This is a genomic window from Microbacterium terrae (assembly GCF_017831975.1).
Classification (GTDB): Bacteria; Actinomycetota; Actinomycetes; order Actinomycetales; family Microbacteriaceae; genus Microbacterium; species Microbacterium terrae.
Map to the genome: position 1 here is coordinate 2,447,269 of NZ_JAFDSS010000001.1, position 114,850 is coordinate 2,562,118.

Genomic DNA, 114,850 nt, shown 5'->3' on the forward strand with positions numbered 1-114,850 from the left:
TGCGGCTCCTCCACCCCAGGCTCGCTCGGGGCCGACTGTGTGGTGACCTGGATCGGGGCCGTCGGCAGCCGCAGATAGCCGCCGCGGTGCACGCCCGGGAGGAACGCCGCGTCGCCGGCCACGGTCACGTCGGGCGACACCGGTTCGACGATCGGCGCCGACGCCGGCGACGGCGCGTCGGGGCGTGAAGACGACGCGGACGCGGGGGATGCGGCCGCCTCGTCGGTCCGCTCGGCGATCGACCCAGGCGCCGCCGCACCCGAGTCGGCTGCCGGGGTCTCGGCCGCCGCCTGGTCGGCGGCGGCTTCGACGGCATCTGGGTCGGCGCCCGCCGGCCCGGCGCCGGCCGCAGGCATCCGCGTTCCTCCGTCGCTCACGCGGCAGCCTCCGCGTAGCCGGCGACCTGGATCTCCGTCACGGGCAGCGTCGAGTCCGCGCCGAATTCCAGCGTCGACGGCTCGCGCCCCGACATGATCAGCTCGGCGGCGAGCGCGGCGATCATGGCGCCGTTGTCGGTGCACAGCGAGAGCGGCGGAATGCGCACCGTCACGCCGGCGGCAGCGCCGCGCTCGAGCGCCGTGTCGCGCAGGCGCCGATTGGCGATCACACCCCCGCCGAGCAGCAGTCGCGGCACGTCGTGGTCGCGGCAGGCGGCGAGCGCCTTGGTGACGAGCACGTCGACGACGGCCTCGCGGAAGCTCGCGGCGACATCGGCGACCGACACCTCGTCGCCGGCGGCGCGACGCTGCTCGACGTACCGCGCGACGGCGGTCTTCAGGCCGGAGAACGAGAAGTCGTAGCGATGCGCCGCCATGTCGCTCGCGCGTGACAGTCCTCGTGGGAACGCGATCGCGCGGGGGTCGCCGGCGGCCGCCACGCGATCGATCTGCGGGCCGCCGGGGTACGGGAGCCCGAGCAGCCGCGCCACCTTGTCGAAGGCCTCGCCCGCGGCATCGTCCATCGTCTCGCCGAGCAGTTCGACGTCGGTCGTCAGGTCGCGGACGAGGAGCAGCGAGGTGTGCCCGCCGCTCACGAGCAGGGCCACGGTGGGGTATTCGAGGGGCGGAGCATCCGCGTCGAGGATGTCGGCTGCGATGTGCCCCACGAGGTGGTTGACGGCGTAGAGCGGCTTGCCGAGCGAGACGGCGAGCGCCTTGGCTGCGCCGACCCCCACCATGAGCGCACCGGCCAGACCCGGACCACTCGTCACGGCGACGGCGTCGAGGTCGGCGAGGGCGACGCCTGCCTCGGCGAGGGCCGCCTCGATCGAGGGCTGCAGCGCCTCGAGGTGAGCGCGCGCGGCGACCTCGGGTACGACGCCGCCGTACCGGGCATGCTCGTCCATCGAGCTCGCGATGGTGTTCGACAGCAGGGTGCGCCCACGCACGATGCCGATGCCGGTCTCGTCGCAGCTGGTCTCGATGCCGAGCACCAGGGGCTCGTCGCGGTTCATGTGCAGGCTCCCGCTTCGTCAGCGCGCGCCGCGGGTGCGGTCGCCCAGCCGCGCAGGTCGAGCTTCATCACGATGGCGTCGACGTCGTCGGGCTGGTAGTACCGGGGGCGACGGGCGATCTCGATGAAGCCCTCCGACGCGTACAGCGCCTGCGCCACCGGGTTGTCGGCGCGCACTTCGAGGAACACGTCGTGGGCTCCACGAGCCGCCGCCTCCACCAGCAGCGCACGGAGCAGCGTCCGACCGCGGCCGAGCCCGCGCGAACCCGCGGCGATGGTGATCGTCTGCACGTCGGCATCCGTCGCTCCGCGCACTGCGCGCAGTCCCGCGTAGCCCACGAGGCGGCCGGCCTCCTCGTCGACGACGTACCACCCGTGCGGCGACGCGAGCTCCTCGCGCATCATCGCGTCGGACCAGGCGTCGGTCGGGAACGAGTCGCGCTCGAGCCGCATCACGGCCTCGAGGTCGGCGGCGACGGCGGTGCGCAGCGTCATGCGCCCACCTTCTTCGGCGCGCCGGGCATGGTCACGTCGGGTGAGCGCAGGTACAGCGCGTCGTGCGGGCCGATCACACGCCCGGCCGCGACGGCGCGACCGGCGGTGACGGCGAGCATCGCAGCGGAGATGCGGTCGGCGTCGCGACGCAGGATGCCGCGGGCGGCGAGCACGCCGTCGAGGTCATCGCGCGGGGCGAGCCCGGGCTCGGCGAGGCGCACGGGCAGCCCGTCGTCGTCGAGCCCCCGGTACACCGTGTAGGCGAACTCGCGGCGCCGCGCGTCGGTGACGACGGCGAAGGCCTCGGGCTGCTCGTCGTCGTACCCGCCGGTGAGCGCATCGTGCAGCAGCAGCTCCAGGGCGACCGCGTCATGGCTGACGACGGGGATGACCTCGACTCCGCGCCCGAGGGCGAACGTGCGGGCGGCGGCGATCCCGACCCGGAGTCCGGTGAACGGCCCCGGCCCCATACCCGCCGCGACGGCGGTGATGCCGGCAGGGCGGACGGATGCCTCGGCCAACGCGCGCTCGATGAGGGTGCCGATCACCTCGGCGTGCCCTCGCGGGTCGGCGCTCTCGAGCTGGGACCGCACGGCACCGTCGGGTTCGACCACGGCCACTGCGGTGCCGAGAGACGTGTCGATGCCGAGAATCACCGTTCCAGCGTAGTCGCGGCTCCCCGCGACCGCCCTGCGCCGGCCGCTACGCCCGGCGCGAGATCGTGACGCGGCGCGGGGTGTCGGCGTCGAGCTCGTCCTGGTGCGCCGTGATCCCGCACGCGGTGTCGACCCCGCGGCCGTGCCATTCGCGGTCGATCTCGATCTCCCACCAGTGATCGCGCAGCCCGTCGACCATGCCGCGCCCCCACTCGACGATGACCGCCGACGCGTCGAAGTCGATGTCGAGGTCGTCGAGCTCGGCGGACGACCCCAGCCGGTAGGCGTCGACGTGCACCAGCGGCGCGCCGCCGACCAGTGACGGATGCGTGCGTGCGAGCACGAACGTGGGGCTCTGGATCGGCCCGCGCACGCCGAGGCCCGAGCCGATGCCGCGGGTCAGCGTGGTCTTGCCGGCACCGAGCGGACCGGTGAGCACGACGAGGTCGCCGGGGCGCAGCATCCGCCCGATCTCCTCGCCGAGGGCCTCCATCTCGCCCGGCGACGCGATCTCGCGCTCGCCGACGAGGTCATCGACGCCGCTCATTCGCGCACCTGCGTGCGCGGCACGCGGGTGCCGATGCGCGTGACGATCTCGTAGTCGATCGTGTCGGCCGCGTCTGCCCAATCGCGTGCGGCGGGCGCGCCCAGGGTGGGGTCGCCGAACAGCACGGCCTCGTCGCCGACCGCCACCGGGTGATCGCCGACGTCGACGACGAACTGGTCCATGGCGATGCGGCCCGCCACCGGGAAGGTGCGGCCGCCGATGCGCACGGGACCGCGGCCCGATGCCTGCCGCGGCACGCCGTCGGCGTAGCCGAGCGGCACGAGCGCGAGGGTCGTGTCGGTCTCGGTGCGATGCGTGTAGCCGTACGACACCCCGGTGCCCGCCGGCACCCGACGCACCGCGGCGACTGCCGCACGCAGCGTCATCGCGGGCCGGAGGCCGAGATCGGCCGAGGTGCGATCGTGGAACGGCGAGATGCCGTAGATGCCGATGCCCAGGCGCACGCAGCCGTAGCGGGCCTCGGGCAGGTCGATCGCCGCGTTCGTGGCGGCGATGTGCCGCAGCGGCGGAGCGACGCCGAGCGACGCTGCGAGCGCAACGCCCGCGTCGAACGCGCGGATCGCGGCCCGGTCGTCTTCGACGGAGGTGTTCGACAGGTGGCTGAACAGCCCGACCACACGCAGCCGGCCGATGCGCTCGAGACGCGCGGCTTCGGCGAACACGAGCCGCTGGTCAGCCGGGGCGATGCCGTTGCGCGACAGCCCGGTCTCGAGCTTGAGGTGCACGAGGGCGGGATGCCCGCCGCCGGCCGCGGCAGCAGCCGCCTGCAGCTGCACGAAGCTCGACACCCCCAGTTCGACGCCGCTCGCCACGGCATCGGAGAAGTCCGCTCCGGGCGCGTGCAGCCAGGCGACGATCGGCGCGTCGATCCCCGCACGGCGCAGCGCGAGCGCCTCACCGATGTCGGCCACCCCGAGTCGCGTCGCCCCGCCGGCGAGCGCGGCGACCGCGGCGCGCACCGCGCCGTGACCGTAGCCGTCGGCCTTGACCACGGCGATCACGTCGCTCTCGGTGAGGCGGCGGAGGTGCCGCACGTTGTCTTCGATGGCGCCGACGTCGATGATCGCCTCGCGCATCACCCCGGCCGCGAGCGCACTCACGCGGCGACCCCCGCCCCGGTCGACTCGGCGACCACATACGCGGTGGCGAACCCGCCGTCGTGCGACATCGACAGGTGCAGCGTGCCGATGCCGCGCTGGGCGACGACCTCGGCAGTCGACCCGGTGAGGGTGAACCACGGGCGACCGGATGCCTCGGGGGTGACCTCGATCTCGGTCCAGTGCACGCCGTCGGAGCCGCCGAGAGCCTTGATGAGCGCTTCCTTCGCGGCGTAGCGGGCCGCGAGCGAGTGCGGCTTCAGCTCGCGCTCCGCGGCCGAGAACAGCCGATCGAGCAGCCGGGGCGTCCGCTCGATCGTGCGCTCGAAGCGCGCGATGTCGACGAGGTCGACGCCGATCCCGACGATCATCAGTCCTCCTGCGGGCCGCGGGGCGCGGCATCCGTCAGAATACCGTCCGGTCCGTCGATCGCCCGTGAGGGCATCCGGCGGCTACTCGACTGTGACCGACTTCGCCAGGTTGCGCGGCTGGTCGACGTCGAGGCCCTTCGCCGTCGCGAGGCCCATCGCGAATATGTGCAGCGGCACGACGGCCAGGAGCGGCTCGAAGAACGTTCCGGCGAGCGGGATGCGCAGCACCTCGTCGGACTTCGGCAGCACGGCGGCGTCGCCCTCTTCGGCGATCGCGATGACGCGGGCGCCGCGCGCGCGGATCTCCTCGATCGATGAGATGACCTTCTTGTGCATCTCGGCCGACTCGCGCGGCGACGGAACGATCACGAACACCGGCTGCCCGGGCTCGATGAGGGCGATCGGACCGTGCTTGAGCTCACCGGCGGCGAAGCCCTCGGCGTGGATGTAGGCGAGCTCCTTGAGCTTGAGCGCACCCTCGAGGGCGATCGGGTAGCCGACGTGACGGCCGAGGAACAGCACCGAGCGGGTGTCGGCCATCCAGCCGGCGAACTGCTCGATGCGGGGCTGCTCGCGCTCGAGGATCTGTGCGATCTTGCCCGGGACGGCTTCGAGCTCGCGCACGTGATCCGCGGCGTCGGCCGGCGAGATCGTGCCGCGGATGCGCCCGACGTGCAGCCCCATCAGGTACAGCGCGGTGATCTGCGCGACGAAGGCCTTGGTGGAGGCGACGGCGACTTCGGGGCCGGCGTGCGTGTAGACGATGGCGTCGGACTCGCGCGGGATGGTCGCACCCTGGGTGTTGCAGATCGACAGGGTGCGCGCGCCGTGCTCCCGTGCGTACTTGACGGCCATGAGCGTGTCCATGGTCTCGCCCGACTGGCTGATCGACACGACGAGCGTGTCGGGCCCGATCACCGGGTCACGGTAGCGGAACTCGTGGGCGAGCTCGACGTCGACCGGCACCCGGGTCCACTGCTCGATCGCGTACTTGCCGACCTGGCCGGCGTAGGCAGCCGTGCCGCAGGCGATGATGATGATGCGCGAGACGTCGGTGAACAGTTCGTCGAGTCCGTCGAGCTCGGGGATCACGACCTCGCCGTCGCGGATGCGGCCGCGGAGCGTGTTGGCGACCGCCTCGGGCTCCTCCGAGACCTCCTTGGCCATGAACGACGACCAGCCGCCCTTGTCGGCCGCCGAGGCGTCCCAGGTGACCTCGAACGGCTCGACCTCGACCGATGCGCCGGCGAAGTCGGTGACCTCGACGCCGCCCGGCGTGATGGCGACGATCTGGTCCTGGCCGATCGCGAGCGCACTGCGCGTGTACTCGACGAACGCGGCGACGTCGGAGCCGAGGAAGTTCTCCCCCTCGCCCAGACCGATCACGAGCGGCGAGTTGCGTCGTGCGCCGACGACGAGTCCCGGCTGGTCCTCGTGCAGCGCCAGAAGCGTGAAAGCGCCCTCGAGCCGCGAGACGACCGCACGGAACGCCGTGACGAGATCACCGGATGCCCGGTACTCGCGTCCGAGCAGCACAGCGGCGACCTCGGTGTCGGTCTCGCTGCGGAACGTGTAGCCCTCCGCGAGGAGCTCGGCCTTGAGCTCGGAGAAGTTCTCGATGATGCCGTTGTGGATGACGGCGAGCTTGTCGTCGTCGGCCAGGTGCGGGTGCGCGTTGCCGTCGGTCGGACCGCCGTGCGTCGCCCAGCGGGTGTGCCCGATGCCGGTGGTGCCGGCGGCGAGCGGGTGCGCGGCGAGGTCGTCGCGCAGCACCGCGAGCTTGCCGGCGCGCTTGCGCATGCCGAGATCACCCTGGGCGTCGATGACCGCGATGCCGGCGGAGTCGTACCCGCGGTACTCGAGGCGCGAGAGACCCGAGATCAGAATGGGCTCGCTGGGCCGCGGGCCCACGTATCCGACGATTCCGCACATGCCCCCAATGGTAGGCGCGGGGGTTTGCACGGAGCCCGAACGAATGACGGATGCCTCTCATCCCCGCTGAGAGGCCCGGGGCTGTCCGTCACAACTTGCGCAGCAGCACCGTCTCGACTGTGTGGTCGGCGGACTTCTGCAGCACCAGGTTGGCGCGGTGCCGCGTGGGCAGCACGTTCTCCTCGAGGTTGGGAAGGTTGATGGTGTTCCAGAAGTGCAGCGCCCGTTCGACCGCCTCGTCGTCGCTCAGGTGCGCGAACACGTTGAAGAACGAGTTCGGGTTGCTGAACGCCGCACGTCGCAGCGCCAGGAACCGATCGACGTACCACTGGGTGATGTTCTCTGCGGCCGCATCGACGTAGATGGAGAAGTCGAACAGGTCGCTCACCGCGACGTCGTTCGGCGTTGGCGGCGGCTGCAGCACGTTCAGGCCCTCGACGATGACGATGTCGGGCCGGCGCACGGTCACGACGGCGTCGGGCACGATGTCGTACCGCATGTGCGAGTAGAAGGGCGCCCGCACCTCCGCCGCGCCGCTCTTGACCTCGGTGAGGAACGACACCAGCGCCCGCCGGTCGTACGACTCGGGGAAGCCCTTGCGCTCCATGAGACCCCGCCGCTCGAGCTCGGCGTTGGAGTACAGGAACCCGTCGGTGGTGACCAGCTCCACCCGGGGCGTCCCCGGCCAGCGACTGGTGAGCTCGCGCAGCAGTCGCGCGATCGTCGACTTGCCGACGGCGACGGAACCTGCGACGCCGACGATGAACGGGGTGGTCGTGTCGCTGTCGCCGAGGAACGCCGACTCGTCGGCGCCGAGCCGCTTGGTCGACTCCGCGTACAGCGACAGCAGGCGCGACAGGGGAACGTATACCTCGCGCACCTCGGCCATGTCGAGGCGGTCGCCGAGGCCGCGGATCTGCACGATCTCGGTCTCGGAGAGCGGCTGCGCGATGCCCGAGGCCAACCGGGCCCATTCGGAGCGGTCGATCTCGCGGTAGAGCGAGAGCGCGGGGGCTGCGGTGGCGGTGGCCTGTTCGTCGGCGGACATCGCGATTATCGTAGCCGCTCGGCAGTCGATGACGGATGCCGCGCCCGCCCGTCCGCCCCGCGCCGAACGGTCACACGCCCGGCGGCGGCACGCGCGACGGCTAGTGTGTCCCCGTGCGCTTGGGAGTCCTCGACATCGGTTCGAACACCGTCCACCTGCTCGTCGCCGACGCTCGGCCAGGTGGCAGGCCGCTGGCCACGACCAGCCGGCGCACGGTCCTGCGCCTGATGCGGTACCTCGGGCCCGACGGCGAGATCACCGAGGAGGGTGTCTCGGCGCTCGTCGCGGCGGTGGCCGATGCACGCGCGGTGGCGGCATCCGAGAAGGTGGACGAGCTCCTCGCCACGGCCACCAGCGCTGTGCGCGAAGCCGCGAACGGCGCCGAGGTGATCGCGCGCATCGAGGCGGCGCTCGGCCAGCCACTGCAGGTGCTCGGCGGCGAGAGCGAAGCCCGCTACACCTTCCTGGCCGTACGCCGCTGGTTCGGCTGGGCTGCCGGGCAGATCCTGCTGTTCGACATCGGGGGCGGATCGCTCGAGATCGCCGCCGGCGGCGACGAGATGCCGGATGCCGCGGCATCCGTCCCCCTGGGCGCCGGTCGCATGACGATCCAGTTCCTCCCCCAGGACCCGCCCGGCGAGGACGCGGTGGAGAAGCTGCGCCACCACGCGCGCACGACGCTCGCACCGGTGGCCGAGGCGTTCGGCTCACTCCCCCGCCCCGACCACGTCGTGGGGTCGTCCAAGGCGATCCGCTCGCTCGCGAAGCTCGTCGGTTACCCCGTGCCCGGATGGTCGGGCATCGAGCGGATGGTGCTGCCGCGCGCGGCTCTCGGCTCGTGGATCCCTCGGCTCGCGCGCATCCCCGCGAGCGCCCGCCAGGAGCTGCCCGGCATCACGCCCGATCGTGCGTTCCAGATCGTCGCGGGCGCCGTCGTGCTGCACGAGGCGATGCGCGCTCTCGACGTGGACGAGCTCGAGGTGTCGCCGTGGGCGCTGCGCGAAGGCGTGCTGCTGCGCTACATCGAAGAGCTCGGCTGGTAGCCGCGCGATCGCGGGTGCTCACGCGGCAGACGCGAGCTGCCCGTGGGTACCGAACCCCGTGCGGCAGACCCGATCGGTTGCCGACGCTTCACGGCCTCGTCATGTCCCTGAAATGACCGCGCTCTAATCTGATTCTCATCAAACGGGCACCGATGCCACGGTGGCCGTTTTTCATGTCACCGGTGCATCGCGCTCACCGCGCGCCATTGAGCCTTCCCGGGGGGAAGCCATGAAGCACTGGAAGACGCCTGCGATCGCCGGAGCGATCCTCATCACAACGATCGGCATCGGTCTGAGCGGCACCGCCGCGAGCGCTGCCAACGGGATAGAAGGATCGACCACGACGATCCTGGACTTCACCGTCGCGGGTCAGGTCACCGTGACGGTCGACACGACGAATCTCTCGGAGGTGCCCGCCTGGGGCGCAGCCGTCGTCCAAGCGCCGAACGGCGACCTGCACCGCTTCGGCCCGAAGCTCTACGCTGCCGGCGAGGACTGGGACTACACCACGACCCTGCTCGGCTATTCGTGCGACGACCTCTCGCTCACGTCGGCAGCGGCCTTCGGATTCGCCGAGGCCGACGACGCCGAACCGTCATGGACCAGCGGGCAGGTCGCGTACCCCGACCCGCGCGTGACCGTGCTCGGCTGCCCGGTCGCCACGACCGAACCCACACCGGAGCCCGAGACGCCGACTCCGTCGCCGACTGTCGCACCGTCCGAGCAGGCCGCGACGCCGGAACCGACACCGACAACACCGACGACACCCACGACGCCCCTCGCCGAGTCGTCGCCGACGGCGACTCCTGCTCCCCTCGCGAACAGCGTCGCGACGCCCACCGTCACCACGGCTGCGGTGTCGGCCAGCGCCGCGGCGTCCGAGGATCCCTCGGCCCTCGCCGCCACCGGCACCAGCATGTGGTGGGTGCCGTTCGCCGCGATCGCAGGCCTCCTCGCCCTCGCGGTCGGCGGTCACGCGGTCGCCGTGTCGCGGCGGCGCGACCGCTGAGCCGGGAGGGGGGTGCACGCGGCGGCGTGCACCCCCTCACCCCAGCGAGATCAGAGCGCGAGTCGCTCGCGTACCACGTCGGCGAGTGCGTCGGCGTGACGGCGGGCGTCCTCTTCCGACGCCGCTTCGACCATGACGCGCACCATCTCCTCGGTGCCCGAGGGGCGCAGCAGCACACGCCCGGTGTCACCGAGTTCGGCGGTGACGGCGGCGACGGCATCCGCCACAACCTCGTCGGTCGCCGCGCGCGTGCGGTCCACGCCGCGCACATTGACCAGCAGCTGCGGGTACACGGTCATGATCGAGGCGAGCTCGGCGGCGGTTTTCCCGGTGCGCGCCATCTCGGCGACCAGGTGCAGGCCCGTGAGCAGGCCGTCGCCGGTCGTGGCGTACTCGCTCATGATCACGTGACCCGACTGCTCGCCGCCGAGCGAGTAGTCCCGCTCGTTCATGCGCTCGAGCACGTAGCGGTCGCCGACCGCAGTGGTCTCGACGTGGATGCCGTGGTGGGCCATGGCGCGGTGCAGGCCGAGGTTGCTCATCACGGTGGTGACGAGGGTGTCGCCCGCGAGGTGGCCGCGCTCCTTCATCGACACGGCCAGGATCGCCATGATCTGGTCACCGTCGATCACGCGGCCCGCGGCGTCGACCGCGAGGCAGCGGTCGGCGTCGCCGTCGTGCGCGATGCCGATGTCGGCGCCGTGGGCGAGCACCGCGTCGGCGAGCTTGTCGAGATGGGTCGAGCCGACGCCGTCGTTGATGTTCCAGCCGTCAGGATCGGCGCCGATCACGGTGACACGAGCACCCGCGTCCTTGAACGTCTCGGGCGAGACGCCCGAGGCCGCGCCGTGCGCGCAGTCGAGCACGACATGGATGCCGTCCAGCCGATGCGGGAGCGAGCCGAGGAGGTGCACGACGTAGCGATCCTCCGCGTCGGCGAAGCGGCGGATGCGTCCGACCTCGGCGCCGGTCGGCTGCAGCTTCGGCCCCGACATGGCGCTCTCGATGCGCTGCTCGACCACATCGGGGAGCTTGACACCGCCGCGCGCGAAGATCTTGATGCCGTTGTCGGGCGCGGGGTTGTGCGACGCCGACACCATCACGCCGAAGTCGGCGTCGATGTCGGCGATGAGGAACGCGGTCGCCGGGGTGGGGAGCACGCCGGCGTCGAACACGTCGACACCCGACGAGGCGAGCCCGGCCGCGACCGCGGCGGAGAGGAACTCGCCCGACACCCGCGGGTCGCGGGCGACCACGGCGGTGAGTCGCTTGCCGGCCGCGCGTCGCGCGTCGGCAGAACGGCCCTGGCCCAGGACGACGGCGGTCGCCTGGGCCAGGGTGAGCGCAAGATCGGCGGTGAGGGGGCCGTTGGCCAGCCCCCTCACCCCATCCGTGCCAAAGAGCGGCATACGGAGTGGAGGCCGATCAGCGCTTCGAGTACTGCGGAGCCTTGCGGGCCTTCTTGAGACCAGCCTTCTTGCGCTCGATGACGCGGGCGTCGCGCGAGAGGAAACCGGCCTTCTTGAGCGTCGGGCGGTTGTTCTCCGCGTCGATCTCGTTGAGCGCGCGGGCGATGCCGAGACGCAGGGCGCCGGCCTGGCCCGAGGGGCCACCACCCGAGATGCGGACGATGACGTCGTACGCGCCGGTGAGGTTGAGCACCGTGAACGGGTCGGTGATCAGCTGCTGGTGCAGCTTGTTCGGGAAGTAGTCCTCGAACGTGCGGCCGTTGACGGTGATGGTGCCGGAGCCCGGGATGACGCGCACGCGGGCGATGGCCTGCTTGCGACGACCGACGGCCGCACCCGAGACCGAGAGCACGGGGCGCTCGATGGTGGTGACGGACTCGTCGAGAGGGGTCTCGGTCGAGTAGTTGCTGATTTCGGTTTCTTCGATCTTCGCCACGAGTGTGTCCTTGTCTGTCCGGCGCTTACTGGGCGACCTGGTCGAAAACGTACGTCTTGGGCTGCTGGGCCGCGTGCGGGTGCTCGGCACCGCGGTAGACCTTCAGCTTCGACAGCTGCTGACGGCCGAGGCTGTTCTTGGGGAGCATGCCGCGGACGGCCTTCTCGACAGCGCGGACGGGGTTCTTCTCCATGAGCTCGGAGTAGGTGACCGCCGTGAGGCCGCCCGGGTAGCCCGAGTGGCGGTAGGCCTTCTTCTGCTCGAGCTTCTGGCCGGTGAGGGCCACCTTGTCGGCGTTGATGATCACGACGAAGTCACCGGTGTCGATGTGGTTCGCGAAGGTGGGCTTGTGCTTGCCGCGCAGGAGCGCTGCGGTGTGCGAGGCGAGACGGCCGAGGACGACGTCGGTCGCGTCGATGACCAGCCATTCGCGCTGGGTTTCGCCCGCCTTGGGGGTGTAAGTACGCGTCACAATAGTGCTGCTTTCTTGAGTCGAACGGAGAGGTTCGTGAATCCCACTCCGGGGTGGTTCGTCGTGATCCTCGAACTCGTCGAGGGGAAGAACACGCCAGTGGAGGGCTCACGTTCGCGGTGCCGGTTCAGCAGAGCCGGACACCAAAGAAACAGTTTACACCATGAGGATGCCTGGCCCGAACGCCCGGCTCAGCGCGGAGCATCCGCTTCGACGGCCGCAGGCCCACCCTCGGCCCGACGCCGATGCGCCCGCCCGCTGGCCAGACTGAAGATCGCGACGCCGATGGCCGCACCGAGCACATTGGCGACGACGTCGGCCAGGCTCGCCGTGCGCTGCGGAAGCAGGAGCGCCTGCCCCACCTCGATCGCGATCGCCGCCGCAGCGGAGACCGGCACCACGAGCACCCACCGAGCCGGCATGATCGCGCCGCCGAGGAGACCGAACGGCACGAAAAGCACGACGTTCGCGATGAACTCGACCAGCGCATAGCCGGCCCAGGGCCACATCGCCGCGATGTCGCGGAGCACTCCGCGCACCTGCAGATCGACGGGAGTCGGCCACAGTGCGACGACGATCAGCAGGGCGCAGTAGATCGCCAGCACGACGACGGCGGGGCGACGGCGCACGTCGAGAGTCATCCGCCCACCTCCGTCCGCCGGGGCGCGGCGGCGGTGCTGCGCGAGTCTGTGGGCAGAGCCTACGCGCGCGATGCCCGGTCGGGCCAGCCCTACGACACCTCGGGAGCGCAGCCGCGGGCGCGACATCAACCCTGAACGCCGTATGAGGGTTCCATGAGACATCACGGCGAGGGGCACCCAACGCCGACCGACAGGCGTACCGTTGTAGACGAACGCGACGATCGCTTCGGGATGGGATTCCCCAGTCTCCTTCCGATTCCGCCGTCGAGGTGACTCCAGCGGGCGATCGCAGCGTGAGGCCCCCTCGAGGAGAGTGTCCCCCAGCACCTCCCTGAGGGGGCCACAACTGTCTCTGAGACAGGATTCCCCGAGGCCGAGAATCGACGCGGGAGGGAGCGGTTCCACACCCTCCGCATTCTCATTCGTTTCTCACTTTCCGCTCAGCCTCGAGAACCGCTATGGTGGTGCCAACGAGCCCGAACTCGTTCCCTCGCACCACCGGCAGTCCGTCGGACGCGCGCATCCCCCCTGCGCTTGACCGTCGGTCATCCACGCTTCACCGCGAAGCAGTTCGGACTCGTGTCGCGCCCGCCGAAGCCCCCCTCTGGCGGGCGCGAGTTCTTCCGGCCGCCGCGCGGTGCGATCCCCGACGATGTGGATCCACCGCCCGGCGAGCACGACAGCTCCCCAGCACCGCGACGACTCGTCTCGCAGGCGGTCGCCGACTCAGGCCGCGCCAGCCGCCGTCTTCCGCGTCTCCAGCGGCTGAGCCGTGATGAGGATCGGCAGATGGTCGCTCGATCCCTGCGGCAGGGTGCGCACGCGGTCGATCTCGAAGCCGATCGACGTCGCGAAGTCGTAGTGGCCGCGGAAGAAGCGGTAGCGCGTGTACGTGCGCGAGTCGCTGAGGTTGAGCTCGAACCCCTGCGCACGCACGTGCTGACCCAGGTGCTCCTTGAAGACCGGGTAGTTGTAGTCGCCGACCATCAGCGCCGGCACCCCGCGGCCGAGGCTCTCGAGCTCGGTGAGCGCCGTGCGGATCTGATGACGACGCAGCGAGTTGAGTGCGGTGAGCGGAGCGGCGTGGAACGACGCGACGATCACTTCACGACCGTGATCGATGTCGTGCAGCCGCACGCCCAGCAGACGCTCCTCTGCGGGCTTGAGCACCCGGTCGTGCAGCGACTTCTTGAGCGCCAGGGCGCGCACCTCGACGGCGCGATAGGTGTTGCGGCGGTAGTAGACCGCGAGGCCCAGACGGTTGCGCTGCGTCGCATCGGCGAGATGGAGTCCCTCGATCTCGTCGGGGATCGCCGACGTGTCGGCCTCCTGCAGGCAGAGGACGTCGGGGTTGTAGCGCTCGACGAGGTGGGCCAGCTCGCCGGCGGCCCGATGCTTGCGCAGGTTGTACGAAATCACCCTCATACCGCCTCCACCATACGTGCACGACGTGTCGAACGGGTGACGTACCGCCGACACCGAGCACACTCATAGGCCAACGCGATCTGGAGCATCTGATGACGATTTCCCTGCCGGTCCCGTCCGACACCGCTGCTGCGCAGCGCGACGCCCTCCACGCGACGCTCGTCGCTGCCGGCGACGCCCGCGTGTCCGCCGAGAAGCACCTCCGCCAGTGCGAGCACACGCGTCACCGCGTCGCCGACGCGATGGAGCGCGACCTCCACCCGATGACGATGGATGAGGCGGGCCGTGCCCGCCTGCGCGCGGACTATGCCGCCGCGACGGCCGACGTCGGTGCGGCGCAGGCAGCGCTCGAGCGTGCACGTCGCATCGAACAGGCCGCCGCCACGCTCGCCGCCGCGATCGCCGACGACGCGCTCCCGGCAGCCCGGGTCACGGCGACCGCGATCGCCGACGTCATCGTGATGGGTCGGGCTGTGGAGCGCCCGGTTCGCGGTCGCGCCGCGCGCGCGTCTGCTCGGCCCGCGCGGCGAGCAGTCCAGCGGCGGGATATCCCACCTCGGTCAGCGTGAGACCCCGCGCCGCCAGCACCTTCACCTCGGGCACCCGTTCGCCCTCGTCGCGGATGTCGGCGACGTCATCGACCGCGAGACGCCCCTCCCCCACGGCGACGCACGCGCCGACGAGGGCGCGCACCATGCTGTGGCAGAACGCATCAGCCTTCACGTTGGCGAGGAGCACACTGTCGCCGTCGCGGTGCCAGTCGAACTCGAGGAGGGTGCGGATCGTCGTCGCCTCCTCGCGCGGCTTGCAGTAGGCCGCGAAGTCGTGGAGCCCGATCAGCGAGCGGGCCGCTGCATCCATCGCCGCTGCGTCAAGATCGGCGCGCACGGTGGTCGTCCGGTGCCGCTCGAGCGGGTCGTACCCCGACAGCCGGTCGGCGATGCGGTACTCGTACCGTCGCCACACCGCCGAAAACCGGGCGTCGAACCCCTCCGGCGCGATCGAGGTGCGCAGCACCGCCGCGTCGGCATAGCCGCCGAGAACGCCGGTGAGTCGTGCGGCGAGCGTCTCGACGGGGTCGGGAGTCTCCCCGCCGGCCCGAGAGCGGCGCGCCCGCAGGCGCTCCTCCTGCTGCGGGTCGAGATCGAGATGGGCCACCTGGCCGCGCGCGTGGACGCCGGCGTCGGTGCGCCCGGCCACCACCAGCCGCGGCTCACCGCCGAGCACACGGGCGATGGCGTCTTCGAGCGTTCCCTGCACGCTCCGCAGGGTCGGCTGACGCGCCCACCCGCGGAAGTGCGTGCCGTCGTAGGCGATGTCGAGACGGATGCGCACCCACCCAGCGTAGCCGCGCGCTCTGGGCGGGCGTGTGCGGTGGCGCCTATGCGGCCAGCCGGCGTGCGCGCTGTCCCGCGCTGCGCAGGACGGGGCGCTGGTCAGCCGAGCACACGCCGCGCGAGCGGGAGCCGTGCTCCCACTGCCGCCAGCGCGAGCCGCGCCTGCTGCACGCGGTTCTCGCTCTCGCGCACGATCTCGCGGGCCACGACCGGATGCGCGCGCACGATGTCATCGAGTACGCGCACCGGCAGCGAGACCACATCGACCTCACTCGTGGCGACCGCCCGCGAGATCGTCTGCGTCCGTGAGAGAGCGGTGAGGCCCACGGCATCGTCGCGTCCGAGCTCCGTCACCGTCACCGTCGCGCCGTCATCGGTCGGGATCATGAGGTCGACCGTGCCCGAGAGGATGAAGCGCGTCTCGACCGGCACGATGCCCGGGCGCAGGATGGCCTCGCCAGCGCTGTAGCGCTCGAGGCGCGCGTGGGCGACGAGCGCGTCGGTCTCACTGGGCCGCAGGCTCAGCAGGGGCACGATCTGGTGCAGGGCGTCCTGCAGCCGGCCCGGCGTGCGCCAGTCGTCGGTCGCATCGCCGTCGAGGTGCAGCTCCGCGCGCCGCGCGGCGTACCAGAGGCGTGTGAGGAAGGTGTCGACGGCGGCGGACAGGTCGCCGGGGCTGTCGAGCGGGATGGCCACGGCGTACGTCGCACCGCCGTTCGTGGTCGCCGTCGGCGCCCGGTCGTGCGCGGCCTGCGGCAGATCGCGGGCGACAGCCACCAGCAGCTCACGCACTTTGCCGGGCGGGTCGTCCGTCGCGAACGTCGCCTCGACCACAGCCGCATACGGCTCGGGGCCTCGGGAGAGATTGACGAACGAGCCCTCCGCGAGCTCCGACGTGGGCATGATGACCGTGCCGTTCCCGGTGTCGAGGTGGATGGCGCGCCAGTTCACCTCGATGATCTGCCCGCGGATGCCGCCGGTCTCGATCCAGTCGCCGAGTTCGAACGGCGCCTCGAAGATGAGGAAGAGGCCCGACACGATCGAGCCCACCGCGTTCTGCAGCGCGAGCCCGACCACGATCGAGGTCACGCCGAGCGCGGCGAACACACCCGCGACATCCGCTCCCCACACCCAGTAGAACAGCAGGGCGATGCCGATGATGATGAAGACGAAGCGGATGAGGTCGCTGAAGATCGCCGGGAACCGGTCGCGCCACGATCCCTTCTCCGCCCGATGGAACACGAGGTGGTTGATCGCGTTGATGGTGACGACGATGACCAGGAGCCCGAAGATCGTCCAGACCACGCGCGGCCAGGTGCCGGACCCCTGCCACGCACCGGGCTGGCTGATCAGGACGAGCACACCGGCGACGGGCACCAGGTAGTTGCGCACCATCATGACGATCGGTGCGGCGCGGCTGCCGCGACGGGCCAGCGCGTTGTGCATCTCGGTGAGGGCGATGAGCGTCAGCGGCAGCCCGACCGAGACGATCACGGCCGGCCAGAACCACTCCTGCGAGACGATGTCACCCATGTCGATGACTCACCCCTCGACGATCGGGGCGGGGATCGAGACCTTCCAGACCCGCTGGACGCCCTCGTGCGTGTCGACCTCGCCGACCGGGGTGATCGCGGCAGACTCGGGCAGCCGGTCCGCCACGCGCTGAGTGATGTAGACGCCCGGCTGATCGGTGTCGTCCTGCACGCGGAACGCCAGGTTCACCGCGTCGCCCCACATGTCGTACACGATCCGCGCGCGCCCGATGAGACCGCTGGTCACCTTGCCCGAGGCGAGCCCGGCGCGCAGTGTGAGGTCGATGCCCTGCTGCGTCGAATAGCGCTCGAGGATCGTCTGGATCTCGAGGGCGAAGTCCACCGCGCGCCGGGCGTTGTCGACGCGCGGCGTGGCCAGGCCGCACGTCGCGAGGTAGCTCTGCCGGGTGGTGCGCGCCCGCTCCACCCCGTGGCGCTCGGCTGCCTCGTCGAAGGTGCGGATGAGGTCGTTGAGACGCGCCACCGCCTCGTCACTCGAGAGGGTGAGCGCGAGCTCCTCGAAACCGACGATGTCGGCGAAGATCACCGTTACGTCGTCGCTCTCCTGCGTGATCGCATCGTCGCCGTGGCGGTAGCGGCTCGCCATGCCCTCGGGCATGAACGAGAGGATGAGCTGCTCGCTCGCCCGCTCCTGCTCGGCGATCAGCTGCGACTTGGCCTGGAGGCTGCGGCTCATGTCGTTGAAGGCTGTCGCGACGTCGGCGAGCTCGTCGCTCGACCCGGCGTCCACCTGGACGCCCTCCTCGCCGGCGCCGATCCGCTGCGCCGCGGTCTTGAGACGCCGCAGCGGCCGCACGAACACCTGTGCGAGCACGAGTGAGAGCAGGCAGACGAAGATGATCATGCCTGCCGTGGAGAGGATCAGGTTGCGCGTGAAGTCCTCCACCGGCACGAGCGCCTCGTTCGACGTCTCCTGCGCGACGATCGCCCAGTCGAGTCCGTCGATGCCGAGCGGAGCATATGCCGCGAGCGTGTCGCGGCCGAGGTAGTCGCGCTCCACGATGGTGCCGGACTGACCCGACAGCGCCCGGTCGACGGCATCCGTCGTCACCGACTGCTGCATGAGCGTGTCTCCGTTGCGCACGCCCAGGCCCGCCTGCGAGGTCGAGAGGCCGGCGGCGACCGCCGCCGCGCGGTACGCGTCGGGATCGTCTATCAGCGAGCGCGACACCGACCTCATCAGACGATCGGCTCCCACGAGGTACGTCTCGCCCGTGGCACCGAGGCCGTTCAGCTCCCACTCCTCGCCCACCGTCATCACGCCGTTGATCCGGTCGATCGGCAGCTCGATGGCGAGAGCCCCGACCACTTCGCCGTCGTCGGCGATGGGCGTCACCGCCCAGGCTGCCGGCGTGCCGAGACTGGGCGAGTACGCGGCGAAGTCGGCGAGCACCACGTCGCCCACGATGTTGCGGTCCATCGCCTCGCGGTACGCGGTGGCGAGGTTCGAGAGCTGGTACGGCCCGTCGAACAAGTCGGTGCCGAGATCGACCCCCTTGAACGCGGAGTAGACGACGTTGCCGTCGGTGTCGAGCATGAGCACGTCTTCGTAATCGAGCAGCTCGGTCATCGCACGGTAGTAGGGGTGGTAGCGCTGGTGCGCCTCGCTCCACGCACTGCCGTCTCCGGCGCCGTCTGAGAGCACCGCCTCCTCCCACGAGGCGAACGGGATCACGTAGTTGAACTGCAGGTAGGTCTGAGCGGCGCCCCGGGGCGCGAACGTGTCGCCGGCCACCTCTTCGCCCGCGGCCTCCGACAGGTCGGCTGCGAACGTGGTGCGGTAGAACTCGTCGACCGCATCGGCCTGCGCCGGATCGACCGGCCCCGCGTCGAGTTCGGCGAACCCCTCCGAGAACGCCTCGACCGCGCGCTTGGTCGTGTCGTTGAGGGCGGCCAGGCGCACCGCACTCTCGATGTTGGAGAACAGCTGCTCCATCTCGCGTGCGCGGTTCTCGCGGATCTCGACGAGACGCTCGTACGCGATCGCCCGCAGGGCCTCGGTGCCGTTGACGTACCCGATGACACCGACCACGATGCTCGAGAGCACGCTCACCGACAGCAACATGATGAGCAGGATCGAGTAGATCGACAGGCCCGCACGCCGACGTGAGCGCGGGGTACCCACCCAGACACTGGTCGACTCCGCTGCGGTCGCCTCTGACACGTCCCACCTCTCGGCGCGGATGCCGCGCACAAGGTCCCCGTCCCCCGATCCCCATCGAGGTTGGGCCCACCCTAGCGCCCGCGATCCGCATCACGGTAGAGCCCTGGGTATCAGGCCTGATACCGACCGTCGCGACGACCTGCCCGCAGACGCAGCGAGACCCGCGGCCCCGAAGGGCCGCGGGTCTCGCGGTTGCACAGGTGGGCGCGTACTCGGCGCCCGGGCCGGGCTCGGGGCCCGGCAGCCGATTACTCGGACTTCTCCTCGGCGGGCGCCTCGACGGCATCCTCGGCTGCTGCCTCGGCGGCGGCACCCTCGGCCTGCGACTCCGCACCGGCGTCGGCGGCGGCGTCCTCGACGGGAGCCTCCTCGGCCGGGGCCTCCTCGACCGGGGCAGCCTCGGCCTTGGCGGCCTTCTTGGCCGACTTCGGCTTCGGGTTGACGGGCTCGAGGACGAGCTCGATCACGGCCATGGGGGCGTTGTCGCCCTTGCGGTTGCCGACCTTCGTGATGCGGGTGTAGCCGCCCTCACGGTCTGCGACGAGCGGCGCGATCTCGGTGAAGAGGACGTGCACGACTTCCTTGTCACCGATGACCGACAGCACGCGACGACGCGCGTGCAGGTCGCCGCGCTTGGCGAACGTGATCAGGCGCTCGGCGAGCGGACGCAGGCGCTTGGCCTTGGTCTCGGTCGTCTTGATCGACTTGTGCGTGAACAGCGCAGCGGCCAGGTTGGCAAGCAGCAGGCGCTCGTGGGCGGGGCCGCCTCCGAGGCGGGGACCCTTGGTGGGCTTGGGCATTCTCAGTTACTCCAGTGGGAAAAGTCGGTCGGTGGGCCGAACGGCTCAGACGGTCTCGTCGTCGTAGCCGGCGTAGAAGTGTGCACCGTCGAACCCGGGGACCGAGTCCTTGAGCGACAGGCCGAGCGAGATGAGCTTGTCGCGCACCTCGTCGACCGACTTCTGACCGAAGTTGCGGATGTTCATGAGCTGCGTCTCCGAGAGGGCGACGAGCTCCGAAACGGTGTTGATGCCCTCACGCTTGAGGCAGTTGTACGAACGCACCGACAGATCGAGGTCCTCGATCGGCATCGACAGCTCGTTCGAGAGCACGGTCTCGACCGGCGCGGGGCCGATCTCGATGCCCTCGGCCTCGACGTTGAGCTCGCGGGCGAGGCCGAACAGCTCGGTGAGGGTGCGACCGGCCGAGGCGACGGCGTCGCGCGGGTCGATCGACGGCTTGCTCTCGACGTCGAGCACCAGCTTGTCGAAGTCGGTGCGCTCACCGGCACGGGTGGCGTCGACGCGGTAGCTGACCTTGAGGACCGGCGAGTAGATCGAGTCGATCGGGATCTGGCCCGCCTCGGCGTACTCGTTGCGGTTCTGGGTCGCCGACACGTAGCCGCGGCCACGCTCGATGGTGAGCTCGAGCTCGAACTTCGCGGTGTCGTTCAGGGTCGCGATGACGAGCTCGGGGTTGTGCACCTCGACACCGGCCGGCGCAGAGATGTCGGCGGCGGTGACCTCACCGGCGCCGGTCTTGCGCAGGTACGCGGTGATGGGCTCGTCGCGCTCGCTGGAGACGACCAGCTGCTTGATGTTGAGGATGATCTCGGTGACATCCTCCTTGACACCGGGGATGGTGCTGAACTCGTGGAGGACGCCGTCGATGCGGATCGAGGTGACGGCCGCGCCGGGGATCGACGACAGGAGGCTGCGACGCAGCGCGTTGCCGATCGTGTAGCCGAAGCCGGGCTCCAGCGGCTCGATGACGAAACGGCTGCGGAACTCCCCGATCTTCTCCTCGGTCAGAGTCGGACGCTGTGCGATGAGCACTATGTGTTCCTTTCGATCACGTGCCCGCTATATGACACGTGCGGTGAGTGAGGTGTTGAGTTGTCAATGACGGATGCCGGGACCCTGCGCGAGCAGGGCCCCAGCAGTCCGGGAATCAGACGCGGCGACGCTTCGGCGGACGGCAGCCGTTGTGTGCCTGCGGGGTGACGTCGTTGATCGAGCCGACCTCGAGGCCTGCGGCCTGGAGCGAGCGGATCGCGGTCTCGCGGCCCGAACCGGGGCCCTTGACGAAGACGTCGACCTTCTTGACGCCGTGCTCCTGCGCCTGGCGGGCAGCGGACTCCGCGGCCATGCCGGCGGCGTACGGCGTCGACTTGCGCGAGCCCTTGAAGCCCACGCCACCCGAGGAGGCCCAGCTGATGACAGCGCCCGACGGGTCGGTGATCGAGACGATCGTGTTGTTGAACGTCGACTTGATGTGGGCCTGGCCCAGCGCGATGTTCTTCTTCTCCTTGCGGCGCGGCTTGCGCGCAGCGGACTTGGCCTGTGCCATGTGCGTTTTCTCCTAAACCCTGGGGCCGCGCCTTAGCGCGCCTTCTTCTTGCCGGCGACGGTGCGCTTGGGACCCTTGCGGGTACGCGCGTTCGTCTTCGTGCGCTGACCGCGCACCGGGAGGCCGCGACGGTGGCGCAGACCCTCGTAGGAGCCGATCTCGACCTTGCGGCGGATGTCGGCGGCGACCTCGCGGCGAAGGTCACCCTCCACCTTGTAGGTGCCTTCGATGTGGTCGCGGAGCGCGACGAGCTGGTCGTCGGTGAGGTCCTTGACGCGGATGCTCTCGTCGATCTCGGTCGCCTGAAGGATCTCGACCGAGCGGGTACGGCCGATGCCGTAGATGTAGGTAAGGGCGATCACCACGCGCTTGTCGCGCGGGATGTCAACGCCGGCAAGACGTGCCATGCGGTTCTCCTGGGAGTGAGTGGAGGTGTGGAGCAGCATCGGTGCCCGGGCCTCCGCCCGAGGTGTCCCCTCCCCCGAGCCGGTCGGGAGGAGGTTCTGATGCTGCCGTTGTCGTATTCAGTTGTGTGGCGCGGATGCCCCGGGACGAGGCATCCGGCAAGCCTTGTCAGCCCTGGCGCTGCTTGTGACGCGGGTTGCTCTTGCAGATCACCATGACGCGGCCGTGGCGGCGGATGACCTTGCAGTGGTCGCAGATGGGCTTGACGGAGGGGTTGACCTTCATGATTTCTTCTCTTCGCTGTCTTCGCCGGGCAGGCGGCACCCTTGCGGGGCGCCCTGGGGCGTTACTTCTCGACCGGTCTAGCGGTAGCGGTAGACGATGCGCCCGCGGGTGAGGTCGTAGGGACTGAGCTCCACGACGACACGGTCCTCGGGGATGATGCGGATGTAGTTCTGCCGCATCTTTCCGGAGATCGTGGCGAGCACCTTGTGGCCATTGCTGAGCTCAACGCGGAACATCGCATTGGGCAGAGCCTCGGACACGACGCCCTCGATCTCGATGACACCGTCTTTCTTCGCCATACGCTCGCTAACACTTGTGCAGACCGGTCGGTCTGCGGATGGATGGATTGGTGCGGCGACACGCCGATGATGGCGCACGGCACCAAAGGACAAGCATACGTGATAGGTGGGCCCGCGGCAACTCGCGGGCGAACCCTACACGGATGTGGTCCGAATCAGTCGAAGAGCGTCGCCAGCTGGTCGGGCTGGGGCAGGTCGGCGTTCGCGATCGCCTCGCCGTTCACGGCGATCGTCGGCGTCCCGATTCCGGAGGCCCCCGGCTGCAGCGGCGTCTCGGCGGTCATCGCCGTGACGAACCCGGCGTACTCCTGGCCGGTGACGCATGCATCGATGCCCGTCACGTCGACGCTCGCCGCCACCTGGAGGATCTGGTCGTCGGTGAGCCCCTCGGACTGCTCCTCGGGCTGGTTCGCAAACATCGCCTGCATGAACGGCACAGCGGCGTCAGCATCGGCGACCGCCACGCAGTACATCGCGTTGGCCGCGCGGGTCGAGTACTCGGTGCCCTGCGAATAGCGGTCGAGGATCGAGATCGGGTGGATGCCGAGCGTGATGGTGCCGTCGTCGGCGAGGCCCTGGATCGACTCGCCGTACACCTGCTCGAACTGGTTGCAGATGGGGCACATGAAGTCGATGTAGGTGTCGAGGCGGTCAGGCCCCTCCCCCACGAGGATGGCGCCGGTGTCCTCCTCGATCACGGCGGACTGCGGAGGATCGCCCGGATCGGTGCCGGCGTTGTTGAGCGAGACGACCAGCACAGTCACCAGCACGAGAGCAACGACCACCGCGGCGCTCACCCAGATCGCGAACCAGTTGACCTTGCGCGTTCCCTCAGCCATGTCGGCCACTCCTCTTTCGTCGTGCTCAGGCGATGGGCACGGGCGTCACGCCGAACGGCGCCAGCCCTTCCGCACCGCCGTCGGGTGCCGTGAGCACCCAGATGCCGTCATCATGCACGGCCACACTGTGCTCCCAATGGGAGCCTGCGGTGCCGTCGACGGTCGAGACCGTCCAGTCGTCATCTTCGACGAACGTCGCCTGGTCGCCGATGACGACCATGGGCTCGATCGCGAGCACGAGGCCTGGACGCACCTCGGGCCCGGGGTCGGAGACGCGGTAGTTGAACACCGACGGCGCCTCGTGCATCTTGCGACCGATGCCGTGCCCCACGTACTCGCGCAGGATGCCGTAGCCCGGCTCGGGCGCGTTCGCCTCGATGTGGCCCTGGATCGCGGCGCCCACCTCGGCGAGACGCCGAGCGGTGGCGAGAGATGCGATCCCCGCCCACAGCGAGCCGCGGGTCACTTCCGAGAGCCGCTCGCGCTCGGCGACGACCTCGGGGCGCGCAGCATCCGGGATCACCACGGTGAACGCACTGTCGCCGTTCCATCCGCCGTACTCGGCACCGGCGTCGACCGAGAGGATGTCGCCGGGGGCGAGCACCTGCGAGCCGGGGATTCCGTGGACGACCTGCTCGTTCACCGAGGTGCAGATGGTGTGGCGGTACCCGCGCACCATCTGGAAGTTCGACTTCGCACCCCGCCCCACGATGACCGCGGACGCAGCGGCGTCGAGCTCCAGCGTCGTCACACCCGGTGCCACCAGTGCGCGCGCGGCGTCGAGCGCTGCGGCGGTGATGAGTCCGGGCTCGACCATCGCCCGCATCTGGGCGGGCGTCTTGTAGATCGAGCGGCGGAGTCCCACGACTCAGGCAGCTTCGGGACGCGCGAGTCCGCGCGCCTCGAGGGCCGCGAGGATGCGTGCGGTGATCTCGTCGAGGGTGCCGACGCCGTCGATCGGCGCCACGATGCCGCGGGTGCGGTATACGTCGAGGATCGGGGCCGTCTCGCGCTCGTAGATGCCGAGGCGGTTCGCGATGACCTCTTCGGTGTCGTCGGTGCGACCCTGTTCCTTCGCGCGCAGCGCGATGCGGGCGATGCTCTCGTCACGCGGGACGCTCAGCTCGATGACGACGTCCAGCGACTCGTCGCGGCCCTCGAGGTACTCGTCGAGGTGCGCCACCTGCGCCACGTTCCGCGGGTAGCCGTCGAGGAGGAACCCGCCCTCGGCGTCGGCCTGGGCGAGACGGTCGCGCACGACGGCGCTGGTCAGCTCGTCCGAGACCAGGTCTCCGGCCTCGATGATCGCCTTCACCTGGTTGCCCAGGTCGCTGCCGGCGGCGACAGCCGCGCGGAAGACGTCGCCCGTCGAGATGGCGGGGATGCCGAACGCCTCGGCGATGCGCACGCCCTGCGTGCCCTTGCCGGAGCCCTGCGGCCCCACGATCAGAAGCCTGGTCATCGGAGGAGCCCTTCGTAGTGGCGCTGCTGCAGCTGCGCGTCGATCTGCTTCACGGTCTCGAGGCCGACGCCGACGATGATGAGGATCGAGGCGCCACCGAACGGGAAGTTCTGGTTGGCGCCGACCGTCGCCAGGGCGATGAGCGGCAGGAGCGCGATGAGACCCAGGTACAGCGAGCCGGGGAGCGTGATGCGCGTCAGCACGTAGTCGAGGTACTCGGCCGTGGGGCGGCCGGCACGGATGCCGGGGATGAATCCGCCGTACTTCTTCATGTTGTCGGCGACCTCGACAGGGTTGAACGTGATCGCGACGTAGAAGTAGGTGAAGCCGATGATCAGCAGGAAGTACACCGCCATGTACAGCGGGTGGTCGCCGTTGGTGAAATACGTCTGGATCCAGGTGACCCAGCCCGGGATCTGGTTGTTCTCGTCGGGCTGCATGTTGAACTGCGCGATGAGCGCGGGGATGTACAGAAGCGACGACGCGAAGATGACAGGCACGACGCCGGCCATGTTCACCTTGATCGGGATGTAGGTGTTGGTGCCGCCGTAGGTGCGACGACCGACCATGCGCTTGGCGTACTGCACCGGGATGCGGCGCTGCGACTGCTCGACGAACACGACCAGCGACATCACGACGATTCCGACGGCGATGACGAGGAGGAAGATCTCGAAGCCGCGGGCGGCCCAGATGGCGCCGAGGGCGGCCGGGAAGGTCGCGGCGATCGAGGTGAAGATGAGCAGCGACATGCCGTTGCCGATGCCGCGCTCGGTGACGAGCTCGGCGAACCACATGATGAGGCCCGTGCCGGCGGTCAGCGTGATGATCATGAGCAGCTGCGCCCACCACGCGTCGTTGGTCAGCAGCTGCGCGCACTCGGCGATGCCGGTGGTACCGAAGAGCTGACCCGAACGGGCCACGGTGACGAGGGTGGTCGACTGCAGCAGTGCAAGTGCGATCGTCAGGTAGCGGGTGTACTGCGTCAGACGAGCCTGGCCCGCCTGGCCCTCCTTGTAGAGGGTCTCGAAGTGCGGGATGACCACGCGCAGCAGCTGCACGATGATCGTGGCCGTGATGTACGGCATGACGCCCAGCGCGAAGATCGACAGCTGCAGCAGTGCACCGCCGGAGAACAGGTTCACGAGCGAGAGCAGTCCGTCGGTGGAGCCGCTCTGATCGAGGCAGGACTGGACGTTCGGGAAGTCTACGAAGGGCGCGGGGACGTGGGCACCGAAGCGGTACAGCACGATGATGCCCAGGGTGAATGCGATCTTCCGACGGAGGTCGGGGGTACGGAAGACCCGCGCGATGGCGCTGAACAAGAGGATGCCTCCAAGAGATGACGGGGTGCTCGGGGGCACACCGTGATCCAGGGTAACCCAACGGGGGCCGGAGAAAACTCCGGCCCCCGTGGACTGTGATTACTTGACGGTGCCGCCTGCTGCGACGATCTTCTGCTCGGCGGAACCCGAGACCTTGTCGACCGACACAGTGAGCTTCACCGAGATGTCGCCGGTGCCGAGCACCTTGACCTTCTCGTTCTTGCGCACCGCACCCTTGGCGACCAGGTCGCCGACGGTGACATCGCCACCGGTGGGGTACAGCTCCGCGAGCTTGTCCAGGTTCACGACCTGGTACTCGACGCGGAACGGGTTCTTGAAGCCACGGAGCTTCGGGGTGCGCATGTGCAGCGGCATCTGCCCACCCTCGAAACCTGCCTTGACCTGGTAGCGGGCCTTCTGGCCCTTGGTGCCACGACCGGCGGTCTTGCCCTTCGAGCCCTCACCGCGACCCACGCGGGTCTTGGCGGTGTTGGAGCCCGGGACCGGACGCAGGTGGTGCACCTTCAGCACGCCGGGGCGCGATGCCGGAGCATCCGCCTTCGGCTCGGCCTTCTTGGCGGGCGCCTTCTTGGCAGCCGGCTTCGCAGCGGCGGCCTTGGGCGCAGCAGCCTTCTTGGCAGGAGCCTTCTTGGGGGCTTCTGCCTCGACGGCCTCGTTCTTCTCGGCCTTCTCAGCCATCAGTCGATCTCCTCAACCTTCACGAGGTGCGCGACGGTCTTGACGTAGCCGCGCGTCTGCGCGTCGTCGGGACGGACGACCGAGTCGCCGATCCGCTTCAGACCGAGCGAACGCAGCGTGTCACGCTGGTTCTGCTTCTCACTCACCTTGGACTTGACCTGGGTAACCTTCAGGCGCTCGGCCATCAGACACCTGCCTTCGCAGCAGCCGCGGCCTCAGCCTCGGCACGGACGAGACGGGCGGGGGCGACCTGGTCGAACTCGAGGCCACGGCGCGCGGCGACCGCACGCGGCTCCTCGAGCTGCTTCAGGGCCTCCACCGTCGCGTGGACGATGTTGATCGTGTTCGACGAACCCAGCGACTTCGAAAGGACGTCGTGGATGCCGGCGCACTCGAGGACGGCACGCACCGGACCACCGGCGATGACACCGGTACCGGCCGCGGCGGGGCGCAGGAGCACCACACCGGCGGCTGCCTCACCCTGCACGGGGTGCGGGATGGTCGAGCCGACGCGCGGAACGCGGAAGAAGTTGCGCTTGGCCTCTTCGACACCCTTCGAGATCGCCAGGGGGACCTCGCGGGCCTTGCCGTAGCCGACGCCCACGAGACCGTTGCCGTCACCCACCACGACGAGCGCGGTGAAGCTGAAGCGGCGACCGCCCTTGACGACCTTCGACACGCGGTTGATCGTGACGACGCGCTCGAGGAACTGGCTCTCGCTGCGGTCACGACCGCCGCGCTCACCACGGTTGGGGTTGCGCTCGCGACCGCCGCGGCGAGCCTCGCGGGGCTCGCGCTCGGTGGTGGCGGCCTCGGCCGGAGCCTCGGCAGCAGCCTGCTCGGTCACGTTGCTCTCCTTGTTGTCACTCACAGGTTCAGACCTCCCTCGCGGGCGCCGTCGGCGATTGCCGCGACACGTCCCGCGTAGCGGTTGCCGCCACGGTCGAACACGACGTCCGAGACGCCGGCTGCCTTGGCGCGCTCCGCGAGGAGCTCGCCGACCTTGCGGGCCTTGGCGGTCTTGTCAGCGTCGGACGTACGCAGGTCGGTCTCGAGGGTCGAGGCCGAGGCCAGCGTGTGGCCCTTGCTGTCGTCGACGATCTGCACGAAGACGTGACGCGCCGAACGGGTGACGACCAGGCGCGGACGCTCGGGGGTGCCGACGACCTTCTTGCGAAGGCGGGCGTGACGACGCGCGCGCGCGTCGGACTTCGACTTCACAGCCATGGTTACTTACCAGCCTTTCCGGCCTTGCGCCGAACGACCTCGCCGGCGTAGCGCACACCCTTGCCCTTGTACGGCTCGGGCTTGCGGATCTTGCGGATGTTTGCAGCCGCCTCGCCGACGGCCTGCTTGTCGATGCCACTCACGGTGAGCTTGTTGTTGCCCTCGACCGTCAGCGTGATGCCGGTGGGAGCCTCAACGAGCACCGGGTGCGAGAAGCCGAGCGCGAACTCGACGGCCGTGCCCTTCTGGGCGACACGGTAACCCGTGCCGACGACCTCGAGGCCCTTGGAGTAGCCCTCGGTGACACCGATGATGTTGTTGTTGATCAGGGTGCGGGTCAGGCCGTGGAGCGACCGCGACTCGCGCTCGTCGTCGGGACGGGTCACGACGACCTGGCCCTCTTCGACCTTGACCTCGATGGGGCGCGCCACGGTGAGCTGGAGCTCGCCCTTGGGGCCCTTGACTGCGACATCCTGGCCGTCGACCGAGATGGTCACGCCGGCGGGGATGGCGATGGGGAGACGTCCGATTCGCGACATGTCAGATCACCACACGTAGGCGAGGACTTCCCCACCCACGCCCTTCTGCTCGGCCTGGCGGTCGGTGAGAAGACCGGAGGAGGTGGACAGGATGGCGACGCCGAGGCCACCGAGGACACGGGGGATCTCGGTCGACTTCGCGTACACGCGGAGACCGGGCTTCGAGACGCGCTTGATGCCGGCGATCGACCGCTCGCGGTTCGGGCCGTACTTCAGCGTGAGCGTCAGGGTCTGGCCGACGCGGGCGTCGCTGACCTCCCAGGAGGAGATGTAGCCCTCCTGCTTGAGGATGTCGGCGATGTGGGTCTTGAGCTTCGAGCTCGGCAGCGACACGGAGTCGTGGTGGGCCGAGTTCGCGTTGCGCAGACGGGTCAGCATATCTGCGACCGGGTCTGTCATCGTCATGTGATGCTTCTTTCGTTCATGAGGTTTCGGCTCCCGTTACACGGAAGACGACCTTCTATGACTGCCATTTTCAGTTGTGGGATGCGGGGGCGCCGCCAGGCGGCGCCCCCGCGGAAGATCACGCCTGGGCGTCGTCCGACTTGAAGGGGAAGCCGAGGTGGCGCAGCAGCGCACGGCCTTCGGCATCCGTCTTCGCCGACGTCACGATCGTGATGTCGAAGCCGCGGACGCGGTCGATCTTGTCCTGGTCGATCTCGTGGAACACCGACTGCTCCTGGAGACCGAAGGTGTAGTTGCCGTTGCCGTCGAACTGCTTGGCCGACAGACCGCGGAAGTCGCGGATGCGGGGCAGCGAGAGGTTCACCAGACGGTCGATGAACTCCCACGCACGGTCGCCGCGGAGGGTGACGTGTGCGCCGATGGCCTGGCCCTCACGCAGCTTGAACTGCGCGATGGACTTGCGGGCCTTGGTGACGACCGGCTTCTGACCGGTGATCTTGGTGAGGTCCTCGACCGCACCATCGATCACCTTGCTGTCGCGAGCTGCCTCGCCGACACCGGTGTTCACGACGACCTTCACGAGACCGGGAGTCTGCATGACGTTCGCGTAGCCGAACTCCTCCTGCAGCGCCTTCTTGATCTCGGTGTTGTACTTCTGCTTCAGGCGCGGCTGGATCTTGCCAGCCGGCGCGGCAGTGTCAGTGCTCATCAGAGGTCCTTGCCTGACTTCTTCGCGTAGCGCACGCGGACGTTGCGCTTCACGCCGTCCTTCGTCTGCTCCTCGACGCGGTGGCCGACACGGGTCGGCTTCTTGGTCGAGGGGTCGACGAGCTGGACGTTGGAGATGTGGATCGGGGCTTCCATCGTCTCGATGCCGCCCGTCTTGGTGCCGCGCTGCGACTGGCCGACGCGGTTGTGCTTCGTGACGAAGTTGACGCCTTCGACGATGACGCGGTTCTGCTCGGTCAGGACCTCGAGGACCTTGCCCTGCTTGCCGCGGTCGCCGCCCTTGTCCTGCTTCTTGCCGGTGATGACCTGAACCAGGTCACCCTTCTTGATGTTGGCCATGGGGTCAGATCACCTCCGGTGCGAGCGAGACGATCTTCATGAACTTCTTGTCGCGAAGCTCACGACCGACCGGGCCGAAGATGCGGGTGCCGCGGGGCTCCCCGTCGCTCTTCAGGATGACGGCGGCGTTCTCGTCGAACTTGATGTACGAACCGTCGGGACGACGGGTCTCCTTCTTGGTGCGGACGACGACGGCCTTGACCACGTCGCCCTTCTTGACGTTTCCGCCCGGGATCGCGTCCTTGACCGTGGCGACGATGATGTCACCGAGGCCGGCGTAGCGACGGTTGGAGCCGCCGAGCACGCGGATGGTGAGCAGCTCCTTCGCGCCGGTGTTGTCGGCGACCTTGAGGCGGGACTCGTTCTGAATCACTTGGCCTTCTCCAGAATCTCCACCAGACGCCAGCGCTTGGTGGCGCTCAGCGGGCGGGTCTCGTTGATGAGGACGAGGTCGCCGATGCCGGCGGTGTTGCCCTCATCGTGCGCCTTGACCTTCGAGGTGCGACGGATGACCTTGCCGTAGAGGGGGTGCTTCACGCGGTCCTCGACCTCGACGACGATCGTCTTGTCCATCTTGTCGCTGACGACGTAACCGCGACGGGCCTTGCGGTACCCGCGGGCCTCGGCGTCACGCACGTCGTTCTCGGCGTGCTCGTGGCCGGCGACCTCGGTCGCCTCAGCCGCAGCCTTCTTCGTGGTGGCCATCACTCAGCCTCTTCCTTCACGGCCTCGTCAGCGGCATCCGCCTTCTTGGCCTTCGTCTTCTTCGCCTTGGTCGCCGTCTCCAGCGGGGCGGGCGTGGCACGGATGCCGAGCTCGCGCTCACGGATCACGGTGTAGAGCCGCGCGATGTCGCGCTTGACCGCACGGATGCGGCCGTGGCTCTCGAGCTGGCCGGTGGCCGACTGGAAGCGCAGGTTGAACAGCTCTTCCTTGGCCTTGCGCAGCTCCTCGACGAGGCGCTGGTCTTCGAACGTGTCGAGCTCGCTCGGAGCGAGCGTCTTGGTACCGATCGCCATTATGCGTCGCCCTCCTCGCGCTTGATGATGCGTGCCTTCAGGGGCAGCTTGTGGATTGCACGGGTCAGGGCCTCGCGAGCGAGCTCCTCGTTGACACCGGCGACCTCGAAGAGGACGCGACCCGGCTTGACGTTCGCGACCCACCACTCGGGCGAGCCCTTACCCGAACCCATGCGGGTTTCGGCGGGCTTCTTGGTCAGCGGACGGTCGGGGTAGATGTTGATCCACACCTTTCCACCACGCTTGATGTGACGGGTCATCGCGATACGAGCGGACTCGATCTGACGGTTGGTCACGTAAGCGGGCGTGAGCGCCTGGATGCCGAACTCGCCGAACGACACCTTGGTGCCGCCGGTGGCCTGGCCATCGCGCTTGGGGTGGTGCTGCTTGCGGTACTTGACCTTACGGGGAATAAGCATCAGGCAGACGCTCCTTCTGCGACGGGTGCCTCGGTGCGGCGGTCGTTGCGCGGGCCGCGGCGGTCGCCACGGTCATCGCGACCACGCGACTTGGGCGCGTTGGCCTGCTCGCGAGCGAGCTCCTTGTTGGTCAGGTCGCCCTTGTAGATCCAGACCTTCACGCCGATGCGGCCGAAGGTGGTCTTCGCCTCGTAGAAGCCGTAGTCGATGTTCGCGCGCAGCGTGTGCAGCGGCACACGACCCTCGCGGTAGAACTCCGAGCGGCTCATCTCGGCGCCGCCGAGGCGGCCGGAGACCTGGATGCGGATGCCCTTGGCACCTGCACGCTGAGCGCCCTGCAGACCCTTGCGCATCGCGCGGCGGAACGCCACACGAGCAGAGAGCTGCTCGGCGATGCCCTGCGCGACGAGCTGAGCGTCGGCCTCGGGGTTCTTCACCTCGAGGATGTTCAGCTGGATCTGCTTGCCGGTGAGCTTCTCGAGGTCGGCGCGGATGCGCTCGGCCTCGGCGCCGCGGCGGCCGATCACGATGCCCGGACGGGCGGTGTGGATGTCGACGCGGACGCGGTCACGCGTGCGCTCGATCTCGATCCCGCTCACGCCGGCGCGGTCCAGCTGCGTCTGCAGGAGCTTGCGGATACGGATGTCCTCGGCGACGTAGTCGGCGTAACGCTGGCCGGGCTTCGTCGAGTCCGAGAACCAACGCGACACGTGGTCCGTCGTGATGCCGAGGCGGAAGCCGTAGGGGTTTACCTTCTGTCCCATTACTTGCTCGCCTTCTTCGTCTGTGCGCCGGTGCCGGTCTCAGCGACCTCCGGCGTCGAGAGCACGACCGTGATGTGGCTCGTGCGCTTCTTGATCTGGAAAGCACGACCCTGAGCGCGGGGCTGGAAACGCTTGAGCGTCGTGCCCTCGTCGACGTACGCGTTCTTCACGTACAGGTCCTGCTCGTCCAGGAACTCGCCGTCCTTGTCGGCCGTGACGCGAGCGTTCGCGATCGCGGCGGCGACGAGCTTGTAGATCGGCTCGCTCGCACCCTGCGGTGCGAACTTGAGGATGGCCAGGGCCTCCTCAGCCTGCTTGCCCTTGATGAGCGCAACGACACGACGAGCCTTCTGAGGGGTCACGCGGATGTGTCGCACGCGTGCGATGGACTCCACCATTTCTCTCTCCTCTGTCGCCGCCTCAGCGGCGACGGCCCTTCTTGTCGTCCTTCACGTGGCCGCGGAAGGTGCGGGTGGGCGCGAACTCGCCCAGCTTGTGGCCGACCATGGTCTCGGACACGAACACGGGGATGTGCTTGCGTCCGTCGTGCACGGCGATGGTGTGACCCAGCATGGCCGGGATGATCATCGAACGGCGCGACCAGGTCTTGATGACGTTCTTGGTGCCGGCTTCGTTCTGCACGACCACCTTGCGAAGCAGGTGCTCGTCGACGAAGGGGCCCTTCTTAAGGCTGCGAGGCATCTTCCTCTACTCCTACTTCCGCTTCTTGCCGGCGTTGCGACGGCGAACGATGTACTTGTCGCTTTCCTTGTTCGCGTGGCGGGTGCGGCCTTCGGCCTTGCCCCACGGCGAAACAGGGTGACGACCACCGGACGTCTTGCCCTCACCACCACCGTGCGGGTGGTCGACAGGGTTCATGGCGACACCACGGACGGTCGGGCGGACGCCCAGCCAGCGCTTGCGGCCGGCCTTGCCCCAGTTGATGTTCGACTGCTCGGCGTTGCCGACCTCGCCGATGGTCGCGCGGCAGCGCGCATCGACGTTGCGGATCTCGCCCGAGGGGAGACGCAGCTGAGCGTAGGGGCCGTCCTTCGCCACGAGGCGAACCGACACACCGGCCGAACGCGCGATCTTCGCGCCGCCGCCGGGGCGGAGCTCGATCGCGTGGATCACGGTACCGGTGGGGATGTTCTTCAGCGGCAGGTTGTTACCCGGCTTGATGTCAGCCGACGGACCCGACTCGATGATGTCACCCTGCGACAGCTTGTTCGGGGCGAGGATGTAGCGCTTCTCACCGTCGAAGTAGTGCAGCAGCGCGATGCGCGCGGTGCGGTTGGGGTCGTACTCGATGTGAGCGACCTTGGCGTTGACGCCGTCCTTGTCATTGCGACGGAAGTCGATGACGCGGTACTGGCGCTTGTGGCCACCACCGATGTGACGGGTCGTGATGCGGCCCTGGTTGTTGCGTCCACCGGTCTTGCTGAGCGGGCGGAGGAGCGACTTCTCCGGCGTCGATCGGGTGATCTCGGCGAAGTCGGCCACCGACGAGCCGCGGCGACCCGGGGTCGTGGGCTTGTACTTGCGAATAGCCATATCTCTAGTCCTCTATCCCGACCGTCAGCCGACTGCCGTGAAGATGTCGATGGTGCCCGACTTCAGGGTCACGATGGCGCGCTTGGTGTCCTTGCGCTTGCCGGTGCCGAAGCGGGTGCGACGGGCCTTGCCGACGCGGTTGATCGTGTTGACCGCAGCGACCTTGACGCCGAAGATCTTCTCGATCGCGAGCTTGATCTCGGTCTTCGACGCGCGGGGGTCCACGAGGAACGTGTACTTGCCCTCGTCGATGAGCGAGTAGCTCTTCTCCGAGACGACCGGCTTCAGGATGATGTCGCGGGGGTCCTTGTTCAGGGCGATGTTCGCGGCGGTCATGCCGAGACCTCCTCGGTGGCGGCGCTCTTCGACGCGACGAACGCGTCGTAGGCGGCCTTGGTGAAGACGATGTCGTCGGAGACGAGCACGTCGTAGGCGTTGAGCTGGTCGACGTACAGCACGTGCACGTAGGCCAGGTTGCGGACGCTCAGCACGGCCAGGTCGTCGGCGCGGTCGATGACCACGAGGACGTTCTTGACGGCGCCCAGCGAAGCGAGCACGGCCACAGCGGCCTTGGTCGACGGAGCGCCCTCGATGCCGAACGAGTCGACGATGTGGAGGCGCTCACCGCGGGCGCGGTCGCTGAGCGAGCCCAGCAGCGCGGCGGCGATCATCTTCTTGGGGGTGCGCTGTGCGTAGTCGCGCGGCTTGGGGCCGTGGACGATGCCACCACCGGTCATGTGCGGCGCGCGGATCGAGCCCTGACGGGCGTTACCGGTGCCCTTCTGCTTGAAGGGCTTGCGGCCGGCACCCGAGACCTCACCGCGACGCTTGGTCGAGTGGGTTCCCTGGCGAGCCGCCGCGCGCTGCGCGACGACGACCTGGTGGATGAGGGGGATGTTCGTCTTGACGTCGAAGAGCGCGGCGGGCAGCTCGACCGAGCCGGCCTTCTTGCCATCTGCCTTCACGACGTCGAGCGCGAGAGTCGAGTCAGCCATGTTCAGGCACCCTTCACTGCGTTGCGGACGTAGACGGTGCGGCCACGAGCACCGGGGACCGCGCCCTTGACGAGCAGCAGACCCTTCTCGGCGTCGACGGCGTGGACCGTGAGGTTGAGGACGGTCACGCGCTCGCCACCCATACGGCCGGCCATGCGCATGCCCTTGAACACGCGGCTCGGGGTCGACGATGCGCCGATCGAGCCGGGCTTGCGGTGGTTGCGGTGTGCACCGTGCGATGCCGAGACGCCCTTGAAGTTGTGGCGCTTCATGACACCCGCGGTGCCCTTGCCCTTGCTGGTGCCGACGACGTCGACCAGCTGGCCGGCCTCGAAGGTGCCGTCGACCGTGAGCTCCTGACCGAGCGTGTACTCGGCGGCGTCAGCGGTGCGGACCTCGGTGAGGTGACGGCGGGGGGTGACACCCGCGGCCTCGAAGTGGGCCGTGAGGGGCTTGTTCACCTTGCGGGGGTCGATCTGGCCGGCGGCGATCTGAACGGCGTTGTAGCCGTCCTTCTCGGGGGTGCGGACCTGGGTCACGACGTTCGGCGCGATCTCGATGACGGTGACGGGAACGAGCTTGCCGTTCGCGTCCCACACCTGGGTCATGCCGAGCTTGGTGCCCAGCAGGCCCTTGGAAACCTTGGAGTTGATGTCAGCCATGTCGAACCTCAGAGCTTGATCTCGATGTTGACATCGGCCGGCAGGTCGAGGCGCATCAGCGAGTCGACGGCCTTGGGCGTCGGGTCGATGATGTCGATGACACGCTTGTGGGTGCGCATCTCGAAGTGCTCGCGGCTGTCCTTGTACTTGTGGGGCGACCGGATGACGCACACCACGTTCTTCTCGGTCGGAAGGGGCACGGGGCCCACGACCGTCGCGCCCGCACGGGTCACGGTGTCGACGATCTTGCGGGCCGACGAATCGAGGCCGGCGTGGTCATACGACTTCAGGCGAATGCGGATCTTCTGTCCCGCCATTGTCTGCTCTCTCTCTTCTCGCGTCTTACCTCGAGGGCATCGGACGCACGGTGACGCTTGCGCGCCAGGGCACTTCATATCTCACGGCCGCTCGTTCCCGAGCTGGTCGAGGGATGCTGCACCGCTGTTCTTGTGTCAATCCGGAGGCCGCGCCGAAGCGCCGCTCCCGGCATCCGTCATCCGACTGCGCGCGGAATGGATTCCGCGATGGAAGGATTCGTGATGTGGTGGTTCTGCTGCCCGCGGCCTAGGACCCTGCGCGTTCGCGCCGCCTATGCACTGCCCTGGCAGTGATCCTGCGCACGCCAACAGGGGCGCAGGAATGTGGAACCTCACTAGTCTGCCAGACGCCCGGGCGTGTCGCAAACTCGGGCGTGTCGCGACGGCGGTATGCTCGGCGGCTTCTCAGACAGCCGGGGAACGACGGCGGCGCAGGGCATCTCCGCCCTGCGCCGCCGTCGGTGGATCGCCCTACTCGTGGCCGATGGACTTGTCGATCGTGCCGCGAATGTTGTCGACGTGCTCGTCGATCTGGTCGGGCGCGATCTTCTTGACGAAGTCGGCCGCCGCGTCGAGTGCAGTGTCGCTCACACCCTCCGCCTGCTCGGACTTGATGACGTCGTCGATCTTGTCCTTGTTCTGCTCGAGGAAGTCCTTGCCCTGGTTGATCAGGTCGTCGAAACCGCTCATCGCTCCTACCCTCCGCCGCCCCCGGGCGAGGCGTGCCCGTCCATTCTGTCCGGGCGGGCGACCGCGCGGAACCCCGGGTCAGCGTGCGACGGCGGCGCGGCGCATCGCGTCGCTGCGCGCGATGACCCGTGTGTCACGGGCCTTCACGACTCCACGGAGGATGACCGCCACGAGCACGCCGATCGTCGCGCCGATCGAGTTCACGATGACATCGTCGATCGTGGCGTAGCGGGCTTCGAGGAGTTCTCGCTGGGCGAGCTCGATGAGTCCCGACAGCGCCGGCCCGAAGAGCAGAGCGACCGGCCACCAGCGCAGCGGCACGATGAGTCCGAAGAACAGCCCCACCGGGATGAACAGGAGCACGTTGGCGAACGACTCGATGAAGGTGTAGTCGACGAATGCGGGAACACCGCGCTCGTGCATCTCTGCGATCGCGCGATCGAGGAGGCCCTCGACCGGCTGGTCGATCGGGCTCGGCCAGAAGACGACGAAGGCGAGGAAGGCCCCGTACCCGATCGCGAGCATGGCGACGAGCGCGTGACGCGGGCCGCTGGTGCTCGGGAGCCGTTCGCTGCTCACGGGGTGGGGGTGGGCGTCGGCGTGGGGGTCGCGGTGGGGGTCGGCGTCGGCAGCGGGAGCGTCTCGAGCAGCGTCGGCTCAGCCTCGGGGAAGAGTGAGGCGCAGGAGTCGCCGACCGTGACCGGCGTATCCGCCACTGTCGGCGAGTAACGGACCGCAAGCGGTCCGAGCTCACCGTCGGGAAGGGTGCTCGTGAAGGACACGGACTTGGTCTCCCCCATGGGCAGGAGCATCGTGATGCTCCTGCCGTCGCGGCCGGCTTCGGAGCCCGTGCGCGTCCAGTCGGCAAGGTCGCCGTACTCGGGATCGGACGTCAGCGTGCCGCCTGGGACCGCATACGACAGAACATCGAGGATCATGGTCGTTCGGTCGATCCCCAGACTCGGGTTGCGCCACGCGAGCGTGTACTGGCTGAGATTCCAGCCGGGCACGGCGCTCGCCATGGTCAGCGTCGACGTCACCGTCCTGGCCTCGGCGTCGCACGAGACGTCGAGCTTCGTGCTCAGGTAGTACTCGAGCTTGCTGTACGACGCGTTGTTCAGCCAGACGCCGATCTGTGTCTGATCGGCGTTGTCGTCCGTCAGGGCGCCATCCAGACCGAGTTCGACCGCGAGGTTCTGCTCAGCCTCGCGGGTGAACGCCATGTAGACACGCTGTTCCAAGGTCGACTTCTGCAACTGGCGGAGCATCTCGACCGCGTCCCAATCGCCGCCCGCGACCGTGTCGAACACCGCGCCGGCTACGTCGGAGAAGTAGTCGTCCGCGGCGTCACCGTCCTTGCCGAAGCGCTCGTAGGTGTCGCTCAGCAGCACCTTGACAACCGAGTCGGCCGTGAGCTTTGTTCCGTCAGCGAGCTTGATCGGCCCCGTCGCCACCATCATGGACGAGAGCACAACGGGGTCGATGGAGATGACGCCGTCTATGTCGCCCCCGTTGGCGCCCTGCCAGAGCGCACGGTACATCGCAGCGCTGGTGGGAAAGTCCGGTGTGCGGGTGAAGTTCTGCGAGGAGCGGTCGAAGTCCCACTCGTACATCGAAAGGGTCGACTCGGGCATCTCGTAGAACAGCTCGCCGTTGTAGCCCGCGTTGTGGAACGCATCGGTCTGCTCGTCCTTGCGCAGTTCGATCTTTCCGTTCGACACGGAGACGACCGCGCCATTGGCGGCGTTTCCGCCCGTGGCGCGGATCTCGGCGTTGTTCTGGAAGAGCACGACGTAGGTGCGGTCCTCGTTGGCTCCCGCGAGAGCCAGCAGCGTGGGCAGGTACTTCTCGACGAGGTCGAGAGCCGGCCCCGCCTCATCCATCACATCGAGCAACTGGCCGACGGCGTCATCGACCACAGGCAGAAGCTCCGCGCGGTCTACGTCGGCGACCTGCTTCTGCGCATCCTCGACCGCCTCGCGCACGGTTGGCAGCATCTCGATCGCGCCGGTGAACGGCTCGAGGTTGAGTCCGCCGCCGGCGACCTTGAGCTGGTCGATCTGGACGGATCCCAGAAGTTCGAGCGCCGGCGGAAGCGCATCGGTGACCAGGGTGTCGGTCGCGCGGGTCGCGGCACGGACCGCCGCGATGTTCACACCGACGGCGGGAACGTCCACCGCAGCATCCCACAGCGGCCCCTCGACGATGACCGCCGCCTCATCCGTGAGCGCGAGAACCTCCTCGGCTACGCCCTGGATGCCCGCCTGGTCGCCATCCTTGACGAGCTTCACGATCGATGCCAGTTCACTCTTGGCCTGCAGAAGGTTGTCGCGCACCTGAAACGCCTGAGACGCGAACATGCCGCCGACGATCGCGATCGGGGTCAAGACAGCGACCGAGACTCCCAGCACGATCCATGGCCATCGGCGACCGCGCTGGGGCGCGGGCGCGTGGTTACCGGCACGGCCTTTGCGGAAGCGGCCGGGGGATGGCTTGGAAGACACCACAGGATGCTATCGGGTGAGTCCTGTGACGCTGCCGAGAGGCACGCTCTCACCAGGACATCCGCGCCGAACCGACACGAAGGTCTCAGGGAGGCGACTGCGTTCAGCTCGCCGAGTTCTCCGGTCGGATGACCGCCCTCAGAGTGCGCCCGAGGATGATGACGTCCTGCACGAACGACCAGTTCTCGACGTAGTAGAGGTCGAGGCGCAGCGCCTGCTCCCAGCTGAGCTTCGACCGACCGCTCACCTGCCACAACCCGCTCATGCCCGGTTTGAGGATGAGGCGGCGATGCGCCTTGTCGTCGTACAGGCTGACCTCGGCCGGGCGCTGGGGGCGCGGACCGACGAGGCTCATGTCGCCGCGGAGCACGTTGAGCAGCTGCGGCAGCTCATCGATCGAGTGCCGACGCATGAATCGGCCGAACGGGGTGATGCGCGGGTCGTCGTTCACCTTGAAGAGCGGCCGGTCGCTGCGGCCCTGCAGGTCGAGGAGCGATGCGAGCTGGTCGTCGGCGTCGGGGATCATCGACCGCAGCTTGATCATGCCGAAGACGTTGCCGAACTGACCCACCCGCGGCTGGGTGTAGAACACCGGACCCGGACTGGTGATGCGGATCGTCACCGCGGCGGCGAGCATGAGCGGAGAGGAGAGGATCAGGAGGAGAAGCGACCCCGCGATGTCCATCGCCCGCTTCAGGATGCGATTGCCCCCCTCGATCATGGGGAAAGCCACCTCGACGAGTGGGAGCCCTGCGACGGGTCGGGCGTGGATGCGGGGTCCGGCGATGTCGGTCATCGCGGGCGCCACGACCCACGTGATGTCGCGGTCCGCCATCTGCCAGCTGAGCGTGCGGAGCGTCTCGGGGTCGAGGTCGTCTGCGCTGGCCACGATGACCGTGTTCGCTCCGACCCCCTCGATGCTCTCGACCGCGTGCTGGTAGTCGCCGATGACGCCGATGTGATCCGCGATCTTCATCGCGTGCCCGCGCGCGGTTATCGCCCCGACAATCTGGTAGCCGGTGCCCTCGGTGTTCGCGATGACGCGCGCAATGGCGTCGATCTTCGCCCGCTCTCCCACGATGACAGCGCGGTCGACGAAGGTCCCGCGGCGTTGACGTCGGCGCAGCCATTGCCGCCAACCCCAGCGGGAGGCGATGACCACCACCGTGCCGATCGGGATCGCGGTGAAGAAGAACAGACGCGACAGGTCGATGCGGAGGAAGAACGCGACGATCACGAGGCCGGCGAACAGGAACACCCCGGCGTGGACGACCTTGCGGTATTCGGTGACCCCATGGCCGACGATCCGCACGTCGCGGCTGTCGACGAGCCAGAGCATGAGCATCCACGCGAGCCAGACAGCCGAGATCGCGACCGAGTACTCGACCCGCGGTCCGCCACGCCAGCTGAGCGTCGCATCCAGACCGATCCAGATCCCCGCCAGCAGCAGGGTCGCCGCAGTGACGACCGCATCGGTCGCGAGCAGGCGAGTGGCGTAGCGCCGGCGCCAGCTCGTCGCGTTCGCGCGCGCGATGCGCGCACTGTGGGCCTGCCACGGGAATGGGTCGGCCGCCGCGGCGCCCGCCGCCACAACGGCGGTGGCGACGTGGGGGGCCGACTCGCGGCCGACCGCCGGTGGCGACCCGGCGATCCCATGGTTCACGGCGCTCATAATCAAGGCAATAGTACCGAAGCGGCCCGCAGCGCCACCGGAAACGCGCGCGACGGTCAGTCTCGGCCGTAGATGTCGCGCGTATAGACCTTGTGCGCGACGTCGGCGAGGGCATCCGTCGATCGGTTCGCGATGATCACATCGGCGCGGGATTTGAACTCTTCGAGGTCGTTCACGACGGCGGAGTTGAAGAACTCGGCGTCGTCGAGCGCCGGCTCGTGGACGATGACAGTCACGCCCTTGGCCTTGATTCGCTTCATGATGCCCTGGATGGAGGATGCCCTGAAGTTGTCGGATCCCGACTTCATGACCAGGCGGTACACGCCGACGGTCCGGGGGCTGCGGGCGAGGATGTCGGACGCGACGAAATCCTTGCGGGTGCTGTTGGCCTCGACGATCGCCGCGATGAGGTTCTGCGGCACCTCGGAGTAGTTCGCGAGCAGCTGCTTGGTGTCTTTGGGCAGACAGTATCCCCCGTAGCCGAACGACGGGTTGTTGTAGTGCGAGCCGATCCGCGGATCGAGACCGACACCCTCGATGATCTGGCGCGAGTCGAGCCCGTGCACCGCGGCGTAGGTGTCGAGTTCGTTGAAGTACGCGACCCGCAGCGCGAGGAAGGTGTTCGCGAAGAGCTTGATCGCCTCCGCCTCCGTCGAATCGGTGAGCAGCACCGGCACGTCGGTGTCGATGGCGCCCTCGAGCAGAAGATCCGCGAAGCGCCGCCCTGCAGCGCCGCGGTCCCCGACGACGATGCGCGACGGGTGCAGGTTGTCGTACAAGGCACGCCCCTCGCGCAGGAACTCGGGCGAGAAGATGATCGTCGCGCCGGCGTGCTCGGCCACCATCCGTGCGGTGAAGCCGACCGGAACGGTCGACTTGATGACGATCGCGGCCTGCGGGTTCACGGAGAGCACGGCGTCGATGACGGACTCGACCGACGAGGTGTCGAAGTAGTTCGTCACCTCGTCATAATTGGTCGGGGTGGCGACGATCACGAACTCCGCGTCGCGGAATGCCGCCTTCGAGTCGAGTGTGGCGGTGAGCTTGAGGTTCCGCGTCGCGAGGTACTCCTCGAGCTCGGCATCCACGATTGGCGACAGCCGCTGCCGCAGCAACTCGACCTTCCGCGCATCGATGTCGACGGCGGTGACCTCATGGTGCTGGGCGAGGACGACGGCGTTCGACAGGCCGACGTAGCCCGTTCCGACGATGGCGATCTTCATGCAGGAAGCGTATCCGTCGCCGAGCACACGCGATCGACGGCAGATCGTCCGAGTAGGCTGTGGAGACGATCTGGCCCGGGCGAGGAGACATGCCGAAAGTCGTGCACTGGAACCCGCGGACTGCCGTCGGCACGGGTCGAATCCTCACGCGTGTGAAGATCGGGCGCAGGATCGACAACTTCGGTGATCTGCTCGGCCCGCTCATCGTCGAACGGATCCGGCAGTCTCGCACGCTCGGCGATCGCGGGGCGCGTGATCGGCGCCTGCTCGCCGTCGGTTCGATCATGCATCTCGCCCGCGACGGCGACGTCGTGTGGGGAACGGGCGTGAACGGGAAGATGCAGCGCACAACCTATCCGCGGTTGGATGTGCGCGCCGTGCGCGGGCCTGCGAGCGCGGCTGCCCTTCGCGCTGCAGGGATCCACGTGCCCGACGTCTACGGGGATCCAGCCCTGCTTCTCCCCCGTCTGTGGAGCGATTCCGAGCTGGGCATCTCGCGTGGAACGGCTGGAACCGTCCTCGTCCCGAACCTCCACGACCGTGCGCACTTCCCGCCCGACGCCCTGAACCCCCGCAGCGACGTCCTGGCGTGCATCCGCAGGATCGCGTCGGCCGACCGGGTCGTCGCGAGTTCGCTCCACGGGATCGTAGTGGCGGAGGCGTACGGCGTTCCGGCCGTCCTCGTCGCGTCGGCCAGCGAGCCGACGTTCAAGTACGAGGACTACTACAGCGGCACCGGGCGCAGAATGCCGTCTCCCGCTGGATCTTGGCAGGAAGGGCTACGCACCGCCCCCGCCCCGCCCCTCTCCGCCTGGTCTGCCGACGCACTGCTGGATGCGTTTCCCGAAGACCTGTGGGAGCCGCTCTCCCCTCCGGTCACGTGAACAGGGTCGCCGATGCTGCCGAGGAACCGCCTGCGACGCGGATCCTGTTCGTCAGCCACACTGACCCCTACGGTCCGTTCCGGATCGGCAGTCACCACCTCGCTGATGCGCTGGCACGGGATGGGCACGACGTCGTACACCTGTCGACTCCGATCTCGGCTGTGCACCTCATCACACGACGGGTTTCGCGTGCCAAGGCGGCCGCGACGCCGGTCGACTCCGTCGGCGAGGCCGGGGTGCGGTACCTGGTTCCGCGAACCTTGCTACCGGCGGGCATCGGCGCCTTCCGCGTAACTCGGAGGCTCCGACGGCTCGGACTTCGGGGATTCGACATGGTACTGATCGATCAGCCGCTGCTCTGGTCGCGGTCTCTTCTGCGCGTCGCGCCCGCAGTCGTATATCGGCCGACCGACGAGTACCCGTCGGGCATGAAGGCGCGTCTGCAGCGGGACGCCATCCGCCGCGTCGACGGTGTGATCGCGACGTCTCGGCCCGTACTCGATCGCCTCGGTCCGCTCCCCTTCCCGTCGACTGTCATCGAGAACGGCGTCGACACGGAGCGTTTCCACACGGTCGACTGGAGACCCCGACCTGAGATCTGCGTGTACATCGGAGCATTCGACTCGAGGTTCGACTGGAACCAGACGATGGCGTGGGCGGGGCGGTTCCCCCGGTGGAGGTTCGTGCTCGCCGGTCCCGCCGCGACACCACCGGCTGCGCTGCCGGTCAACGTCGAACTTCTCGGGCCCGTGCCGTACGAGAGCGTCCCCCGACTGCTCGCGGAAGCGCGCATCGGGCTGCTCCCGCTGTCGGATGATCCGCTCAACCGCGGCCGCAGCCCGATGAAACTGTACGAGTACCTGGCGAGCGGGCTGTCTGTCGTGTCGCGACAGACGGAGGTCGTTCACCCCGACCCCGCACGTGGCGTGTTCACCTACACGGATGCCGCGAACGCCGCAGAGGCGCTCCAGGACGCCATCCGCCACGCGTCGCCGAACGCGGCCGGTGTCGAGCATGCGCTCGGGCAGGCGTGGACGACCAAGGCGCGTCGCCTCCTGGAGTTCGTCGCTGGGGTCACGGCGCGTTGAGCGACTCGTGCTTGCGCCCGCGCGCGAGCTCGACCGCCCGCCCGTACGCCTCTGCGAGGAGTCGTCCGAGCGCCGGCCAGTCCCGACGCGTGAGATCGGGTCCGCCGGGGGCACGGGGCATCGCACGGACACGGTCGACAGCCCCCTGAAGAGCGATGGCATCCAACTCGCCGGAGAAGGTGACGACCCACTCCGCGCCGAATTCTGCGACGAGCAGCTCCGTCGCGTCCGAGGACGGGACGATCGCGGGACGATCGAGTGAGAGCGCCAGAAGCACCGCGCCGGAGTTGTGCATCATCCGGTAGGGCAGCACCACCGCCTCGCACCGCCCGATCTCCTCGGCCAGTTCGTCCTCGTCGAGAAACCGGAGATCGAGTCGAACCCGAGGGTCGCTTGCGGCGAGAGAGGCCACCCGCGCCGCCAGGGAGGCGTCGCTCGGCTCGCCCACGACGTGCAGGCTCATCGCAGGACCGTTCAGATCTCGAAATGCCGCGACAAGCCGCTCCGTGCCCTTATAGGGCTTGATCATTCCGAAATTGAGCAGACGACCGGGCACGGGCTCCGTTGTCGGCGTGGCATACCAGCCCCGGTAGTGCCCGTGGGGAATGAGAACGGTGCGCAGCGGATCAGGTGACGGTGTCGTCTCGTTGAGGACGATCCACAGGGTCGTGAGGGCGTCGAGCCTCTGGAGGACCCATCGCTCGGCCATCGTGCCCGAATCGTGCGGCTGGACGTTGTGCAGGGTTCGGACGACAGCCTTCCGCCGAAGTCGGAGTCGAACGAGGAACACGCTGAAGAGCACGATCTTCAGCGCTCTGCCGACGGCTCTCGGGTGACGGAGCGAATTCTCCGGCCAGTGCACGTGGAGCACATCGAACCGGTCGGTCAGCATTCCGCGCCAGCGGAAATAGCCGATGTCGACGCGGTCTCGGGGCAGTGACCTGATGAGAAGCGACGTATAGGGGTTGTCGACCGGGCGGCCGCCGGAGTGCGCGGGGTCGGCGAGCAGTTGCAGCACCCGGATCGGGCGCGACGCCGCCTCAGCCATCCTCGTCCTGGTCATCGGCCATGCCCTGCTCGACCTCGTCTTGGATCGCCTCCTCGTAGCGCTCGATCGCGATGCGCACGTTGGTGTCGATCTCGTCGAGCTTCGCCGAAGCCACTCGCTCGGCCACAAGGCGCGTCCGCCACTCCACGGCGCTGAGATCGACAGTCGTCTCGTGAAGTCGCCAGTCGTGCTCGAGGTCGGCTCCCTGCAGATGGTCACGGAACTCCATCGACACCCGCTTGGCACGGGAACTGCCCGTCACTGCAACCAGCGCGGCGGGGATGCCATAGCTCTGACAGATGACCATCACACCCACGCTGCTCGTCACGACACCGTCGTAGCCCGCCAGCGCGTTGATCGCTGCCAGGACCTGCTCCGGCCGGGAGCCCTCGATCGAGAGCTCGTCAACATCGGGCGGAAGAACGAAGGGGATATCGGCATCCGAGTGGTTGCGCACGAAGACCAGGCGGCCGTTCGTCCTGCCGATCCTGATCCGATGGACGCGCCGCACCAGGAGGCGAGGGTCTCCGAAGGTCTCGATGGCCGGACCACCCTCGCGCCGGACGGCCCGTGCCGTGAGCGGCCCCCGGAGCGACACGAAGTCCGCACCCGGGTTCACTCGCGCGTCCAGTTTCGGAATGCCGGCACCGGCGACGATCGAGGTCGCCTGGACGTTTGCGAGGAGCGATCCTCCGAGAACGATGTGCGGGGGCGCGTCGATCGACGCCTTCAACGGTACGAACTGCACGGCACGGCGTGTCCCGGCATGGATCAGGTATGGGTTGACCCACTCGTCGAACGATCCAGGCAGAGGCTTCGGCACCCAGAACATGGCCACAGGGCCGGCGGATCGAGCAGCGTCGGAGCCGGGCGTCGAGTAGCTGAGGAAGGCGTCGGCACCGCGCATCGCATCGCGCTCCCGCTGAGTGAGATCGCCCGTCGAAAGGAGCTTCCCCGCCGCGTGGTGGAATTCTGCACTCTCGCCGCGCTGAGCTTCGATGAGAACGCGATCGATCATCGCCGCACGGCGCTTGGCGGCGACCTCGGCTTCCACGGCGGCAGCCTGCGCATCGATCTCCTCCAGATCGCCGTCGCCGTCGCCGTCGTCGTCCAGCAGCGGCGGGCCACCGGCCTGAGCACGGGCAGCCAGTCGGCTCACATCGCGCTCCAGCCGCAGTGAGTCACGCGCGTACCGCATGAGCGTCGGGGCGAGCCCGCCGACCCTGCTGAAGAAGATCCGCAGCGCCATGGCGAGCACGATCGCGGTCGCGATCGCCAGCGCCCCGGTGAATGTCTGCCACACGACTGCGGCGAGCGCGACTCCCGTGGCCACCGAGGTCGCCACAGCCGCGAACTCTGCGGAGAACACGCGCTCGCGGATCGGTGCCTCGACGTCTCGAACCGTGCTCTCCATCAGCTCACGTTGCACCCGCATCTGCCGCCGGTACAGCATCGACATCTGGAGGACCACGACGACGAGCAGTACTGCACTCACCGCCCCGACTATCCGATCGAGGAAGAGAAGCAGTATGGCGATGGCCACGACCTGCACCATATCGGCGATGAGGGTCGAGACGTCGAAGGCGACAGCCCACTGCCACCCGACCGACCCGATTCCGGTCCGCGCCTGGACATCGGCGAACGCCGATCGGAACAGCCGCACACGCCAGAACTTGGTCATGTGGTGCAGACCACGCGTGATCCCGAACCCGACGAAGAAGATGGCGAGCAGGCCGAGAACTTTGCCGACCTGTCCGGCGAGCTCGCCTGGGCCGTCCACCAGGAGGGTGGAGAAGATCTGCAGGACCAGTAGCTCGCCGACGGGGACCGCCGCCATCAGAATGATGAGGGCGATCAGGAGCGTGCGGATCCGCCAATTCGGGAACTGCTGTCCGAACGAGGCGAAGATGTCCTTGAACATTCAGTCGCCGCTGTTCCGCCAGTCGGCTACGGCAGCGCGCACCGCCGCCTCGACTTCGTCGAGCTTCGTGTCCGATACGTACTCGCGCTCGAGTCGCGACCGAAGGTCGGCCTTCCCGAGGTTGAGGGCCATCGGCACGGGCTCCCAGTTCCGCTCGAGGGCGGCACCTTCGGAGTAGTCCCGATACTTCATGCCCGAACCGGAGACGGTGTCCTCGAACCCTCGGAAGCCGATGAGCGTCACCGGAATCCCGTAGCTGTGGCAGGCGATCATGACGTGCATTGCGCTGGTCACCACACCGTCATACTCGTTCAGCTTCGCCAGGAACGCCGAGTGGTCCGCCGGGCTCGAACGGTACACACTCTCCTCATCCATGTCGTCGGGCAGTGTCACCGGAAGATTGGCGTGGGTGAAGTGGCGGACGAGCAGAAGCCGCCCGTTCGACGCAGGGCGGTCCACGGGGATGAGCCGGCGCAGCAGCAACGCCGGATCGCCGAAGCTGTCCACCGTGCGCCCGCCACGATCGCGCAGAAGCGCCGCGGTGAGCGGGCCCCGCAGGGAGTGGTAGTGCGCATCGGGGTGGAGCTCAGCGGATTCCGCCGAGGCACCGGTCCCGATCACGATGGAGTTCTCGTTGGTGAAACGTGCGATCGACCCGACGGACACGAGGTGTCGTCTGCGCTCGGTGCCCGACGTGGGGACGACCGACACCCCGCGACCGGCTGTGCGTGTCACCACGAGAGGGCTAACCCAGTCTCCGAAGTTTCCGGGGGAGGGCCGTGTCCACCACATGAGCGGGATACGCTCGGCGCCCTGGTCGCCGCTGAGCGCGTACTCGGCGAATGCCTGCGCTGCGGCGAGCGTTGCCGACTCATCCGTGGTGAGCACGCCGGACGTGGCCAGCCGCGTGGAGATGTCCTCGAGGTCGGCGATGTTCCCCTTCTGGCCCGCGTTGGTCGCCTGCGCGAGCAGCCGCGCGCGGTGGCTCTGCGCCTTGGGGGGCGTCGTCGGGCGGACCCGATGGACGAGGGGCTGCTGCTTGGCCCACTCCCGGAGCCGTTCGGCGTTGTCGGGAGCAAGCTTGGTGATTCCGTCGTCAATGCCCTTGAGGACCTTGTAGGTTCCCATCCGAACCTTGGTGCGCGCGGCGACGATACGCCCAGAGGTCCGGTGGCCGTTCGACGCCGCGCTCCCGGGGGCCGTCTTCGACCCCGGTGCCGTGTGCTGCACCACCTTGTTCCGGAACTCGGGGACGTTGCCGCTCGAGCCGAACTTGAAGAACGCTTCCACGTTGCCGTTCCCCCGCCCGAGGACTGCGCCGGCGGGAATGATCTGGAAGCTCATGAGATCGGCGTTCGCCCGCCACGACTCCTCGAAGAAGTAGTCGTCTGTGGCCTTGATCGACGACTCCCGCTCGAGCTTGGCGGCGTCCGCGACGAACTTGCGGGCGATCGGAGTGGTGTTCACGCCGATGAAACTCGGCGCCCAGAACCGGGTATGACCCTTGTAGCCGATCTCCATCGGACCCGCGAACCCGTGCTGGAAGCCGATCACGTCAGCGGTGAAGGTGTGCAGATACTCAGGGAACTGGAGGATCTGGCAATCCACATCGGTCCAGTACACGCGCTTGTCCGGGTTCTCACGGCACACCTGGTCGAGGAACGCCACCTTCTGGCGGCAGATGTCGGCCCAGTCCTGTCCCGCTTCGGGGTGGACTTCGCGCAGCACGTGACCGATGCCGAGCTCATCGAGATTCTGCTCCAGCGTGCGAGCCCACCCCCGGTAGTAGTCGTCATCGGTGTAGAAGGAACAGACGATGACGTCGTCAAGCGAAGAAGACAACTGGGAACCCTGTCTTGCAGACGGCGCGCAGCACCGGGCGGGGCGGAAATGGGGCCGCATGAGTCTATCCTCCCGATGCTGAGAGCTGACTCAGGCGGACGATGCGTTGCACTAGAATCGCCCGGTGACGCAGGTTTCCGAGAAGAGTTCGGCAGAACCGGGGAATGTGGCGGGGTCGATGCCCGTCGCGCCGCAGGTTCACCGCACCCGGGCCGATATCCAGGGGCTCCGTGCGATCGCCGTCTCCGCCGTCGTCGTGTATCACTTCTGGCCGGAGCTCCTCCCGGGTGGGTTCACGGGTGTGGACGTGTTCTTCGTCGTCTCCGGCTTCCTCATCACCGGCCAGATCCTCCGAGATGTCGACCGCTTCGGCGCCGGCGCGTTCGCGGCTCGGTTCTGGGCAGCGCGAGTGCGCCGCATCCTCCCGGCGGCGCTGCTGGTGCTCGTCGCCGTCCTCACAGCCTCGTGGTTCCTGGTTCCGGCGTCGCAGTGGGCGGAGATCGGTCGCAACGTGGTCGCTTCAGCACTGTCGATCGAGAACTGGGTGCTCGCCGCCGATGCTGTGGATTATGGGGCGGAGGGCGCGGCACCGAGTCCTGTTCAGCATTACTGGTCGCTCTCGGTCGAAGAGCAGTTCTATGTCATCTGGCCGCTCCTTCTGCTGCTGGGCACCGTCATCGCGAGGCGCTTCGGCCGCGGCCGTCTCGGCAAGCGGGCTGTGATCGGCGTGATCATGGGCGTCACCCTCGCCACCGGCCTGTGGTATTCGCTCTTCATCACGGCAGCCAACCCCGGCGCGGCGTACTTCATCACGCCGGCGAGGATCTGGCAACTCGCCGCGGGCGGTCTTGTCGCCCTGATCGCCATCCGCGGCGTTCGCATCGCGCCATGGATCGGCGTGGCGATGATCGGCGCGGGGTTCGCCTTCATCGACATCGGGATGCCCTACCCCGGCTACGCCGCCCTGCTTCCGACCATCGGCACCTGCCTGATCCTGATCGGCGGAAACACGGGTCCTCTGTCATTCGACAGGATCGCGAGCCCACGGCCCGTCCAGCATCTCGGCGACATCTCGTACTCCGTGTATCTGTGGCATTGGCCGCTCCTGATCCTCGTTCCGCTCGCGCTCGATCGAGAGCTCACGCTCTTCGACACATTGCTCCTGCTCGCGGCGACGCTGATCATCTCCGAACTGACGTACCGGATCGTCGAACAGCCGTTCCGGCGCGGTCGATTGCTCCGCACCCCCGCTCGTGCGTGGTCGCTCGGCGCCGCGGCGATCGCGGTGATCACCGCCGGTGCGGTCGCATTCGGCGTCGCCGGCGACGCACGCGTCGAGGCTGCAACCGTGGAATTCGAGCAGCACACGTCAGAGGCGGGCAGCTGCCTGGGCGCCGCCGCACTCGACAACGACTGCGACGATCCGTTCGGCGCGGTCGACGAGAGCGCAGCACTCGCTGGGCACACGGACCTGCCGATCGCATCGCGCAAGCCGCGCTGCTCCGACTCCACCGGTCCGTTCACGCACGTCACCTGCGAGTACGGTGATCCGAACGGTGATCGCACGCTCCTCCTGTGGGGTAACTCGCACGCTTCCGCGTGGAGCGACGCAGCGGATGAGGCGGGCAAGATCCTCGGGATGAAGGTGATCGTCGCGTCGCGATCGAGCTGTGCGGCGAACCTGGATCCGCCCTCGGAGAGCGACCTCCGCAGAGCGACGGAGGAGGAGCTCGTCGGTTGCGCCCAACGGAACGCCTGGGTGCTCGCAGAGCTCGTTCCGCAGGCCGATATCGTGCTCATGGCGGACCTCCGCGCAGGCTGGGCCGATGGAGCCCGGAGCATCGGCGGATTCGTCGATGCGGTCGATGCTGTGGATGACACGGGTGCCCAGGTCATCTGGATCGGCGACGTTCCGCTGACGGACGGAGTCAAGTCCCGCATCGACGGCCCGGAGTGCCTCCAGGCGAATGGCCAGTGTTCCAACCCCGTGAATCGGGCGCTGATGGCCTCCGACGTCACCGATGACGTGGCCGAGCGGGTCCCCGGACTGCCCGTCATCGATCCCAGCAGCCGCTTCTGCGACGACGACCGGTGCTATTCGGGCGTCGGCGGAGTGTCGGTGTACTTCGACGGGGTGCACCTCAGCGGAACCTACTCGCGCAGTCTCGGCCCCTGGCTCGCCCGTGAGATCGAAACCTGCACTGCACCGACGGGTTGCATGGACCCTGAGGTCAGCGGACAGGGCGCGGGCGCCGCGGGTTAGGCCGCCGACCGTCGCGCATCGCCCGGGCCGAGCAGCCTTCGGCGAAGGTCAGGCGGACTGCGAGAGTGAAGCGATGCTCACGAACGTCAGAACGCTGCCCCGACGGGGCAGGATTCGGGCCGCGGATGCGACATCCGCCGCCAGTCGACCCAGCCTCCCGCGCGACGCCAGCCGAGGGCTGCGGGCGAGATGGTCGACCGTCAAGTCGACCTGCAGGACGGTCTCAGCCGATTCAGCGGTGAATCCGAGTGTGACGCGCGCTTGACCGCGGCCGCCCTTGCGCCACCGGATGACCTCGACAGGCCCGCCGTTGGCGCTCATCCGCAAGACCTGACCGCCCGCAAGCGGTCCTGCGCCAGACGGTGTGACACCGAACGTGACCTCCAGCTGCTCGCCCGGAGTAGCGCGGACGGTCATCCGCAGCGCCGCCTTCTTGGCAGTCATCCAGATACCGCCGCGATCTCGCGCGTCGAACCCCGCTGCGCTGAAGAACCTCCCGAGTCGGAGGGCACCCCAGTCCTTGAACTCGAAGCGCTGACCAGGTGCCACGGTCGCCGTCGTCAGCCGCGGCACAGCGTCGTGGGGGAACGTGGCCAGATATGCCTCGATGTCGAATTCGGGAAGAGGCATCGGCTCGGATGCCATCGCCTCCTCGAGACTTTCGAATCGCTTCACGTCGGTACGACCGGTACCGAAGTAGTAGTCGTAGTACTTCAGCTCGTCCTCGCCACCGACCGGCGCCAGCCAGTATGCGGGGATGCCCATCGCCTCGGCGAAGATGATCCCGTGCAGGGAGCTGGCGAAGACTCGGTCCGCGCCCTTGATCGCGCGCATCATCCCGAGCGGTGTCGTGTCCACCGAAACGAACGAGTCGCTGTGATCAGGATGCTTCCGCCGCATGATGAGGTCGTCGTGGTAGTGCGGAATGATCCGGTCTCCACCCCGCGACTCGCTGGTTGCAAGCTCGGTGGCATACAGGTGAGGCAGGAGCACTCCCGGATCGAAGGTGTGCGTGACCTTGTCTGTCGAGATGCCTGCCTGCTGCAGATAGTCGAGGGAGATCGGACCGCGCACGGCCCGCACATCGAGATCGATACCGGGTTCGAGCGGAGCTGACCCACCCTTGACCCCGGACCCCCAGACCACGTCGCCGTCCTGCGCGCGATGCAACACCGATCCGATCGCAAGGAGTCGAGGCTGGCCGGGGAGCGGATTGCGCAGGTTCACGCCCGAAACCCGCTTTGAGACCCAACGTGAGGCGATGTCGCCGAAGTTCCCGATCGCGAACCGGCGTCCGCCGGCGAACCCGTCGAACAGTTTGCCCTTCGCATCGAACCAGAACACCGGCAGCTCCGGAACGTCCGCCGACCGCAGCAATCGCTTGGGTCCGATCGGACGCAATTCGCGGTCTCCCGGCCATTGCGAATACTCGGTGAAGACGGGCTTGCCGAACGCCGCGTCGATCGCGGAACCCGGAACCACGGCGATCGCACACTCCTCGTCGTTCACGCCGTACGTGACGATCCATTCGTCCGCGCCATGGCGCACCATGCCCCGCGGGTAGATCACATCGTGCACATCGGGGTTGAGCTTCTCGTGCTTGAACTGTGCCCCGATACTGCTCGGCAGGTCGAACGGAGCCCGCGACACCCGGCGCACCCGGAAAGGTCTCTTCGCTTCGAACTCGATCAGGAGCCCGCGGTAGACGCGCCCTTCGGCCACCTTGTAGCTCGAGTGAGCCATCGCGACGAAAGAGTCGCCGATGCGCACGGGCTGCGCTCCACCCCGCATGATGCCGAAGACTCTCTCGTACTCCGACGCGAAGTCGCTCGTGGCCACGGGAGTGCCGATGATGACGGTGCCCTCCGAGTCGAGATCGACCCGCAGAACGCGGTGCGGCCGATATGAGTAGCTCGCGTACACCTCGCCGTCGACGTCGAAGAGCGTCCAGTTCTTCTCGATGCTGCGACGGTCCCGCGTGGCGAGTTCCCGTGCGGCGCCCGCGAAGTGCTGCCCGTCGGCTGTCATCGGCGCGAGGAACTGATGGTTCCTCGGCCGATTGGCTCCGTCGTTCCAGGTCAGGTAGAGACTCCCCCGCAGCCGCAGGAAGATCGGGTCCGCGTGCCACGTGAGCGCACGCTCGTTCAACGCCGGGTCGGCGAACTCCACCTCGTCGGACAGGGGCACGACGCTGCCGGGCACGAGCGCGAGGTCGCGGTCCAGCCTCGCTGTCGCGATGCGACGATGCTCGGAGTCCACCTGAACGATCCGGTATGCGATGACGTAGCCGTCATCGGTTTCCGCGATGGTCGGGTTGAACGCTCGGGCAGCTCCTCCAGAGCGCCACGCCGCGGGGGTGAGTTCGGCGGCGTCATATTCGATCAGTCGCATAGCCTTCCCAGCCTACCCTGCGCGATCTACGCCGTAGACACGCGGGGGGCGGCGGGAGCGGCGTCGGCCTCCAGCACGTCCGAGATCAGGGCCGCTGTGCGTTGCCAGTCATATCGGTTCGCTTCCGGCGGCGCGATCCGACGCCCGGCGCCGCATGCCGTCACGAGGGCGTCCGCCCACTCATCGGCATCGTCCCAGCTCTCCAACGCCCAGCCGCGTTCCCCGACGATCTCCGACACTGCGTCGCAGTCTCGCCAATACACCACGGGGGTGCCACACGAGATCGACTCGAGGGCGGGAAGTCCGAATCCTTCCATCCTCGATGGCATCGCCGTGACGGCAGCTCCTCGGTAGAGCGCCGCCAGCCGCGCGTCGTCGACGTTGTGGAACATGGTCAGCCGCTGCGTGACCCCGAGTGACGCGGCCCGCGCGCTGAGCGCGGCGGACTCGGAAGCGGGTATGACGACCGTCAACCGCACTCCCGCGGCGCGGGGCAACGCCCGCATCACCACATCGAGGTTCTTGTGTTCGCGCACATTGCCGACGAAGAGGACATACGGATCCGCGGAATCCGTTGCCGGTCCGGTTGGAGTGAACGCCGCCGAGCATCCGTTGCCGGCGTTGACGATGCGGACCGACTCGTCGCGCAGCCAGTCCCGAATCTCACCCGCGGAGGTCTCAGAGACGGTGAGAACCACCCCGGCCTTGCGCACGACATGGCGTACAGGCCCCGCATAGTAGGCCGCGAACTTCATGCGCCCGGGCCAGGGCGACCGCAGTTGGATGAGGTCGTGGATGGTCAGGATCTGTCGGCGAGCACGGACCAGGGCTCCGTATCCTGGCGAGTAGACGAGCGCGCGAGCGTCGACGCGCGGCAGCGCGCGAAACGCGTCCAGCGCAGTGTGGGGGCTGCCATCGAGCCCGAGAGACCGCCACTCCGGCCGCAGCCGGGGCAGCACCTCCTGGGCATAGCGGCCGATGCCGTGGTCGCCGCGATAGCGGTCGTCGACGAGGAGTCCGGTCACTGGTGCCATGTCCCGCCGTCGGTCTCGACGGCGACCCACTCGCGCACGCGGTCCACGAACACCGCAGTGTCGAACTCGAAGGCCCGTGATACGCAGGCGTCGGGCTGGGTGGCGATCGCCCGCTCGACCGCGCCCCTCAGCTCGCCGGTCGTCCAATCATGCACGAGCGCGCCGGTCACCCCGTCGACGATCGTCTCAGCCGTCCCTCCGACGGCGCTCGCCACCACGGGAGTGCCGGTGGCCATGGCCTCGACCGGGATGATGCCGAAATCCTCGATCGAAGGGAACACCAGTGCCAGCGCCCGGCGGTACAGCTCGCGGAGGAGCGCCGGCGACGGATCATGAACGAACTCCACCGGTTCACCACGGTCGGCAGCGAGCGCGCGGAGGCGCTCCTCCTCCGGCCCCCGCCCCGCGAGCACCACCGGCACCCCGGCCGCGGCACCCGCCTCGATCACACGCTCGAGCTGCTTGTACGGCACGAACCGGGAGACACCCAGCAGGAATTCCGTCGGCAGCGCCGCGGATGTCGCCGCGTCGGTCGGCGCGAGCTCTCCGGGCTGCGCCGCGAAGGCGACGGCGTCCACAGGCGGATGGATGACGGTAGCCTCGCGCTCCCAGGTGTCGGCGATGCGCTGCGCGATGAAGGCGCTGTTGGCCGCGATGGCGATCGGCTCGGCCGCCCTCTTGCGATCGATCGGCTTCAATACGGCCGAGGCCGCGCGGGCGATTGCACCCTCCCCCCGGCCGTCAAGCTCGGGTGTCCAGATGTAGCGCGCGGGCGTGTGGGCGTAGACGAGCTTCGGCGCGTCGCGTGCAGCTCCTCCGAAGCGGGCATGATGGGCGAACAGGTGGTTGCTGCACAGCACCCACTCGGCCTCGCGGGCGGGCAGATGCCTCCACACGGTGGGCATGAACGGCAGCGAGGCGGCCTTGCTGCGTCGCAGCGGCGTGCGCGCGAGGACCGTCTCCTGGACCCCGGTGAATCGGCCGTCGCTGTCGTTCCAGAGGCAGAAGCGCTCAGCATCGGGAAAGACGCCCGAGAGCACCTCGAAGACATTCTCGGAACCGCCGTGAGGTGCGAGCCACTCGTGGACCAGGATGCCGGTCACCGGGATGCTCCTTCCGCGGTTTCGCTTTCAACAGGCAGGGGGCTCGCCGATTGCCCGACGTACCCCGGGCATGCCGCGCGAGCGGCGCCGCGAGCGCGCGTGGCTTCGGGAGCCGGAAGCGCGAGCGGTTGCTCAGCCAACAGTAGTCGGTCGGCATGGTGCGATCCGGCTCATCCCCCGTGACCTCCTGACCGGTCGTACGCGCCTGCGCATGACCGGATCGACCCAATGCTGAGCCGACCTTGAGGTTTCCGCAAGCAACAGACACGAGCCGGGAATCTCCCTCTGCTAAGAAGAGAGGCGGGAACCGGACGATGCCGGATCGACCACCGTGGGTCGACTCGAGGCATCGTCCTCTGACGTCTGGGGAACTGTGAGTACTCGTTCGTGGCGCGCGGGCGCAGCGGCTGTCGTCGCTGTCTTCGCACTGATCTTCGGCATGATCGGCACACCGGCGATGGCCGCGCCGACAGCATCCATCTCGGGCACCGTGGTGTTGCCGGACGGGGTCGATCCTGCAGCCGTGCAGGTCGAGGTGCAGCTGTACGTGATCGACTTCTGGGGCGACAGCAGGGCTGACACCACGGAGACCGACAGCACCGGCGCCTTCGCCTTCGCCGAGCTCGACCCGGGGCAGTACAAGCTGCACTTCGTGCCGCTGGATGTCAACGAAGGCGTGACGGCGGAATGGTGGGAGGATGCCGCCACCGCCGACACCGCGACGGTCATCGACCTCGCCGACGGCGGCGCATACCTGGCCGATCCCACTCTCGACCCCGCCGCGTCGATCTCGGGCCACGTCGAGCTTCCGCCGAGCGCTGGGTGGAACGGAGGTTCCGCCTACATCGCGGTCTACCCAGTCGACGCATACCCCGGCAACCCCGCAGCGTGGACGCTCACAGACCCCGACGGAAACTACACGGCGGGCGGCCTCGCCCCGGGCGACTACAAGGTCGAGTTCAGCGGCGACAGCGCTCGTGAGTGGTGGAACAACGCTCCGCGGTTCAGCGCGGCAGACGTGATCACCCTCGCGCTCGGAGAAGCGCGCGAGGGAGTGGATGCCGAACTCGCCGAGGCGGGAACGATCAGCGGCACCGTCACGACCGATGCCGGCGCCCCTGTGGACAGCGGCTCATGGTCGTGGATGGTCGCATTGCCAGTCGCGGACGGCGGCACTCCCTACACGCCCGGCACGACGACGTTCAACGCCCCGATCGACGCCGACGGCCGCTACAGCATCAGCTATCTTCCCGCGGGGGACTACACGGTGCAGTTCCGCTGGGGCTGCGACTGCGGCGGCCCTGACGGTGGTGAGCCACGGGGCCCGTGGCGCGACGAGTTCTACTCCGATGCGACGACCGTCGACGAGGCGACCGTCGTCACCGTCGCCGAAGGCGCGGCGGTGGACGGCATCGACTTCTCGTTGGACCCGAACCTCACCGGTGCTGCGCCGACGATCAGCGGCTCGGCTGCGGTCGGAAGCACGCTCACGGCGAAGCGCGGCACGTGGACCACCGGCGCGACGTTCACCTACCAGTGGTATGCCAGTGGCGCCGCGATCGCCGGCGCGACGAGATCCACGTTCGCTGTGACGTCTGCTCAGCAGGGCAAAGCGATCTCCGTCGCCGTGACAGGTTCGCTGACGGGGGGCGCGTCACTGAAGCTGACCTCCGCGGCGACCTCGAAGGTGCCCACGACAGCGACTCCCACTATCTCCGGCACCGCGGCGGTCGGTTCGACCCTCACCGCCAAGCCCGGCACATGGACCAGCGGAACGACCTTCACCTACCAGTGGTACGCCGATTCGACCGCGATCAGCGGTGCGACAGCATCCGCATACAAGCCGACGACCGCCCAGCAGGGCAAGCAGATCTCGGTGAACGTCACCGGGAAGCGGTCGGGGTATACGGCCGTCTCGAAGACGTCCGCGAAGACGACGAAGGCTCTTCTGTCCGCCACCCCGACCGTCAGCGGCACTGCCGCCGTCGGTTCCACGCTGACCGCCAAGGCCGGCACCTGGACGAGCAGCACGACGCTGACCTACCAGTGGTACGCGAACTCGTCGGCCATCAGCGGAGCCACGAAGTCCAGCTACAGGCTCTCCAACGCGACAGCAGGCAAGCAGATCTCGGTGAAGATCACCGGCAAGCGCAGCGGCTACACGACGGTCTCGAAGACTTCCACACGAACCGCAAAGGTGATCATGACCGCCACTCCCACGATCAGCGGCACCGCCGCGGTCGGCTCGACACTCACCGCCAAGTCGGGCACCTGGACGAGGGGAACAGCCTTCTCCTACCAGTGGCTGCGCAACGGTGTGGCGATCAGCGGAGCGACGAGTGCGACATTCCGCGCTCGCCCCGCCGATGCGTACGCCAAGATCTCCGTCAAGGTGACGGGCAAACTGTCCGGCCACGCCACGGCGACGAAGACCAGCGCGTCGACGGCAGCGGTGAAGGGCAAGGCCTACGCGAACTGCACCGCCCTGAACGCGGACTACCGCGACGGCATCCGCAAGAGCGGTGTGAAATTCGACAAGCGGAGCGGCGTCAACAAGCCCGTCAACGGGAGCCCGTACACGTCCACAGAGCTGTACAACCTGCAGTCCCCTGCCCGCGACGGGGACAAGGACGGCATCATGTGCGAGCGGTGACGCGCTGACCCGCGCGTTCCGCTGAGCGCCCGGTCGGCCGGCCCCGAGCCGGTGACCGGGCGCTGCTCGTCGCCGCGAAGACTTCTGGCGCGGCTGCCGCCACCGCACAAACGAAAACGCCCCCCGAGCCGAAGCTCGGGGGGCGTTTCAGGCGAAGTTATTACTTCAGGATCTTGGTGACGGTACCGGCACCGACGGTGCGGCCACCCTCACGGATCGCGTAGCCGAGGCCCTCTTCCATGGCGATGGGCTGGATCAGCTCAACGGTCATGTCGGTGGTGTCGCCGGGCATGACCATCTCGGTGCCCTCGGGCAGCGAGATGACGCCGGTGACGTCGGTGGTACGGAAGTAGAACTGCGGGCGGTAGTTCGTGAAGAACGGGTTGTGACGGCCGCCCTCTTCCTTCGAGAGGATGTAGGCGGTGCCCTCGAAGTTGGTGTGCGGCGTGACCGAACCGGGCTTCACGACAACCTGGCCACGCTCGACATCGTCGCGCTTGAGACCACGGAGCAGGAGGCCACAGTTCTCGCCGGCCCACGCCTCGTCGAGCTGCTTGTGGAACATCTCGATACCGGTGACCGTGGTCTTCTGCGTCGGGCGGATGCCGACGATCTCGACCTCGGAGTTGATACCGAGCGTGCCACGCTCGGCGCGGCCCGTGACGACCGTGCCACGGCCGGTGATGGTGAAGACGTCCTCGATGGGCATGAGGAACGGCTTGTCCTTGTCACGCACCGGGTCGGGGATCGACTCGTCAGCGGCGTCCATCAGCTCGAGGATCGCCTTGGTCCACTCGGCGTCGCCCTCGAGAGCCTTGAGGCCCGAGACGCGGACGACCGGAGCGTCGTCGCCGGGGAAGCCCTGCGACGAGAGCAGCTCGCGGACCTCGAGCTCGACGAGCTCCAGGATCTCCTCGTCGTCGACCATGTCGGACTTGTTCAGCGCGACCATCAGGTACGGCACGCCGACCTGCTTGGCGAGCAGAACGTGCTCACGCGTCTGAGCCATCGGGCCGTCGGTGGCGGCGACCACGAGGATCGCGCCGTCCATCTGAGCGGCACCGGTGATCATGTTCTTGATGTAGTCGGCGTGACCGGGCGCGTCGACGTGAGCGTAGTGACGCTTCGGGGTCTCGTACTCGACGTGCGAGATGTTGATCGTGATACCGCGCTGACGCTCCTCGGGAGCCGAGTCGATCGACGCGAAGTCGCGCTGCACGTTGGTGGCCGACGGGTACGTGTCAGCGAGCACCTTCGAGATTGCGGCGGTGAGCGTGGTCTTGCCGTGGTCGACGTGACCGATCGTTCCGATGTTCACGTGCGGCTTGGTGCGCTCGAACTTGGCCTTAGCCACTGGGTCCTCCTCAGGACGTTCGTGTAGAAGTCCCGGTCACTGGTTTGCGACCGGCCGTCTACGGGGATTTCTCTAGCTTAGTAGAGAGGTGTGTGTTGATTCTGTGTGAAGTTGTGCCCCGGGATGCCTCGTCGCGGAGGCATCCCGGAGAAGAGGGTTACTCGCCCTTGTTCTTCTGGACGATCTCGTCGGCCACGGCGCGGGGCACCTCGGCGTAGGAGTCGAACTCCATCGAGTAGACGGCGCGGCCCGAGGTCTTCGAGCGCAGGTCACCGATGTATCCGAACATCTCGGAGAGCGGAACGAGTGCACGCACGACCTTGACGCCCTGGGCGTCCTCCATCGACTGGATCTGGCCGCGACGCGAGTTCAGGTCGCCGATGACGTCGCCCATGTACTCCTCGGGAGTACGCACCTCGACCGCCATGAGCGGCTCGAGGATGACGGGGTTCGCCTTGCGGACGGCCTCCTTGAAGCCCATCGAGCCGGCGATCTTGAACGCCATCTCCGACGAGTCGACATCGTGCGACGCACCGTCGAGCAGGATCGCCTTGACACCCACCATGGGGTAGCCGGCGAGCACGCCGACGTTCATGGCGTCCTGGAAGCCCTGGTCGGTGGGGCCGATGTACTCGCGCGGGATGCGGCCACCGGTGACCTTGTTCTCGAACTCGTAGATCTTGTCGGCCGTGACCTCGAGGGGCTCGAGCGCGAACTGGATCTTCGCGAACTGGCCCGAACCACCGGTCTGCTTCTTGTGCGTGTAGTCGTGACGCTCGACGGTCTTCTTGATCGTCTCGCGGTACGCCACCTGGGGCTTACCGACGTTGGCCTCGACCTTGAACTCGCGCTTCATGCGGTCCACGAGGATGTCGAGGTGCAGCTCGCCCATGCCCTTGATGACGGTCTGACCGGTCTCGGAGTTCTGCTCGACGCGGAACGTCGGGTCCTCTTCAGCGAGCTTCTGGATCGCGAGACCCAGCTTCTCCTGGTCGGCCTTGGTCTTGGGCTCGATGGCGACCTCGATGACCGGCTCGGGGAAGGTCATCGACTCGAGCACGACCTGGTTGGCCGAGTCGCACAGGGTGTCACCGGTGGTGGTGTCCTTGAGGCCGATGACGGCGTAGATGTGACCGGCGGTGACCGAGTCGACCGGCATCTCCTTGTTGGCGTGCATCTGGAAGATCTTCCCGATGCGCTCCTTCTTGCCCTTGGTCGCGTTGACGATCTGCGCGCCCGAGTCGAGGTGACCCGAGTACACGCGGATGTAGGTCAGGCGGCCGAAGAACGGGTGCGTCACGATCTTGAACGCGAGGGCCGCGAAGGGCTCCTCACGGTCGGCGTGACGCTCGATGATGATCTCTTCGTTCTTCGGGTCCTTCGCCTCGATGGCGGGGACGTCGAGGGGCGACGGGAGGTAGTCAACGACCGCGTCGAGCATCGGCTGCACACCGCGGTTCTTGAACGCCGAGCCGCAGAGCACGGGGTAGAGCTCCGAGGCGATCGTCATCTTGCGGATGGCGCCCTTGATCTCGGCGACCGAGAGCTCCTCACCGCCGAAGTACTTCTCGAGGAGCACCTCGTCGGACTCGGCGACGGTCTCGAGCAGCTTCTCGCGGTACTCGGCGGCCTTGTCGGCGAGGTCGGCCGGGATCTCCTGGATCTCGTACTTCGCGCCCATGGTCACGTCACCCTTGGCGTCGCCGGGCCACACCAGGGCACGCATCTCGACGAGGTCGATGACGCCGACGAAGTCGTTCTCAGCGCCGATGGGGAGCTGGATGACGAGGGGCTTGGCCTTCAGGCGGTTGACGATGGTGTCGACGGTGAAGTAGAAGTCGGCGCCCAGCTTGTCCATCTTGTTGACGAAGCAGATGCGGGGGACGTCGTACTTGTCGGCCTGACGCCACACGGTCTCGGACTGGGGCTCGACGCCCTCCTTGCCGTCGAAGACGGCGACGGCGCCGTCGAGGACGCGGAGCGAGCGCTCCACCTCGACGGTGAAGTCGACGTGACCGGGGGTGTCGATGATGTTGATCTGGTTCTTGTCCCAGAAGCACGTGACAGCAGCGGAGGTGATCGTGATGCCACGCTCCTGCTCCTGCTCCATCCAGTCGGTGGTGGCAGCGCCGTCGTGCGTCTCACCGATCTTGTGGTTGACGCCCGTGTAGAACAGGATGCGCTCGGTCGTCGTCGTCTTGCCGGCATCGATGTGCGCCATGATGCCGATATTGCGGACCTTGTTCAGGTCGGTGAGCACTTCTTGTGCCACGGGATGTCTTCCTTACGTGTGGTGAGGGATGTCGCGGGGTGCCGGCCGGGGAGGTCGTCCCCGGCCGGCGACCGGGCCGCTGTTTACCAGCGGTAGTGCGCGAAGGCGCGGTTCGACTCGGCCATCTTGTGGGTGTCTTCGCGGCGCTTCACCGCGGCACCCAGGCCGTTCGAGGCATCCAGGATCTCGTTCTGGAGGCGCTCGGTCATGGTCTTCTCACGACGGCCCTTGGCGTAGCTGACGAGCCAGCGCAGCGCGAGGGTGTTGGCGCGGTGAGGCTTGACCTCGACCGGCACCTGGTAGGTCGAGCCACCGACGCGGCGCGACTTGACCTCGAGGGTCGGGCGCACGTTGTCGAGGGCCTTCTTGAGGGTGGCGACAGCGTCCTGGCCATTCTTGGCCTCGACGCCGCGCAGGGCGGTGTAGACGATCGACTCGGCGATCGACTTCTTGCCGTCGACGAGGATCTTGTTCACCAGCTGGGTGACGATCGGAGCGCCGTAGACCGGGTCGTTGACGACGGGGCGCTTCGGGGCGGGTCCCTTACGAGGCATCTGTCTCAGCCCTTCTTCGCGCCGTAGCGGCTGCGAGCCTGCTTACGGTTCTTGACTGCCTGGGTGTCGAGTGCACCACGGACGATCTTGTAGCGGACACCGGGGAGGTCCTTCACACGACCGCCGCGGACGAGCACCAGCGAGTGCTCCTGCAGGTTGTGGCCCTCACCGGGGATGTAGGCCGTGACCTCGGTCCCGTTGCGGAGCTTCACACGAGCGACCTTGCGCATCGCCGAGTTCGGCTTCTTGGGGGTGGTGGTGTACACGCGGGTGCACACGCCTGCCTGCTGCGGGTTCGCCTTCAGGGCGGGCGCCTTGGTCTTCGAGACCTTCGGCGAGCGGCCCTTGCGAACCAACTGCTGAATGGTTGGCACGTTCTCTCCTTGTTGTGCTGCACGGTGACAGCGTTCGTGTCTCCCCCGCTGCATCCGGATCTTTCGTTCCGTGACACCGCGGGCTCACATGTATCCACCGGCGCGGCAGAATGACTTTCGCGCAGTCGTGTGGTGGATATGCCGTGGGGGCGACCTGTTCGCAGGTCGATCCCTGAGATGGTGCTCCGCTCGCTCCGCCCGACACGCCAAGGCACGTCGGATGGCGCGCACGGGCGCACACCCGATCTATGATACTTGGCTTTACCCGACCGGGCAAACGTGGGCCGTGTCGCCCGCAGCCGCGCGGGTGCGGGCGTGCGGAGCGCTCAGGCGAGTCCGGCGACGAGCACCGCTGCGAGCGCCGCCAGCGCCCCGACGACGACCACCGCTGCGACGATCACGATGACGACGACCCGGCGGCGGGAGCGGCCGTGCTCCTCGTGCGCGATCTCGACGCTGTCGGCGACCGGACCGGCGCTCGGAGGCCGCACGACCGTTCGCTGCACCATCACCGGCGCGGCCCGCCGCGGGGCGACGGGAGCCTTCAGAGCCGCCGCGTCGGGCTCGTACGACGCGCGAGACGGGGTGGGCGAGACGGAGGGGACGGATGCCGCGCCCGCGGGCGACGCAGGCGACGGCGACCGGCGCACCGAGACGAGCCGGGTGTGCTCCTCCGATCCCGTCGAGGAGTCGGCGACGGTCGCGGTACCGGGGATGGAGTCGGGCTCGCCGGCTCCGCGCGTGGAGATCACGGTCGCGTCGTCGATCGGATCGACGGGTGTCGTGGGCGCCGCGGCGGTCGGCGGACCGGCGACGGGTGCACGACGGCGCGTGGCGAGGAGCGTCTCGTCGGCCGGTGGCTCATCGACGGGCGCACCGGCGGACACGGGCGCCTCCCCGGCGACGGCAGGGGCTCGGCGACGGGTCGCGAGGAGCGTCTCGTCGGCGACGTCGTCCTCGGTCCCGACCCGCGATGGCGCGCGACGCCGCGTCACGAGGAGGGTGTCGTCGGCCAGCTCATCGGAGTCGACGGGCTCGACCGTCGCCAGGCGGCGAACGACGATCCGGGTGGACTCGTCGATCGGGTCGACGGCATCCACCCCGTCGGCCTGCTCGGCGGGCGCGCCGCGACCTGCGCGGGCAGCGCGGCGTCCGGAGGGCACGGCCTCGTGCTGCCCGTCGCCGACCTCGCTCGACATCAGGACGCGGTGTCGTTGGTGAGCCGCAGCTCGGCGTCGCCCGCGAGCCAGCGCTGGGGGGCGGGCTGGGCGGTGCCCGGCGCGATCTCGCGCTCCGAGCCGTCATCGGCCAGCAGCACCGTGCCGTTCGTCGACTGCAGGTCGGTGATCGACCACTGGTCGCCGTCGCGCTCGAGTCGCAGGTGGGTCCGCGAGACCGTGCCGTCGTCGACGACGACGAGCTGGGCGCCCGGATACGCGGTGCTGCGCGCCGGGCGACGCCCCACCAGCACGATCTCGCCGGTCAGCTCGACGGGCGAGCCGGCCGGGAGCACCAGCGACCACTTGGTCCGGCGGCGCGCGGCGACCACGGTCTCGTCGAAGTCCTCGGGCGTCTCGGGAACCTCCGGCCGCACGTGCTGGGCCGACACCGCGCCGGCTGCCGACCGGGGAGACCCGGCATCCGGAGCACCGGCGATCGCCGAGACCGGCCCGGAGCTCTCGGGGAACGCATCCGCCTCGCCGTCGGACTCCTGGGGCGCCCACGGCTCGGCCGCGGGGGCGCGCATGACGCCGCCGGGCACGCGGGTCACCGGAGGCAGGTCGCCGGCATAGCCCGCGATCTCGTCGGCGCGCAGCGCGACGGCCGACACCGGGGCCGACGGAACAGCGGCGATGGGGGCGGGCGCGCCGGCTTCGGCCGCGGTGACCTCGCCGGTGAGGTCGGTGCTCTCGGCGGGCAGGTCGAGCCACGGGTCGTCTACGGGCTGCGCCTCAGGTGCCGCTGCGCGGGCGCGGGCCGCCGCGGACACCGGAGCCGGTGCGGCCTCGGCGGGCGACGCGGCGGAGGGGGCAGCAGCAGCGGGCACCGCCGCCGCGGCGTCTGCGGCGACCGGCGCCGGAGGAATCGGGGGGATCGGCGGGATCCCGGATGCCGCGTCGGCAGGGCCGCTCGGGAGGGGCGGAGGCGCCCAGCCGGCGGCGGGCGCCTGAACCGAGCGGGGAAGAGTCGCGGGCGGCTCGCCCGGCTCGGCCGAATCGGCCGTGGGCGCAGGCGGCACCGGCGAATAGACCGGCGTGCGCGGTGCGAAACCCGAGACGTCCACGGTGGCCGAGGTGTGTGCGGTGAAGGTGGGAAGCGGCGGCGGATCGTCGATCGCGCTCGAGGCGCGGCGCACGCCGCTGCCGACCGTCTCGTGACCCACCCAGCGGGCGCTTCCGAAACCGACGATCGTGGCCCACACCGGGCACAGCAGGAATCCGAGCACCGCCATGCCCATGCCGTACCCGAACGCGACGCTCAGGCGGTACATCGCCATCGCGAAGACGACGAGGAACGCGATCTGTCCGAGCACCGGGACGAGGAGGAGCAGCAGCAGCCACGGCGAGAGGCCGGCGAGCTGGAACAGCACGACGGTGTTGAGGATCGGCACCCAGGCCTTCCAGCCTTCGACGCCGGACTTGCGGAACACGGCGGCGAAGGCGAGTGAGGCCCAGACGTACACCGCCGCGTAGAAGAGCACGATGATCAACGTGCCGAACACGGCCCCAGCAGCTTGTGTGTCGTTCATGACGTCGGACGCGCGGGCTCCGCCCGTCGTCTCCCCCTCTCGGTGGTTCGCACGCGGACGCCCGGCTCGGGCGCCAGCGGAAGCAGCAACGATCTCAACGATACGGTCGAGACCGCGCCGCGCCAGAATCCGCGTTCGCGTCGCAGAATCCGGCGTTCGATGTCTACTGCTCTCCAGTAGTCTCCCGCAACTCGGGCGTCGATGGAGGCGTCGGAGAACACGGCGCGATCGGCGTCCTGCGCGAGCGTGGTCGCAGCCGGGGTGGCGAACACCGCGGCCTGCTCGCCACGGGTCGCCGCGCGCGGCGCGTCGCGGCCGGCATCGAGTGCGGCATCCCGGTACTCCTCCCACCCGCCGGCGATCCGCGCGGCCGGTGTCTTCGCGCGTCGGCGCCCGCGTCGGCGGGCAGCCTTCGCCGCGATCACCACGAGGAAGGGGCCGAATGCGAGGAGGAGGATCAGCGCGGTCACGCCCGCGACGCGCAGGAACGGCAGCAGCCACGCGAGGTCGGGGCCCGCGACGTCGTCATCCGTCCGGTCGGCCGCGGAGTCCTCCTGCGACGGATCGGGCGGCACGACCTCCTCGATCGTGTCGGGGCGCACCTCGGTCACGTTCTCGGGGTCGCGCTGCTCGGTCACGTCGAGGCTGGGTGTCATCGCGTGCTGCGGCGTCGCATCGATCGGCACCCACGCACCGTCGTCGCCCTGCACCTCCGCCCAGGCGGCGAGGTCCTGCGCTCGGCACACGCCCGCCTCGCAGACCGGCAGATCGGGGTCGTCCGACGCCAGGCGAGCACCCAGCACGATGCGCGCCGGGAAGCCGAGCTCGCGGGCGATGAGCGCGACGACGACGGCGAACTGCTCGTCGTCGCCGATCGCCGCCACGTAGTTGCCGGTCGACTCCGCGCGGGTATCGGTCTCGCGCTCGAGCAGCCGGGTGAAGATCGAGTCGATGCGCGCCAGCGAATGCCCCGAGGCGCTCGGCTGGAAGACGTAGTCCGAGAGCTCGGCGGTCCACAGGGCCGTCGACTCGGCCTCCTTGTCGAGCCCATGGCTGAGGTATCCGCGGGAGCGGATGAGGTCGACGAGGCCGGCGAGCGCCGCGCCGTCCGCCCCCGAGGCGTGCTCGTCGACCCACGTCGTGAGACTGTCGGGGATCGCGATGTCGGATGCCGTGCCCCCGGGCGCGCGCACCGCGTCGAGCGCGGGGGACGCAGGCTCGACACCGCGCACGACGTAGGTGTCGCCCGACTGCAGCCCGCCGCCGGCGGTCTGCACGCCGGCTGCCGCCGACACGCTGTAGTAGAACCGGTCGGTGAGCGCGGTCGCCCGATCACCGCCGAAGTCGACGTCCTCCAGGTGCCCGACCGTGGGCATCCACACGTCGTCCCACTCGCGGATCGTGATGGTCGCCGCGACCTGCTCGCCCTCGCCGGCGTCGAGCGTCGACGGCACGCGCACGAAGCGCCCGTCGTCGACGGCCCCGTCGCCGCCGGTGCGGAACACCTCGCCGTCGTAGGCGTCGAGCGTCGCGATGCGCACGCGATCGGGCAGCTCGCCGTCGGCTGCGGCGACGGTGAACATCACGTCGTCCGCGCCGTCGGAGAACAGCGACCGGTAGCGCGACAGCGGACTCGGCTCGGCCGAGAGATCGATGTCAGGCCCGATCGCCGACCGCAGCACGTCACGATCGGCGTCGCGGGCCGCGTACGGCACCGCCGCGCCGGCGAGGAGGAGCGCGCCGACGAGCATCGACGCGGCGAGCGCGGTGCGCCGCCGGTCGGTGCGCGTCGTGCGGACCGACATGCGGACACCGCTGGATGCCGCGGCCCGCTGCAGCGCACGCACGCGCTCCGCATGGGCCCGCGCGGTGAGCCACAGGAGGCACACCACCAGTTCGATCAGGCCGATCGCCGTCTCGACGGGGGCGTAGAGGGTGACAGGGCCGAGCCGGAGCGGTTCGCTCACGCTCGCGCGGCCGAAGAACAACCCGAACGACACCATCGCGAGCGCGACCGGCACGGCCGCATAGGCGACCCGGTCGACCCGCCAGGCCAGGCGCAGCACGACGCATGTGCCCACGAGGAAGACCACCAGAGCGGGCACGAGCAGGTTGCGATACGTCCCGACAGGCGGTTGGACCGTGATGAGGTCCTTCCACCCGAGCACGAGCCCCGAGAGCACTTCGCCGAGGCCCCGGAGGATCTCGGCGGGTGCGCCCAGCCGCGACGGCACCGCGAGGGGCACGCCGAGCAGCAGCACGGCGCCGGCGAGGCACGCGGCGACACTCCACCCGCGCCACCGCCGCCACTGCGCGACCGCCGCGATGCCCGCGCCGACCACCGCGCAGACCACGGCGAGCAGCACGAAGCCGCCCGCGCCGTAGATCGGCCACGCGGCGACGCCCGCCACGACGGCTGTGACGCCCGCGAGGACGGCGCCTGCGGCGATCCGCGGGGTCCCATCGCCCGAGGCGGCGGACGCGGCGGCGGCTTCGCGCCTCGTCGCGCTCACGATGTCGCCCCGCGCAGGAGCAGTCCGGCCAGATCGTCGAGGGTGCCGACCGTGAGCACCGTGAGCCCCGACAGCGTCTGCATGCGCGGATGCGCCCGCTCGTCGCAGATCACTCCGACCACGGCGGTGTCGGCGGGGAAGGCGAGGGCGGCCTGCTGCAGGCGACCGAGCGTGACCTGGGATCCGACCACGACGAAGGCGATCGACAGGCGCTCCCCCGACTCCGACACGAGGCGGCAGACGTCGCGCACCGGCATGGTGCTCTCGAGCAGGTCGATGCCGCTGAAGCCGTCGAGCATGGGACGCGGGGCGGTCGCCGGGATGTGGCGGATGGCGCGCAGGCGCCCGCGCACGACGCGGGGGATCTCGGAACCCGCCGCGATCTGCACGTCGCGCGCGTCGCGGACGGCACGGAGGCCGAGCGACGCGGCGCTCGACACGGCGAGTTCGAACTCGTCGGCATCCGCGTACTCGTTCTCGGCGACGGCCAGCACGACGGCCATGCGGGAGCGGCGCGACTCCTCGTACTGACGCACCATGAGACGCCCGGTCTTCGCCGTCGACCGCCAGTGGATCTGCCGCCGCGAGTCGCCCGGGGCGTACTCGCGGATGGCGTGGAACGACATGTCGCTGTCGACGAGGCGCCTCGTCGGCCCACCCTCGAGGTCGCGGATGAGACCGGCGCTCGTGGACGGGATCGTGACGGTGCGGGGGTGCACGAAGACCTCGTGCACGTCTTCGAACGAGTTCTCGCGGCGGAGGAGCCCGACCGGGTCGCTGCGCACCGTCGTCGCCGGGCCGACCGAGATGACGCCTCTGCGGAGCCCCGGGATGTCGAGGGGCTGCGCGATGGTGTGTCCTGGGCGCAGCAGCGGCACACCGAACTCGACGAGTCCCGCACCGACCGGGATGTCGATGCGGCCCGGCAGGGTGGCCCGATGCCCGTGGTTGCGCACCACGATCTCGCCGACGATACCGTCACCGGCGACCACCCGCTCGTGGGCGAGCGAGAGGTCGACGTCGTACGAGCGCGCGCCGAAGAGGAAGGGCACCGCTGCGACCAGCAGCACGAGCGAGGCGGTGCCGGCGACCATCCACTCGACCCAGCCGAAGACGATGCCGAGCACGAGCCCGACGGTCGCCGCCGCCGCGACCAGCACGCCCGGCGGGCGCACGGTGCGGGCCGTCCAGGTGGCGGCTTCGCGGATGCCCGAGCCGGCCGCCCGCCACGCGCGCGTCGCCCACACGGCGGCGCTCACGACCGCCCGTCCGCGGCGCGCCGACGTGACGCTCGTCGAGGTGACGTGCGTTCGTCCGGCGGTGCCGGTGGACTGGGAGGTGCGGGTCAGACGCGACTCGGTGAGGCTCATACGGCCTCGCGCCTGCTGGGCGGTGCCACGTCGAGCAGCACCTGGCCGATGACCGTCTCCTGGGTGACGCCGTCGAACTCGGCCTCGGGGTGGAGGATGAGCCGGTGCGAGAGCACCGGCACCGCGAGCGCCTTCACGTCGTCGGGTGTCGCGTAGGTGCGCCCCTGCGAGGCAGCGCGGGTGCGCGTCGCCCGGGTGAGGGCGAGGGCGCCGCGGATGCTCGCGCCCAGTCGCACCTCGTCGGCGGCGCGCGTGCTGTCGACGAGGCGCGCGATGTAGTCGAGCACGAGCGCGTCGACGTAGACCTGCGCCGCGAGATCCGCCATCCCCACCAGCGCCTGCGGCGTGATGATCGGCACCAGGTCGGCCGTCGCGGTCGCGGCTCCGTCGAGGATGCGCACGGTCGCCGCGTGGTCGGGGTAGCCGAGCGAGGTGCGCATCATGAAGCGGTCGAGCTGCGCCTCGGGGAGGCGATAGGTGCCCGCCTGCTCCACGGGGTTCTGGGTCGCGAGCACCACGAACGGCACGCCCACCGGGCGCGAGACGCCGTCGATGGTGACGTGCCCCTCCTCCATCACCTCGAGCAGGGCCGACTGCGTCTTCGGGCTCGCGCGGTTGATCTCGTCGGCGAGCACGATGTTGGCGAAGATCGGGCCGGCGTGGAACTCGAAGACGCCCTCCTTCTGGTCGTACACGCTCATGCCGGTGATGTCGCCCGGCAGCAGGTCGGGGGTGAACTGGATGCGCGTGTTCGTCCCCTGGACGGACTGCGCCATGGCGCGCGCGAGCGAGGTCTTGCCGGTTCCGGGAACGTCTTCGAGGAGCACGTGGCCGTCGCTGAGCATCGCGGTGAGCACGAGCTCGACCACGTGCCGCTTGCCCAGCACGGCGCGCTCGACGTTGTCGGCGATCTGGCCGAAGGTCTGCGCGAACCAGTCGGCCTGCTCCTGGGTGATCGTCATGCGTGTTCCTCGCTCGTGCTCGGGGCGGAAGTCGTCGTGGGGCCGGTCATCACGGTGTCGGCGTGGGGGTCGGTGTGGGTTCGGGCTCCGGTTCGGGGCCGGGGTCGCACGTCCTCGAGACCGACTGGGTGGTCGGGCTCAGGTTCCACGCCGCGTTCCACGAGACGGTCACCTGCGCACCCTCGGCCCGAACAGCGCCCGCCGGCACCACCCAGCTGCCCGCGGTGTACGCCAGCGCCGTGTCGTCGTCGTCGTAGAAGACCAGGGCGGCGTCGGACCACGCGACGGCGGCGTCGCCGTTGCTCGACGAGCTGCCGAGCGACAGCGTCGATCCGGCGACGCAGCTGTCGATCGACCAGCGTGCCTGCACCTGGTACGGGGCGCTGCCCGCCGCCGGTGTCACGGCGCCGCGCGCGGACTCCGTGCCCCAGAACCGGTGGCGATAGTAGACGCGGATGCCCGGGTCGCGGTCGTAGACCGAGGTTCCCGGCCCCCAGTTCTCGAACCGCACGTCGTTGAGGCGCGGCGGCTTCTGGTCGGAGCGCGGGGTGTCGGTGATGCGCCAGCGGGCCTGCTGCCCGTCGATCACGGGAGTGGGAGCCACGGTGAAGGTGTACCCGGCGGGCGCGTCTGGGCTCTGCTCGGCCCGCACCGTCGCCTCGGCGGTGGCGGAGCCGAACGAGTCCGAACCGTACCAGGACTCGACGCAGACGAGGAAACGGTACTCGCGGCCGTCTTCGAGCCCGGTGAACGAGCGTCGGTCGCCGCCGGCGACGGGGTCGCAGGAGCCCCGGTCGTCGTAGAGCACGATGTTGTAGCGCAGCTCCGACCCGGTGCCGTTGGGCTGCGCGGTGGCGATCGCGTCGACGGTGACGTACCCGTCGTCTGACGAGCGCGCTGTGACGGTGAGGGCGGGGTTGAGCGGGGCGCCGACGCCGTTGGCCGAGATCGTGACGGTCTGGCCGTTGGCGACGCCGCCGAGGCCCGGCGGAAGCGAGAATCGCGACAGCGGCGTGATCGCCACCGGGGTCGACGAGTTGGAGCCCACGCGGAAGCTGCGCACCTCGATCCGCTCCGAGTTGCGGCCGACGGCGACGCGCTGGGTCTCGCCGGCGGCGCTCACGATCTCGAGCGTGCCGGTCTGCGCGGCATCCACCCCGTCGATGACCAGCGAGACGATTCCCCCGTCACCCGAGGTGACCACCGGCGACCACGACACGCTCTGCGGCGACGCGGGCGGGTTGTAGGCCCACGCGGTCGTGCGCACGCTCTCGGCCGACTCGCCGACGGCGTTGAGTGCCCACACCTCGTACGTGCGCTGCTCGCCGTTCGGAGCCGAGATCGGCGGGCACGCGCCGTCGGCGCCGCAGCGGGCCACCTCGTCGCCGCCGACCCGCACGATGAAGCCCTCGACCGCCGGGTAGGCGAGACGTGCGTCGCCCGGGTCGACCTGCAGCGTGACGGTGCCGTCGTCGTACGCGATCTGCGCGACGCTCGCTGCGGACTTCGGGAAGCCCAGCAGGTCGAGGGTCACGCGGCCGTCGCGCTCCGAGCTCGTGACGCGGCCCTGGGCGTCGCGCACCGAGAACGACGCGGTGCAGGTCGCGCCGGGTGCGTCGTCGGTCCAAGATGCCGTCACGGCCGTCGCCGAGGCGAGTGCGAACGACACGCCGGTGCAGCTGCCCGTGGGGCGGACTTCGACGAGTTCCAGAGGCGTGCCCGGGAGCGGGTTGACCTCGCCGGAGGCGCCGATGACGTCGAGGGTGCACGACGCGCCGGAGGCCTGCGAGCACTGCTGCACCAGCGTGCCGCCCTGCGGCAGCGTCGACGGCGCCGCGCCGACGCGGAGGATGAGGCGCGCCGGCGTCACGGCGGGATGACTGGTGACCGACACGACGACGGTCTCCTCCACACCCGGCACTGCCGCGTCGGCGCCGACGACGGTGAGGATCGAGCCCTGCTGCGTCAGTGTGAAGGCCGCGCCGGTGTGCTCGAAGGCGTACTCGATACCCTCCCAGTCCTCGCGCAGCTGCCACGTGGTCATGTCGCGCAGGTCGTAGCTGACCGTCTCACCGGGGCCGACGGTGATCGAGGCCGGCCGGAGCTCGGGCTGCGGGTCGAGGGGCTCGACGATGATCGGCACCGACAGGTACGTCCATTCGTCCTCCCCGGTGAGCCGCACCGGCACCCGGCACGCGTCGACCCACGGCGCCCCGGCTCCGGCGTCGTAGCGCAGCACGGTGCCGGACTCGACCACGCACGCTGCCTCGGTGCGGGCGCCCGAGGCCTGCACGTCTTCGCCGATCTCGATCGTGCTGCCGCGCGGGGCGGCGACGAGCTCGGCCATGTCGAAGGTGGCGGATGCCAGCTCCTGCACCTGCGGAGAGGGGGCGCCGGCGCGGAGGGCGAGCGCGACGTCATCGTCGCCGGGCACCCGCAGGAACCCGTAGCTGGTCACTTCGCCCGCGAGGCCCTCGCCCGTCACGGCGAACGGGATGAGGCGCGAGGCCGCCGGCAGGTCGCCCCGCAGCGTCGACCCCGACACGGTGACGCCGTCGGGCGAGCCCCAGAGCGACAGCTCGAGGTCGGAGACGTCTCCGCCCGACCAGGTGACCTTGTCGGCGAGCACGTCGACACCGCCGACGAAGTCGTCGCGGGTCTCGACCGTGAGGGTGGTGTCGGTGACGACGGGGTAGTCGGGGACCACGTCGCGCACGACCTTCACCACGATGAGACCGCGGCCGGTGTTGCCCGACGACGACTCGACGTCGTAGAGGAACGACATCGTCGCAGGCTCCTCGCCCGCGGCGATCACGACGGTCGTGTCGTCGACGTCGAGCAGCCGCTCGTCCCAGCGCGCGTACTCCGGGTTGTCGCTGCCGTCGATGAGCGCCACGGGGGCGTCGGGGCGCACCGCGGTGATCGACAGCTCGCCCATCGTCGGATCGACGTCGTTGGCCAGCGGGCTCACGCGGATGCTGTTCTCCTCGCCCGCCTGCACCTGCACGTAGTCCGTGAAGGTGATCGGGCTCGGGTTCGCCTCGGCATCGAGCACGCCGACGCGCGCGGTCCCCTCGGCCGTCTCGCCGAACGCGTCGGCAACCTGGTAGCGGAACGAGCGCTGGCCGCTGTCGCCGGGGACGCTGGTGTAGAGGATCCCCGATCCGTCGGCGGCGACCGTGGCCGATCCGCGCTCCGGCTGAGTGACCACGCGTCCCAGGGTGACGACGTCGCCGTCGGGATCCATGCCGAATCCGTCGAAGGGGATGAGCACGGACTGCCCGCTGAGCACGCGACCTTCGAGGGTGTCGGCCGCCGGCGCCCGGTTCGCCTCGTCGTCGATCACCCGGACGCGCACCCGCGCGCCGTCGGCCAGCGCCGGGGCACCCGGCGTGAACACCGAGTAGTCGACCGCGTACTCCCCCGGCTCGTCGGGTGCGAGGTAGCGCAGCACGTCGCCCGATGCGAACGCGAGGGCGTCCTCGGTCGTCGAGGCGACGGTCGCGGGGTTGAGGGTCGGACGGCCGCCGGCCGGGGAGATGTCGTTGTCGAGGACGGGGATGTCGATCTGCGCCCCCGCGCGCACGACGATCGAGTCGTCGACCGCGATCGGCGCGAGGTCGGGTGCCGACGGCAGCAGGTACACCGTCGCCTCCCCCTCGACGCGCGCACCCTCGTCGTCGGTGCCGTCGCTGACCACGTAGCGCACCGTGCCCAGTCGCCCCGGGCCGCCGTCCTCGGTCGTCCCCGACACGCGCAGGTTGTTCTGGCCGACGGCGTCGACGGTCAGGGTCGCCCCGGCGTCGGCATCGGCGACGACGTCGCTCAGCAGCAGCACGCGGCGGGTCGGATTGGAGACGACGTCGAAGACGTCGAGCGTCGCGTCCTCCTGCGGATGCACGAAGGCGACGACGGGCGCCGTGGCCAGCTGGGCCGGCGCGTCCTCGGGGAGCAGGGTGATCCGCGCGGTGGCCGTGGCATCCGACCCGTCCTCGTCGGCCACCGTGAAGTCGACGCGGTAGGTGCCCGGCGCTTTCGCGCTGAAGTCGAACGAGGTCGAGCCGCCGACGATCGTGGCTGTGGCCGAGGCGTCGTCGAGCACGCGCACCGATTCGAGCGACATCGTGCCGGCCGTCCCCGTGACATGGTCGGCCACATCGACGGTGATGCCGGACTGAACGGTGTCGGTGATCGCGAACGACTGGGCCGTGAGCGCGGGCTGCGGCGACACGCGGACGACGAGCGACTTCTGCGCCGTCTGCCCCTGCGTGTCGGCGACCGTCACGACGAGGTCGACGAGCTCCTCGCTCCCCCCGCCGCGATCGCTGTGCTGATAGACCACGTCGCCGCTCGGAGTGGCCGCGACGCTGCCTCCGCCCGACGGATTGGTCACCGAGAGCAGCAGCAGCGGATCGCCCTCCGGGTCGACCCAGCCCGACAGCACCGGAACCGTGACGGTGCCGCCGAGGGCCACTTCGGGCTCGGGCCACTCCACGAGGCATCCGTCCACACCGCACCACACCGGGGCGGACTCGGCGTCCGCGCCGGCGACGTTCAGCGTCACGGTCGTCGGCTCGGAGGTCAGTCCGTTCTCGGCGGTTCCGTCGGTCACGGCATACGAGAAGGTCGCCGACCCCGTGGCGTCGGGTTCGACGCGCACGGCCAGCCGCTGACCGTCGTCGGTGATCGAGACCGTGCCGAACTCGGGCTCGAGGCCGCCGACCGACGTGGGGTCGATCGTGAGCACGTCCTCGTTCGGATCGTGGTCGTTGAGGAGCACCTGGAGCGCGGAGAGGCTTCCGGCGCGAACCCCGAAGGCGTCGGGCTCCGCCACGGGAGGCTTCGGATCGAGGACCACCTGCAGCTGCTCGTCGCTGGGCACCGCGTCGGGGTTCGTCTGGTCGTCGAGAGACCAGTCCTGACTCGACGCGATCAGCGCACCGTCGGGGACCGACCACGCCCACCCGGAGCGCAGCTCGTTCAGGATCATCGACGAGCCGCCGGCGACGAACACCGGCCGCCGCTGGTCGGAGATCGGCCTGCCGCGGTAGTCGAGCGTCTCGGCGGTGCCGTCGGAGCCCCACAGCTGACCCGCGGCCTCGCCCTGCGGCAGCCACGCGGCGTACACGACCCCGTCGTGCTGCACCGGCTCCGCGGGCGTGCCGAGCACGACGCCGTCCTCGGTCCCCTCCTCGAGGGCCGGCCCCGAGCCGTCTGCCGGCACCCGCACGAGCGACGTCTCACCGGCGACGTAGACCGCGGTCCCGTCGGCGACGGGCTGCCCGACGACCACCGTCCCCGTCGTCGGGGTGGGCGCCGATCCCGGCACATCGCGCAGCCAGACCTCGCCGTCTTCGGCGTCGACGACCGCCCACGTGTCGCCCGCGGCCGTGACGAGAGGCGCGGCGAGGCCGTCGGGCTCGAACGGGTCGCGACCGGCGACCTCGTCGCCGGCGAGGTCGTACCGGAGCACCGAGGCATCCGCCCGCGAATAGGCGAACAGCATCCCGCGCTCGTCGACGGCGATGGCGTCGGCCGTGTACTGCGGGGCGTCCTCGTCGTCGCTCGGGAAAGGGTCGAGCTGCGCCACGTCGCCCTGTTCGATCCGGCCGGCGTACACCGCGCCCGAGTCGGTGAGATAGGCGACATACCCGTCGGCGGTCGACACGTCGGTCGTGCCTGCCGGCGTGGATGCCGAGGACTCGAGAGCCTCGTCGTCGAGGTCGATCGGCAGGGCCTCGTCGATGCGGGTGACCTTGCTGTAGCTGTCGCTGAAGATGTAGGCGGCGTCGCCGGACTGCACGACCTGGTCGGGGTTGCTGATGCTGCGGACGGTGTCGAGCTCGCCGACCGCGGTGTTCACCCGCGCGTAGCGCTTGCCCTCGCCGGTCTGCAGAGCCCACACCGCGGTGTCGACCTCGGGCGTCTCCTGCGCGTCGAGTCCGGGCCAGACGACGGTGGCGCCGACGACCAGGGCCACCGCGGCCAGCGAGGCCGACAGCCCGATGACGGTGCGTCTCCTCATCCGAGCGTCCCTGTGAGCAGCAGCGCGCCGACGATCGCCGCCGCAGTGACCACAGCCCCGGCGATGACCCCGACGACGAGCGGCATCGCCTTCGCCCGCTGCCGCGACGGGGCCGAGAACTCGGTGTCCTCATCGCGCGCGAGGCCCGCGACGCCCGACGTGGTGCGCAGCTTCCGCCGGTCCTCCCGCACGATCTGCGACCGCGCCGGTCCGCGCATCGCCGAGTCCGAGAAGTCGACCGGCGCGGATGCCGCCCAGTCGTCCTCGGGGATCTCGAGAGGCGTCGCCGACAGACCGAGCTCGGTCTGCACGGCGCGCAGCGCCTCGGCGAATTCACGCGCCGAACCGTGCCGGCGAGCGGGGTCGCGGCTCATCGACGCGGCGAGCAGCGTCTGCAGGCTCTCGGGCACGTCGGCGCGCGCGATGGGCGTGTACGTCGCCCGCGCGATGCGCTTGCGCAGCAGCTCCTTGGTGTTCTGGCCGCGCTCGCGACGCTCGAACGGGCTGTGACCCGCGAGCAGCGAGTAGACGGTGGCGCCGAGGCTCCACACCTCGCTCGCGACGGTGCCGGGCGTCTGCTCGGCGATGACCTCGGGGGCGCTCCACGGCACCGACATCGCCAGCACCTCGGAGTCGCTGCGGTGCATGAGCGACGACGAGATTCCGAAGTCTGCGAGCACCGGGGTGCCGAAGGTGGTGACGAGGATGTTGCTGGGCTTGACGTCGCGGTGCACGAGGCCCGCGCGGTGGGCCGACTCGAGTGCGCTCGCCATGCGAACGCCGATGTTCAGCACCTCGGGCACCGGGATGCGCTCGAGCCGGTACCGCTGCGAGAGCGACCCCGGGCAGAACTCCATCACGATGTACGGCCGGCCGTCGGCCGAGATGCTCGCCTGGTAGACGGTGACGATGGCCGGATGCGCCGACAGGTGGGCGAGCACGTCGGCCTCGGCGTTGAACATGCGCCGCAGCTCGGGGTCGCGGACGTCGCTCGGCATCACCTTCACCGCGACGTTGCGGCGAGGCATGTCCTGCTCGTAGAGGAAGACGTCGGCGAATCCGCCCGACCCGAGGGGGCGGATGTACGCCAGCCCGGGAAGGATCGGGGGCGCGGAGGGAAGCCGTGATGCCACGTCGCCCTCCATCCGCCCCAGCGAAGAGCACGCCCTCCCGATCGGGCGCGCAAACCCGAAAATGCTAACAGGGCGCGCCGTGCGCCACTGACAGCGTGTGCACAGTCTGACTCAGACTGTGGGGTCGTGGGGGTCGAACGGTGCGTCGAGCGACCGGGTGAGCTCATCGAGCATGGCCGTGATCTGCGGTTCGACGTACTCGGTGATCGCCGCCTGGATGCGCAGGCGATGGTGGAGCAGGATGGTGCACACCTCGCGCCCGACCATGTTCGCGTAGTCGTCGGCGAGGCCCACCTCCTGCCGGAGAGCAGCCTTCGCCTCCTCGCTGAGCGGCGGCAGGGCCGGCACGTCGGCATCGGCCTCGGCCGCGAGACCCGAGATCGTGAAGAGGAACGGCGCTCCCGGAACCGGGTCGGGATCCAGCGGCAACCCCTCGTACTCGGGGTCGAGGCCCTCCCCCGGCCGATACGAGCGCGACCGGTTGCGGGCCGACTGCTGATCGAGCTCGGTCTGCAGCATCGGCAGGTTGAGCGAGGTGTACTCCGCGACCGAGCGGTCGACGATCGTCTTGATGCGCGTCGACAGCCCGTGCTGCACCGCGTGCGGCACGTCGGAGCCGAGGCCCGCGGCCGACAGCACCGGCGAGCCGAGGCAGCGGCGGCACGGTGCGACACGACCGCGATGGGTCGAGGGCTCCCAGCGGGGCAGCCACAGCAGCCAGGCGTCGACGGCCTGGCTCACCTGCGTCTCGAGCGAGCGCTCCACGCTGACCAGGGTATTACCGCGCGGGCCGGATCGCCGGGATCCTGCGGCATCCTTCATCTTCAGATGGAGACGGATGCCGCGTGCTCACTCGTCGAACTCGTCCTCCCACGGCCACCGTGGCCGGCTCGCGCGGGTGCGGACGAGAGCCACCCCGCCCCAGGCGCACACCGCGGCGGCGCCGGCGACGACGACCCCGAACCACGTCGTCGAGATGCGTCCGGCGACCGCGACGGCCGAAGCGAGGTCTCCCCCGGTCGCGACGACCGCCACGACGAGGGCGAGGAGATAGGCCAGGAAGGTCGCCGCGGCGGTCCACGCCGCCGCCCAGTAGGTCGGCGGCACCCGCCGCAGCCCCGGCCACAGGGCAACCGCGAACACGCCCGTCGCCACGACCGCGGCGACGATGCCCGGGCTCTGGCCGAGCCCCCGCACCGCGATGACGTCCTCACCGGTGGCGAGGCTCGTCATGCCGAGGCCGAAGATGAACAGGGCGACGAAAGAGATCGTCGCGAGGGCGAGCGCCGCGGCCGGGCGGACGGATCCGCCCGGAGCCGCGGGGCCCGTCATGTCACTGCCGGACGAGCTGGGGACCGGCCTCGAGGGTGCGCTCGTACTCGCGCTGCGCCTCGACGTTCAGCTCGGTGACGCGCTTGCCGCGAGCGGCGACCCACGCGCCGAACCAGATCGTGAGCTCGCGCCCGATGAGGAAGGCCGCGATCGCGAGCGGTGCGAGGAGTGCGCCCTCGACCACCTCGCCACCCTCACTCGGGGTGAGCATCCAGAACGGAGCCTGGAAGAGCTGACCCAGGATGTAGCCGCCGTAGGAGGCGACACCGACGAGCAGGCCGAAGACGACCCACGCGCCCCACCGGCCGCGGTTGATGATCGCCCCGAGCAGCCAGAAGGCCAGGAAGAACAGCGCGACGGGGGTCCAGAAGCCCCACTGGCTGAGGGTGAGCGTCGCCGCTTCGGCGACGTCGCCCGCCGCGGAGTCGGCGACATCGCCGGTGACCGCCCAGAGCCCGATCCACGCGCCGAAGAAGAGCACGGCGAAGGCGACTGCCGCCAGCAGACCGATCGCGCCGGCCGCGCCACGGTTGCCGCGGGGACGCGGCGCCTCAGGAGCCTGCACGAAGATGGGCTGCGGAGCGGCGGCGGCGCTCGCGGCGGCCGCACCGGCGTAGGCACCCGCGGGCGCCTCGTACGCCGTGGTCTGTGCGTCGTACGCGGTGGTCGGCGCGTCGTCGGCGACCGGCTCGCTCGGCGTCACGAGCGGCTCGGCGGGCGTCTCGTAGACCGTGGTGGGCGCGGCTGCGGCGGGCGCCGGCTCCACGCGCTCGTAGTCGAGGGCCGCGGCCTCCGGGCTGTTCCACGGATCTGGGTCCGCGACGGGCTCGCCGGCGACAGGCGCGCCGGTGGCGACGGGCTCGCTCACGGCCGGCTCGCTCGGGGCGACCGGCTCCGACACGGCGGGCTCGGCGTCGACGGGTGCCGACTCGGTCGCCGCGGCATCCGCCCCGGCATCCGTCGCGGCCGGAGTGTCGCCACGGGCGGCCTCGGCATCGGCGAGCCCTTCGTTGGCGCGGCCGACCACATCGTCCACGGTGGCGGGCTCTTCGATCGGCTCGCCGTACGACGACTTGGGGTCACTCATCGGGGCACTCCTCACGCGGGGCCCGTCCCCGCCGCTAGCGAGATTAGCCCCATGAAGCCCGCACACGGCGGAGGCGTGCCGCGTGATCGCGCGACCGCGCCGCGCCGCCGCGGCGAGGACAGGAGGTGCGCCTAGGGTGGGCGCATGGCATCCCGAACCGTCCGCGCGGCCGCGGCGGCGGCATCCGTCGTCCTCGCCTTCGCCGCCCTCGTCGCCTGCGCGCCCGAGCCGACCACCGGTGCAGACGCGTCGGGCGGCGCGACGCCGACCCGCAGCGTCGACCCGACGCCCATCGCGACGGTCACCGGGATCCCCACCACGCTCGCCGGCATCCCCGACGACTGCGAGGAGATGCTCGACGACGACGTGCGCTCCCAGCTGGCCGATGTGCCCCTCAACGACCCCGCCACGGGTGAGGACACCGGGGTGCAGGGAGACGGGTCGCTCGTGTGCCTGTGGCGGGATCCGGCAGCCGACACCACGTACCTGAAGACGACGATCGCGTACATGTCGCGCGGCCCCGCGCTCGACATGCTCAACGAGCTCGCCGACGACGAGGACTTCACCTGCTACACGCCCGACGAGGGCACGCGGTGCGAGAAGACGTGGGAGAACGAGGAGTTTCCGGTCGAGGACGGCCGCACGCTCTACTGGCGCGACGGCGTGCTGATCGACACGCAGTACTCGAACCTGGCGCCGACGGGCTACACCGCCGCGATCGTGGAGTCGATCTTCGGCTGACCCCGCGCCCGCCGGGCGTCAGCCCCAGACGTAGGTGCGGAGGCGCTCGGTGTAGTCCTCCGGATGCCACGTCGACTCCGTCGTCGCGAGCCAGAGGTGCCCGCGCACGACGTGCTCCTCGAGCACCCCGGCCTCGGTGCGGACGCACGTGAGGGTGTCGTCGACGCTCGAGCAGTCGAAGCCCTGCCCGCGCAGGGCCGGATCGGCCAGTGCCGCGGCATCCGTCTCGACGAACGCGAGCGTGGTCGCGACGGTTCCGGAGTCGCCCGTCCACCGGCACGAGACCCGCACCTCCGGCGTCAGCGCGTCGACGAGACCCGTGGCTGCGGTGGCCGGAGCGGACAGATCCTGCTTCAGCTGCGCGTCGCGGGCGAGCAGCATCCGCGACCAGAGATCCGACGGGTAGAGCTCCCGGCAGTCCAGTCGCCCGTCCGTCGCGAGCTGCGCAGGGGTGGGTTCGGCCTCGCGTGCTTCGGCAGCCGTCCCCCGGCGCAGCGTGTCACCGGTCCACTCCACGACGGCGGGGATGCCCGGCAGCGCCAGCCAGACGAGCGCGCCGACCACCGCGGCGCACAGGAGCCCGACGGGCACGGCGATCCAGCGGTTCCGTCCGCCGATCCGCGCCACCCTGCCACCCCCTCGCTCCACGGTACGTCGGGCTCCACGGCGGGGCGTCGCGGCGCGCAGAGGTCGGCCGCACCGGAAACGCCGAAGGGCCCCGGGAGAACCCGGGACCCTTCGGACGAGAGCGCTTCAGACTCAGTTGTACGACGTGAAGTCGCCGTCGGTCGAGAAGCTGTCGAAGTCGACGTAGCTCAGGTCGGCATCGGTGTACGCGCCGTCCGAGGCGAAGATGCGGTTGGGGTACCGCTCGCTCTTGGCCTCCTCGGTCGCCTCGACCGTGACGTTGCGGTACTTCGAGAGTCCCGTTCCGGCAGGGATGAGCTTTCCGATGATGACGTTCTCCTTGAGGCCGACGAGCGGGTCGCTCTTGCCCTCCATCGCAGCCTGCGTGAGCACGCGGGTCGTCTCCTGGAAGGAGGCGGCCGACAGCCACGACTCGGTCGCGAGCGACGCCTTCGTGATACCCATGAGCTCCGGGCGACCCGACGCGGGGCGCTTGCCCTCTGCCACGGCCTCACGGTTCATGTTCTGGTAGCGCTTGAAGTCCACCAGCTCACCCGGAAGCAGCGTCGTCTCACCGTGGTCGACCACGGTGACCTTCCGCAGCATCTGGCGCACGATGACCTCGATGTGCTTGTCGTGGATCGGCACACCCTGCGAGCGGTACACGCCCTGGACGCCGTTCACGAGGTACTTCTGCACCTCGCGGGCACCCATGACACGCATGACCTCCTTGGGGTCGAGCGTGCCGACGAGGATCGGCTGGCCGACCTCGACGCGCTGGCCGTCCTCGACCAGGAGCGTGGCGCGCTTGAGCACCGGGTAGACGTGCGGCTCGTCGCCGTTGTCGGGCGTGAGGATGACCTTCTTCGACTTGTCGTTCTCGTCGATCGTGATGCGACCGGCCGACTCGGCGATGGGCGACGCACCCTTGGGGGTGCGGGCCTCGAAGAGCTCCTGCACGCGGGGAAGACCCTGCGTGATGTCGTCGGCCGAGGCCGAACCACCGGTGTGGAAGGTACGCATCGTCAGCTGCGTGCCGGGCTCACCGATCGACTGGGCCGCGATGATGCCGACGGCCTCGCCGATGTCGACGATCTTGCCGGTCGCGAGCGAACGGCCGTAGCACTTCGCGCAGACACCGACGGCCGAGTCGCAGGTGAGCACCGAGCGCACCTTGATGGACTCGACACCCGCCTCGACCAGCTTGTCGATGAGCACGTCGCCCACGTCGTCGCCGGCCGCCGCGAGGACGGTGCCCTGCGCGTCGACGACCTCGGCCGCCAGCGTGCGGGCGAACACCGAGTTCTCGACGTTCGCGTCGCGCACCAGCACGCCGTCGCTGCCGGGGGCGGCGATGACGAACTCGAGGCCCTTCGACGTGCCGCAGTCCTCCTCGCGGATGATGACATCCTGCGAGACGTCCACGAGACGACGGGTGAGGTAACCCGAGTCGGCGGTACGGAGGGCCGTGTCAGCCAGACCCTTGCGGGCACCGTGCGTCGCGATGAAGTACTCGGCGACCGACAGACCCTCGCGGTACGAGGAGATGATCGGACGCGGGATGATCTCACCCTTGGGGTTGTTCACCAGGCCTCGCATACCCGCGATGTTGCGGATCTGCAGCCAGTTACCACGGGCGCCCGACGAGACCATGCGGTTGATGGTGTTGTCGGCCGGGAAGTGGTCGCGCATCGCCTTCTGGACCTCGTCGGTCGCCTCGGTCCAGATCTTGATGAGCTCCTGGCGACGCTCGGCGTCGGTGGTGAGACCCTTCTCGAACTGGCCCTGCACCTTGGCGGCCTGCTTCTCGTAGCCCGCGACGATCTCGCCCTTGTTGGGGGGCGTGAGGATGTCGCTGAGCGCCACGGTCACACCCGAGCGGGTGGCCCAGTAGAAGCCGGCGTCCTTGATGCGGTCGAGCGAAGCTGCGACCTCGACCTTGGGGTACTCCTCGGCGAGCTTGTTGACGATCTGCGACAGCTTGCCCTTGTCGGCCTGCTCGCGGACGAACGGGTAGCCCTTGGGGAGCGTGTCGTTGAAGATCGCCTGACCGAGCGAGGCGTCGAGCAGCCCGTGACGCTCGTAGCCCTCGGGCGCTTCGCCCTCGAGGAACGTCAGACCGGGAACGCGGATGCGCACCTTCGCCTGCAGGTCGAGGGTGCCCTCGTCCTTGGCGAGGATCGCCTCCGAGACCGAGCCGAACACACGACCCTCACCGGCAGCGCCCTCCTTGACCGTGGTCAGGTGGTGCAGACCGATGATCATGTCCTGCGAGGGCAGGGTGACCGGGCGGCCGTCCGACGGCTTCAGGATGTTGTTCGAGGCGAGCATCAGGATGCGGGCCTCGGCCTGAGCCTCGACCGACAGCGGCAGGTGAACGGCCATCTGGTCGCCGTCGAAGTCTGCGTTGAACGCAGCACACACGAGCGGGTGCAGCTGGATCGCCTTGCCCTCGACGAGCTGAGGCTCGAAGGCCTGGATGCCGAGGCGGTGCAGCGTGGGAGCACGGTTGAGGAGCACCGGACGCTCGCGGATGATCTCCTCGAGCACGTCCCAGACCTCGGGACGGGTGCGCTCGACGGCGCGCTTGGCGGCCTTGATGTTCTGCGAGTGACCGAGGTCGATCAGGCGCTTGATCACGAACGGCTTGAACAGCTCGAGAGCCATCTGCTTCGGGAGACCGCACTGGTGGAGCTTGAGCTGCGGGCCCACGATGATGACCGAACGGCCCGAGTAGTCCACGCGCTTGCCGAGCAGGTTCTGACGGAACCGGCCCTGCTTGCCCTTGAGCATGTCGGACAGCGACTTGAGCGCACGGTTGCCGGTACCGGTGACCGGGCGACCACGGCGGCCGTTGTCGAACAGCGCGTCGACGGCCTCCTGCAGCATGCGCTTCTCGTTGTTGACGATGATCTCGGGGGCACCGAGGTCGATCAGGCGACGGAGGCGGTTGTTGCGGTTGATCACGCGGCGGTACAGGTCGTTGAGGTCGGAGGTCGCGAAGCGGCCACCGTCCAGCTGCACCATCGGGCGCAGCTCCGGCGGGATCACCGGAACGACGTCGAGCACCATCGAGGCCGGGCTCATGCCGGTCTGCAGGAACGAGTTGACGACCTTCAGGCGCTTGATCGCACGGATCTTGCGCTGGCCCTTGCCCTCGGCGATCTGCAGGTGCAGGTTCTCCGCCTCGGCGGCCAGGTCGAACGCCTCGAGGCGACGCTTGATCGACTCGGCGCCCATGTGGGCCTCGAAGTACTGACCGAAGCGGTCCTGCAGCTCGTGGAAGATCTCGTCTTCGCCCTTGAGCTCGCCGACGGAGAGGGTGCGGAAGTCCTCCCACACCTTTTCGAGGCGGGTGACCTGGTCGTCCGCGTTCTTGCGGATCGAGGCCATCTCCTTCTCGGCGGCGTCCTTGACCTTCTTCTTCTGGTCGGCCTTCGCGCCTTCCTCCTCGAGGACGGCGAGCTCCTCCTCCAGCTTCTGCAGGCGGGCCGCGACGCGGGCGTCACGACGGTCCGCGAGCGTCTTCAGCTCGAGGCGGATGTTGCTCTCCTGCATCGCGAGGTCGCGGTGACGAGCATCCTCGTCGACCGAGATGACCATGTACGCGGCGAAGTAGATGACCTTCTCGAGGTCCTTCGGGGCCATGTCGAGCAGGTACCCGAGGCGCGAGGGCACGCCCTTGAAGTACCAGATGTGGGTCACGGGAGCGGCGAGCTCGATGTGGCCCATGCGCTCGCGGCGCACCGAGGACTTGGTGACCTCGACGCCGCAGCGCTCGCAGACGATGCCCTTGAAGCGCACGCGCTTGTACTTGCCGCACGCGCACTCCCAGTCACGCGACGGTCCGAAGATCTGCTCTCCGAAGAGGCCGTCCTTCTCGGGCTTGAGCGTGCGGTAGTTGATGGTCTCGGGCTTCTTGACCTCGCCGAAGGACCAACGACGGATGTCGTCAGCGGTGGCCAGGCCGATGCGAAGCTGATCGAAAGTTGTTGATTCGAGCACTAGTTCTCAGTTCTCCTGTGTCGGAATTCTGTTCGTTGCCTGGCGACTTAGATCTCGTCGATCGACGAGGACTCGAAGCGGCTGGAGATGTTGATGCCGAGCTCTTCCGCTGCGCGGAAGGCGTCGTCGTCGGTGTCGCGGAGGTTGACCGCCGTACCGTCCGCCGAGAGCACCTCGACGTTCAGGCAGAGCGACTGCATCTCCTTCATGAGCACCTTGAACGACTCGGGGATGCCCGGCTCCTGGATGTTCTCGCCCTTGACGATGGCCTCGTACACCTTGACGCGGCCGAGGATGTCGTCGGACTTGATCGTGAGGAGCTCCTGGAGCGCGTATGCGGCGCCGTAGGCCTCGAGGGCCCACACCTCCATCTCACCGAAGCGCTGGCCACCGAACTGCGCCTTACCACCGAGCGGCTGCTGGGTGATCATCGAGTACGGGCCCGTCGAGCGCGCGTGGATCTTGTCGTCGACGAGGTGGTGCAGCTTCAGGATGTACATGTAGCCGACCGAGATCGGAGCCGGGAACGGCTCGCCGGAGCGGCCGTCGAACAGCTGCGTCTTGCCCGTCGAGTCGATCAGGCGCACACCGTCGCGCGTGGGCAGGGTCGAGTCGAGCAGACCCGCGATCTCGGCCTCGAACGCGCCGTCGAACACCGGGGTGGCGACCTTCGTGTTCGCGGGGGCCTCGAACGCCTGCTGCGGCAGCTGGGCGGCCCACTCGGGCGTGCCCTCGACCTTCCAGCCCTGCTTCGCGATCCAGCCGAGGTGGAGCTCCAGCACCTGGCCGAAGTTCATTCGACCCGGGATGCCGAGCGGGTTGAGGATCACGTCGACCGGGGTGCCGTCGGCGAGGAAGGGCATGTCCTCGACGGGGAGGATCTTCGCGATGACGCCCTTGTTGCCGTGGCGGCCGGCGAGCTTGTCGCCCTCGGTGATCTTGCGCTTCTGGGCGATGTAGACCACGACGCGGCGGTTGACGCCCGAGCCGAGCTCGTCGTCGCCGTCCTCGGCGTTGAACTCCTTGACCGCGATGATCGTGCCCTGCTCACCGTGGGGCACCTTCAGCGACGTGTCGCGCACCTCGCGGCTCTTCTCGTTGAAGATCGCGCGGAGCAGGCGCTCCTCGGCCGACAGCTCGGTCTCGCCCTTGGGCGTGACCTTGCCGACGAGGATGTCGCCGGGGCGCACCTCGGCGCCGATGCGGATGATGCCGCGCTCGTCGAGGTCCTTGAGCAGGTCGGGGCTGACGTTGGGGAGATCACGGGTGATCTCCTCCTTGCCGAGCTTCGTGTCGCGGGCGTCGACCTCGTACTCCTCGATGTGGATCGAGGAGAGGGTGTCGTCCTTCACCAGGTTCTGGCTGAGGATGATCGCGTCTTCGAAGTTGTGACCCTCCCACGTCATGAACGCAACGAGGAGGTTCTTGCCGAGGGCGAGCTCGCCGTTCTCGGTCGCAGGACCGTCGGCGATGACCTCGCCGGCCTCGACGCGCTCACCGGCCGAGACGACCACGCGCTGGTTGTACGACGTGCCCTGGTTCGAGCGGTCGAACTTGCGCAGGAAGTAGTCCTGCACGCCGCCCTCGTCGAGCTGCACGGTCACGACGTCGGCCGAGACCTCGACGACGACACCGGCCTTGTCGGCGGTGATGACGTCGCCGGCGTCGATCGCGGCGTAGCCCTCCATACCGGTGCCGACCACGGGCGACTCGGAGCGCAGCAGCGGAACAGCCTGGCGCTGCATGTTCGCACCCATGAGGGCGCGGTTCGCGTCGTCGTGCTCGAGGAACGGGATGAGCGAGGTCGCCACCGACACCATCTGGCGCGGCGAGACGTCCATGTAGCCGATCTCCTCGGCGTGGAACAGGTCGACCTCGCCACCCTGGCCGCGACGGGCGAGGACGCGGTCGTTCGCGAACGAACCGTCGGCCTTCAGCTCGACACCGGCCTGCGCGACGATGTAGTCGCTCTCCTCCGAAGCGGTGAGGTAGTCGATCTCGTCGGTCACCTTGCCGTCGGTCACGCGGCGGTACGGCGTCTCGATGAAGCCGAACGCGTTGATGCGCGCGAACGATGCGAGCGAGCCGATCAGACCGATGTTCGGGCCTTCCGGCGTCTCGATCGGGCACATGCGGCCGTAGTGCGAGGGGTGGACGTCACGGACCTCGACGCCTGCGCGCTCACGCGACAGACCACCGGGGCCGAGCGCCGACAGGCGGCGCTTGTGGGTCAGACCCGCGAGCGGGTTGTTCTGGTCCATGAACTGCGACAGCTGCGACGTTCCGAAGAACTCCTTGATCGCGGCGACGACGGGACGCACGTTGATCAGGGTCTGGGGCGTGATCGCCTCGATGTCCTGCGTGGTCATGCGCTCGCGGACGACGCGCTCCATGCGCGACAGACCGGTGCGGACCTGGTTCTGGATCAGCTCGCCGACCGCGCGGATGCGGCGGTTGCCGAAGTTGTCGATGTCGTCGACGTCGAGGCGGATCTCGGCCGCCTTGCCGCCGCGGACACCCTCGAAGACGGTGTCGCCGCGGTGCAGGCGCACGAGGTACTTGATGGTCTCGACGATGTCCTTGACCGTCAGCACCGACTCGCCCAGCTCGGACTCGAGGCCCAGCTTCTGGTTGATCTTGTAGCGACCCACCTTGGCGAGGTCGTAGCGCTTCGGGTTGAAGTAGAAGTTGTCGAGGAGCGCGCGGGCGGCCTCGGCGGCGACCTGCTCGCCCGGACGGAGCTTGCGGTAGATGTCGCGGAGCGCGTCTTCCTTGGTGAGGACGGTGTCCTTGGAGAGCGTCTCCTCGATCGAGTCGAAGCCGGCGAACTCGTTGAGGATGTCTTCGCTGGAGAGGCCGAGAGCCTTCATGAAGACGGTGACCGACTGCTTGCGCTTGCGGTCGATGCGCACGCCGACCTGGTCGCGCTTGTCGATCTCGAACTCGAGCCAGGCACCGCGCGAGGGGATGATGCGCGCCGAGACGATGTCCTTGTCGGAGGTCTTGTCGGGCGTCTTGTCGAAGTAGACACCGGGCGAGCGCACGAGCTGCGACACGACGACACGCTCGGTGCCGTTGATGATGAACGTGCCCTTGTCGGTCTGGAGCGGGAAGTCGCCCATGAAGACCGTCTGGGTCTTGATCTCACCGGTCTGGTGGTTCATGAACTCGGCCTCGACGTAGAGCGGGGCGGCGTACGTCTTTCCGCGCTCCTTGCACTCCTCGATGGAGTACTTCTCGGGCTCGAGGTACGGGTTCGCGAACGAGAGCTGCATGGTCTCGCTCAGGTCCTCGATCGGCGAGATCTCCTCGAAGATCTCCTCGAGACCGCTCTTGTCGGGAACGCCGGTGCGGCCGGTCTCGGCCGCCTCCTGCACACGGGCCTTCCAGGCCTCGTTGCCGACGAGCCAGTCGAACGACTCCGTCTGCAGCGCCAGAAGGTCGGGGACCTCCAGCGTGTCGGAGATCTTGGCGAACGAGAGGCGGGAAGCTCCGCGGCCGTTCTTGAGGGTGGTGGTGGATGCGTTGCGCGCAGCAGCCAAGGGGATTACCTCCGTGGGCCCGTAGGCCCCATATCCTTGTCGTCAGGTTGGGTGCTCGATCGTCCCCGAAGCCCGCGCGTCACGCCTCGCATCGAGCGAGGGCGCACGGGCACAGCCGACCACCATATGAGGGCAGGGGGAATCCAAGAGCGCAACTACCCACTATACGCATCAAGACGCGCCATGTAAAGCGGGATCCTTGACGACCTTCGGATGCTGCGGTATACGCGCCGTCGGGGGCCTTGCAGAACCGGTCACGACGGCTCGATCGACGGCTCGATCGTCGGCTCCCCCGGCATCCTGTCGATACAGCGATGCATCCGGGTGATGGCGGGACCGGTGCATGCGGGTGCATGATGTGCACATGACTGGGGTGGGACGCCCCGTGATCCGCACTCCCGACCAGCGGATCCGGGTGTTCGTGAGCTCGACCCTGCGCGAGCTCGCAGCCGAGCGCGCCGCGGTGCGCGAGGCGGTCGAGGCGATGCTGCTCGCGCCCGTGATGTTCGAACTCGGGGCCCGGCCGCATCCGCCGCGCGAGCTCTATCGCTCCTATCTCGCGCAGAGCGACGTGTTCGTGGGGATCTACGGGGCGAGCTACGGCTGGATCGCCCCCGACGAGGGGGTGTCTGGACTCGAGGACGAGTACAACCTCGCCCCGCCGGGGATGCCCAAGCTGATCTACGTCAAAGACGTCGACACCCGCGATGAGCGCCTTCGCGAGCTGATCGCGCGCATCCAGTCCGACGACACGGCCGCCTACCTCCACTTCGCCGACGCGGCGGAACTCGGCGAGCGCGTGGCCGCAGACCTCGCGATGCTGCTCGCCGAGCGGTTCGACGAGTCGCGGACCGCCGACGCCGGCGCCCCTGAGCTCGACGAGCCGACCGTGCCGCGCATCCCCGTCCCGTACACGACCACGATCGGCCGCGAGCGCGACATCGAGAACGTGCGGGCGCTGCTCGCCCGTGGAACCGACCGGGTGGTGAGCCTCATCGGCCCCGGCGGCATCGGCAAGTCGCGCCTCGCGATCGAGGTGGCGCGGGCGACCGAGGACCTCTTCCCCGACGGCACCTACTTCGCACTGCTCGAGGGCGTGCTCGAGCCGGGCCTGCTCCTTCCGACGCTCGCCTACTACCTCGGCATCCGCGACAACGGCGAAGCCGCGCTCGACGAGCGCATCGCCCACGCCCTCACCGACCGCAAGGTGCTCATCGTGCTCGACAACTTCGAGCAGATCATCGACGCGGCACCCGTGCTGGTGCGGCTGTATGCCGCGGCGCCGAGCGCGACGTTCCTCGTCACCAGCCGGAGCGTGCTGCGCATCCGCGGCGAGCGCGTCTACGAGGTCCCCTCGCTCTCGACCCCTCCCGGCGACCAGCCCGCGAAGCTCGACCGCACCACGCGGTCGGCGGCGGTCGCCCTGTTCGTCGACCGCGCGCAGGCCGTCAAACCCGGTTTCGACGTCACCGCAGAGAACGCCGCAGACGTCGCCGACATCTGCCGGACGCTCGAGGGGCTGCCGCTCGCGATCGAGCTCGCCGCGGCGAAGGTGCGCCTGCTTCCGCCCGCCGGCATCGCCGAGCGCCTGGGGCGGACGCTTCCCCTCCTCACGGCGACGGTGCGCGACATGCCCGAGCGCCACAGCACGATGCGCGCGACGATCGACTGGAGTGTGAGCCTGCTCCCCGACGAGCAGCGGGGCATGCTCTCCGACCTCGGGGTGTTCGCGACCCGCTTCACGTTCGCCGCGGTCGAGGCGCTCGGCGCCGAGCGCGGGTGGGGCGATCAGGCGATCGACGGCCTGGCGGCGCTGGTCGACAGCTCGCTCGTGAAGCAGATCGACATCGACGGGCGCGCGGTGTTCTCGCTTCTGGCGATGGTGCGCGAGTACGCGATCGATCGGCTCAAGGCCGAGGGCGATGCGGATGTCGTGCGCGCGGCGCACGCCGACTACTACGCGGCACTCGTGGCCAGGCTCGCTCCGGGCCTCGGCGGCAGCAGCCAGGTCGAGGCGGTCGTGCAGCTCGGACTCGACCTCCCCAACCTCCGCGCCGCGGTGCGCCACCTGATCTACACCGACAGGCTCGACGATGCCGGCGACTTCGCCTGGAGCCTGCTCATCTACTGGTGGATCTCGGGGTTCTTCGCCGAGGTGCGGGTGTGGATGCTGGAGCTGCTCGAGAAGCAGCACGAGCATCCGATCACTCAGCGCACACGCGCCATCGCCTGGTTCTTCGCGCTGTGGGGCGAGATGTGGCAGCGCCCCAGCGAGCAGGTCGTCGCAGGACTCGGCGAGTGCGTGCGCCTGTTCACCGAGGCGGGCGACGAGGATGCCGCCGCCATGGCGCTCGCCGCACGCGCGACGGCGCGCGTGCAGCTCTCCGACATCGACGTCGACAAGGCCGGTGCGGAGCTGCGCGACGCGGTCGCCCGGCTCCGCGCCGGCGGCAACGCCTGGGCGGAGGCGATCACCGAGGTCTCGCTCGGCAGGCTCGCGTGGCTCCGCGGCAGCACCGATGAGGCGCTCGCGCACTTCGCCCGGGCGAGCGCCGTCGCCGACGAGCACGGCGACCTGTTCACCGCGTCGGTGGCGGGCAACCTGCGCTCGCGCCTCAACTTCACGCTCGGGCACATCGACGATGCCGAGGAGGAGTTCGTCCGCACCCTCATCCTGTCGGTGCGACTGCGCTACGACGAGGGCGTCGCGTACGGACTCGAAGGGGTCTGCGCGGTCGCTGCCGCACGCGGCGAGGCGTTCCGCGCCGCCGCCCTCGCCGTCGCAGCCGGCATCATCCGGCAGCGGATCGGCATCTTCGACGTGGAGGCTTTCACCGTGCACACGCCCTACCTCGAGATCCTGCGCGGCCGCGACCCCGAGTCCGTCGCCGCGGGCGAGTCGGAGGGCGCCGACCTCTCGATGCGCGAAGCCGTGCAGCTGGCGCTCCCGCCCGAGGCGTACGCCGACCTGCACGGCGCGCTCCACCGCTGGTGACGGCGGCGGCGCGGCTCACCGGGTCGGTCGCGCGTGGCGGAACCGGATGCGGGTGCCCGGCCGGGCCTGCGCGAGCAGATCGAGCGAGGCATCCGTCGCCACCGCGATGACGGGGTACCCGCCGGTGACCGGTCCGTCGGCGAGGAGGATCGTCGGTCGCCCGCTCGGCGGCACCTGGAGCGCGCCCGGCACCATCCCCTCGCTCGGCAGCTCGCCGTCGCGCGAGCGCTCCAGCACGGGGCCGTCGAGGCGCATGCCGACGCGGTCGGCGTCGTTCGTCACGGTCCAGACCGCGTCGTAGAGCTGTGCGCGGGCGGCCGCGGTGAACCAGTCGGCGCGTGCGCCGGGGCCGAGCTCGACGAGCAGCTCGGCGTCGTCGGGCGCACTCCAGGGCGCGATCGTGGTCGCGGGGACGGGGACGGATGCCGCGTCGCCGACGGCCACCACGGCTCCCGCGCGCAGCGGCGCGGGGCCGAGGCCCGCGAGCAGATCGGTGGAGCGCGAGCCGAGTGCGAGGCGAGCCTCGACTCCCCCGCGCACCGCCAGGTAGGCGCGCGCTCCGTGGGAGAGCCAGTCGAGGTGCAGCTCCGCTCCGGCGGGCCAGGCTTGCGCCGCGTACGGGTCGACCTCGCGCCCGTCGACCCGAACCGGCCCCCAGCCGCCGGTGACCGCGAACCAGAGGTCGGTGTCGGCGACGGCGCGCAGCCCGCCCATCGTGACCTCGATGCCGGCCGCGTCCTCACGGTTGCCGACGAGCCGGTTCGCGGTGCGCAGCGCCCCGCGGTCGAGCGCCCCCGATGCCGAGACCCCGAGCGAGGCCGCCCCCGGTCTGCCGAGGTCCTGGATCGTGGCGAGGAGCCCCGGCTCGAGGATGCGCAGCGCCGGTCCGGCGGTGGGCGCACCCGCGCTGGAGACCGGCGCACCCGCGCCGGCGGCTGCCGCACCCGCGCTGGATACCGCCGCGCCCGCGCCGGCGGCCCGAGCAGCCGGGGCGACGCGGAAGCGCACGCGGGTGCCGGGCATCAGGAGCGCGGGCGAATCCGAGTCGGGGTCGAACAGCGGCGCATCCGTCGCCCCGATCAGCCGCCAGCCACCCGGGGTCTCACGCGGGTAGGCGCCGCTGAATCCCGCGGCGAGGGCGACGGATCCGGCCGGAACCCGGGTGCGCGGCACGTCGAGCCGAGGCACGTCGAACGGCCAGTCGTCGCTCACCAGGTATCCGAAGCCCGGCGCGAAGCCGGTGAAGGCGACCGTCCAGCACGCCGCGCTGTGTCGGGCGACGAGACCATCGGTCGTGAGTCCGAGGAGCTCGGCTGTGTCGGCGAGGTCGGCGCCGTCGTAGACGACATCGAGTTCGACGGGGCTGCCGGCCGCGACCGCGCCCGCCTCGGGGATCTCGACGCCGGCGATCCACGCGCGGGCCGCGGTCGGCTGCAGCACGCGGGAGTCGATTCGCACGAGTACGGTGCGCGCCGCCGGCACCAGGTCGACGACGCCCTCGATCCGCGCCGCATCCAGCGCCGCATGGGTGCGCAGCACCTCGGCGAGTCCGTCGACCTCGACGAGGAGGGCTCGCTCGCCGACCGGGAGGATGCGTCCCCTCACCATGCCGTGCGCTCCCCCGCGTCGGGTCCGTTCTCGTCGACACAGGCACGCTCGCCGACGCAGGCGGTGTCGCGCACTGTCTCGGCGAGACGTCCTGGCTCGGCGCCCACGGCGGTCGGACGGGTCGGGCGAGCGGGGCGGATGCCCGGCACCTCGCCCCTCACCACGGTGCCCGCACGTCGACGCCGGCGTCGTCGAGGGCCGTCCGCACCGCGCGGGCCATCGCCACGGCCGACGGCGAGTCGCCGTGCACGCAGAGCGACGCGGCATCCGTCGTCAGCACCGTGCCGTCGACCGCCTCGACCTCGCCCGTCTGCGCGAGCCGAAGTGCGCGCTGCGCGACGACCGCCGCGTCCGACAGCAGCGCCCCCGGCTCGGCGCGCGGCACGAGCGTGCCGTCGGCGCGGTAGCCGCGATCGAGGAACGCCTCGAGCACGAACGGCAGCCCCACCTCGGCGGCGGCGTCGACGATCGCCCCCGGCATGCCGAGGATCGGCAGCGCCCGGCCCAGCCGATCACTGAGCGCGGCGACCGCCCGAGCGACGGCGCGAGCCTGCGCCGGGTCGGCCGAGACCGCGTGATACAGCGCACCGTGGGGCTTCACGTACCGGATGCCCGCGCCCGCTGCGGCGAGCGCTGCGAGCTGCGCCGAGACCGCGGCTTCGAGGTCGGCGGCGTCGATCGACATCGCGAGGCGCCCGAAGTTCGCGCGGTCGGGGTAGGAGGGATGCGCGCCGACCGCGACGGCGAACCGACCCGCCCGCTCGACGGCCGCGCGCATCGATGGGGCGTCACCGGCATGGCCGCCGCACGCGATGCTCGCGCTCGAGATCACCGCGAACATCGCCTCGTCGTCGGCGGTGGCGACACCGTCGACGGTCTCGCCGAGGTCGGCGTTCAGGTCGATCGCGGTCATGCGACCACGGTAGCCCCGCTCCCGTGCCGCGGACCCGGCGGTCGGCGGTCGTTACGGATGCGTAAAGGCTGACGCCGAACGCGTGCGCGCGGGAGCGGCGCGGGGCAGGATGGAGCGCATGGCCCGATCCGATGAACGTCTCGCGGCCGGCACGCCGCTCCTCCAGGTACGCGACATGGCCGTCGACTTCCAGACGATGGACGGCACCGTGCACGCGGTCGAGGGTGTCGACCTCGATCTCGCCGCCGGCGAGACCCTGGCGATCGTGGGCGAGTCCGGCTCTGGCAAGTCCACGTCGGCGATGGCCGTGATCGGACTGCTCTCGGGCAACGGCAAGGTCGTGCGCGGCAGCATCCTGTTCGAAGGGCAGGACCTCGTCGGCGCGCCCGAGAGCGTCATGCGCACCGTGCGCGGCCGCTCGATCGGGCTCGTGCCGCAGGACCCGATGTCGAACCTCAACCCGGTCACGAAGATCGGCACCCAGATCGCCGAGACGCTGCTCGCGCACGGGCTCGCCACCCGCAAGGACGTCGACCGCAAGGTGGTCGAGACCCTCGCCGCGGCAGGGCTCCCCAATGCCGAGGACCGCGCCAAGCAGTACCCGCACGAGTTCTCCGGCGGCATGCGCCAGCGCGCGCTCATCGCGATCGGACTCGCCTGCAACCCCAAGCTGCTGATCGCCGACGAGCCCACCAGCGCCCTCGACGTCACCGTGCAGAAGACGATCCTCGACCAGCTCGAGCGCATGACCGGCGACCTCGGCACCGCGGTGATGCTCATCACCCACGACCTCGGCCTCGCCGCCGAGCGCGCCGCGCGCGTGGTCGTGATGAACCGCGGACGCATCGTCGAGCAGGGCCCCGCCCGCCAGATCCTCGAAGACCCGCAGCACCCGTACACCCAGGCGCTCGTGAAGGCGGCGCCGTCGGTGGCTGCGGTGCGCCTGCGGCCCGAGGTGTTCCGCCGCGGGGACGCCGCGGTCGACATCGCGCCGGCGGCCGAGGCACCGAGCGAGACGCCGGTCGAGCCGTCAGCCGAGGAGACGACGACGGATGCCGCGCCCGCAGCCACCGCCGCCGCACCCGCGGCGACTCCCGCTGCAACGCCCGCCACGGATGCCCCGCCCGCGACGACCGCCGAGCGCGGCGCCACCGAGCCCGCGGCATCCGTCCCCGACTACATCGTCGAGGTCGAAGGCCTGACGAAGATGTACCCGGTGCGCGGCAGCAAGGAGGACTTCGCCGCGGTCAAGGACGTGTCGTTCTCGATCCCCCGCGGCGAGACCGTCGCGGTCGTGGGTGAATCGGGATCGGGCAAGACCACCACCGCCCGCATGGTGCTGAAGGTGGTCGACCCCACCGCCGGTTCCATCCGCTTCGATGGTCAGGATGTCGCGAAGCTGAAAGGGCGCGAACTGCGCAGCTTCCGCCAGCGCGTGCAGCCGATCTTCCAGGACCCGTACTCGTCGCTGAACCCGATGTTCTCGATCGAGCGGATCATCAGCGAGCCGCTCGAGTTCTACAAGCGGGGCTCGGCCAAGGACCGTGCGGCGCGCGTGCGGCAGCTGCTCGACGACGTGGCGCTGCCGCAGTCGATGCTGCGCCGCTACCCGTCCGAGCTCTCGGGCGGCCAGCGCCAGCGCATCGCGATCGCCCGCGCCCTCGCCCTCTCGCCCGACCTCATCGTGTGCGACGAGCCGGTGTCGGCCCTCGACGTGCTCGTGCAGGATCAGATCCTGCGCCTGCTCGGCGACCTGCAGCGCGAATACGGGCTGAGCTACCTGTTCATCTCGCACGACCTCGCCGTGGTGCGGCTCATCAGCGACTACGTGTGCGTGATGAAGGACGGTCAGCTCGTCGAAGCGGCGTCGTCGGAGGAGATCTTCACCAACCCGCGCGACCCGTACACGCGGCGACTCCTCGCTTCGATTCCGGGCAACGAGCTCGACATCGCCGTCTGACCCCTCCCGCGGTCGCGCGCCGCGTCACGCGACCTCGCACCGCGGAAGGCGCGCGGGCGGAGTGCTCGGCGTCAGCGGGCTCGGGTCCTCGGGTCCATCGCCTCGCGCAGCGCCTCGCCGAGGAGCGTGAAGCCGAGCGCGGTGATGGTGATGCAGATGCCGGGGAGGAATGCGATCCACGCGTTGACCGCGAGCTCGAGCTGCGCATAGGTGAGCATCCGGCCCCACTCCGCGGTCTGCGGCACCCCGCCGCCGAGACCGAGGTACGACAGGCCGGCAGCCTCGATGACGGCGGTCGCCAGGGTGAGCGTCGCCTGCACGATCACCGGGCCGACCGCGTTGGGCAGCACGTGCGTCATCGTGATGCGGCCGCGGCCGAGACCGAGCGTCGCCGCCGACAGCACATAGTCGCTCGAGCGCTGCTGCAGCATCGATGCGCGGAGGAGGCGCGCGAAGATCGGCACCTGCGCGGCGCCGATCGCGATCATGATCGCCAGCGGCGTCTGCCCCATGAGCGCCGCGATCGACACGGCGAGCAGCAGCGACGGAACCGACAGCAGGATGTCGACGAAGCGCATGACCAGCGTGTCGACCCAGCCGCCGAACGTGGCGGCGACGAGGCCCAGGATCATGCCGCCGACGAGACCGAGCACGGTCGACACGATGCCGATCAGCAGCGATGCCCGCGCGCCCCAGATGAGCTTCGAGAGCATGTCGCCGCCGAAGCGGTCGAGGCCGAGCGGGAACCCGGGGATCTCGCCGGGGCCCGGGATGTGCCCGGGGGTGATGTACTGCTGACCCGGCAGTGCTTCGGCCGGATACGGTGCCAGCCACGGGGCGAACACCGCGACGAGCACGAAGATCGCCGTGATGACGGCGCCGACCCAGGCGCTGGGGTTGCGGCGCAGGCGCCGGAACACGTCGCGCCAGAAGCCGCCGCCGCGCGTCTTGGCGGCGAGCAGCTCTCTGTCGTCGATCGCGGTGTCGTCGACGGGGCCGCCACTCGCGGCCGGGGGGAGCATCGCGGACGTCATGCCGCACCTCCGATCAGGTTGCCCGCCATCACTGCACCCGCACTCTCGGGTCGATGAAGCTGTACGACACGTCGACGATGAGGTTGATGAGCGCGTAGAGGATGGCGATGAAGAGGATGAACCCCTGGAGCACGGGGTAGTCGCGGCTGAAGATCGCTCGGTAGAGGAACGACCCGATGCCGGGGTAGGCGAAGACCGACTCGGTGAGGATCGCGCCCGACAGGAGCAGGCCGAACTGCAGGCCGATCGTGGTGACCACCGGCAGCAGGGAGTTGCGCATGATGAAGCGGCTGCGGATGGTGCCGCGCGAGATGCCCTTGGCCATGCCGGTGCGCACGAAGTCGGAGTTCTGCACCTCGAGCACCGATGCCCGGGTGATGCGGGTGATGATCGCGAGCGGGATGGTCGCCAGCGCGATGCCGGGCAGGATGAGGTGCAGGAACGCATCCCACGCGGCATCCCACTCCCCCGTGATGATGCCGTCGAGCACGTAGAGGTTCGTGTAGTGGGTGGCATCCATTCGCGGATCCTGTCGCCCGTCGGACGGCAGCCAACCCAGCTGCACCGCGAACAGCCACTTGAGCATGAACGCGAGGAAGAACACCGGGATCGTGATGCCCAGCAGGCTGCCGAACACGGCGACGTGGTCGCCGGCCCTGCCGTGGCGGCGCGCGGCCCAGTAGCCGATCGCGATGCCGAGGCCGACGGCGAGGATGATCGCGAAGATCGTCAGTTCGAGGGTCGCGGGGAACCGGCGCGCGAACTCCTCGGTCACCGGGCGCTGCGTCTGGATCGAGACGCCGAAGTTGCCCTGCAGGAGCTGGCCGAGCCAGGTGAAGTACTGGGCGATGAGCGGCTCGTTGAAGCCGTAGAGCTCATTGATCTCGGCGACGCGCTCGGGCGTCGCCCGTTCGCCGAGCAGGGCGACCGCCGGGCCGCCGGGGAGGGCACGGACCCAGAAGAACAGCAGCAGGGTCAGCCCGAAGAGTGTGGGGACGAGCAGGAGGAGGCGCCGGCCGATGGTGCGTAGCACGTGGGATCTCTCCGGTGGGGCGACCGCGGTCGCAGAGCGAGCAGGACGAGCGAGCAGAGGGCGACGGATGCCCCGGCCCGGCGATGCGGCCGGACCGGGGCATCCGTCATCGGCTCACTCGCTGAGCTCGACCATGTTGTAGACCTCGTCCTGCACCGGGCTCGCCGGGTACGACGTCACTCGGGCGTCGAAGGCCAGCGTCGGCACCGGGTGTGCGAGGGGCACACCGGGCAGGAACTGCATGATCTGCTCGTTGATCGCGAGGTACGCGGCTTCCTGCTCCTCTTCGGTCGCGAGACCGCGCGCCTCGCTCAGCGCGTCGAAGAGCTCCTGGTTGTCGAAGCCCCACTCGTTCGTGGGCAGTCCGAAGAACGTGCCGACGAAGTTGTCGGGGTCGTTGTAGTCGCCCGTCCAGCCGAGCAGGTGGATGCCGTGCTCGGTGCCGCCCTGCATGAGGTCGAGGTACTCGACCCATTCGTTCGTCACCGGGTTGACGGTGATGCCGACGGCCTCGAGCTGGCTCTGCAGGTTGGTGAAGATCTGCTCGGGGTTGGGCATGTACGGGCGCGAGATGTTCACCGGGTAGTTGAAGGTGATCTCGAGCGGGTTCGCCTCGTCGTAGCCGGCCTCGGCGAGGAGGGCCTTGGCCGCGTCGGGGTCGTACGCGTACTCGGTGACGGCGTCGTTCCAGCCGATGACGGCGGGCGGCATGAACTGCGTCGCCGCCTCGGTGCCCTCGGGGAGCACCTGGGTGATGAGCGCGTCCTTGTCGATCGCCTGGGCGATCGCCTGGCGCACCTTCACGTCGCCGAGACCCGGCGCCGCCTGGTTGATGCCGAGGTACAGCACGTTGAACGCCTCGCGGTTGACGAGGTCGAACCCGGCGTCTTCGAGCGCCTGCAGGTCGGCGGGGGCGACCAGGTCGTACCCGTCGATGCTGCCCGACTCGAGAGCCTGGCGGCGGGCGGTGGTGTCGCCGATGACCTTGAAGATCACCTCTTCGACCTGACCCTGCTCACCCCAGTAGTCGGGGTTCGCGGTGAGCACGGTCTGCTCCCCGGGAGAGATCGAGTCGAACACGAACGGCCCGGTGCCGGTCGGGTGGCCCTGACCGTACTCGCTCTGAACCGGTGCCTCCTCGGTGCCGCCGACCTCGTCTGCGCCGAACTCCTCGAGGGCCGAGGGGCTCTGGATGGAGAACGACGGCAGCGACAGCGCCGGGATGAAGCCGGCGAACGGCGCCTTCAGCGTGATGGTCGCCTGGGTGTCGCTGTCGGCCGTGCAGCCGCCGTAGATCGACTCGTCGCCGAACCCGCGCATGATGACGCCCCAGTAGTAGGCCATGCTCTGCGATGCCGCGACGCCGGTGAAGGCGTTCTGGCGGTCGAAGTTGAAGCAGACCGCTTCGGCGTTGAAGTCCGTTCCGTCGTGGAACTTCACACCCTCTTCGAGGGTGAAGACGTAGGTGGTGTCGTCGGGCTGCTCCCAGCTCTTGGCGAGGAGCGGTGCGGGGTCGGCCGTGCCGGGCACGGTGCCGACGAGGCCTTCGAACATCTGACGGGCCACGCGGAACGTCTCGCCGTCGCTCGCGAAGGCGGGGTCGAGGCTCGCGGGGTCGCCCGAAGCGCCGAAGACGAACGTGGTGTCGACGTCGCCGGGCTCTTCGGTGCTGCCTCCGCCGTCGCGCTGGCTCGCGCAGGCGGTGAGGACGAGTGTGCCGACGGCGACTGCGGCAGCGCCGGTGATCAAGCGCCTTCTCGCAGAGTGGAGCATGTGCTGTGCACCTTCCATGTCGTGTGGGCGCCGCTGCACGTCATCGTGGAGCAGAGGTGCGCAGAGCCCTCGCGGGGTGTGATGGCTCGACGCTACCCGCGCGGCGGGGTCCACGGCATTACACCTGTGTCTCGATTGTGTTTCGACCCGTCCGAACCGCCCTCGGAGGGCGATGTGCGCAGTCGCCGACGAGCCGGTGCAGCATTTCGCTGACGCGACGGCGCAGAACACCCGCGCGGCTAACGTTGAGGCCATGGCGCGCACCCGGGACGAGGCATCCGTCCCCGAAGTCAGGCTCTCGGACGGCACGATCGCACGCGTCGTGCCCTCGCCGTATGGCGGCGGGTGGGAGCTCGACGTCGACGGCACGCCCCAATCGCACGTCGATCTCGACGATCCGACGCACCTGCACTTCGAGTACATCGCGCGCATGGGAGCGGTGATCGACCGGATGCGGATGCCCGGGCAGCCGCTGACCGCGATCCATCTCGGCGCCGGTGCGCTGACCCTCCCCCGCTACATCGAGGCGACCCGTCCGGGCTCGCGCCAGCAGGTCATCGAACTCGAGCAGACGCTGTGGGACCTGGTGCGCGAGAACCTCCCGCTGCCGCGCGGCGCGTCGCTGCGGGTGCGCATCGGCGATGCACGCGCGGGCCTGGGGCGTCTGCCCGCCGGGCTCCACGGCGCAGCCGATCTCGTCGTGTCGGACGTGTACTCGGGAGCGCAGACCCCGGCGCACCTCACCACCGTTGAGTTCTACACCGAGGCATCCCGCTTCCTCGCGCCCGACGGCGTGCTGCTGGTCAACGTCGCCGACGGCGCAGGGCTCGCCTTCGCGCGCCGGCAGGTGGCGACGGTGCGCGCGGTGCTCGAGCACGTGATCGTGCTCGCCGAGGTGCAGACCCTCAAGGGGCGCCGGTTCGGCAACCTCGTGATCGCCGCGTCCCGCGCCCCGCTTCCGACCGAGTGGCTGCCGCGGCTGATGGCGGCGGGGCCCCATCCGGCGAAGGTCGCCGAGGGGCGCGAGGTCGACGAGTTCGCGCGCGGCGCGCGCGTGTCGACGGATGCCGATTCCACGGCCTCGCCGAAGCCGACGGCGTCGCTGTTCACCCGCTGACACCGCCGTCGCCCCGCGGGCATCCCGCGTCTGTCCGAACCCCGTCGCGGTTCTCCCGCCGACCCCGCGTGCCGATCCGCCGGTCTCCGGGGCGAGCGGGCACACTGGATACGGCGGCACGCGAGCGAAGGGAGCGCCATGAGCTTCATCCAGGGATTCGACCCCGACACCCTCCGCGAAGAGGTCGACCCGAGCGCATGCAGCGAGCGCCTCGCCGAGATCGGCGAGCAGCGCAGCCTTCCGGCCCTGCTCGAACGGGTCTGGCTGCTGAAGGTGCTCGGCCGCCCCGAGGACTCCCTCGTGCTGTCGGAGGAGTCGGTACGCGTCGCGCGCATGGCGGGCACCCGCAAAGACCTGCTGCGCGCACGCATCCTGCACGCCTCGGTGATGCAGGCGCGCGGCGCGTTCGCCGCCGCTGAGCACGAGATGACCACCTGCGCCGAGGAAGCCGAGGGACAGGGATGGGCGGCGATCGCCGCCTTCGCCTACCAGCACCGCGGCAAGGTCCATTTCGACACCGAGGACTACGAGGCGGCGCGCAAGGACTTCAAGCGCGCGCTGTTCCTGCGGCAGGAGTCGGGCGCCACCGACGACCAGCTCGAATCGACGCTCCTCGCGATCGACGCCGCCGATCGGCGTCGGGCTGCCGCATCGGTGGCGAGCTGAGCCCGTGCACCGCGTGGGCCGCGCGCAGCACCGCAGTGTCGTAGGTATGTTCTAGCGTTCCCGGCATGTCAGACCTCGCCGATGTCCGCCGCTGGGCGGACGCGCTCATCGCCCTCCACCTCGACGCGTCGTGGTCGTTCGGCTTCGACAACGCCAAGCGGCGAGCCGGGCTCTGCGACTACACGCGCAAGCGCATCAGCGTCTCGCGCTATCTTTCGGCACGCTACGACGACGACACGAACCACCAGACCCTGCTGCACGAGGTGGCCCATGCCCTGGCCGGCCCGTCGGCCGGTCACGGACCGCAGTGGCGCGCGGTGGCGCGGGATCTCGGGTACGTCGGCGGCACCACCCATCACGGCGAGACGGCGACCGAGCTCGCTCCCTGGATCGGGGTCTGCCCGGCCGGGCACGTCGCCCACCGTCACCGCCGACCGGGGCGCCCGATGTCATGTGCGAAGTGCGCTCCCACCTACGACGCGACGCACAGCTTCACGTGGACGCGGCGCGAGATCACGCCCGCCGCACGACTGGCGGCGCTGACGCCGCGCTGACCTGGGTCCGCGCCCCGACCGGACGCGGCGGCGAAGCGAGGCCGCCGCGGCACACCGAGCCCACTGCCGCGCACGCGGGGCGCGGTCAGAAGGCGACGAAGACCCCGTCACGCAGGACGGGAACGACGGATGCCGCATCCACCGCTGCGGCCGCGAGCACCTCGTCGCGCTGCCCGCGGTCGATCAACTCGCGCCCCGACCCGCTCGCGGTGAGCAGGTGACGCACAGCGCCGCGGAGCGCCCGGAACGACTCTCCGGCCGCGGCGGCCTCGGGTGAGGTGTGGTCGATGCCGAGCCGACCGAGCGCGTCGATGACGGCACCGGCCCCGAACTGGTCCTCGACCGCGAAGCGCAGGCGGCCATCGCCGTCGCGCGACGACAGCTCCCCCGCGGCGATCACCGCGATGCTCGTGCGCGCTCCGCGCATGCGCTGCACAGCCATCACCGCCTCGGCCACCGCCGAGGCGTTGCGCAGGCCCCCGAGCAGCACGGTCGCGCCGGTGTCCGCTGCCGCCCGCGCGACCGCGGCTCCGTTGAGAGAGACGGCATCGGCTGACGCGTCGAGCGCGACGGCGTCGCCACCCTCGAGGCTCTGGATGACCGTCGACGAGAAGCGCAGCACGTCGACGACAACGACGACGTGGGCGGGCGCGAGCGTCGCGAGAGCGTCGACGCCCCACTCGTGTCGCACCTGGTACGAGGTCTGGGCGAACGGACTCTCGGGCATCCGTCCAGCGTACGTCGGGTGCCACACTGGAGCATGCGGATCCTGCTGAAGCTCGTGATCGACTGCGACCCCGATGCCGCGTGGCGCGCTGTGCACTCCCCGCGCGCCGTCGCTGAGCTGTACGGACCGGTGCTCGACCTCGCGCCGCTCGTGCCGGGCGGGTTGCCGACCTCGTGGAGTCCGGGCGACGACGTGCCCGTGGAGCTCAGCGCGTTCGGCTCGGTTCCGATGGGGCGGCAGCTGATCCACCCGAGCGACCGGTTCGTCGACGAGCCGGAGGGCCGCGTGCGGATCTTCCGAGACAGCGGCATCCCGCTCACGGGTCCTCTCGCGAGCCTCGACGTCTGGGATCACCAGATGGCGATCTCGCCCGCGGCGGGCGGGAAGACGCTGTGGCGCGATCGCCTCGTGATCGGCGGCCCCACGGCGCCGCTGCTGTGGCCCGTGCTGTGGAGCGTCTGGCAGTGGCGCGGGGCGCGCATCCGTTCACTCGCACCGTCCTGGGCGCACGACGAGACGACGGAACGGGATGCCGCGGCCGAAGCCTGACCGCGGCACCCCGGGGGCGGGACCCGAACCCGCCGTCTGTGACCGCTACTCGGCGAGCGCCTCGACGGGCGCGACCCGTGTCGCGAGTCTGGTGGGGACCACCGCGGCGACGAGCGTCAGCACCGCGGTCGCGACGACGATGATCGCGACGGGCAGCCACGGCACCGCCGGAAGCACGAGGGTCGGCGACGTCCAGGCCGGCGGCATCGGCACCGATCCGAGGAGCGACTGCGCACCGGCCCAGCCGTAGGCGGTGCCGAGCACAAGGCCGGTGACGACCGCGGTGATCGTGATGTGCGCGGCCTCGAGCAGCACCATCCCGCGCACCTGCGCGGTCGACACGCCCAGCGCACGCAGCAGGCCGAGCTCGCGCCGACGCTGCACCACGCCGAGCGTGAGCAGGTTCACGAGGCCGACCGCGGCGATGAGCGCCGACACGGCGACCAGTCCCATCATGATTCCGGCGAACGTGTCGAGGAGCGTCTCGAGCTGCGGGGCGATCTCGCCGCCCGACGAGGCGGTGATGACCGACTTCACCGTTTCGAGGGCGACGGCGAACATCGTCACCAGGGTGACGCCGATCACGACGCCGATCGCCATGCGGCTCGAGCGCTCCGGGTGGCGCATCGCGTTCTCCGCGGCGAGCCGTGCGGTGGCCGACCGGCCGAAGGCCCGCCCGACCAGGCGCAGCACCGGCGGCATCACGAGAGCGGCGCCGAGGGCGAGCCCGGTGAATGAGAGGAGCCCGCCGACGAAGGCGACGGCGACGCCGAACGGACTCACGAGCCCGAACGCGATACCCGCGGCGAGAAGGGCCGCGCCGGTCACGAACAGTGCGATCGCGGCGACGTTGCGCGCCGGGCGGCGTGCGGCGTCGGAGGCGGAGACCTCGACCGATCCCCCGAGCGCCTGCAGCGGCGTCACGGTGAGCACGCGTCGCGAGCCCGCCCAGGCAGCCATCCACGTCGTGAGGGCGACGACGACGGCCGGCACGACGAGCACCGGCTGCACGACCGCGTATTCGACGTCGGCGATGCCCAGCACCGCCTCGGCGACCGCCATTCCGGCCGCGGCGAGCACGATGCCGCCGAGCAGCCCGAGCGTCGCGCCGATGACTCCGACGACGAGTCCCTGACGGCCGATCTCCTCACGCTGCGAGCGTGCCGACGCGCCGATGAGGCGCAGGAGCGCGATGCGCCGGGTGCGACCGGCGACGACCGTCGCGAAGGTGTTCGCGGTGACGACGGCCGCGACGTACACCGCCACACCCACGAGCAGCACGGTGAGGATCGCCAGCACGATCGCCACGGTGTCGCCGCCGCCGATGAACGGATCCGCGGCGACGATCGCGGCGATGTAGCCGGTCGCCGTCAGCAGCACCGCTCCGAACGCCGTCGAGATCGCGGCGACGAGGATGCTCGCGCCCATGCCGCGGTCGCGGAGCCAGGCGAACCGGGCGAAGCGAGCCGAGGCGGCGTCACCGGACGAGGGCCTCCCGCCCGTGGCATCGCCGGCGGACACCGAAGCCCGCGGCATCCCGCCGTCGACGACTCCCGCGCTCACGACGCCACCGCCGCAGCCGTCGCCGACGCGGCCGTCGCGGACGCGGCCGCACCGAGCTCGGAGGCGAGCATGTACGCCGAGATCTCCTCGGCGCTCTGACGGGGCTTGTCGGCGACGATCCGGCCGTCGCCGAGGAACACGACGCGATCGGCGTGGCTGGCCGCCACGGGATCGTGGGTGACCATCGCGATCGACTGGCCGTGGTCGCGGCTCGCCGCTGCCAGCAGCGAGAGCACCTCGCGACCCGACCGCGAGTCGAGGTTGCCGGTCGGCTCGTCGGCGAACACCAGGTCGGGGGCGGTCGCCAGGGCGCGGGCGATCGCGACGCGCTGCTGCTGCCCGCCCGAGAGCTGGTGCGGTCGATGGTTCAGACGCCCGCCGAGCCCGAGCGTCTCGACGAGCCCGTCGATCCGCGCCCGCTCGAGCGCGCTCGGCCGGCGCCCGTCGAGGTCGAAGGGCAGCAGGATGTTTCCGATCGCGTCGAGCGTCGGCACGAGGTTGAACGCCTGGAACACGAACCCCACCCGCCGGCGGCGCAGGATCGTGAGCTCGAGGTCGGACAGCTCGGTGATGTCGGTGTCGCCGATCCACGCGCGCCCCGAGGTCGGCGCGTCGAGGCCCGCCATGATGTGCATGAGCGTGGACTTGCCCGAGCCCGACGGACCCATGATCGCGGTGAACTCACCGCGGCGGATGCCGATGCTCACGGCGTCGAGCGCGCGCACGACGCCTGCGCCGGCGCCGAAGGTCTTGGTCAGCTGCTGCACCCGGGCCGCGAGGCCGAGGTCGGTCGATGTGATCTCCATGCCTCCGACGCTACGAACCGCGGTGGGGCCGCCGCGTCGGCCCGGGGACTCATCCGCGTACATCGCAAGGATGATCCCTACCGCTCACGTGCCGGCGGGGCTATGGTCCACGCAGACGCTGTCGAGAGGAGCATCATGCCCGCCACGCCCCTGCCCCCGAGCGGCGACGTCCCCACCGGGCCGAAGACCTGCGACGCGAGCGGGATGATCGAGATCCACCGGCTGTTCCGTCGCGGATTCGGTGAGGGACCGAGCCTCGTCCGCCGGGTGGCCGAAGGCGATCTCGATCATGCGGCGGCGGTGTCGACGCAGCTCGAGACGATGTCGATCGGGCTCCACGCGCACCACGGGGGCGAGGACGAGCGGCTGTGGTCGGCGCTCGAGGAGCGGGCGCCGACCTGCGCCGGGCACGTCGAGCGGATGAAGGCCCAGCATTCCGAGCTCGCCGTGCACCTCACCGCGCTCGACGAGGCGCTCCCGGCCTGGCGGGCATCGGCGACGGCGACTCATGCCGCACCCGTGCTCGCCGCACTCGACGGCGTGAACGCGGCCATCGCCGTGCACCTCCCCGACGAGGAGGCCAACATCGTGCCGGTCATGGAGTACACGATCACCACGGCCGAGACCGACTGGTTCGCCGAGCACGGCCGCACGTCGGTGCCGAAGGGGCAGACCTGGCAGCAGCTCGGCGAGATCCTCGCCTCGCAGCCCGACGGCGGCGACGAGTGGCTGCACAAGCACATGCCGGCTCCCGGTCGCTGGGCGTGGGCGCTGATCGGCCGCCGCAGGTACGCGGCGCATCGGGCCGCGCTCGAGCGCGCCTGACCAGCATCCGACCCCGCCCGCCCCGTCGAGACAGGACCCGGTCAGGCGAGGCCGTGCTCGAAGGCGAACACGACGAGCTGCACCCGGTCGCGCAGGCCCAGCTTGGTGAGGATGCGGCTGATGTGCGTCTTCACCGTGGCCTCGGAGAGGAACTCCCGGCCGGCGATCTCGGCGTTGGAGAGCCCGCGCGCCGCGAGGGCGAAGATCTCCCGCTCGCGCTCGGTCAGCTCGCCGTACGCCGCGGGCACGGCACGAGGCGCGGCATCGGCGAAATGGGCGAACAGATCGCGGGTGGCGGATGCCGCGATGACGGCCGATCCGGAGTGCACGGTGCGGATGGCCGCGAGCAGGAACTCGGGGTCGGCGTCCTTCAGGAGGAACCCGCTCGCCCCCTGACGGATGGCGCGCGCCGCAGCCTCGTCGAGGTCGAACGTGGTCAGCATCACGATGCGCGGCGGGTCAGGATCGGCGAGCAGCTCCGCGGTCGCCGCGAGGCCGTCCATCACCGGCATCCGGATGTCCATCAGCACCACGTCGGGGCGGCTGGCGCGCACCACGTCGAGCGCTTCACGGCCGTCGGACGCCTCGGCCACGACCTCGAGGTCGGGCTGGGAGTCGACGAGCATGCGGATGCCCGCGCGGAAGAGGCCCTGGTCGTCGACCAGCGCCACCCGGATGCGCTTCGCCTCGCCCCGCCCGCTCATCGCGCGCCGCCGACCGGGATCGATGCCGTCACCACGAACTCGCCCGCGGCCGCACCCGCCTCGATGCGTCCGCCGGCGAGCTGTGCGCGCTCGCGCATGCCGATGAGGCCGTGCCCGCGCGACGGCTCAGCAGACGGCGCTGCCGCATCGACAGGATTCCGGACCGACACGTCGACACGGTCGGCGAGCCAGGCGAGCCTGACGTCGACGGCACCGCCCTCCGCCCCGTGGCGCAGCGCGTTGGTCAGCGCTTCCTGCAGGATGCGGAACACGGCGAGCTGCACCGCCGCGGGCGGCTCGCCGGGCGGTGCAGGGTCGACGTCGACGCGCAGCACGACCCCCGCCGCGCGCACCTGCGCGTAGAGCTCCTCGAGGTCGGCGAGCGTCGGCTGCGGCCCGTCGCCCTGGCTGTGGCGCAGCTGGGTGAGCAGCAGCCGCACGTCGGCGAGGGCGGCGCGGGCAGTGGTCGAGATGGTGCCGAGCGCCTCGGTGGCGACAGCGGGATCGGATGCCGCCGCATAGCGCGCCCCGTCGGCCTGGGCGATCACCACCGCGAGCGAGTGGGCCACCACGTCGTGCATGTCGCGGGCGATCCGCACCCGCTCCTGCTCCGCCGACGCGTCAGCCTCGGCGACGAGGGCCGCCCGGCGGCTCTCGCGGGCCCGCGTCGCCGTCCGCACCAGCGCGCCCACCGTCCACGACAGCCCGAGGGCGAAGGCGGCCGCGATGAGCGTCGCCGCCGCGAGCGGCAGCGTCGCGAGCGTCAGCCGTCCGCCCGCGAACTCGGGGAGGAGGAACAGGTACCCCGTGATCACGACGGAGCCGACGAGGCTCGAGGCCAGGCCCGCCCAGAAGACGATCCGCGTGCCGTACGCCGCGGTGGCGTACAGCACTCCGAAGATCGCGAAGTCGGCGACGATCGGCGGGCGCCCGAACGACATCTGCACGATCGCGCCGGCCCACGCGATCCCGAGCGCCACGGCGGGCGAGAGGCGGCGCACCGCGAGCGCGCCCGCCATGAGCAGGCACGTGAGCGCGCTCGCGACGGGGGCGACCGCGTCGGTCCAGCCGTTGCCGAGCTCCGACCACAGCGCGACGAGCCCGAAGAGCCCGGCCAGCATCACGTCGAGGACGAGCTGGTGGGGCTTCAGCGGGCGGGTCACGCTCTCACGCTACGGGAGCGATCGGGCCGCGGCATCCGTCCCGCGATGTATCCGCGGTCATCCTCGCGACCGGTCCTATGGTCTGCCGGGCAACCATTGCGGCATCCGCCCGGAGGCTTTACTGTCGCGTCACAGGCGGAAACCGACGGGAAACGTGAAGTCGCCAGGATCGGTCCACGGGGCCGCTCCCATCGACGCCACCCCGGAGGTCCTCACCCGAGGGATCAAGTCGATACGGACGGAGACACGATGACGACGGTACGCGCGGCCATCTCGCAGACCACCTGGACGGGCGACAAGGCGTCGATGCTCGACAAGCACGAGGGGTTCGCGCGGGATGCCGCCGCCCAGGGCGCGCAGGTCGTGTGCTTCCAGGAGCTCTTCTACGGCCCGTACTTCGGGATCACGCAGGACAAGAAGTACTACCGCTTCGCCGAGCAGGCCGACGGCCCCATCGTGCAGCGCTTCGCCGCCCTCGCGAAGGAGCTCGGCGTGGTCACCGTGCTGCCCATCTACGAAGAGGCCGAGACCGGGGTCTACTACAACACGTCGGTGCTCGTCGACGCCGACGGCACCGTGCTCGGCAAGTACCGCAAGCACCACCTGCCGCACCTCGACCGGTTCTGGGAGAAGTTCTACTTCCGTCCGGGCAACCTCGGCTATCCGGTCTTCGAGACGGCGGTCGGTCGCGTCGGCATGTACATCTGCTACGACCGCCACTTCCCCGAGGGGTGGCGCGAGCTGGGCCTGAACGACGCGCACATCGTCTTCAACCCGAACGCCACCAAGCCCGGCCTGTCGAACCGGCTGTGGGAGGTCGAAGGCCCCGCGGCAGCGGTCGCGAACGGATACTTCGTGCTGCAGCCGAACCGGGTCGGCCGGGAGGACAACGAGTACGGCGACCTCGCGGTGGACTTCTACGGCACCAGCCAGGTGATCGATCCACGCGGCAACTTCGTCGGGGAGCGCGGCTCGGGCGAGCACGAGGAGCTCCTGGTGCGCGACCTCGACATGAACATGGTGCTCGAGATGCGCGACGACTGGCAGTTCTACCGCGACCGCCGCCCCGACTCGTACACGAAGATCGCGAAGCCCTGACGAATGACTGGTATCGGTCGTTGAGCGAGCGCAGCGAGTCGAAACGCGCCACCGGCGTCGACGTTTCGTCTCGGTCGCTTCGCTCCCTCGCTCAACGACCGGGGAACGGAGAATCATGACCACCACACTCATCACCGGCGGAACCGTCGTCTCGGCCACCGGGCGCGGCGAAGCCGATGTGCTCATCGACGGCGAGACCATCGTCGCGGTGCTCGCACCCGGTTCGACGCTGCTCGGCACCGACCTCGCGGCATCCGTCGACACCGTGATCGACGCCACCGGCAAGTACGTCATCCCCGGCGGCATCGACGCCCACACCCACATGGAGCTGCCGTTCGGCGGCACCAACGCGTCGGACACGTTCGAGACCGGCACGCGCGCCGCCGCGTGGGGCGGCACGACGAGCATCATCGACTTCGCGGTGCAGCGCTACGGCGAGCGCGTGCAGGACGGCCTGGCCGCCTGGCACGAGAAGGCCGCAGGCAACTGCGCCATCGACTACGGGTTCCACCAGATCATCGGCGGCGTCGACGACGACTCGCTGTCGGCGATGCGGGGCCTGCTCGACGAGGGCATCTCGAGCTTCAAGCTGTTCATGGCCTACCCCGGCGTCTTCTACTCCGACGACGCGCAGGTGCTGAAGGCGATGCAGGTGTCGGCCGAGACCGGCCTCCTCACGATGATGCACGCCGAGAACGGCCCCGCGATCGACGTGCTCGCCGCACAGCTGGCCGAAGCCGGCAAGAAGGCGCCGTACTACCACGGCATCGCCCGCGCCTGGCAGATGGAGGAGGAGGCCACGCACCGCGCCATCATGCTGGCGAACCTCACCGGCGCCCCGCTGTACACGGTGCACGTGAGTGCGAAGCAGGCCGTCGACCAGATCGCCTGGGCCCGCGACCAGGGCTGGAACGTCTTCGGCGAGACCTGCCCGCAGTACCTGTACCTCTCGCTCGAGGAGCAGCTCGGCGCATTCAGCGAGGAGTGGGGCCAGTTCGAGGGCGCCAAGTGGGTGTGCTCCACGCCGCTGCGGAGCAAGGGCGACGGCCACCAGCACCACATGTGGCAGGCGCTGCGCACCAACGACATCCAGATGGTCTCGACCGACCACTGCCCCTTCTGCATGAAGGGGCAGAAGGAGCTCGGGAAGGACGACTTCCGCAGCATCCCGAACGGCATCGGCTCGGTCGAGCACCGCATGGACCTCATGTACCAGGGCGTCGTCACCGGCAAGATCACGCTCGAGCGGTGGGTCGAGCTCACCTCCACCACCCCGGCGCGCATGTTCGGGCTGTACGGGCGCAAGGGCGTGATCCAGCCCGGCGCCGACGGCGACGTGGTCGTCTACGACCCGAACGGGCACACCACCATCTCGGCGGCGACCCACCATATGAACATGGACCACTCCGCCTGGGAGGGCTACGAGATCGACGGCCACGTCGACACCGTGATCTCGCGCGGCAAGGTCGTCGTCGACGGCGGCGTGTACCTCGGCGCGAAGGGCGACGGGCGGTTCCTGAGACGCGGCCTCAGCCAGTACCTCATCTGACCGTTTCGTCTCGCTTCGCTCGCTCGACGACCGAGGGGCGGCACACCCCGGTCGTTGAGCGAGGAGCGAAGCGACGAGACGAAACGTCGCAAACCTAGGAGCAACCATGGACTTCGGAGTCGTCCTCCAGACCAATCCGCCCGCGGCGCGCACCGTGCAGCTGGCGAAGCTCGCCGAGGCGCACGGCTTCAGCCACGTGTGGACCTTCGACTCGCACCTGCTCTGGCAGGAGCCCTACGTGATCCACTCGGCGATCCTCGCCGAGACCAAGCGGGTCATGGTGGGGCCGTTCGTGACGAACCCCGCAACGCGGGACTGGACGGTCACGGCATCCGTCTTCGCCACCCTCAACGAGATGTACGGCAACCGCACCGTGTGCGGCATCGGCCGCGGCGACTCGGCCGTGCGCGTCACCAACGGCAAGCCGGTGACGATGCGCGAGCTGCGCGAGTCGATCCATGTGATCCGCGAGCTCGGCAACTCGCGCGCCGTCGAGTACCACGGCGCGACCCTGCAATTCCCGTGGAGCCGCGGCTCGGAGCTCGAGGTGTGGGTCGCCGCGTACGGCCCGCTCGCGCTCGCGCTCACGGGCGAGGTGGGCGACGGGTTCATCCTGCAGCTCGCCGACGTCGACATCGCCGCGTGGATGATCAAGACGGTGAAGGATGCCGCAGCCGCCGCCGGGCGCGACCCCGAGTCGCTGCAGTTCTGCGTGGCCGCGCCGATGTACATCGGCGACGACCGGGAGCACATGCGCGAGCAGTGCCGGTGGTTCGGCGGCATGGTCGGCAACCACGTCGCCGACATCGTCGCCAAGTACGGCCACCACGGCGAAGGCGTGCCCGAGGCGCTGACCGACTACATCGAGCGGCGCACCGGCTACGACTACAACACGCACGGCAAGAGCGGCAACGACCACGTCGACTTCGTGCCCGACGAGATCGTGGAGCGCTTCTGCATCCTCGGCACCGCCGACGAGCACATCGCCAAGCTCGAGCAGCTGCGCGCGCTGGGGGTGACCCAGTTCGCCGGATACCTCCAGCACGACAACAAGGAGGAGACGATGCGGGTCTACGGCGAGACCGTCATCCCGGCGCTGCAGACCCACGTCACGGCGAAGTCGTGACGACGGCTCCCCCCGCAGACGCGCCGCCCAGCGGCATCCGTCGCCCCGACCGTGACACCCGCGGCCTGTTCGCGGCGATGTGGGGTGTGATCGGCGTCGTCGCGGTGATCGTCATCTGGGAGCTCTACAAGTTCCTCGGTCCCGCCGAGGGCGTGGTGATCTGGGCGGTCGAGGGAGAAGCCGGATCGGGCGTGATCATCCTCCCCCGCACCCACGACCGCGCGATGCCGCACGTGTGGGACATGGTCGCGCGCCTGTTCGAGCCGACCAGCGGCGGCGACACCCCCGCGCTCTGGGTGACCGTCGCGCAGGCGGCGCTCGTGACTCTCGGCATCGCGGCCGTCGGCTGGCTGATCGGCGTCATCGTCGGCGCACTCCTCGGACTCGCGATGCAGCGCTGGCGGCTCGTCGAGTGGGGCCTGCTGCCCTGGGTCGTGGTGAGCCAGATCGTGCCGCTCATCGCGTTCGCCCCGGTGGTCAACGCCATCGGCAACCAGATCGACCGGGGCGGCACCCCCTGGCCGCAGTGGCTGTCGGTGGCTGTGATCGCGTCGTACCTCGCCTTCTTCCCCGTGGCGATCGGCGTGCTCCGCGGGCTCGACGCCCCCGACCGCATCCACATCGACCTGATGCACACCTACGCCGCCGGCTACTGGCCGACGCTCCTGCGGCTGCGGCTTCCCGCCGCGGTGCCGTACCTGCTGCCGGCGCTGCGCCTCGCCGCGGCCAACGCCGTGCTCGGCGCGGTCGTCGCCGAGGTGTCGATCGGCATGCGCGGCGGCATCGGCCGCATGCTCATCCAGCTCGCCGGGCAGGCATCGAGCGACCCGGCCGCGCCCTGGGGCCCGACGTTCGGCGCCATCGTGCTCGGACTCATCGCCGCCGGCTCCGTGGCCCTGCTCGGACTCTGGCTCAAGAACTACCGCAGAGGAGAGGCCACCGCATGAGCGCTGGACAGCCACAGGCATCGCACGACGGCACGGCGGCCGCGGCCGCGGTGCGGGTCGCCGAGGTCGGCAAGGTCTTCCCGACGAAGTCCGGCGAGGTCGTCGCGCTGACCGGAGTCGACCTCGAGGTCGCGGCCGGGGAGTTCGTATCTCTCATCGGCCCCTCAGGATGCGGCAAGTCGACGCTCCTGCGCCTCATCGCCGACCTCGACGAGGCATCCTCCGGCGCACTCGAGATCTTCGGCAAGCCGGCGCGGCGAGCGCGGCTCGACCAGGACTACGGCATCGCCTTCCAGCAGGCGGGTCTTCTCCCCTGGCGCACGGTCGCGGCGAACATCTCGCTCCCCCTCGAACTCAACGGCATCGGCAAGACCGCCCGAGCGGCTCGCGTCGCCGAGCTCGCAGAGCTCGTGGGCCTGACGGAGTTCATCGGCCACTACCCCGACCAGCTCTCGGGCGGGATGCAGCAGCGCGTGGCGATCGCCCGCGCCCTCGCAACGAGCCCGCGACTCCTCCTCATGGACGAGCCCTTCGGAGCCCTCGACGAGATGACGCGCGAGCACCTGCAGTCCGAGCTCTCGCGCATCGCTGCCGAGACGGGCGCCGCGGTCGTGTTCGTCACCCACTCGATCCCCGAGGCGGTCTTCCTCTCGGACCGGGTCGTCGTGATGAGCCCCCGGCCCGGACGCATCACCGAGGTCATCGAGACCGCCCTCGGCGCGTCCCGCGGCGAGGAGCTGCGCGAGGCGCCCGAGTACTACGAGCGCGTGACCGCGGTGCGCGAGGCGCTGCACGGCACGCGGCTCGAGAGGGCGAACGAACGATGACGGCGCAGGCGACGACGGATGCCGCGGCCCCGCGGCTCTCGCGCGGGGCGCGTGGTCAGCGCGGGGCGGGGGGCACGTCACGTGCTCTCCCGTCCTGGCTGCGGTTCGTGGCCCCGATCGTGGTGGGCGCCGTCATCGCAGTGCTGTGGAGCGCGTACGTCGCGTCGGGGGCGGCGCCGCGCATGCTCCCGAGCCCGGCCGCGATCGCCGAGGAGTTCGTGCTGCGGTGGGACATCATCTGGGAGGACATGCTGGTCACGGGGACGAACGCCCTGATCGGCCTCATCGCGGGCTCGATCATCGCGGTGCTTCTCGCAGGCCTGGCAGCGGCCGCACGCCCGATCGACGGCATGCTCGCTCCCCTCATCGCGGCGCTCGCCGTCATCCCGATCGTCGCCCTCACGCCGATCTTCAACACGATGTTCGGCGCCTCAAGCCAGTTCGGCCGCCAGGCGGTTGCGACGATCGCCGCGTTCATCCCGGTGTTCGTGAACGTGCTGCGCGGGCTCCGTCAGACCCGCGCCGTGCATCGCGACGTGCTGCGGGCATCGGCGGCCACG

General features: G+C 69.6%; 106 protein-coding genes (2 of these 106 running past the window's edge). 21 read left to right on the top strand and 85 right to left on the bottom strand.

The window, feature by feature from the left end; translation table 11 throughout:
• The 9 genes from JOD63_RS11245 to coaA all read right to left on the bottom strand — a co-directional run.
• Nucleotides 1-377, bottom strand: partial view of a hypothetical protein gene (locus JOD63_RS11245; protein ID WP_245617970.1) — the 5' portion only. It extends 280 nt beyond the left edge of the window; only the first 377 of its 657 coding nucleotides appear in the window; the start codon lies at nt 375-377; its stop codon lies beyond the left edge, outside the window.
• Nucleotides 374-1,453 (bottom strand): tRNA (adenosine(37)-N6)-threonylcarbamoyltransferase complex transferase subunit TsaD, encoded by a 1,080-nt coding sequence (gene tsaD, locus JOD63_RS11250; protein WP_045275445.1) that lies wholly within the window; start codon nt 1,451-1,453, stop codon nt 374-376. Before tsaD ends, JOD63_RS11245 begins: the two co-directional genes overlap by 4 nt.
• Nucleotides 1,450-1,947 carry a ribosomal protein S18-alanine N-acetyltransferase gene (rimI, locus tag JOD63_RS11255; RefSeq protein ID WP_045275446.1) on the bottom strand — a complete coding sequence of 166 codons (498 nt, stop codon included), beginning with the start codon at nt 1,945-1,947 and terminating at the stop codon, nt 1,450-1,452. Before rimI ends, tsaD begins: the two co-directional genes overlap by 4 nt.
• Entirely contained in the window at nt 1,944-2,603 is a 660-nt protein-coding gene (gene tsaB / locus JOD63_RS11260; protein WP_045275447.1) for a tRNA (adenosine(37)-N6)-threonylcarbamoyltransferase complex dimerization subunit type 1 TsaB, read from the bottom strand. Before tsaB ends, rimI begins: the two co-directional genes overlap by 4 nt.
• Before the next feature lie 46 nt (nt 2,604-2,649).
• Nucleotides 2,650-3,150, bottom strand: coding sequence for a tRNA (adenosine(37)-N6)-threonylcarbamoyltransferase complex ATPase subunit type 1 TsaE (gene tsaE, locus JOD63_RS11265; protein ID WP_045275448.1), 501 nt, complete (start codon nt 3,148-3,150; stop codon nt 2,650-2,652).
• Complete coding sequence (gene alr / locus JOD63_RS11270; protein ID WP_084613490.1) at nt 3,147-4,247, bottom strand: alanine racemase; 1,101 nt, start codon at nt 4,245-4,247, stop codon at nt 3,147-3,149. Before alr ends, tsaE begins: the two co-directional genes overlap by 4 nt.
• A 20-nt stretch (nt 4,248-4,267) precedes the next feature.
• Nucleotides 4,268-4,639 carry a holo-ACP synthase gene (locus JOD63_RS11275; RefSeq protein ID WP_045275450.1) on the bottom strand — a complete coding sequence of 124 codons (372 nt, stop codon included), beginning with the start codon at nt 4,637-4,639 and terminating at the stop codon, nt 4,268-4,270.
• An 81-nt stretch (nt 4,640-4,720) separates the two neighbouring features.
• Nucleotides 4,721-6,571, bottom strand: a complete 1,851-nt coding sequence (gene glmS / locus JOD63_RS11280; RefSeq protein WP_045275451.1) for a glutamine--fructose-6-phosphate transaminase (isomerizing) — start codon at nt 6,569-6,571, stop codon at nt 4,721-4,723.
• A gap of 88 nt (nt 6,572-6,659) precedes the next feature.
• Nucleotides 6,660-7,619 carry a type I pantothenate kinase gene (coaA, locus tag JOD63_RS11285; protein WP_045275452.1) on the bottom strand — a complete coding sequence of 320 codons (960 nt, stop codon included), beginning with the start codon at nt 7,617-7,619 and terminating at the stop codon, nt 6,660-6,662.
• A 113-nt stretch (nt 7,620-7,732) separates the two neighbouring features.
• Here coaA and JOD63_RS11290 point away from each other — a divergent pair, with 113 nt between their 5' ends.
• Together JOD63_RS11290 and JOD63_RS11295 are read left to right on the top strand one after the other, a co-directional pair.
• A complete protein-coding gene (locus tag JOD63_RS11290) occupies nt 7,733-8,662 on the top strand; it encodes a Ppx/GppA phosphatase family protein (RefSeq protein WP_045275453.1) in 930 nt (309 codons plus the stop codon).
• 229 nt (nt 8,663-8,891) lie between these two features.
• Complete coding sequence (locus tag JOD63_RS11295; RefSeq protein WP_045275454.1) at nt 8,892-9,671, top strand: hypothetical protein; 780 nt, start codon at nt 8,892-8,894, stop codon at nt 9,669-9,671.
• 50 nt (nt 9,672-9,721) lie between these two features.
• Here JOD63_RS11295 and glmM read toward each other — a convergent pair whose 3' ends face one another.
• The 5 genes from glmM to JOD63_RS11320 all read right to left on the bottom strand — a co-directional run bounded on the left by glmM (nt 9,722) and on the right by JOD63_RS11320 (nt 14,114).
• A complete protein-coding gene (gene glmM / locus JOD63_RS11300) occupies nt 9,722-11,080 on the bottom strand; it encodes a phosphoglucosamine mutase (RefSeq protein ID WP_045275455.1) in 1,359 nt (452 codons plus the stop codon).
• 16 nt (nt 11,081-11,096) lie between these two features.
• The gene (gene rpsI, locus JOD63_RS11305) at nt 11,097-11,576 is read right to left on the bottom strand and encodes a 30S ribosomal protein S9 (protein ID WP_045275456.1); all 480 of its coding nucleotides are present in this window, start codon (nt 11,574-11,576) and stop codon (nt 11,097-11,099) included.
• A gap of 25 nt (nt 11,577-11,601) precedes the next feature.
• The gene (gene rplM, locus JOD63_RS11310; protein ID WP_045275457.1) at nt 11,602-12,048 is read right to left on the bottom strand and encodes a 50S ribosomal protein L13; all 447 of its coding nucleotides are present in this window, start codon (nt 12,046-12,048) and stop codon (nt 11,602-11,604) included.
• A gap of 191 nt (nt 12,049-12,239) precedes the next feature.
• A complete protein-coding gene (locus JOD63_RS11315; protein ID WP_045275458.1) occupies nt 12,240-12,689 on the bottom strand; it encodes a VanZ family protein in 450 nt (149 codons plus the stop codon).
• A gap of 726 nt (nt 12,690-13,415) precedes the next feature.
• A complete protein-coding gene (locus JOD63_RS11320; protein ID WP_045275459.1) occupies nt 13,416-14,114 on the bottom strand; it encodes an endonuclease/exonuclease/phosphatase family protein in 699 nt (232 codons plus the stop codon).
• Between the two features lie 92 nt (nt 14,115-14,206).
• Between JOD63_RS11320 and JOD63_RS11325 the strand changes: the two genes are divergently transcribed.
• The gene (locus JOD63_RS11325; protein ID WP_157003980.1) at nt 14,207-14,683 is read left to right on the top strand and encodes a hypothetical protein; all 477 of its coding nucleotides are present in this window, start codon (nt 14,207-14,209) and stop codon (nt 14,681-14,683) included.
• Here the strand turns inward: JOD63_RS11325 and truA are convergent.
• The 38 genes from truA to JOD63_RS11515 form a co-directional block, all read right to left on the bottom strand.
• Entirely contained in the window at nt 14,568-15,449 is an 882-nt protein-coding gene (truA, locus tag JOD63_RS11330; protein WP_045275460.1) for a tRNA pseudouridine(38-40) synthase TruA, read from the bottom strand. The two genes, JOD63_RS11325 and truA, sit on opposite strands and share 116 nt — an antisense overlap.
• A 101-nt stretch (nt 15,450-15,550) precedes the next feature.
• The gene (locus JOD63_RS11335; protein WP_045275461.1) at nt 15,551-16,984 is read right to left on the bottom strand and encodes a mechanosensitive ion channel domain-containing protein; all 1,434 of its coding nucleotides are present in this window, start codon (nt 16,982-16,984) and stop codon (nt 15,551-15,553) included.
• Between the two features lie 9 nt (nt 16,985-16,993).
• On the bottom strand, nt 16,994-19,168 hold the full coding sequence (locus JOD63_RS18240; protein WP_157003981.1) for an adenylate/guanylate cyclase domain-containing protein: 2,175 nt from the start codon (nt 19,166-19,168) through the stop codon (nt 16,994-16,996).
• A gap of 248 nt (nt 19,169-19,416) precedes the next feature.
• Complete coding sequence (gene rplQ, locus JOD63_RS11345; protein ID WP_045275462.1) at nt 19,417-19,968, bottom strand: 50S ribosomal protein L17; 552 nt, start codon at nt 19,966-19,968, stop codon at nt 19,417-19,419.
• Nucleotides 19,969-20,013: 45 nt separating this feature from the next.
• Nucleotides 20,014-21,003 (bottom strand): DNA-directed RNA polymerase subunit alpha, encoded by a 990-nt coding sequence (locus tag JOD63_RS11350; protein WP_045275463.1) that lies wholly within the window; start codon nt 21,001-21,003, stop codon nt 20,014-20,016.
• A gap of 115 nt (nt 21,004-21,118) precedes the next feature.
• Nucleotides 21,119-21,517, bottom strand: coding sequence for a 30S ribosomal protein S11 (gene rpsK / locus JOD63_RS11355; RefSeq protein ID WP_045275464.1), 399 nt, complete (start codon nt 21,515-21,517; stop codon nt 21,119-21,121).
• A 32-nt stretch (nt 21,518-21,549) separates the two neighbouring features.
• Nucleotides 21,550-21,924, bottom strand: coding sequence for a 30S ribosomal protein S13 (rpsM, locus tag JOD63_RS11360; RefSeq protein ID WP_045275465.1), 375 nt, complete (start codon nt 21,922-21,924; stop codon nt 21,550-21,552).
• A 166-nt stretch (nt 21,925-22,090) separates the two neighbouring features.
• A complete protein-coding gene (gene rpmJ / locus JOD63_RS11365; protein WP_005050492.1) occupies nt 22,091-22,207 on the bottom strand; it encodes a 50S ribosomal protein L36 in 117 nt (38 codons plus the stop codon).
• Between the two features lie 77 nt (nt 22,208-22,284).
• Nucleotides 22,285-22,506, bottom strand: a complete 222-nt coding sequence (infA, locus tag JOD63_RS11370; protein ID WP_018171468.1) for a translation initiation factor IF-1 — start codon at nt 22,504-22,506, stop codon at nt 22,285-22,287.
• A 155-nt stretch (nt 22,507-22,661) separates the two neighbouring features.
• Complete coding sequence (locus JOD63_RS11375; RefSeq protein ID WP_045275501.1) at nt 22,662-23,345, bottom strand: DsbA family protein; 684 nt, start codon at nt 23,343-23,345, stop codon at nt 22,662-22,664.
• Between the two features lie 25 nt (nt 23,346-23,370).
• The gene (gene map, locus JOD63_RS11380) at nt 23,371-24,210 is read right to left on the bottom strand and encodes a type I methionyl aminopeptidase (RefSeq protein WP_211088102.1); all 840 of its coding nucleotides are present in this window, start codon (nt 24,208-24,210) and stop codon (nt 23,371-23,373) included.
• 3 nt (nt 24,211-24,213) lie between these two features.
• Entirely contained in the window at nt 24,214-24,807 is a 594-nt protein-coding gene (locus JOD63_RS11385) for an adenylate kinase (RefSeq protein ID WP_045275466.1), read from the bottom strand.
• Nucleotides 24,804-26,129 carry a preprotein translocase subunit SecY gene (gene secY / locus JOD63_RS11390; RefSeq protein WP_045275467.1) on the bottom strand — a complete coding sequence of 442 codons (1,326 nt, stop codon included), beginning with the start codon at nt 26,127-26,129 and terminating at the stop codon, nt 24,804-24,806. Before secY ends, JOD63_RS11385 begins: the two co-directional genes overlap by 4 nt.
• A 99-nt stretch (nt 26,130-26,228) precedes the next feature.
• Complete coding sequence (gene rplO, locus JOD63_RS11395) at nt 26,229-26,828, bottom strand: 50S ribosomal protein L15 (RefSeq protein ID WP_084613487.1); 600 nt, start codon at nt 26,826-26,828, stop codon at nt 26,229-26,231.
• Nucleotides 26,828-27,013: a 50S ribosomal protein L30 gene (gene rpmD / locus JOD63_RS11400; RefSeq protein ID WP_045275468.1), complete on the bottom strand. Its 186-nt coding sequence runs from the start codon at nt 27,011-27,013 to the stop codon at nt 26,828-26,830. Before rpmD ends, rplO begins: the two co-directional genes overlap by 1 nt.
• Nucleotides 27,013-27,699: a 30S ribosomal protein S5 gene (gene rpsE, locus JOD63_RS11405; RefSeq protein WP_045275469.1), complete on the bottom strand. Its 687-nt coding sequence runs from the start codon at nt 27,697-27,699 to the stop codon at nt 27,013-27,015. Before rpsE ends, rpmD begins: the two co-directional genes overlap by 1 nt.
• Complete coding sequence (gene rplR, locus JOD63_RS11410; protein ID WP_018171459.1) at nt 27,696-28,055, bottom strand: 50S ribosomal protein L18; 360 nt, start codon at nt 28,053-28,055, stop codon at nt 27,696-27,698. The genes rpsE and rplR overlap by 4 nt, the downstream gene beginning before the upstream one ends.
• A gap of 2 nt (nt 28,056-28,057) precedes the next feature.
• Nucleotides 28,058-28,594, bottom strand: a complete 537-nt coding sequence (gene rplF, locus JOD63_RS11415) for a 50S ribosomal protein L6 (RefSeq protein ID WP_045275470.1) — start codon at nt 28,592-28,594, stop codon at nt 28,058-28,060.
• Nucleotides 28,595-28,600: 6 nt separating this feature from the next.
• Nucleotides 28,601-28,999 carry a 30S ribosomal protein S8 gene (gene rpsH / locus JOD63_RS11420; protein ID WP_045275471.1) on the bottom strand — a complete coding sequence of 133 codons (399 nt, stop codon included), beginning with the start codon at nt 28,997-28,999 and terminating at the stop codon, nt 28,601-28,603.
• A 118-nt stretch (nt 29,000-29,117) separates the two neighbouring features.
• Nucleotides 29,118-29,708: a 50S ribosomal protein L5 gene (gene rplE, locus JOD63_RS11425; protein WP_045275472.1), complete on the bottom strand. Its 591-nt coding sequence runs from the start codon at nt 29,706-29,708 to the stop codon at nt 29,118-29,120.
• Nucleotides 29,708-30,067 (bottom strand): 50S ribosomal protein L24, encoded by a 360-nt coding sequence (gene rplX, locus JOD63_RS11430; RefSeq protein ID WP_045275473.1) that lies wholly within the window; start codon nt 30,065-30,067, stop codon nt 29,708-29,710. The genes rplE and rplX overlap by 1 nt, the downstream gene beginning before the upstream one ends.
• A 4-nt stretch (nt 30,068-30,071) precedes the next feature.
• Nucleotides 30,072-30,440: a 50S ribosomal protein L14 gene (rplN, locus tag JOD63_RS11435; protein ID WP_045275474.1), complete on the bottom strand. Its 369-nt coding sequence runs from the start codon at nt 30,438-30,440 to the stop codon at nt 30,072-30,074.
• Entirely contained in the window at nt 30,437-30,772 is a 336-nt protein-coding gene (gene rpsQ / locus JOD63_RS11440) for a 30S ribosomal protein S17 (RefSeq protein ID WP_052682495.1), read from the bottom strand. Before rpsQ ends, rplN begins: the two co-directional genes overlap by 4 nt.
• On the bottom strand, nt 30,772-31,086 hold the full coding sequence (gene rpmC / locus JOD63_RS11445; RefSeq protein WP_045275475.1) for a 50S ribosomal protein L29: 315 nt from the start codon (nt 31,084-31,086) through the stop codon (nt 30,772-30,774). Before rpmC ends, rpsQ begins: the two co-directional genes overlap by 1 nt.
• Nucleotides 31,086-31,505: a 50S ribosomal protein L16 gene (gene rplP / locus JOD63_RS11450; RefSeq protein ID WP_045275476.1), complete on the bottom strand. Its 420-nt coding sequence runs from the start codon at nt 31,503-31,505 to the stop codon at nt 31,086-31,088. The genes rpmC and rplP overlap by 1 nt, the downstream gene beginning before the upstream one ends.
• A complete protein-coding gene (rpsC, locus tag JOD63_RS11455) occupies nt 31,505-32,269 on the bottom strand; it encodes a 30S ribosomal protein S3 (RefSeq protein ID WP_045275477.1) in 765 nt (254 codons plus the stop codon). Before rpsC ends, rplP begins: the two co-directional genes overlap by 1 nt.
• On the bottom strand, nt 32,269-32,667 hold the full coding sequence (gene rplV, locus JOD63_RS11460) for a 50S ribosomal protein L22 (RefSeq protein ID WP_045275478.1): 399 nt from the start codon (nt 32,665-32,667) through the stop codon (nt 32,269-32,271). Before rplV ends, rpsC begins: the two co-directional genes overlap by 1 nt.
• Nucleotides 32,668-32,689: 22 nt before the next feature.
• A complete protein-coding gene (gene rpsS, locus JOD63_RS11465) occupies nt 32,690-32,971 on the bottom strand; it encodes a 30S ribosomal protein S19 (RefSeq protein ID WP_045275479.1) in 282 nt (93 codons plus the stop codon).
• A 12-nt stretch (nt 32,972-32,983) separates the two neighbouring features.
• Nucleotides 32,984-33,823: a 50S ribosomal protein L2 gene (rplB, locus tag JOD63_RS11470; protein WP_045275480.1), complete on the bottom strand. Its 840-nt coding sequence runs from the start codon at nt 33,821-33,823 to the stop codon at nt 32,984-32,986.
• A 24-nt stretch (nt 33,824-33,847) separates the two neighbouring features.
• A complete protein-coding gene (rplW, locus tag JOD63_RS11475) occupies nt 33,848-34,159 on the bottom strand; it encodes a 50S ribosomal protein L23 (protein WP_045275481.1) in 312 nt (103 codons plus the stop codon).
• The gene (rplD, locus tag JOD63_RS11480) at nt 34,156-34,818 is read right to left on the bottom strand and encodes a 50S ribosomal protein L4 (RefSeq protein ID WP_045275482.1); all 663 of its coding nucleotides are present in this window, start codon (nt 34,816-34,818) and stop codon (nt 34,156-34,158) included. The genes rplW and rplD overlap by 4 nt, the downstream gene beginning before the upstream one ends.
• A 2-nt stretch (nt 34,819-34,820) precedes the next feature.
• Nucleotides 34,821-35,480: a 50S ribosomal protein L3 gene (rplC, locus tag JOD63_RS11485; protein WP_045275483.1), complete on the bottom strand. Its 660-nt coding sequence runs from the start codon at nt 35,478-35,480 to the stop codon at nt 34,821-34,823.
• A gap of 8 nt (nt 35,481-35,488) precedes the next feature.
• Nucleotides 35,489-35,797: a 30S ribosomal protein S10 gene (gene rpsJ / locus JOD63_RS11490; protein ID WP_045275484.1), complete on the bottom strand. Its 309-nt coding sequence runs from the start codon at nt 35,795-35,797 to the stop codon at nt 35,489-35,491.
• Between the two features lie 471 nt (nt 35,798-36,268).
• The gene (locus JOD63_RS11495; RefSeq protein WP_045275485.1) at nt 36,269-36,487 is read right to left on the bottom strand and encodes a hypothetical protein; all 219 of its coding nucleotides are present in this window, start codon (nt 36,485-36,487) and stop codon (nt 36,269-36,271) included.
• 78 nt (nt 36,488-36,565) lie between these two features.
• Nucleotides 36,566-37,066 carry a VanZ family protein gene (locus JOD63_RS11500; protein ID WP_052682496.1) on the bottom strand — a complete coding sequence of 167 codons (501 nt, stop codon included), beginning with the start codon at nt 37,064-37,066 and terminating at the stop codon, nt 36,566-36,568.
• Nucleotides 37,063-38,991: a DUF4012 domain-containing protein gene (locus tag JOD63_RS11505; protein ID WP_211088103.1), complete on the bottom strand. Its 1,929-nt coding sequence runs from the start codon at nt 38,989-38,991 to the stop codon at nt 37,063-37,065. The genes JOD63_RS11500 and JOD63_RS11505 overlap by 4 nt, the downstream gene beginning before the upstream one ends.
• A 103-nt stretch (nt 38,992-39,094) precedes the next feature.
• Nucleotides 39,095-40,663: a sugar transferase gene (locus tag JOD63_RS11510; protein ID WP_084613547.1), complete on the bottom strand. Its 1,569-nt coding sequence runs from the start codon at nt 40,661-40,663 to the stop codon at nt 39,095-39,097.
• A 56-nt stretch (nt 40,664-40,719) separates the two neighbouring features.
• Nucleotides 40,720-41,886 (bottom strand): nucleotide sugar dehydrogenase, encoded by a 1,167-nt coding sequence (locus JOD63_RS11515; protein ID WP_045275967.1) that lies wholly within the window; start codon nt 41,884-41,886, stop codon nt 40,720-40,722.
• Nucleotides 41,887-41,975: 89 nt separating this feature from the next.
• Between JOD63_RS11515 and JOD63_RS11520 the strand changes: the two genes are divergently transcribed.
• Entirely contained in the window at nt 41,976-42,770 is a 795-nt protein-coding gene (locus JOD63_RS11520; RefSeq protein WP_045275966.1) for a polysaccharide pyruvyl transferase family protein, read from the top strand.
• Nucleotides 42,767-43,858, top strand: a complete 1,092-nt coding sequence (locus JOD63_RS11525; protein ID WP_045275983.1) for a glycosyltransferase — start codon at nt 42,767-42,769, stop codon at nt 43,856-43,858. Before JOD63_RS11520 ends, JOD63_RS11525 begins: the two co-directional genes overlap by 4 nt.
• Here the strand turns inward: JOD63_RS11525 and JOD63_RS11530 are convergent.
• From JOD63_RS11530 to JOD63_RS11540, 3 genes are read right to left on the bottom strand one after another with little or no spacing between them, the layout of a single operon-like run.
• The gene (locus JOD63_RS11530; protein WP_245243914.1) at nt 43,845-44,921 is read right to left on the bottom strand and encodes a glycosyltransferase family protein; all 1,077 of its coding nucleotides are present in this window, start codon (nt 44,919-44,921) and stop codon (nt 43,845-43,847) included. The two genes, JOD63_RS11525 and JOD63_RS11530, sit on opposite strands and share 14 nt — an antisense overlap.
• Complete coding sequence (locus JOD63_RS11535; protein ID WP_045275964.1) at nt 44,899-46,827, bottom strand: glycosyltransferase family protein; 1,929 nt, start codon at nt 46,825-46,827, stop codon at nt 44,899-44,901. Before JOD63_RS11535 ends, JOD63_RS11530 begins: the two co-directional genes overlap by 23 nt.
• Nucleotides 46,828-48,669 (bottom strand): polysaccharide pyruvyl transferase family protein, encoded by a 1,842-nt coding sequence (locus JOD63_RS11540; protein ID WP_045275963.1) that lies wholly within the window; start codon nt 48,667-48,669, stop codon nt 46,828-46,830.
• Nucleotides 48,670-48,793: 124 nt separating this feature from the next.
• On the opposite strand from JOD63_RS11540, the gene JOD63_RS11545 reads away from it, so the two are divergent.
• Nucleotides 48,794-50,932, top strand: coding sequence for an acyltransferase family protein (locus JOD63_RS11545; RefSeq protein ID WP_245618005.1), 2,139 nt, complete (start codon nt 48,794-48,796; stop codon nt 50,930-50,932).
• Between the two features lie 48 nt (nt 50,933-50,980).
• On the opposite strand, the gene JOD63_RS11550 is transcribed toward JOD63_RS11545, so the two are convergent.
• From JOD63_RS11550 to JOD63_RS11560, 3 genes are read right to left on the bottom strand one after another with little or no spacing between them, the layout of a single operon-like run.
• Nucleotides 50,981-53,323 (bottom strand): polysaccharide pyruvyl transferase family protein, encoded by a 2,343-nt coding sequence (locus JOD63_RS11550; RefSeq protein ID WP_045275962.1) that lies wholly within the window; start codon nt 53,321-53,323, stop codon nt 50,981-50,983.
• A 26-nt stretch (nt 53,324-53,349) separates the two neighbouring features.
• Nucleotides 53,350-54,348 (bottom strand): glycosyltransferase family 4 protein, encoded by a 999-nt coding sequence (locus JOD63_RS11555; protein WP_045275961.1) that lies wholly within the window; start codon nt 54,346-54,348, stop codon nt 53,350-53,352.
• Nucleotides 54,345-55,460 (bottom strand): glycosyltransferase, encoded by a 1,116-nt coding sequence (locus JOD63_RS11560; RefSeq protein ID WP_045275960.1) that lies wholly within the window; start codon nt 55,458-55,460, stop codon nt 54,345-54,347. The genes JOD63_RS11555 and JOD63_RS11560 overlap by 4 nt, the downstream gene beginning before the upstream one ends.
• A gap of 439 nt (nt 55,461-55,899) precedes the next feature.
• Between JOD63_RS11560 and JOD63_RS11565 the strand changes: the two genes are divergently transcribed.
• On the top strand, nt 55,900-58,113 hold the full coding sequence (locus JOD63_RS11565; protein WP_157004005.1) for an excalibur calcium-binding domain-containing protein: 2,214 nt from the start codon (nt 55,900-55,902) through the stop codon (nt 58,111-58,113).
• A gap of 160 nt (nt 58,114-58,273) precedes the next feature.
• Here JOD63_RS11565 and tuf read toward each other — a convergent pair whose 3' ends face one another.
• The 14 genes from tuf to JOD63_RS11635 form a co-directional block, all read right to left on the bottom strand.
• The gene (tuf, locus tag JOD63_RS11570; RefSeq protein ID WP_045275959.1) at nt 58,274-59,467 is read right to left on the bottom strand and encodes an elongation factor Tu; all 1,194 of its coding nucleotides are present in this window, start codon (nt 59,465-59,467) and stop codon (nt 58,274-58,276) included.
• 157 nt (nt 59,468-59,624) lie between these two features.
• Entirely contained in the window at nt 59,625-61,739 is a 2,115-nt protein-coding gene (fusA, locus tag JOD63_RS11575; protein WP_045275958.1) for an elongation factor G, read from the bottom strand.
• 83 nt (nt 61,740-61,822) lie between these two features.
• Nucleotides 61,823-62,293 (bottom strand): 30S ribosomal protein S7, encoded by a 471-nt coding sequence (gene rpsG / locus JOD63_RS11580; protein WP_045275957.1) that lies wholly within the window; start codon nt 62,291-62,293, stop codon nt 61,823-61,825.
• Nucleotides 62,294-62,298: 5 nt separating this feature from the next.
• Nucleotides 62,299-62,667, bottom strand: coding sequence for a 30S ribosomal protein S12 (gene rpsL / locus JOD63_RS11585; RefSeq protein WP_018171438.1), 369 nt, complete (start codon nt 62,665-62,667; stop codon nt 62,299-62,301).
• Nucleotides 62,668-62,993: 326 nt separating this feature from the next.
• Nucleotides 62,994-63,866, bottom strand: coding sequence for a hypothetical protein (locus JOD63_RS11590; RefSeq protein ID WP_045275956.1), 873 nt, complete (start codon nt 63,864-63,866; stop codon nt 62,994-62,996).
• Nucleotides 63,866-65,389 carry a DUF5684 domain-containing protein gene (locus JOD63_RS11595; protein ID WP_045275955.1) on the bottom strand — a complete coding sequence of 508 codons (1,524 nt, stop codon included), beginning with the start codon at nt 65,387-65,389 and terminating at the stop codon, nt 63,866-63,868. The genes JOD63_RS11590 and JOD63_RS11595 overlap by 1 nt, the downstream gene beginning before the upstream one ends.
• A gap of 23 nt (nt 65,390-65,412) precedes the next feature.
• Nucleotides 65,413-67,929 (bottom strand): transglutaminase domain-containing protein, encoded by a 2,517-nt coding sequence (locus tag JOD63_RS18245; protein WP_045275954.1) that lies wholly within the window; start codon nt 67,927-67,929, stop codon nt 65,413-65,415.
• Complete coding sequence (locus JOD63_RS11605) at nt 67,926-69,299, bottom strand: DUF58 domain-containing protein (protein WP_045275953.1); 1,374 nt, start codon at nt 69,297-69,299, stop codon at nt 67,926-67,928. The genes JOD63_RS18245 and JOD63_RS11605 overlap by 4 nt, the downstream gene beginning before the upstream one ends.
• Complete coding sequence (locus JOD63_RS11610) at nt 69,296-70,261, bottom strand: AAA family ATPase (protein ID WP_045275952.1); 966 nt, start codon at nt 70,259-70,261, stop codon at nt 69,296-69,298. Before JOD63_RS11610 ends, JOD63_RS11605 begins: the two co-directional genes overlap by 4 nt.
• A gap of 49 nt (nt 70,262-70,310) precedes the next feature.
• On the bottom strand, nt 70,311-76,286 hold the full coding sequence (locus tag JOD63_RS11615; protein ID WP_045275951.1) for an Ig-like domain-containing protein: 5,976 nt from the start codon (nt 76,284-76,286) through the stop codon (nt 70,311-70,313).
• Entirely contained in the window at nt 76,283-77,419 is a 1,137-nt protein-coding gene (locus JOD63_RS11620) for a serine/threonine-protein kinase (protein ID WP_157004002.1), read from the bottom strand. The genes JOD63_RS11615 and JOD63_RS11620 overlap by 4 nt, the downstream gene beginning before the upstream one ends.
• 111 nt (nt 77,420-77,530) lie before the next feature.
• On the bottom strand, nt 77,531-78,184 hold the full coding sequence (locus tag JOD63_RS11625) for a hypothetical protein (RefSeq protein ID WP_045275949.1): 654 nt from the start codon (nt 78,182-78,184) through the stop codon (nt 77,531-77,533).
• A gap of 84 nt (nt 78,185-78,268) precedes the next feature.
• Nucleotides 78,269-78,751 carry a hypothetical protein gene (locus JOD63_RS11630; RefSeq protein ID WP_045275948.1) on the bottom strand — a complete coding sequence of 161 codons (483 nt, stop codon included), beginning with the start codon at nt 78,749-78,751 and terminating at the stop codon, nt 78,269-78,271.
• A gap of 1 nt (nt 78,752) precedes the next feature.
• The gene (locus JOD63_RS11635) at nt 78,753-79,838 is read right to left on the bottom strand and encodes a hypothetical protein (protein ID WP_045275947.1); all 1,086 of its coding nucleotides are present in this window, start codon (nt 79,836-79,838) and stop codon (nt 78,753-78,755) included.
• Nucleotides 79,839-79,982: 144 nt separating this feature from the next.
• On the opposite strand from JOD63_RS11635, the gene JOD63_RS11640 reads away from it, so the two are divergent.
• Nucleotides 79,983-80,579 (top strand): hypothetical protein, encoded by a 597-nt coding sequence (locus JOD63_RS11640; RefSeq protein WP_045275946.1) that lies wholly within the window; start codon nt 79,983-79,985, stop codon nt 80,577-80,579.
• 18 nt (nt 80,580-80,597) lie between these two features.
• Here JOD63_RS11640 and JOD63_RS11645 read toward each other — a convergent pair whose 3' ends face one another.
• From JOD63_RS11645 to rpoB, 3 genes are all read right to left on the bottom strand, one after another.
• Nucleotides 80,598-81,206, bottom strand: a complete 609-nt coding sequence (locus JOD63_RS11645) for a hypothetical protein (RefSeq protein WP_045275945.1) — start codon at nt 81,204-81,206, stop codon at nt 80,598-80,600.
• A 132-nt stretch (nt 81,207-81,338) separates the two neighbouring features.
• Nucleotides 81,339-85,211: a DNA-directed RNA polymerase subunit beta' gene (locus JOD63_RS11650; protein ID WP_045275944.1), complete on the bottom strand. Its 3,873-nt coding sequence runs from the start codon at nt 85,209-85,211 to the stop codon at nt 81,339-81,341.
• Between the two features lie 47 nt (nt 85,212-85,258).
• Nucleotides 85,259-88,753, bottom strand: coding sequence for a DNA-directed RNA polymerase subunit beta (gene rpoB / locus JOD63_RS11655; RefSeq protein ID WP_045275943.1), 3,495 nt, complete (start codon nt 88,751-88,753; stop codon nt 85,259-85,261).
• A gap of 364 nt (nt 88,754-89,117) precedes the next feature.
• On the opposite strand from rpoB, the gene JOD63_RS11660 reads away from it, so the two are divergent.
• Nucleotides 89,118-91,748: a DUF4062 domain-containing protein gene (locus JOD63_RS11660; protein WP_169748408.1), complete on the top strand. Its 2,631-nt coding sequence runs from the start codon at nt 89,118-89,120 to the stop codon at nt 91,746-91,748.
• Between the two features lie 15 nt (nt 91,749-91,763).
• Here JOD63_RS11660 and JOD63_RS11665 read toward each other — a convergent pair whose 3' ends face one another.
• A complete protein-coding gene (locus tag JOD63_RS11665; protein WP_045275942.1) occupies nt 91,764-93,356 on the bottom strand; it encodes a 5-oxoprolinase subunit B/C family protein in 1,593 nt (530 codons plus the stop codon).
• Between the two features lie 157 nt (nt 93,357-93,513).
• Complete coding sequence (gene pxpA, locus JOD63_RS11670) at nt 93,514-94,269, bottom strand: 5-oxoprolinase subunit PxpA (RefSeq protein WP_045275941.1); 756 nt, start codon at nt 94,267-94,269, stop codon at nt 93,514-93,516.
• A 118-nt stretch (nt 94,270-94,387) separates the two neighbouring features.
• Between pxpA and JOD63_RS11675 the strand changes: the two genes are divergently transcribed.
• Nucleotides 94,388-96,229 carry a dipeptide ABC transporter ATP-binding protein gene (locus JOD63_RS11675; RefSeq protein WP_045275940.1) on the top strand — a complete coding sequence of 614 codons (1,842 nt, stop codon included), beginning with the start codon at nt 94,388-94,390 and terminating at the stop codon, nt 96,227-96,229.
• Between the two features lie 71 nt (nt 96,230-96,300).
• Here JOD63_RS11675 and JOD63_RS11680 read toward each other — a convergent pair whose 3' ends face one another.
• The 3 genes from JOD63_RS11680 to JOD63_RS11690 all read right to left on the bottom strand — a co-directional run bounded on the left by JOD63_RS11680 (nt 96,301) and on the right by JOD63_RS11690 (nt 100,069).
• Nucleotides 96,301-97,263, bottom strand: coding sequence for an ABC transporter permease (locus tag JOD63_RS11680; RefSeq protein ID WP_045275939.1), 963 nt, complete (start codon nt 97,261-97,263; stop codon nt 96,301-96,303).
• A gap of 28 nt (nt 97,264-97,291) precedes the next feature.
• A complete protein-coding gene (locus JOD63_RS11685) occupies nt 97,292-98,296 on the bottom strand; it encodes an ABC transporter permease (RefSeq protein WP_045275938.1) in 1,005 nt (334 codons plus the stop codon).
• 114 nt (nt 98,297-98,410) lie between these two features.
• Entirely contained in the window at nt 98,411-100,069 is a 1,659-nt protein-coding gene (locus JOD63_RS11690; protein WP_045275979.1) for an ABC transporter substrate-binding protein, read from the bottom strand.
• A 253-nt stretch (nt 100,070-100,322) separates the two neighbouring features.
• Between JOD63_RS11690 and JOD63_RS11695 the strand changes: the two genes are divergently transcribed.
• The 3 genes from JOD63_RS11695 (at nt 100,323) to JOD63_RS11705 (ending at nt 102,406) form a co-directional block, all read left to right on the top strand.
• The gene (locus tag JOD63_RS11695; protein ID WP_045275978.1) at nt 100,323-101,186 is read left to right on the top strand and encodes a spermidine synthase; all 864 of its coding nucleotides are present in this window, start codon (nt 100,323-100,325) and stop codon (nt 101,184-101,186) included.
• A 138-nt stretch (nt 101,187-101,324) separates the two neighbouring features.
• Nucleotides 101,325-101,852 (top strand): tetratricopeptide repeat protein, encoded by a 528-nt coding sequence (locus tag JOD63_RS11700; RefSeq protein ID WP_045275937.1) that lies wholly within the window; start codon nt 101,325-101,327, stop codon nt 101,850-101,852.
• 65 nt (nt 101,853-101,917) lie between these two features.
• Nucleotides 101,918-102,406: a SprT-like domain-containing protein gene (locus tag JOD63_RS11705; RefSeq protein WP_045275936.1), complete on the top strand. Its 489-nt coding sequence runs from the start codon at nt 101,918-101,920 to the stop codon at nt 102,404-102,406.
• Between the two features lie 85 nt (nt 102,407-102,491).
• Here the strand turns inward: JOD63_RS11705 and JOD63_RS11710 are convergent, their stop codons facing one another.
• On the bottom strand, nt 102,492-103,133 hold the full coding sequence (locus tag JOD63_RS11710) for a 2-phosphosulfolactate phosphatase (RefSeq protein ID WP_045275935.1): 642 nt from the start codon (nt 103,131-103,133) through the stop codon (nt 102,492-102,494).
• A gap of 18 nt (nt 103,134-103,151) precedes the next feature.
• Here JOD63_RS11710 and JOD63_RS11715 point away from each other — a divergent pair, with 18 nt between their 5' ends.
• Complete coding sequence (locus tag JOD63_RS11715; RefSeq protein ID WP_307803164.1) at nt 103,152-103,682, top strand: hypothetical protein; 531 nt, start codon at nt 103,152-103,154, stop codon at nt 103,680-103,682.
• A gap of 45 nt (nt 103,683-103,727) precedes the next feature.
• Here JOD63_RS11715 and JOD63_RS11720 read toward each other — a convergent pair whose 3' ends face one another.
• Together JOD63_RS11720 and JOD63_RS11725 are read right to left on the bottom strand one after the other, a co-directional pair.
• Nucleotides 103,728-105,110 carry an ABC transporter permease gene (locus tag JOD63_RS11720; protein WP_084613550.1) on the bottom strand — a complete coding sequence of 461 codons (1,383 nt, stop codon included), beginning with the start codon at nt 105,108-105,110 and terminating at the stop codon, nt 103,728-103,730.
• Nucleotides 105,111-105,241: 131 nt separating this feature from the next.
• Nucleotides 105,242-106,051, bottom strand: coding sequence for an ABC transporter ATP-binding protein (locus JOD63_RS11725; RefSeq protein ID WP_045275933.1), 810 nt, complete (start codon nt 106,049-106,051; stop codon nt 105,242-105,244).
• A 135-nt stretch (nt 106,052-106,186) separates the two neighbouring features.
• Here JOD63_RS11725 and JOD63_RS11730 point away from each other — a divergent pair, with 135 nt between their 5' ends.
• Complete coding sequence (locus JOD63_RS11730) at nt 106,187-106,876, top strand: hemerythrin domain-containing protein (RefSeq protein ID WP_045275976.1); 690 nt, start codon at nt 106,187-106,189, stop codon at nt 106,874-106,876.
• A 41-nt stretch (nt 106,877-106,917) separates the two neighbouring features.
• On the opposite strand, the gene JOD63_RS11735 is transcribed toward JOD63_RS11730, so the two are convergent.
• Together JOD63_RS11735 and JOD63_RS11740 are read right to left on the bottom strand one after the other, a co-directional pair.
• The gene (locus JOD63_RS11735) at nt 106,918-107,580 is read right to left on the bottom strand and encodes a response regulator (protein WP_045275932.1); all 663 of its coding nucleotides are present in this window, start codon (nt 107,578-107,580) and stop codon (nt 106,918-106,920) included.
• On the bottom strand, nt 107,577-108,743 hold the full coding sequence (locus tag JOD63_RS11740; RefSeq protein WP_045275931.1) for a sensor histidine kinase: 1,167 nt from the start codon (nt 108,741-108,743) through the stop codon (nt 107,577-107,579). The genes JOD63_RS11735 and JOD63_RS11740 overlap by 4 nt, the downstream gene beginning before the upstream one ends.
• Before the next feature lie 249 nt (nt 108,744-108,992).
• Between JOD63_RS11740 and JOD63_RS11745 the strand changes: the two genes are divergently transcribed.
• From JOD63_RS11745 to JOD63_RS11770, 6 genes are all read left to right on the top strand, one after another.
• A complete protein-coding gene (locus JOD63_RS11745; RefSeq protein WP_045275930.1) occupies nt 108,993-109,841 on the top strand; it encodes a nitrilase-related carbon-nitrogen hydrolase in 849 nt (282 codons plus the stop codon).
• 115 nt (nt 109,842-109,956) lie between these two features.
• Nucleotides 109,957-111,390, top strand: a complete 1,434-nt coding sequence (gene hydA, locus JOD63_RS11750) for a dihydropyrimidinase (RefSeq protein WP_045275929.1) — start codon at nt 109,957-109,959, stop codon at nt 111,388-111,390.
• A 106-nt stretch (nt 111,391-111,496) separates the two neighbouring features.
• Nucleotides 111,497-112,516 carry a TIGR03842 family LLM class F420-dependent oxidoreductase gene (locus JOD63_RS11755; protein WP_045275928.1) on the top strand — a complete coding sequence of 340 codons (1,020 nt, stop codon included), beginning with the start codon at nt 111,497-111,499 and terminating at the stop codon, nt 112,514-112,516.
• A gap of 77 nt (nt 112,517-112,593) precedes the next feature.
• Entirely contained in the window at nt 112,594-113,463 is an 870-nt protein-coding gene (locus tag JOD63_RS11760) for an ABC transporter permease (protein ID WP_045275975.1), read from the top strand.
• Nucleotides 113,460-114,290 (top strand): ABC transporter ATP-binding protein, encoded by an 831-nt coding sequence (locus tag JOD63_RS11765; RefSeq protein WP_045275927.1) that lies wholly within the window; start codon nt 113,460-113,462, stop codon nt 114,288-114,290. Before JOD63_RS11760 ends, JOD63_RS11765 begins: the two co-directional genes overlap by 4 nt.
• Nucleotides 114,287-114,850, top strand: the 5' portion of a protein-coding gene (locus tag JOD63_RS11770; protein ID WP_045275926.1) for an ABC transporter permease. The gene runs 282 nt beyond the window's last position; only the first 564 of its 846 coding nucleotides appear in the window; its start codon is at nt 114,287-114,289; the stop codon falls past the right edge of the window. Before JOD63_RS11765 ends, JOD63_RS11770 begins: the two co-directional genes overlap by 4 nt.

Bases quoted from the DNA above. Each gene is read 5' to 3' on its own strand.
- JOD63_RS11320 (WP_045275459.1), bottom strand. From the start codon at position 14,114: ATGAGGGTGATTTCGTACAACCTGCGCAAGCATCGGGCCGCCGGCGAG.
- JOD63_RS11590 (WP_045275956.1), bottom strand. From the start codon at position 63,866: ATGTCGAGCGAGGTCGGCGACGGGCAGCACGAGGCCGTGCCCTCCGGA.
- rpmC (WP_045275475.1), bottom strand. From the start codon at position 31,086: ATGGCGATCGGTACCAAGACGCTCGCTCCGAGCGAGCTCGACACGTTC.
- JOD63_RS11550 (WP_045275962.1), bottom strand. From the start codon at position 53,323: ATGCGACTGATCGAATATGACGCCGCCGAACTCACCCCCGCGGCGTGG.
- JOD63_RS11275 (WP_045275450.1), bottom strand. From the start codon at position 4,639: ATGATCGTCGGGATCGGCGTCGACCTCGTCGACATCGCGCGCTTCGAG.
- JOD63_RS11720 (WP_084613550.1), bottom strand. From the start codon at position 105,110: ATGGGCGCGAGCATCCTCGTCGCCGCGATCTCGACGGCGTTCGGAGCG.
- rpmJ (WP_005050492.1), bottom strand. From the start codon at position 22,207: ATGAAGGTCAACCCCTCCGTCAAGCCCATCTGCGACCACTGCAAGGTC.
- JOD63_RS11690 (WP_045275979.1), bottom strand. From the start codon at position 100,069: ATGCTCCACTCTGCGAGAAGGCGCTTGATCACCGGCGCTGCCGCAGTC.
- pxpA (WP_045275941.1), bottom strand. From the start codon at position 94,269: ATGACCGCGATCGACCTGAACGCCGACCTCGGCGAGACCGTCGACGGT.
- JOD63_RS11730 (WP_045275976.1), top strand. From the start codon at position 106,187: ATGCCCGCCACGCCCCTGCCCCCGAGCGGCGACGTCCCCACCGGGCCG.
- JOD63_RS11680 (WP_045275939.1), bottom strand. From the start codon at position 97,263: ATGACGTCCGCGATGCTCCCCCCGGCCGCGAGTGGCGGCCCCGTCGAC.
- alr (WP_084613490.1), bottom strand. From the start codon at position 4,247: ATGCGCGAGGCGATCATCGACGTCGGCGCCATCGAAGACAACGTGCGG.
- JOD63_RS11565 (WP_157004005.1), top strand. From the start codon at position 55,900: ATGATCGGCACACCGGCGATGGCCGCGCCGACAGCATCCATCTCGGGC.
- rpsH (WP_045275471.1), bottom strand. From the start codon at position 28,999: ATGACGATGACAGACCCGGTCGCAGATATGCTGACCCGTCTGCGCAAC.
- rplV (WP_045275478.1), bottom strand. From the start codon at position 32,667: ATGGTGGAGTCCATCGCACGCGTGCGACACATCCGCGTGACCCCTCAG.
- JOD63_RS11295 (WP_045275454.1), top strand. From the start codon at position 8,892: ATGAAGCACTGGAAGACGCCTGCGATCGCCGGAGCGATCCTCATCACA.
- JOD63_RS11710 (WP_045275935.1), bottom strand. From the start codon at position 103,133: ATGCCCGAGAGTCCGTTCGCCCAGACCTCGTACCAGGTGCGACACGAG.
- rplB (WP_045275480.1), bottom strand. From the start codon at position 33,823: ATGGCTATTCGCAAGTACAAGCCCACGACCCCGGGTCGCCGCGGCTCG.
- rplW (WP_045275481.1), bottom strand. From the start codon at position 34,159: ATGACCGCCGCGAACATCGCCCTGAACAAGGACCCCCGCGACATCATC.
- tsaE (WP_045275448.1), bottom strand. From the start codon at position 3,150: ATGAGCGGCGTCGATGACCTCGTCGGCGAGCGCGAGATCGCGTCGCCG.
- JOD63_RS11495 (WP_045275485.1), bottom strand. From the start codon at position 36,487: ATGAGCGGTTTCGACGACCTGATCAACCAGGGCAAGGACTTCCTCGAG.
- rplC (WP_045275483.1), bottom strand. From the start codon at position 35,480: ATGGCTGACATCAACTCCAAGGTTTCCAAGGGCCTGCTGGGCACCAAG.
- rpsS (WP_045275479.1), bottom strand. From the start codon at position 32,971: ATGCCTCGCAGCCTTAAGAAGGGCCCCTTCGTCGACGAGCACCTGCTT.
- JOD63_RS11665 (WP_045275942.1), bottom strand. From the start codon at position 93,356: ATGGTGAGGGGACGCATCCTCCCGGTCGGCGAGCGAGCCCTCCTCGTC.
- JOD63_RS11675 (WP_045275940.1), top strand. From the start codon at position 94,388: ATGGCCCGATCCGATGAACGTCTCGCGGCCGGCACGCCGCTCCTCCAG.
- rimI (WP_045275446.1), bottom strand. From the start codon at position 1,947: ATGACGCTGCGCACCGCCGTCGCCGCCGACCTCGAGGCCGTGATGCGG.
- JOD63_RS11725 (WP_045275933.1), bottom strand. From the start codon at position 106,051: ATGGAGATCACATCGACCGACCTCGGCCTCGCGGCCCGGGTGCAGCAG.
- JOD63_RS11325 (WP_157003980.1), top strand. From the start codon at position 14,207: ATGACGATTTCCCTGCCGGTCCCGTCCGACACCGCTGCTGCGCAGCGC.
- rplE (WP_045275472.1), bottom strand. From the start codon at position 29,708: ATGAGCACTGACACTGCCGCGCCGGCTGGCAAGATCCAGCCGCGCCTG.
- hydA (WP_045275929.1), top strand. From the start codon at position 109,957: ATGACCACCACACTCATCACCGGCGGAACCGTCGTCTCGGCCACCGGG.
- JOD63_RS11630 (WP_045275948.1), bottom strand. From the start codon at position 78,751: ATGACGGGCCCCGCGGCTCCGGGCGGATCCGTCCGCCCGGCCGCGGCG.
- rpsJ (WP_045275484.1), bottom strand. From the start codon at position 35,797: ATGGCGGGACAGAAGATCCGCATTCGCCTGAAGTCGTATGACCACGCC.
- JOD63_RS11695 (WP_045275978.1), top strand. From the start codon at position 100,323: ATGGCGCGCACCCGGGACGAGGCATCCGTCCCCGAAGTCAGGCTCTCG.
- JOD63_RS11535 (WP_045275964.1), bottom strand. From the start codon at position 46,827: ATGTTCAAGGACATCTTCGCCTCGTTCGGACAGCAGTTCCCGAATTGG.
- JOD63_RS11515 (WP_045275967.1), bottom strand. From the start codon at position 41,886: ATGAAGATCGCCATCGTCGGAACGGGCTACGTCGGCCTGTCGAACGCC.
- rplQ (WP_045275462.1), bottom strand. From the start codon at position 19,968: ATGCCCAAGCCCACCAAGGGTCCCCGCCTCGGAGGCGGCCCCGCCCAC.
- rpsC (WP_045275477.1), bottom strand. From the start codon at position 32,269: ATGGGACAGAAGGTAAACCCCTACGGCTTCCGCCTCGGCATCACGACG.
- JOD63_RS11635 (WP_045275947.1), bottom strand. From the start codon at position 79,838: ATGAGTGACCCCAAGTCGTCGTACGGCGAGCCGATCGAAGAGCCCGCC.
- rpsG (WP_045275957.1), bottom strand. From the start codon at position 62,293: ATGCCTCGTAAGGGACCCGCCCCGAAGCGCCCCGTCGTCAACGACCCG.
- glmM (WP_045275455.1), bottom strand. From the start codon at position 11,080: ATGCCGCTCTTTGGCACGGATGGGGTGAGGGGGCTGGCCAACGGCCCC.
- JOD63_RS11520 (WP_045275966.1), top strand. From the start codon at position 41,976: ATGCCGAAAGTCGTGCACTGGAACCCGCGGACTGCCGTCGGCACGGGT.
- JOD63_RS11385 (WP_045275466.1), bottom strand. From the start codon at position 24,807: ATGACCAGGCTTCTGATCGTGGGGCCGCAGGGCTCCGGCAAGGGCACG.
- JOD63_RS11765 (WP_045275927.1), top strand. From the start codon at position 113,460: ATGAGCGCTGGACAGCCACAGGCATCGCACGACGGCACGGCGGCCGCG.
- JOD63_RS11705 (WP_045275936.1), top strand. From the start codon at position 101,918: ATGTCAGACCTCGCCGATGTCCGCCGCTGGGCGGACGCGCTCATCGCC.
- JOD63_RS11375 (WP_045275501.1), bottom strand. From the start codon at position 23,345: ATGGCTGAGGGAACGCGCAAGGTCAACTGGTTCGCGATCTGGGTGAGC.
- tsaD (WP_045275445.1), bottom strand. From the start codon at position 1,453: ATGAACCGCGACGAGCCCCTGGTGCTCGGCATCGAGACCAGCTGCGAC.
- rplD (WP_045275482.1), bottom strand. From the start codon at position 34,818: ATGGCTGACTCGACTCTCGCGCTCGACGTCGTGAAGGCAGATGGCAAG.
- JOD63_RS11510 (WP_084613547.1), bottom strand. From the start codon at position 40,663: ATGAGCGCCGTGAACCATGGGATCGCCGGGTCGCCACCGGCGGTCGGC.
- rplO (WP_084613487.1), bottom strand. From the start codon at position 26,828: ATGGCTGAGAAGGCCGAGAAGAACGAGGCCGTCGAGGCAGAAGCCCCC.
- JOD63_RS11605 (WP_045275953.1), bottom strand. From the start codon at position 69,299: ATGAGCCTCACCGAGTCGCGTCTGACCCGCACCTCCCAGTCCACCGGC.
- rplF (WP_045275470.1), bottom strand. From the start codon at position 28,594: ATGTCGCGAATCGGACGTCTCCCCATCGCCATCCCCGCCGGCGTGACC.
- rplR (WP_018171459.1), bottom strand. From the start codon at position 28,055: ATGGCTGTGAAGTCGAAGTCCGACGCGCGCGCGCGTCGTCACGCCCGC.
- glmS (WP_045275451.1), bottom strand. From the start codon at position 6,571: ATGTGCGGAATCGTCGGATACGTGGGCCCGCGGCCCAGCGAGCCCATT.
- JOD63_RS11755 (WP_045275928.1), top strand. From the start codon at position 111,497: ATGGACTTCGGAGTCGTCCTCCAGACCAATCCGCCCGCGGCGCGCACC.
- rpsK (WP_045275464.1), bottom strand. From the start codon at position 21,517: ATGGCACAGGCCAAGTCCGCTGCGCGCAAGCCGCGCCGCAAGGAGAAG.
- infA (WP_018171468.1), bottom strand. From the start codon at position 22,506: ATGGCGAAGAAAGACGGTGTCATCGAGATCGAGGGCGTCGTGTCCGAG.
- coaA (WP_045275452.1), bottom strand. From the start codon at position 7,619: ATGTCCGCCGACGAACAGGCCACCGCCACCGCAGCCCCCGCGCTCTCG.
- rpsM (WP_045275465.1), bottom strand. From the start codon at position 21,924: ATGGCACGTCTTGCCGGCGTTGACATCCCGCGCGACAAGCGCGTGGTG.
- JOD63_RS11610 (WP_045275952.1), bottom strand. From the start codon at position 70,261: ATGACGATCACCCAGGAGCAGGCCGACTGGTTCGCGCAGACCTTCGGC.
- JOD63_RS11760 (WP_045275975.1), top strand. From the start codon at position 112,594: ATGTGGGGTGTGATCGGCGTCGTCGCGGTGATCGTCATCTGGGAGCTC.
- JOD63_RS11615 (WP_045275951.1), bottom strand. From the start codon at position 76,286: ATGAGGAGACGCACCGTCATCGGGCTGTCGGCCTCGCTGGCCGCGGTG.
- rpmD (WP_045275468.1), bottom strand. From the start codon at position 27,013: ATGGCCGAGCGCCTGAAGGTTACCCAGGTCAAGTCCAAGGTGAGTGAG.
- JOD63_RS11530 (WP_245243914.1), bottom strand. From the start codon at position 44,921: ATGACCAGGACGAGGATGGCTGAGGCGGCGTCGCGCCCGATCCGGGTG.
- rpsQ (WP_052682495.1), bottom strand. From the start codon at position 30,772: ATGGCCACCACGAAGAAGGCTGCGGCTGAGGCGACCGAGGTCGCCGGC.
- JOD63_RS11315 (WP_045275458.1), bottom strand. From the start codon at position 12,689: ATGACTCTCGACGTGCGCCGTCGCCCCGCCGTCGTCGTGCTGGCGATC.
- JOD63_RS11700 (WP_045275937.1), top strand. From the start codon at position 101,325: ATGAGCTTCATCCAGGGATTCGACCCCGACACCCTCCGCGAAGAGGTC.
- JOD63_RS11640 (WP_045275946.1), top strand. From the start codon at position 79,983: ATGGCATCCCGAACCGTCCGCGCGGCCGCGGCGGCGGCATCCGTCGTC.
- JOD63_RS11735 (WP_045275932.1), bottom strand. From the start codon at position 107,580: ATGAGCGGGCGGGGCGAGGCGAAGCGCATCCGGGTGGCGCTGGTCGAC.
- JOD63_RS11745 (WP_045275930.1), top strand. From the start codon at position 108,993: ATGACGACGGTACGCGCGGCCATCTCGCAGACCACCTGGACGGGCGAC.
- JOD63_RS11660 (WP_169748408.1), top strand. From the start codon at position 89,118: ATGACTGGGGTGGGACGCCCCGTGATCCGCACTCCCGACCAGCGGATC.
- rplP (WP_045275476.1), bottom strand. From the start codon at position 31,505: ATGCTTATTCCCCGTAAGGTCAAGTACCGCAAGCAGCACCACCCCAAG.
- rplX (WP_045275473.1), bottom strand. From the start codon at position 30,067: ATGGCCAACATCAAGAAGGGTGACCTGGTTCAGGTCATCACCGGCAAG.
- JOD63_RS11335 (WP_045275461.1), bottom strand. From the start codon at position 16,984: ATGGGTGACATCGTCTCGCAGGAGTGGTTCTGGCCGGCCGTGATCGTC.